This window comes from Nocardioides zeae (genome assembly GCF_030818655.1).
In the GTDB taxonomy this organism is placed as follows: Bacteria; Actinomycetota; Actinomycetes; order Propionibacteriales; family Nocardioidaceae; genus Nocardioides; species Nocardioides zeae_A.
In genome coordinates this window covers 2,225,081-2,337,388 of record NZ_JAUTAN010000001.1, presented here as the reverse complement: position 1 = coordinate 2,337,388, position 112,308 = coordinate 2,225,081, and the positions used below count along the sequence as shown (strand labels likewise).

At 73.9% G+C, this 112,308-nt stretch carries 112 protein-coding genes and 1 pseudogene (2 of these 113 only partly in view); 51 read left to right on the top strand and 62 right to left on the bottom strand.

Features of this window, described 5'->3' with window-relative positions; translation table 11 throughout:
• Window positions 1-583: the 5' portion of a non-homologous end joining protein Ku gene (gene ku, locus QE405_RS11190; protein WP_307200712.1), read on the bottom strand. 446 nt of this gene lie to the left of the window's left edge; only the first 583 of its 1,029 coding nucleotides appear in the window; the start codon lies at window positions 581-583; the stop codon falls past the left edge of the window.
• A 153-nt stretch (window positions 584-736) separates the two neighbouring features.
• Between ku and ligD (QE405_RS11185) the strand changes: the two genes are divergently transcribed.
• The 3 genes and pseudogenes from ligD (QE405_RS11185) to ligD (QE405_RS11175) all read left to right on the top strand — a co-directional run.
• On the top strand, window positions 737-1,702 hold the full coding sequence (gene ligD, locus QE405_RS11185) for a non-homologous end-joining DNA ligase (protein ID WP_307200709.1): 966 nt from the start codon (window positions 737-739) through the stop codon (window positions 1,700-1,702).
• Entirely contained in the window at window positions 1,699-2,406 is a 708-nt protein-coding gene (locus QE405_RS11180) for a L,D-transpeptidase family protein (protein ID WP_307200707.1), read from the top strand. The genes ligD (QE405_RS11185) and QE405_RS11180 overlap by 4 nt, the downstream gene beginning before the upstream one ends.
• A gap of 18 nt (window positions 2,407-2,424) precedes the next feature.
• Window positions 2,425-3,351, top strand: a pseudogene (gene ligD / locus QE405_RS11175) (non-homologous end-joining DNA ligase); the annotation flags it as partial.
• A 29-nt stretch (window positions 3,352-3,380) separates the two neighbouring features.
• Here ligD (QE405_RS11175) and QE405_RS11170 read toward each other — a convergent pair.
• Entirely contained in the window at window positions 3,381-4,427 is a 1,047-nt protein-coding gene (locus tag QE405_RS11170) for an LLM class F420-dependent oxidoreductase (RefSeq protein WP_307200705.1), read from the bottom strand.
• 126 nt (window positions 4,428-4,553) lie between these two features.
• On the opposite strand from QE405_RS11170, the gene QE405_RS11165 reads away from it, so the two are divergent.
• Window positions 4,554-5,147: a hypothetical protein gene (locus tag QE405_RS11165; RefSeq protein WP_307200703.1), complete on the top strand. Its 594-nt coding sequence runs from the start codon at window positions 4,554-4,556 to the stop codon at window positions 5,145-5,147.
• Between the two features lie 59 nt (window positions 5,148-5,206).
• The gene (locus tag QE405_RS11160; protein WP_307200701.1) at window positions 5,207-6,265 is read left to right on the top strand and encodes a glycerophosphodiester phosphodiesterase family protein; all 1,059 of its coding nucleotides are present in this window, start codon (window positions 5,207-5,209) and stop codon (window positions 6,263-6,265) included.
• A 16-nt stretch (window positions 6,266-6,281) separates the two neighbouring features.
• Here the strand turns inward: QE405_RS11160 and QE405_RS11155 are convergent, their stop codons facing one another.
• Both QE405_RS11155 and xseA read right to left on the bottom strand, forming a co-directional pair.
• The gene (locus tag QE405_RS11155) at window positions 6,282-6,500 is read right to left on the bottom strand and encodes an exodeoxyribonuclease VII small subunit (protein ID WP_307200699.1); all 219 of its coding nucleotides are present in this window, start codon (window positions 6,498-6,500) and stop codon (window positions 6,282-6,284) included.
• The gene (gene xseA / locus QE405_RS11150) at window positions 6,493-7,758 is read right to left on the bottom strand and encodes an exodeoxyribonuclease VII large subunit (protein ID WP_307200698.1); all 1,266 of its coding nucleotides are present in this window, start codon (window positions 7,756-7,758) and stop codon (window positions 6,493-6,495) included. Before xseA ends, QE405_RS11155 begins: the two co-directional genes overlap by 8 nt.
• A gap of 69 nt (window positions 7,759-7,827) precedes the next feature.
• On the opposite strand from xseA, the gene QE405_RS11145 reads away from it, so the two are divergent.
• Window positions 7,828-8,829, top strand: a complete 1,002-nt coding sequence (locus QE405_RS11145) for a 4-hydroxy-3-methylbut-2-enyl diphosphate reductase (protein ID WP_307200696.1) — start codon at window positions 7,828-7,830, stop codon at window positions 8,827-8,829.
• Window positions 8,829-9,452, top strand: a complete 624-nt coding sequence (locus QE405_RS11140; RefSeq protein WP_307200694.1) for an L-threonylcarbamoyladenylate synthase — start codon at window positions 8,829-8,831, stop codon at window positions 9,450-9,452. Before QE405_RS11145 ends, QE405_RS11140 begins: the two co-directional genes overlap by 1 nt.
• A gap of 198 nt (window positions 9,453-9,650) precedes the next feature.
• Here the strand turns inward: QE405_RS11140 and QE405_RS11135 are convergent, their stop codons facing one another.
• Both QE405_RS11135 and QE405_RS11130 read right to left on the bottom strand, forming a co-directional pair.
• Complete coding sequence (locus QE405_RS11135) at window positions 9,651-10,043, bottom strand: DUF6542 domain-containing protein (protein ID WP_307200692.1); 393 nt, start codon at window positions 10,041-10,043, stop codon at window positions 9,651-9,653.
• 23 nt (window positions 10,044-10,066) lie between these two features.
• Window positions 10,067-11,119, bottom strand: a complete 1,053-nt coding sequence (locus QE405_RS11130) for a DNA recombination protein RmuC (RefSeq protein WP_307200690.1) — start codon at window positions 11,117-11,119, stop codon at window positions 10,067-10,069.
• A gap of 166 nt (window positions 11,120-11,285) precedes the next feature.
• Between QE405_RS11130 and QE405_RS11125 the strand changes: the two genes are divergently transcribed.
• The 4 genes from QE405_RS11125 to QE405_RS11110 are packed head-to-tail and all read left to right on the top strand — an operon-like array spanning window position 11,286 to window position 14,848.
• Window positions 11,286-12,395, top strand: a complete 1,110-nt coding sequence (locus QE405_RS11125; RefSeq protein ID WP_307200687.1) for an ABC transporter substrate-binding protein — start codon at window positions 11,286-11,288, stop codon at window positions 12,393-12,395.
• 2 nt (window positions 12,396-12,397) lie between these two features.
• A complete protein-coding gene (locus QE405_RS11120; protein ID WP_307200685.1) occupies window positions 12,398-13,231 on the top strand; it encodes an ABC transporter ATP-binding protein in 834 nt (277 codons plus the stop codon).
• 1 nt (window position 13,232) lies between these two features.
• Window positions 13,233-14,039 (top strand): ABC transporter permease, encoded by an 807-nt coding sequence (locus tag QE405_RS11115; protein ID WP_307200683.1) that lies wholly within the window; start codon window positions 13,233-13,235, stop codon window positions 14,037-14,039.
• Entirely contained in the window at window positions 14,036-14,848 is an 813-nt protein-coding gene (locus QE405_RS11110; protein ID WP_307200681.1) for an ABC transporter permease, read from the top strand. The genes QE405_RS11115 and QE405_RS11110 overlap by 4 nt, the downstream gene beginning before the upstream one ends.
• A gap of 159 nt (window positions 14,849-15,007) precedes the next feature.
• Here QE405_RS11110 and QE405_RS11105 read toward each other — a convergent pair whose 3' ends face one another.
• The 7 genes from QE405_RS11105 to QE405_RS11075 are packed head-to-tail and all read right to left on the bottom strand — an operon-like array spanning window position 15,008 to window position 22,456.
• Window positions 15,008-15,349 (bottom strand): nucleoside deaminase, encoded by a 342-nt coding sequence (locus tag QE405_RS11105; protein WP_307200679.1) that lies wholly within the window; start codon window positions 15,347-15,349, stop codon window positions 15,008-15,010.
• Window positions 15,346-15,492 (bottom strand): hypothetical protein, encoded by a 147-nt coding sequence (locus QE405_RS11100; RefSeq protein WP_307200677.1) that lies wholly within the window; start codon window positions 15,490-15,492, stop codon window positions 15,346-15,348. Before QE405_RS11100 ends, QE405_RS11105 begins: the two co-directional genes overlap by 4 nt.
• Window positions 15,489-18,200, bottom strand: a complete 2,712-nt coding sequence (locus tag QE405_RS11095; protein WP_307200675.1) for a molybdopterin-dependent oxidoreductase — start codon at window positions 18,198-18,200, stop codon at window positions 15,489-15,491. Before QE405_RS11095 ends, QE405_RS11100 begins: the two co-directional genes overlap by 4 nt.
• Window positions 18,197-19,090, bottom strand: coding sequence for an FAD binding domain-containing protein (locus QE405_RS11090; RefSeq protein ID WP_307200673.1), 894 nt, complete (start codon window positions 19,088-19,090; stop codon window positions 18,197-18,199). The genes QE405_RS11095 and QE405_RS11090 overlap by 4 nt, the downstream gene beginning before the upstream one ends.
• Complete coding sequence (locus QE405_RS11085; protein WP_307200671.1) at window positions 19,090-19,914, bottom strand: MurR/RpiR family transcriptional regulator; 825 nt, start codon at window positions 19,912-19,914, stop codon at window positions 19,090-19,092. Before QE405_RS11085 ends, QE405_RS11090 begins: the two co-directional genes overlap by 1 nt.
• The gene (locus tag QE405_RS11080) at window positions 19,911-21,185 is read right to left on the bottom strand and encodes an allantoate amidohydrolase (protein WP_307200669.1); all 1,275 of its coding nucleotides are present in this window, start codon (window positions 21,183-21,185) and stop codon (window positions 19,911-19,913) included. The genes QE405_RS11085 and QE405_RS11080 overlap by 4 nt, the downstream gene beginning before the upstream one ends.
• Window positions 21,182-22,456 carry a pyridoxal-phosphate-dependent aminotransferase family protein gene (locus tag QE405_RS11075; protein WP_307200667.1) on the bottom strand — a complete coding sequence of 425 codons (1,275 nt, stop codon included), beginning with the start codon at window positions 22,454-22,456 and terminating at the stop codon, window positions 21,182-21,184. Before QE405_RS11075 ends, QE405_RS11080 begins: the two co-directional genes overlap by 4 nt.
• Before the next feature lie 76 nt (window positions 22,457-22,532).
• On the opposite strand from QE405_RS11075, the gene QE405_RS11070 reads away from it, so the two are divergent.
• A complete protein-coding gene (locus tag QE405_RS11070; RefSeq protein ID WP_307200665.1) occupies window positions 22,533-23,003 on the top strand; it encodes a DUF4259 domain-containing protein in 471 nt (156 codons plus the stop codon).
• 188 nt (window positions 23,004-23,191) lie between these two features.
• A complete protein-coding gene (locus tag QE405_RS11065) occupies window positions 23,192-23,662 on the top strand; it encodes a thioredoxin family protein (protein ID WP_307200663.1) in 471 nt (156 codons plus the stop codon).
• An 18-nt stretch (window positions 23,663-23,680) separates the two neighbouring features.
• Here the strand turns inward: QE405_RS11065 and allB are convergent, their stop codons facing one another.
• From allB to QE405_RS11035, 6 genes are all read right to left on the bottom strand, one after another.
• On the bottom strand, window positions 23,681-25,012 hold the full coding sequence (gene allB / locus QE405_RS11060) for an allantoinase AllB (RefSeq protein WP_307200661.1): 1,332 nt from the start codon (window positions 25,010-25,012) through the stop codon (window positions 23,681-23,683).
• Window positions 25,013-25,022: 10 nt separating this feature from the next.
• Entirely contained in the window at window positions 25,023-25,943 is a 921-nt protein-coding gene (gene pucL / locus QE405_RS11055; protein WP_307200659.1) for a factor-independent urate hydroxylase, read from the bottom strand.
• A 1-nt stretch (window position 25,944) separates the two neighbouring features.
• A complete protein-coding gene (gene uraH, locus QE405_RS11050; RefSeq protein ID WP_307200658.1) occupies window positions 25,945-26,286 on the bottom strand; it encodes a hydroxyisourate hydrolase in 342 nt (113 codons plus the stop codon).
• 49 nt (window positions 26,287-26,335) lie between these two features.
• Complete coding sequence (locus tag QE405_RS11045; RefSeq protein ID WP_307200656.1) at window positions 26,336-26,809, bottom strand: 2-oxo-4-hydroxy-4-carboxy-5-ureidoimidazoline decarboxylase; 474 nt, start codon at window positions 26,807-26,809, stop codon at window positions 26,336-26,338.
• 153 nt (window positions 26,810-26,962) lie between these two features.
• The gene (locus QE405_RS11040) at window positions 26,963-28,480 is read right to left on the bottom strand and encodes an AtzH-like domain-containing protein (protein WP_307200654.1); all 1,518 of its coding nucleotides are present in this window, start codon (window positions 28,478-28,480) and stop codon (window positions 26,963-26,965) included.
• Between the two features lie 8 nt (window positions 28,481-28,488).
• On the bottom strand, window positions 28,489-29,664 hold the full coding sequence (locus QE405_RS11035) for an acetamidase/formamidase family protein (protein ID WP_307200652.1): 1,176 nt from the start codon (window positions 29,662-29,664) through the stop codon (window positions 28,489-28,491).
• A 239-nt stretch (window positions 29,665-29,903) separates the two neighbouring features.
• On the opposite strand from QE405_RS11035, the gene QE405_RS11030 reads away from it, so the two are divergent.
• Together QE405_RS11030 and QE405_RS11025 are read left to right on the top strand one after the other, a co-directional pair.
• Window positions 29,904-30,521, top strand: a complete 618-nt coding sequence (locus QE405_RS11030; RefSeq protein WP_307200650.1) for a DUF2510 domain-containing protein — start codon at window positions 29,904-29,906, stop codon at window positions 30,519-30,521.
• A 53-nt stretch (window positions 30,522-30,574) separates the two neighbouring features.
• The gene (locus QE405_RS11025; protein WP_307200648.1) at window positions 30,575-32,032 is read left to right on the top strand and encodes an HNH endonuclease signature motif containing protein; all 1,458 of its coding nucleotides are present in this window, start codon (window positions 30,575-30,577) and stop codon (window positions 32,030-32,032) included.
• Window positions 32,033-32,089: 57 nt separating this feature from the next.
• On the opposite strand, the gene QE405_RS11020 is transcribed toward QE405_RS11025, so the two are convergent.
• The 4 genes from QE405_RS11020 to QE405_RS11005 form a co-directional block, all read right to left on the bottom strand.
• Window positions 32,090-32,536: a hypothetical protein gene (locus QE405_RS11020; RefSeq protein WP_307200646.1), complete on the bottom strand. Its 447-nt coding sequence runs from the start codon at window positions 32,534-32,536 to the stop codon at window positions 32,090-32,092.
• A 78-nt stretch (window positions 32,537-32,614) separates the two neighbouring features.
• A complete protein-coding gene (locus QE405_RS11015) occupies window positions 32,615-33,409 on the bottom strand; it encodes an exodeoxyribonuclease III (protein WP_307200644.1) in 795 nt (264 codons plus the stop codon).
• 23 nt (window positions 33,410-33,432) lie between these two features.
• Window positions 33,433-35,028, bottom strand: coding sequence for a PH domain-containing protein (locus QE405_RS11010; RefSeq protein WP_307200642.1), 1,596 nt, complete (start codon window positions 35,026-35,028; stop codon window positions 33,433-33,435).
• A complete protein-coding gene (locus QE405_RS11005; protein ID WP_307200640.1) occupies window positions 35,025-35,540 on the bottom strand; it encodes a PH domain-containing protein in 516 nt (171 codons plus the stop codon). Before QE405_RS11005 ends, QE405_RS11010 begins: the two co-directional genes overlap by 4 nt.
• A 98-nt stretch (window positions 35,541-35,638) precedes the next feature.
• On the opposite strand from QE405_RS11005, the gene ychF reads away from it, so the two are divergent.
• Both ychF and QE405_RS10995 read left to right on the top strand, forming a co-directional pair.
• Window positions 35,639-36,712 (top strand): redox-regulated ATPase YchF, encoded by a 1,074-nt coding sequence (gene ychF, locus QE405_RS11000; protein ID WP_307200638.1) that lies wholly within the window; start codon window positions 35,639-35,641, stop codon window positions 36,710-36,712.
• Window positions 36,713-36,973: 261 nt separating this feature from the next.
• Complete coding sequence (locus tag QE405_RS10995; protein ID WP_307200636.1) at window positions 36,974-37,582, top strand: hypothetical protein; 609 nt, start codon at window positions 36,974-36,976, stop codon at window positions 37,580-37,582.
• Between the two features lie 24 nt (window positions 37,583-37,606).
• Here the strand turns inward: QE405_RS10995 and QE405_RS10990 are convergent, their stop codons facing one another.
• On the bottom strand, window positions 37,607-37,750 hold the full coding sequence (locus QE405_RS10990) for a hypothetical protein (protein WP_307200635.1): 144 nt from the start codon (window positions 37,748-37,750) through the stop codon (window positions 37,607-37,609).
• Window positions 37,751-37,884: 134 nt separating this feature from the next.
• Here QE405_RS10990 and sodN point away from each other — a divergent pair, with 134 nt between their 5' ends.
• Window positions 37,885-38,280 (top strand): superoxide dismutase, Ni, encoded by a 396-nt coding sequence (gene sodN / locus QE405_RS10985; RefSeq protein ID WP_307200633.1) that lies wholly within the window; start codon window positions 37,885-37,887, stop codon window positions 38,278-38,280.
• Between the two features lie 89 nt (window positions 38,281-38,369).
• Here the strand turns inward: sodN and QE405_RS10980 are convergent, their stop codons facing one another.
• The 3 genes from QE405_RS10980 to QE405_RS10970 form a co-directional block, all read right to left on the bottom strand.
• A complete protein-coding gene (locus QE405_RS10980) occupies window positions 38,370-39,842 on the bottom strand; it encodes an amidase (RefSeq protein ID WP_307200631.1) in 1,473 nt (490 codons plus the stop codon).
• Window positions 39,843-39,872: 30 nt separating this feature from the next.
• Window positions 39,873-40,088, bottom strand: coding sequence for a cold-shock protein (locus QE405_RS10975; protein ID WP_307200629.1), 216 nt, complete (start codon window positions 40,086-40,088; stop codon window positions 39,873-39,875).
• Between the two features lie 213 nt (window positions 40,089-40,301).
• Window positions 40,302-41,324, bottom strand: coding sequence for an epimerase (locus QE405_RS10970; RefSeq protein WP_307200627.1), 1,023 nt, complete (start codon window positions 41,322-41,324; stop codon window positions 40,302-40,304).
• A gap of 234 nt (window positions 41,325-41,558) precedes the next feature.
• On the opposite strand from QE405_RS10970, the gene QE405_RS10965 reads away from it, so the two are divergent.
• Entirely contained in the window at window positions 41,559-42,677 is a 1,119-nt protein-coding gene (locus QE405_RS10965) for a polyprenyl synthetase family protein (RefSeq protein WP_307200625.1), read from the top strand.
• A 32-nt stretch (window positions 42,678-42,709) separates the two neighbouring features.
• Here the strand turns inward: QE405_RS10965 and QE405_RS10960 are convergent, their stop codons facing one another.
• Complete coding sequence (locus QE405_RS10960; RefSeq protein WP_307200623.1) at window positions 42,710-43,069, bottom strand: lycopene cyclase domain-containing protein; 360 nt, start codon at window positions 43,067-43,069, stop codon at window positions 42,710-42,712.
• Window positions 43,066-43,407: a lycopene cyclase domain-containing protein gene (locus tag QE405_RS10955; RefSeq protein ID WP_307200621.1), complete on the bottom strand. Its 342-nt coding sequence runs from the start codon at window positions 43,405-43,407 to the stop codon at window positions 43,066-43,068. Before QE405_RS10955 ends, QE405_RS10960 begins: the two co-directional genes overlap by 4 nt.
• Window positions 43,408-43,422: 15 nt before the next feature.
• Here QE405_RS10955 and QE405_RS10950 point away from each other — a divergent pair, with 15 nt between their 5' ends.
• From QE405_RS10950 to QE405_RS10930, 5 genes are read left to right on the top strand one after another with little or no spacing between them, the layout of a single operon-like run.
• Entirely contained in the window at window positions 43,423-44,331 is a 909-nt protein-coding gene (locus tag QE405_RS10950) for a YhjD/YihY/BrkB family envelope integrity protein (RefSeq protein ID WP_307200620.1), read from the top strand.
• The gene (locus QE405_RS10945; protein ID WP_307200618.1) at window positions 44,328-45,032 is read left to right on the top strand and encodes a hypothetical protein; all 705 of its coding nucleotides are present in this window, start codon (window positions 44,328-44,330) and stop codon (window positions 45,030-45,032) included. The genes QE405_RS10950 and QE405_RS10945 overlap by 4 nt, the downstream gene beginning before the upstream one ends.
• Entirely contained in the window at window positions 45,029-45,952 is a 924-nt protein-coding gene (locus tag QE405_RS10940) for a carotenoid biosynthesis protein (RefSeq protein WP_307200616.1), read from the top strand. Before QE405_RS10945 ends, QE405_RS10940 begins: the two co-directional genes overlap by 4 nt.
• Window positions 45,949-47,100, top strand: coding sequence for a glycosyltransferase (locus tag QE405_RS10935; RefSeq protein ID WP_307200614.1), 1,152 nt, complete (start codon window positions 45,949-45,951; stop codon window positions 47,098-47,100). Before QE405_RS10940 ends, QE405_RS10935 begins: the two co-directional genes overlap by 4 nt.
• Window positions 47,097-48,590, top strand: coding sequence for a phytoene desaturase family protein (locus QE405_RS10930; protein WP_307200613.1), 1,494 nt, complete (start codon window positions 47,097-47,099; stop codon window positions 48,588-48,590). Before QE405_RS10935 ends, QE405_RS10930 begins: the two co-directional genes overlap by 4 nt.
• An 85-nt stretch (window positions 48,591-48,675) precedes the next feature.
• Here the strand turns inward: QE405_RS10930 and QE405_RS10925 are convergent, their stop codons facing one another.
• From QE405_RS10925 to QE405_RS10915, 3 genes are read right to left on the bottom strand one after another with little or no spacing between them, the layout of a single operon-like run.
• Window positions 48,676-49,440 carry a CDP-alcohol phosphatidyltransferase family protein gene (locus QE405_RS10925; RefSeq protein WP_307200611.1) on the bottom strand — a complete coding sequence of 255 codons (765 nt, stop codon included), beginning with the start codon at window positions 49,438-49,440 and terminating at the stop codon, window positions 48,676-48,678.
• Window positions 49,437-51,086, bottom strand: a complete 1,650-nt coding sequence (gene crtI / locus QE405_RS10920) for a phytoene desaturase family protein (RefSeq protein ID WP_307200609.1) — start codon at window positions 51,084-51,086, stop codon at window positions 49,437-49,439. Before crtI ends, QE405_RS10925 begins: the two co-directional genes overlap by 4 nt.
• Window positions 51,083-52,027, bottom strand: coding sequence for a phytoene/squalene synthase family protein (locus QE405_RS10915; protein WP_307200607.1), 945 nt, complete (start codon window positions 52,025-52,027; stop codon window positions 51,083-51,085). Before QE405_RS10915 ends, crtI begins: the two co-directional genes overlap by 4 nt.
• A gap of 280 nt (window positions 52,028-52,307) precedes the next feature.
• Between QE405_RS10915 and idi the strand changes: the two genes are divergently transcribed.
• The 4 genes from idi to QE405_RS10895 all read left to right on the top strand — a co-directional run bounded on the left by idi (window position 52,308) and on the right by QE405_RS10895 (window position 54,738).
• The gene (gene idi, locus QE405_RS10910) at window positions 52,308-52,844 is read left to right on the top strand and encodes an isopentenyl-diphosphate Delta-isomerase (RefSeq protein WP_307200605.1); all 537 of its coding nucleotides are present in this window, start codon (window positions 52,308-52,310) and stop codon (window positions 52,842-52,844) included.
• A gap of 61 nt (window positions 52,845-52,905) precedes the next feature.
• Window positions 52,906-53,592: a GAF and ANTAR domain-containing protein gene (locus tag QE405_RS10905; protein ID WP_307200603.1), complete on the top strand. Its 687-nt coding sequence runs from the start codon at window positions 52,906-52,908 to the stop codon at window positions 53,590-53,592.
• A 71-nt stretch (window positions 53,593-53,663) separates the two neighbouring features.
• Window positions 53,664-54,254 (top strand): dienelactone hydrolase family protein, encoded by a 591-nt coding sequence (locus tag QE405_RS10900; RefSeq protein ID WP_307200601.1) that lies wholly within the window; start codon window positions 53,664-53,666, stop codon window positions 54,252-54,254.
• 40 nt (window positions 54,255-54,294) lie between these two features.
• On the top strand, window positions 54,295-54,738 hold the full coding sequence (locus QE405_RS10895) for an ATP-binding protein (RefSeq protein ID WP_307200600.1): 444 nt from the start codon (window positions 54,295-54,297) through the stop codon (window positions 54,736-54,738).
• Here the strand turns inward: QE405_RS10895 and QE405_RS10890 are convergent.
• The 6 genes from QE405_RS10890 to QE405_RS10865 form a co-directional block, all read right to left on the bottom strand.
• On the bottom strand, window positions 54,719-55,123 hold the full coding sequence (locus QE405_RS10890) for a secondary thiamine-phosphate synthase enzyme YjbQ (protein ID WP_307200598.1): 405 nt from the start codon (window positions 55,121-55,123) through the stop codon (window positions 54,719-54,721). The two genes, QE405_RS10895 and QE405_RS10890, sit on opposite strands and share 20 nt — an antisense overlap.
• Before the next feature lie 47 nt (window positions 55,124-55,170).
• The gene (locus QE405_RS10885; protein ID WP_307205781.1) at window positions 55,171-57,750 is read right to left on the bottom strand and encodes a SpoIIE family protein phosphatase; all 2,580 of its coding nucleotides are present in this window, start codon (window positions 57,748-57,750) and stop codon (window positions 55,171-55,173) included.
• Between the two features lie 131 nt (window positions 57,751-57,881).
• Window positions 57,882-58,193, bottom strand: coding sequence for a hypothetical protein (locus tag QE405_RS10880; protein ID WP_307200596.1), 312 nt, complete (start codon window positions 58,191-58,193; stop codon window positions 57,882-57,884).
• A complete protein-coding gene (locus QE405_RS10875) occupies window positions 58,190-58,366 on the bottom strand; it encodes a hypothetical protein (RefSeq protein ID WP_307200594.1) in 177 nt (58 codons plus the stop codon). Before QE405_RS10875 ends, QE405_RS10880 begins: the two co-directional genes overlap by 4 nt.
• Window positions 58,367-58,436: 70 nt before the next feature.
• Complete coding sequence (locus QE405_RS10870; RefSeq protein WP_307200592.1) at window positions 58,437-59,066, bottom strand: CoA transferase subunit B; 630 nt, start codon at window positions 59,064-59,066, stop codon at window positions 58,437-58,439.
• Between the two features lies 1 nt (window position 59,067).
• The gene (locus QE405_RS10865) at window positions 59,068-59,871 is read right to left on the bottom strand and encodes a CoA transferase subunit A (protein ID WP_307200590.1); all 804 of its coding nucleotides are present in this window, start codon (window positions 59,869-59,871) and stop codon (window positions 59,068-59,070) included.
• Window positions 59,872-60,019: 148 nt separating this feature from the next.
• On the opposite strand from QE405_RS10865, the gene QE405_RS10860 reads away from it, so the two are divergent.
• The 5 genes from QE405_RS10860 to mftM all read left to right on the top strand — a co-directional run bounded on the left by QE405_RS10860 (window position 60,020) and on the right by mftM (window position 66,226).
• Entirely contained in the window at window positions 60,020-60,805 is a 786-nt protein-coding gene (locus QE405_RS10860; RefSeq protein WP_307200588.1) for an IclR family transcriptional regulator, read from the top strand.
• Window positions 60,806-60,973: 168 nt separating this feature from the next.
• Complete coding sequence (gene mdo / locus QE405_RS10855; protein ID WP_307200586.1) at window positions 60,974-62,266, top strand: NDMA-dependent methanol dehydrogenase; 1,293 nt, start codon at window positions 60,974-60,976, stop codon at window positions 62,264-62,266.
• A gap of 147 nt (window positions 62,267-62,413) precedes the next feature.
• Entirely contained in the window at window positions 62,414-63,646 is a 1,233-nt protein-coding gene (locus QE405_RS10850) for an AAA family ATPase (protein WP_307200584.1), read from the top strand.
• A 70-nt stretch (window positions 63,647-63,716) separates the two neighbouring features.
• Window positions 63,717-65,258 carry a VWA domain-containing protein gene (locus QE405_RS10845; RefSeq protein WP_307200582.1) on the top strand — a complete coding sequence of 514 codons (1,542 nt, stop codon included), beginning with the start codon at window positions 63,717-63,719 and terminating at the stop codon, window positions 65,256-65,258.
• A complete protein-coding gene (gene mftM / locus QE405_RS10840; RefSeq protein ID WP_307200581.1) occupies window positions 65,255-66,226 on the top strand; it encodes a mycofactocin oligosaccharide methyltransferase MftM in 972 nt (323 codons plus the stop codon). Before QE405_RS10845 ends, mftM begins: the two co-directional genes overlap by 4 nt.
• Before the next feature lie 253 nt (window positions 66,227-66,479).
• On the opposite strand, the gene QE405_RS10835 is transcribed toward mftM, so the two are convergent.
• The 4 genes from QE405_RS10835 to QE405_RS10820 all read right to left on the bottom strand — a co-directional run bounded on the left by QE405_RS10835 (window position 66,480) and on the right by QE405_RS10820 (window position 70,690).
• Window positions 66,480-67,160, bottom strand: a complete 681-nt coding sequence (locus QE405_RS10835) for a MadR family response regulator transcription factor (protein WP_307200579.1) — start codon at window positions 67,158-67,160, stop codon at window positions 66,480-66,482.
• Entirely contained in the window at window positions 67,157-68,575 is a 1,419-nt protein-coding gene (locus QE405_RS10830; RefSeq protein ID WP_307200577.1) for a MadS family sensor histidine kinase, read from the bottom strand. Before QE405_RS10830 ends, QE405_RS10835 begins: the two co-directional genes overlap by 4 nt.
• Before the next feature lie 12 nt (window positions 68,576-68,587).
• On the bottom strand, window positions 68,588-69,784 hold the full coding sequence (locus tag QE405_RS10825; protein WP_307200576.1) for an iron-containing alcohol dehydrogenase: 1,197 nt from the start codon (window positions 69,782-69,784) through the stop codon (window positions 68,588-68,590).
• 141 nt (window positions 69,785-69,925) lie between these two features.
• Window positions 69,926-70,690, bottom strand: coding sequence for an SDR family NAD(P)-dependent oxidoreductase (locus QE405_RS10820; RefSeq protein WP_307200574.1), 765 nt, complete (start codon window positions 70,688-70,690; stop codon window positions 69,926-69,928).
• A gap of 131 nt (window positions 70,691-70,821) precedes the next feature.
• Between QE405_RS10820 and mshA the strand changes: the two genes are divergently transcribed.
• Window positions 70,822-72,084, top strand: a complete 1,263-nt coding sequence (mshA, locus tag QE405_RS10815; RefSeq protein ID WP_307200571.1) for a D-inositol-3-phosphate glycosyltransferase — start codon at window positions 70,822-70,824, stop codon at window positions 72,082-72,084.
• Window positions 72,081-72,632, top strand: coding sequence for a YbjN domain-containing protein (locus tag QE405_RS10810; RefSeq protein ID WP_307200570.1), 552 nt, complete (start codon window positions 72,081-72,083; stop codon window positions 72,630-72,632). Before mshA ends, QE405_RS10810 begins: the two co-directional genes overlap by 4 nt.
• 635 nt (window positions 72,633-73,267) lie before the next feature.
• Here QE405_RS10810 and QE405_RS10805 read toward each other — a convergent pair.
• The 3 genes from QE405_RS10805 to QE405_RS10795 form a co-directional block, all read right to left on the bottom strand.
• A complete protein-coding gene (locus QE405_RS10805) occupies window positions 73,268-74,242 on the bottom strand; it encodes a DMT family transporter (protein WP_307200568.1) in 975 nt (324 codons plus the stop codon).
• Between the two features lie 102 nt (window positions 74,243-74,344).
• Complete coding sequence (locus QE405_RS10800) at window positions 74,345-75,022, bottom strand: response regulator transcription factor (protein ID WP_163774485.1); 678 nt, start codon at window positions 75,020-75,022, stop codon at window positions 74,345-74,347.
• Window positions 75,019-76,281 (bottom strand): sensor histidine kinase, encoded by a 1,263-nt coding sequence (locus tag QE405_RS10795; RefSeq protein WP_307200565.1) that lies wholly within the window; start codon window positions 76,279-76,281, stop codon window positions 75,019-75,021. Before QE405_RS10795 ends, QE405_RS10800 begins: the two co-directional genes overlap by 4 nt.
• 122 nt (window positions 76,282-76,403) lie before the next feature.
• On the opposite strand from QE405_RS10795, the gene phoU reads away from it, so the two are divergent.
• Window positions 76,404-77,057, top strand: coding sequence for a phosphate signaling complex protein PhoU (gene phoU / locus QE405_RS10790; protein ID WP_307200563.1), 654 nt, complete (start codon window positions 76,404-76,406; stop codon window positions 77,055-77,057).
• Here the strand turns inward: phoU and QE405_RS10785 are convergent.
• The 4 genes from QE405_RS10785 to QE405_RS10770 all read right to left on the bottom strand — a co-directional run bounded on the left by QE405_RS10785 (window position 77,044) and on the right by QE405_RS10770 (window position 80,517).
• On the bottom strand, window positions 77,044-77,976 hold the full coding sequence (locus tag QE405_RS10785) for a hypothetical protein (protein WP_307200562.1): 933 nt from the start codon (window positions 77,974-77,976) through the stop codon (window positions 77,044-77,046). The two genes, phoU and QE405_RS10785, sit on opposite strands and share 14 nt — an antisense overlap.
• Window positions 77,977-78,118: 142 nt before the next feature.
• Window positions 78,119-78,862 carry a phosphoglyceromutase gene (locus QE405_RS10780; protein ID WP_307200559.1) on the bottom strand — a complete coding sequence of 248 codons (744 nt, stop codon included), beginning with the start codon at window positions 78,860-78,862 and terminating at the stop codon, window positions 78,119-78,121.
• Between the two features lie 4 nt (window positions 78,863-78,866).
• Entirely contained in the window at window positions 78,867-79,571 is a 705-nt protein-coding gene (locus QE405_RS10775; RefSeq protein ID WP_307200557.1) for a hypothetical protein, read from the bottom strand.
• A gap of 124 nt (window positions 79,572-79,695) precedes the next feature.
• Complete coding sequence (locus QE405_RS10770) at window positions 79,696-80,517, bottom strand: UbiA family prenyltransferase (protein WP_307200555.1); 822 nt, start codon at window positions 80,515-80,517, stop codon at window positions 79,696-79,698.
• Between the two features lie 251 nt (window positions 80,518-80,768).
• Here QE405_RS10770 and QE405_RS10765 point away from each other — a divergent pair, with 251 nt between their 5' ends.
• Window positions 80,769-81,254, top strand: a complete 486-nt coding sequence (locus QE405_RS10765) for a CarD family transcriptional regulator (RefSeq protein ID WP_163774502.1) — start codon at window positions 80,769-80,771, stop codon at window positions 81,252-81,254.
• Between the two features lie 80 nt (window positions 81,255-81,334).
• Window positions 81,335-81,931 carry a 2-C-methyl-D-erythritol 4-phosphate cytidylyltransferase gene (locus tag QE405_RS10760; RefSeq protein ID WP_307200551.1) on the top strand — a complete coding sequence of 199 codons (597 nt, stop codon included), beginning with the start codon at window positions 81,335-81,337 and terminating at the stop codon, window positions 81,929-81,931.
• Between the two features lies 1 nt (window position 81,932).
• Here the strand turns inward: QE405_RS10760 and QE405_RS10755 are convergent, their stop codons facing one another.
• Window positions 81,933-82,631, bottom strand: coding sequence for an IspD/TarI family cytidylyltransferase (locus QE405_RS10755; protein ID WP_307200549.1), 699 nt, complete (start codon window positions 82,629-82,631; stop codon window positions 81,933-81,935).
• A gap of 158 nt (window positions 82,632-82,789) precedes the next feature.
• Between QE405_RS10755 and nirD the strand changes: the two genes are divergently transcribed.
• Complete coding sequence (gene nirD / locus QE405_RS10750) at window positions 82,790-83,173, top strand: nitrite reductase small subunit NirD (RefSeq protein WP_307200547.1); 384 nt, start codon at window positions 82,790-82,792, stop codon at window positions 83,171-83,173.
• A 55-nt stretch (window positions 83,174-83,228) separates the two neighbouring features.
• Entirely contained in the window at window positions 83,229-84,011 is a 783-nt protein-coding gene (locus tag QE405_RS10745) for a MerR family transcriptional regulator (RefSeq protein WP_307200545.1), read from the top strand.
• Window positions 84,012-84,066: 55 nt separating this feature from the next.
• On the opposite strand, the gene ispF is transcribed toward QE405_RS10745, so the two are convergent.
• The gene (ispF, locus tag QE405_RS10740) at window positions 84,067-84,531 is read right to left on the bottom strand and encodes a 2-C-methyl-D-erythritol 2,4-cyclodiphosphate synthase (protein ID WP_307200543.1); all 465 of its coding nucleotides are present in this window, start codon (window positions 84,529-84,531) and stop codon (window positions 84,067-84,069) included.
• Between the two features lie 90 nt (window positions 84,532-84,621).
• Between ispF and QE405_RS10735 the strand changes: the two genes are divergently transcribed.
• Window positions 84,622-86,241: a molybdopterin-dependent oxidoreductase gene (locus QE405_RS10735; RefSeq protein WP_307200541.1), complete on the top strand. Its 1,620-nt coding sequence runs from the start codon at window positions 84,622-84,624 to the stop codon at window positions 86,239-86,241.
• Between the two features lie 36 nt (window positions 86,242-86,277).
• Here QE405_RS10735 and QE405_RS10730 read toward each other — a convergent pair whose 3' ends face one another.
• A complete protein-coding gene (locus QE405_RS10730; RefSeq protein ID WP_307200539.1) occupies window positions 86,278-87,474 on the bottom strand; it encodes a C39 family peptidase in 1,197 nt (398 codons plus the stop codon).
• A gap of 282 nt (window positions 87,475-87,756) precedes the next feature.
• Between QE405_RS10730 and QE405_RS10725 the strand changes: the two genes are divergently transcribed.
• Window positions 87,757-88,626 (top strand): PaaX family transcriptional regulator, encoded by an 870-nt coding sequence (locus tag QE405_RS10725; protein WP_307200537.1) that lies wholly within the window; start codon window positions 87,757-87,759, stop codon window positions 88,624-88,626.
• Window positions 88,627-88,643: 17 nt separating this feature from the next.
• Here QE405_RS10725 and QE405_RS10720 read toward each other — a convergent pair whose 3' ends face one another.
• Complete coding sequence (locus tag QE405_RS10720) at window positions 88,644-89,072, bottom strand: RidA family protein (protein WP_307200535.1); 429 nt, start codon at window positions 89,070-89,072, stop codon at window positions 88,644-88,646.
• A gap of 138 nt (window positions 89,073-89,210) precedes the next feature.
• On the opposite strand from QE405_RS10720, the gene QE405_RS10715 reads away from it, so the two are divergent.
• The 6 genes from QE405_RS10715 to QE405_RS10690 are packed head-to-tail and all read left to right on the top strand — an operon-like array spanning window position 89,211 to window position 96,035.
• Entirely contained in the window at window positions 89,211-90,038 is an 828-nt protein-coding gene (locus QE405_RS10715; RefSeq protein ID WP_307200533.1) for a fumarylacetoacetate hydrolase family protein, read from the top strand.
• A gap of 33 nt (window positions 90,039-90,071) precedes the next feature.
• Window positions 90,072-90,560, top strand: a complete 489-nt coding sequence (locus QE405_RS10710) for a cupin domain-containing protein (protein ID WP_307200531.1) — start codon at window positions 90,072-90,074, stop codon at window positions 90,558-90,560.
• A complete protein-coding gene (locus QE405_RS10705) occupies window positions 90,557-91,483 on the top strand; it encodes an acyl-CoA thioesterase (protein ID WP_307200529.1) in 927 nt (308 codons plus the stop codon). The genes QE405_RS10710 and QE405_RS10705 overlap by 4 nt, the downstream gene beginning before the upstream one ends.
• A 1-nt stretch (window position 91,484) precedes the next feature.
• Window positions 91,485-93,176 (top strand): AMP-binding protein, encoded by a 1,692-nt coding sequence (locus QE405_RS10700; RefSeq protein ID WP_307200527.1) that lies wholly within the window; start codon window positions 91,485-91,487, stop codon window positions 93,174-93,176.
• An 11-nt stretch (window positions 93,177-93,187) separates the two neighbouring features.
• Window positions 93,188-95,578, top strand: coding sequence for a bifunctional salicylyl-CoA 5-hydroxylase/oxidoreductase (locus QE405_RS10695; RefSeq protein ID WP_307200525.1), 2,391 nt, complete (start codon window positions 93,188-93,190; stop codon window positions 95,576-95,578).
• 7 nt (window positions 95,579-95,585) lie between these two features.
• On the top strand, window positions 95,586-96,035 hold the full coding sequence (locus QE405_RS10690) for an acyl-CoA thioesterase (protein ID WP_307200523.1): 450 nt from the start codon (window positions 95,586-95,588) through the stop codon (window positions 96,033-96,035).
• 561 nt (window positions 96,036-96,596) lie between these two features.
• On the opposite strand, the gene QE405_RS10685 is transcribed toward QE405_RS10690, so the two are convergent.
• From QE405_RS10685 to QE405_RS10660, 6 genes are all read right to left on the bottom strand, one after another.
• On the bottom strand, window positions 96,597-97,562 hold the full coding sequence (locus QE405_RS10685) for an AraC family transcriptional regulator (RefSeq protein WP_307200521.1): 966 nt from the start codon (window positions 97,560-97,562) through the stop codon (window positions 96,597-96,599).
• A 370-nt stretch (window positions 97,563-97,932) separates the two neighbouring features.
• Window positions 97,933-99,579 carry a thiamine pyrophosphate-binding protein gene (locus QE405_RS10680; RefSeq protein WP_307200518.1) on the bottom strand — a complete coding sequence of 549 codons (1,647 nt, stop codon included), beginning with the start codon at window positions 99,577-99,579 and terminating at the stop codon, window positions 97,933-97,935.
• Window positions 99,576-100,373, bottom strand: coding sequence for a cyclase family protein (locus tag QE405_RS10675; RefSeq protein WP_307200516.1), 798 nt, complete (start codon window positions 100,371-100,373; stop codon window positions 99,576-99,578). Before QE405_RS10675 ends, QE405_RS10680 begins: the two co-directional genes overlap by 4 nt.
• A complete protein-coding gene (locus tag QE405_RS10670) occupies window positions 100,370-102,001 on the bottom strand; it encodes a phytoene desaturase family protein (protein ID WP_307200513.1) in 1,632 nt (543 codons plus the stop codon). Before QE405_RS10670 ends, QE405_RS10675 begins: the two co-directional genes overlap by 4 nt.
• Window positions 101,998-103,506, bottom strand: a complete 1,509-nt coding sequence (locus QE405_RS10665; protein WP_307200511.1) for a flavin-containing monooxygenase — start codon at window positions 103,504-103,506, stop codon at window positions 101,998-102,000. The genes QE405_RS10670 and QE405_RS10665 overlap by 4 nt, the downstream gene beginning before the upstream one ends.
• A 14-nt stretch (window positions 103,507-103,520) precedes the next feature.
• Window positions 103,521-104,339 (bottom strand): SDR family oxidoreductase, encoded by an 819-nt coding sequence (locus QE405_RS10660; RefSeq protein ID WP_307200509.1) that lies wholly within the window; start codon window positions 104,337-104,339, stop codon window positions 103,521-103,523.
• 149 nt (window positions 104,340-104,488) lie between these two features.
• On the opposite strand from QE405_RS10660, the gene cysS reads away from it, so the two are divergent.
• Genes cysS through QE405_RS10645 form a run of 3 tightly spaced genes read left to right on the top strand, consistent with a single transcriptional unit; the run spans window position 104,489 to window position 108,594 of the window.
• On the top strand, window positions 104,489-105,904 hold the full coding sequence (gene cysS / locus QE405_RS10655; protein ID WP_444939684.1) for a cysteine--tRNA ligase: 1,416 nt from the start codon (window positions 104,489-104,491) through the stop codon (window positions 105,902-105,904).
• A 42-nt stretch (window positions 105,905-105,946) separates the two neighbouring features.
• Window positions 105,947-106,918: a 23S rRNA (guanosine(2251)-2'-O)-methyltransferase RlmB gene (gene rlmB / locus QE405_RS10650; RefSeq protein WP_307200505.1), complete on the top strand. Its 972-nt coding sequence runs from the start codon at window positions 105,947-105,949 to the stop codon at window positions 106,916-106,918.
• Window positions 106,915-108,594, top strand: coding sequence for a metallophosphoesterase (locus tag QE405_RS10645; RefSeq protein ID WP_307200504.1), 1,680 nt, complete (start codon window positions 106,915-106,917; stop codon window positions 108,592-108,594). Before rlmB ends, QE405_RS10645 begins: the two co-directional genes overlap by 4 nt.
• A 9-nt stretch (window positions 108,595-108,603) precedes the next feature.
• On the opposite strand, the gene QE405_RS10640 is transcribed toward QE405_RS10645, so the two are convergent.
• The 3 genes from QE405_RS10640 to QE405_RS10630 form a co-directional block, all read right to left on the bottom strand.
• Window positions 108,604-109,323 (bottom strand): hypothetical protein, encoded by a 720-nt coding sequence (locus tag QE405_RS10640; protein WP_307200502.1) that lies wholly within the window; start codon window positions 109,321-109,323, stop codon window positions 108,604-108,606.
• Between the two features lie 789 nt (window positions 109,324-110,112).
• A complete protein-coding gene (locus tag QE405_RS10635; protein WP_307200500.1) occupies window positions 110,113-111,555 on the bottom strand; it encodes a P-loop ATPase, Sll1717 family in 1,443 nt (480 codons plus the stop codon).
• A gap of 270 nt (window positions 111,556-111,825) precedes the next feature.
• Window positions 111,826-112,308, bottom strand: partial view of a hypothetical protein gene (locus QE405_RS10630; protein WP_307200498.1) — the 3' end only. 747 nt of this gene lie beyond the right edge of the window; only the last 483 of its 1,230 coding nucleotides appear in the window; the start codon falls outside the window, past its right edge — the gene reads right to left on this strand; it ends in the stop codon at window positions 111,826-111,828.

Sequence of the window (112,308 nt, the reverse complement as noted above, 5' to 3'; positions counted from 1 at the left end):
TCTTGACCTCGGAGTCCTTGATCTCGCCGAGGTCGTCGACGTCGACGGAGAAGTCCGGGGTGCGCACCTCGTCGGGCCACATCATCGTCTGGAGCACGATCACGTCGCCGTTGTCGGTCTCGCGCACGCGCAGCACGGCGATGCTGGTGCGGTTGCGGATCGCGACGGTCACCACGGCCATCCGGTCGGCGTCGCGCAGCGCCTGGCGCAGCAGCGCGTAGGGCTTCGCCCCGGTCTTCTCGGGCTCCAGGTAGTAGCTCTTCTCGAAGAGCAGCGGGTCGATCTGGTCGCTCGGCACGAACTTCTCGACGGCGATCTCGCGCGACGAGGCCGAGGGCAGGGACGACAGGTCCTCGTCGTCGAGGACGACCATCTCGCCGTCCTCGGTCTCGTAGCCCTTGGCGATGTCGGCGTAGGGCACCTCCTCGCCGTCGAGCGAGCAGACGCGCTGGTAGCGGATCCGCCCCCCGTCCTTCGCGTGCACCTGGCGGAAGGACACGTCGTGGGACTCGGTCGCGGCGTACAGCTTCACGGGCACGCTGACCAGCCCGAAGGAGACCGCGCCCTTCCAGATCGCCCGCATCGCTGCTCCTTCTCGTCGTCGCCGTGCCGCTGCAGGAACCGGTTCCCCCGGTACCCCGCGCGGCGGTGCCCGAACCAGTCTGGCGGAACGACCCGCACGCCGCCACGAACTCATCGGTGCCCGTCGAGCACAGGAGCCCGGCAGGATGGGCCCGTGCCCGCTCCGCTGCGCCCCATGCTCGCGACCCGTGGCGACGTCGTGCCCGCGGGCGACGCCTGGCTGCACGAGGTGAAGTGGGACGGGATGCGGGTGCTGGTCCACCTCGACGGCACCGGCGGCCTGCGGCTCGAGAGCCGCAACGGCAACGTGGTGACGGCCGCCTACCCCGAGCTGCACGGCCTGGTCGACGCGGTCGCCGGCCGGTCGGCGGTGCTGGACGGCGAGGTGGTGGCGTTCGACGAGGCGGGCCGGCCCAGCTTCGCCGTGCTCGCCGAGCGGATCCACGAGCGCCGGGCGGCCCGGGTCGCGGCCCACGTCGCGGCGCGCCCCGTCACCTTCGTGGCCTTCGACCTCCTCGCGCTGGACGGCCGCGACCTCACCGTGCGGCCGCTCGAGCGGCGCCAGCGCCGCCTCACGAGCGTCCTCGAGTTCGACGGCGCGGCACCGTGGACGCAGTCGACGACGTACGACGACGGCCCGACCCTCCTCGCCGAGACCGAGCGCCTCGGGCTCGAGGGCATCGTCAGCAAGCGCCGCGACGCGCCGTACCGACCGGGGGTGCGGAGCCGGGACTGGCTGAAGTTCCCGCACCGGCGCCGGGAGTCGTACGTCGTCGGCGGGTGGCGTCCCGAGACGGGGACGCGGGACCGGCTCGGTGCCCTGCTGGTGGGCACGCCGACGCCCGACGGGCTGCTCTACCGGGGGCGCGTCGGCTCCGGCATCGGCGGACGGGCCGGGCGCGACCTGCGCGCGCTCCTCGACCCGCTGGCGCGCCCCACCAGCCCGTTCGACGACGAGGTCCCGCGCGAGGACGCCCTCGGGACGACGTGGCTCGAACCGACGGTCGTCGTCGACGTCGAGGCGCTCGGCACCATCGGTTCACCCGGAGGGAGCGGTGCGCGGCTGCGGCAGCCGACGTACCGTGGCGTCCGATCCGATCTCGGTGCGGAGGACCTGTGACGACCCATCCCCACGACGCGTCCCGGCGAGCCGTGCTCGCCTCGGTGGGCGCGCTGACGCTGACCGGGCTCCTGCGACCGGTGCCCGCCACGGCGGCCGGCACCGTGCGGCTCGACAACATGCCGGTCGCGCTCCGCGCCGGCACCACCCAGGTGGTGACCTGCAACCGCACGAGCGGGTACAAGGCGCGCGTCGCCTTCTGGCGGCTCGTCGACGGGCGGTGGCGCAGCGAGTTCAGCACGACGGACGGGCGCATCGGGTACGGCGGCCTGGTCTCGCCCGGTTCACGCCGTCAGGGCAGCGGCACGACGCCGATGGGCACCTACGGCATCCCCTTCACCTTCGGTCGCTGGAACCACTCGACCGCGTGGCGGATGCCCTACCTGAAGATGGCCCGGGGCGACTACTGGGTGCTCGACAACGACTCGCGCTACTACAACCGGTTCCGCAAGCTCTCCTCGGGCGGGTTCCGCACGGCCGGCTCGGAGCACCTCGTCGACTTCGGGGACCAGTACGAGATGTCCGCCGTCCTCGACTTCAACTACGCCTCCCCGGTGCGGCACCGCGGGGGCGCGATCTTCCTCCACGTCAACGGACGGGGCGCCACGGCCGGCTGCGTCAGCGTGCCGCGGGTCATGATGGGCGCCGTCATGCGGGAGCTGCAGCCCGCCGCCGTGCCGGTCGTCACCATCGGCGACGGCTGATCGGGCAGACTCACCGACGTGCCGGCACAGGGCGAGGGGACCGAGGTCAGGGTCGAGGTCGACGGCCGCGTGCTGCGCCTGACCAACCTGGAGAAGGTGCTCTACCCGGCGACGGGGACCACCAAGGGCGAGGTGCTCGACTACTACGCCCGCATCGCCCCCGTGCTGCTGCCGCAGCTGCGCGACCGCGCCGTGACGCGGGTGCGCTGGCCCCACGGCACCGGCCGGCCCAGCTTCTTCGAGAAGAACGCGCCCACCGGCACGCCGCCGTGGGTGCGCACCGCCGAGGTCTCGACGACGGGGTCCCGGCGGGCGCGGTCGACCGGGGAGGCCGCGCAGGAGGGCACCCTCGTCTTCCCCGTGATCGACGACCTCGCCACCCTCACGTGGGTCGTGAACCTGGCGGCCCTGGAGCTGCACGTGCACCAGTGGCGGGTGGGCCGCACCGGTCGCTCCCGCCGGCCCGACCGGATCGTCATCGACCTCGACCCGGGCGAGCCGGCCGGCCTCGGCGAGTGCTGCGAGGTGGCGCTCCTGGTGCGGGGGTTGCTCGAGGACCGGGGGCTCGAGGCGACCCCCGTGCTGAGCGGCAGCAAGGGCCTCCACCTGTACGCCGCGCTCGACGCCCTCCCGCGGGGTGAGGCGCCCGCGGACAGCACCGAGTCCACCGACCTGGCCCGCGCGGTCGCCGAGCAGCTCCAGCGGGACCACCCCGGCCTGGTCACGGCGTCGATGACCAAGCAGCGGCGCGGCGGCAAGGTCTTCCTGGACTGGTCGCAGAACGCCGGGTCCAAGACCACGGTCGCGCCGTACTCCCTCCGCGGTCGCGACCGGCCCTACGCCGCCGCGCCCCTCACCTGGGACGAGGTCGTGGCCGGAGCGGAGGACCCCCTCGACATCGACCAGCTCACCTTCACCGAGGTGCTCGAGCGGGTCGAGGCCCAGGGGGACCTCTTCGCTGCGGGGCTGATCCGTCAGCCGATGAGCTCCTTCAGCTGCGCGATCGTGGCGGTCGGGTCGGCCGTGGCGGGGGTGACGTTGATGTCGGTGACGCCCGCCGCCTCGAACGCGGCCAGCCGCTCCTTCACGTACGACGCCGGACCGACGAGGTTGGCGGCCTCGAGCCACTCGGTCGGGACGAGGGCCTCGGCCTCCTTCTTCTTGCCGGACAGGTAGAGGTCCTGGATCTTCTCCGCCTCCTCCTCGTAGCCGTAGGCCCGCGCGACGTCGTTGTAGAAGTTCTTGCCCTTGGCGCCCATGCCGCCGACGTACAGGGCGAAGGTCGGGCGTGCGAGGTCGAGCGCCGCGCGGGTCTCCTCGCCCTCGCCGATCGCGAGGAGGCCGCCGGCCATGACCTGCAGGGAGCCGAGCTCCTCGGGTCGCTTGGCGGCGCCCTTCGCGAGCGACTCGCCCCACACGTCCGCCGCCTTCTCCGGGTGGAAGAGGTGGGGGATCCAGCCGTCGGCGTACTCCGCCGTGTGCTCCACGTTCTTCGGGCCCAGCGCGGCGATCCAGATCGGGATCGAGGAGCGCTCCGGCTTGGTGAGGATCTTCAGCGGCTTGCCGAGCCCCGTCACGGCGCCCTGCTCCTTGGTCAGCGGGAGCTTCACGATGCCGTCGTTCTCGAGCGGCTCGCGGCGCAGGCCGCGGCGCACGATGTCGACGATCTCGCGGGTGCGGCCGAGCGGCTTCTCGTAGGGCACGCCGTGGAAGCCCTCGATGACCTGCGGACCGGAGGCGCCGAGGCCGAGGATCGCGCGGCCGCCCGAGACGTTGTCGAGGCCGGCCGCGGTCTGCAGCAGCGCACCGGGCGTGCGCGAGAAGATGTTGAGGATGCCGGAGCCGATCTTCACGGTCTCCGTCTTGGCGGCCAGGTAGCCCATGAGCGTGGGGGAGTCGAAGCCGTACGCCTCCGGGACCCACACGGAGTCGAGCCCGGCCTTCTCCCAGGCGGCGACCTCGTCGGCCGCGTCGCGGGGGTTGCCGGAGTAGTTCAGCAGGGTCGCGATGCGCAGTGTCATGGCGCCACCATGACAGCACCACTGTCACGGTGACAAGCGTCGCGGCGGCGCCGGCTTGGAACGCGCCCGCGGCGGCGCTCTAAGGTGGGGTCCGTGAGCTCGGACGCGTGGTGCGACCACTGTGACATGTCCCTGATCAGCTGCCCCCACGGTGCGCCCCCGCCGCCCCCGCCGCCGGCCCCCGAGCCGAAGGCGTCGCGGGTGCGCACGTCGCGGGTGGCCGACGCGGGCACCCCGTCGACGGCGGTGCGGTCGAGCGTCCCGCGGGCGAGCGCGACCCGCGTGCCGGGCACCCCCGCCCCGGCCCCCGTGCGTCGGTCGCCGATCACCAAGCCCGGCCGCACGCCCCAGGCGGCCTACCGGCCCTACCTGCTCTCCGTGGTCGCCGCGTCCGACGGCCGCATCGAGCGCGAGCCGGCGCTCGAGGCGCTCGGCCGACGCATGGCCGACGTGCTCCAGCGCGACGACCTGGCCGTCGGGCCCAGCGGCGAGCTGCGCTGGCGCACCGCGGCGCAGAAGGAGCGCCGCGCGATGCTCGACGCCGGGCTGCTGCGCTCGGGCGGGCCGGGCGTCTGGGAGCTGACGCGGGCCGGGTACGACGCGCTCGACGCCTTCCGCGCCGCACTCTCGGCCAGCGAGGCGGAGTCGGGCGACGCGGAGCCGGGCGACGCGGAGCCGGGCGACGTGGAGCCGGGCGACGCGGAGCCGCCGACCGCCTGACACCTGGACGACACCTGGGGGTCAGCCGGGCGTCGTCCGCGGCTGGTGCTCTCGAACGCGTGACGGTCACCCTCGCGACCCGGCCGCGGACCCGCGCCAGCCTCGTCGTCACCCCGGGCGTCACCGCCCACCGCGGCGCGTCCGGCTGGCGGCCCGAGCACACGCTCGAGGCCTACCGCACGGCCATCCGCTGCGGCGTCGACGACATCGAGCTGGACCTCGTCTGCACCGCGGACGGCGTCCTCGTCGCCCGCCACGAGAACGAGCTGTCGGTCACGACCGACGTCGCCACCCGACCGGAGCTGGCCCACCGCCGCACCGAGAGGCTCGTCGACGGGACCCTCGCCACGGGGTGGTTCGCCGAGGACCTCACCGTCGCGGAGATCAAGACGCTGACGGCGCGGGAGCGCTTCCCCCACCTGCGGCCCTCGTCGGCCGCCCACGACGGGCAGGAGGGCGTGCCCACGCTCACCGAGGTGCTCGCCATGGTCGAGGCCGAGTCGGTGCGGCGCGGCCGGGGCGTGGGCATCATGCTCGAGCTCAAGCACGTCGAGCACGCGCGCGACCGGGGTCTCGACTACGAGGGCGCGCTCCTCGACACGCTGCGGCGCCACGACCTCGACCACCCCCGGGCCCGCGTCACCGTCATGTCGTTCGAGGTGGAGGTGCTGCGCCGCCTCGCGCAGCGCACGCGGGTGCAGGTGGTGCAGCTGCTCGACGCCGCCACCCCCTCGCCCCCCGACGTCCACCTCGCGGGCGTGCCCGCGACGTACGCCGCCATGACCACCCCGGAGGGCCTCGCGCGCATCGAGGAGTACGCCGACGGGATCGGCGTCGCCAAGGCCCTCGTGCTGGCACCGGGCCCGGACGGGGAGCTCGGGGCGCCGACCCCGCTCGTGCGCGACGCCCACCGGCGCTGGCTGACCGTGCAGGTCTGGACCCTGCGGGCCGAGAACCGGTTCCTGCCGACCGACCTGCGCTCGTCGTCCGACCCGTCCGACGAGGCGGCGTTCGGCGACCTCGCCGCCGAGGCGGCGGCCTTCCTCGACGCCGGTGTCGACGGCATCACGACCGACCACCCCGAGATCGTGCTCGAGGTGCTGCGCAGCCGGGCCTGAGGGTCGGCCGGCGAGATCAGTCGTCGGTGTCGGCGCCCACGGCGGCGTCGAGCCGCTCGCGGGCGCCGTCGAGCCAGGTCTGGCACGTGCGGGCCAGGAGCTCGGCCCGCTCCCACAGGGCGAGCGACTCCTCGAGGGTCGTGCCACCGCTCTCCAGGCGGCGCACGACGTCGACGAGCTCGTCGCGGGCCTTCTCGTAGGACAGGCTCTCGCTCGTGCCGGTCGTCTCAGGCATCGTCGTCCTCCGCTGGTTCGGTCGGGTGGGTCGGGTCGGCGAGCGGCTCGAGCCGCGTCGTCGTCGCGTGGAGGCGCCCGTCGGCGACCCGCACCGTGACGTCGGCCCCCGGCGTGGTCTGCGCGAGCGACGTGACGACGGCGCCGTCGGCGGTCTGCAGCACGGCGTAGCCCCGCCGGAGGGTGGCCAGCGGCGAGAGCGCCTCGGCCCGGGCGCGGCGGTGCTCGACGTCGTCGCCGGCACGGTCGAGCCGGTGGCGCAGCGTGACGCGGGCCCGGTCGCGGAGGGCCGTGACCTCCTCGCGGCGCACCTCGAGGAGGTGGCGCGGGTCGGCCATCGCCGGGCGCGAGCGGAGCGCGTCGAGCGCCGCCTGCTCCCGCGCGATCCAGTGCGCCAGCACGCGGCGTGCGCGGTCGCGGGCGGCGGCCACCTGCTGCTGCTCCTCGACGACGTCGGGCACCACGCGCTTGGCGGCGTCGGTCGGCGTCGCGGCCCGCCAGTCGGCGACGAGGTCGAGCAGGGGGGAGTCGGGCTCGTGGCCGATCGCGGACACCACCGGGGTGCGCACCGCGTGGACGGCCCGCACGAGCCCCTCGTCGGAGAAGGGCAGCAGGTCCTCCACCGACCCGCCGCCCCGCGCCACGACGATGACGTCGACCGCCGCGTCGCGGTCGAGCCGCTCGACGGCCTCGATGACCTCGCCGGCGCTGCGCGGGCCCTGCATCGCGGCGTACGCCACCTCGAACCGCACCGCCGGCCACCGCCGGCGGGCGACCTCGAGCACGTCGCGCTCCGCCGCGGACCCGGGCGCCGTGACGAGCCCGACGACGCCGGGCAGGAACGGCAGCGGGCGCTTGAGGTCGGGCGCGAAGAGGCCCTCGGCGGCCAGCAGCTGGCGACGCCGCTCGAGCCGCGCCAGCAGCTCGCCCAGCCCGACCATGCGGATCTCGCGCGCGGCCAGCGAGAGCGTGCCGCGGTTGGGGTAGAACGACGGCTTGGCGTGGACCACGACCCCCGCGCCCTCGACGAGCGGCGGGTTGAGGCTGTCGAAGAGCGTGCGCGAGCAGGTGAGCGTCACGGACAGGTCGGCGACGGTGTCGCGCAGCACCATGAACACGGTGCTCATCCCCGGGCGACGGTTGACCTGGGCGATCTGGCCCTCGACCCACACGGCACCGAGCCGGTCGACCCAGCCGGCGATCGCCGTCGCGATCTGCCGCACCGGGGCCGGTTGCTCGAGGGAGGTCTCCAGGGCCACGCGCACGAGGTTAGGGCCTGCCGCCGACGGTTCTGCCCCGCGTGCCCCCCTCGCCTAGACTCGGGCCCCATGAGCACCGACCTGGGTACGCCGCGACTCCTGCCGCGCGACGACGCCGAGCGCGCCGTGCTGCTCGCCGCTCCGCGGGGCTACTGCGCGGGCGTCGACCGGGCCGTGATCACCGTCGAGAAGGCCCTCGACCTCTACGGCGCGCCGGTCTACGTGCGCAAGCAGATCGTGCACAACAAGCACGTGGTGCGCACCCTGGAGGAGCGCGGCGCGATCTTCGTCGAGGAGGTCGCGGAGGTCCCCGAGGGCGCCACCGTGGTGTTCTCGGCCCACGGCGTCTCGCCGATGGTGCACGCCGAGGCCGCGGAGCGCTCGCTCAAGACCATCGACGCGACGTGCCCGCTCGTCACGAAGGTGCACCACGAGGCGCGCCGGTTCGCGGGCGAGGGCTACCGGATCCTGCTCATCGGCCACGCCGGTCACGAGGAGGTCGAGGGCACGGCGGGCGAGGCGCCCGACCACATCACCCTCGTCGAGACCCCCGACGACGTCGCCGACCTCGAGTTCCCCGAGGGCACCAAGCTGTCCTGGCTCTCGCAGACGACGCTCAGCGTCGACGAGACGATGGAGACGGTGCGTCGCCTACGCGAGAAGTTCCCGCAGCTGGAGGACCCGCCGTCCGACGACATCTGCTACGCCACGCAGAACCGCCAGGTCGCGGTCAAGGAGATCGGCCAGGGCGCCGATCTCGTGATCGTGGTCGGCTCGGCCAACTCGTCGAACTCCGTGCGCCTCGTGGAGGTCGCGCTCGAGGCGGGCGCCAAGGCCTCCTACCGCGTGGACGACGCGTCCGAGATCGACGAGGCCTGGCTCGACGGCGTGCAGACGGTGAGCGTCACCTCCGGCGCCTCGGTGCCCGAGGACCTCGTCGAGGGCGTGCTCGGCTTCCTCGCCGAGCGGGGCTACCCCGACGCCCGTGCCGTGAAGACCGCGGAGGAGTCGCTCATCTTCGCGCTGCCGCCCGAGCTGCGACGCGACCTCAAGGCCGCCGGGCGCTCCTGATGGCCCGCTTCCTCGACCTGCACCCGGTCGACCCGCAGCCGCGCCTCGTCGCGCAGGTCGTGGAGGCGCTGCGGGACGACGCCCTCATCGCCTACCCGACCGACTCGGGCTACGCCCTCGGCTGCCGGCTCGGCAACCGCGACGGCAAGGACCGGATCCTCCGGATCCGCCAGCTCGACGACAAGCACCACTTCACGCTCATGTGCGCCGACTTCTCCCAGCTCGGCCACTTCGTGCACGTGTCCAACCACGCGTTCCGGTCGGTGAAGTCGGCGACGCCGGGCCCCTACACGTTCATCCTCCCGGCCACCCGCGAGGTGCCGAAGCAGCTGATGCACCCCAAGAAGAAGACGGTGGGCGTGCGCATCCCGGAGCACCCGGTCGTCGAGGCGCTCCTCGCCGAGCTGGGCGAGCCGCTGCTGACCAGCAGCCTGATCCTGCCGGGCGAGGCCGAGCCCCGCACGATCGGCTGGGAGGTCAAGGAGGACCTCGACCACGACGTCGACATCGTCATCGAGGCGGGGGAGACCCCGGCCGTGCCGACGACGGTCGTCGACTGGTCGGAGGACGTGCCGGAGATCGTGCGGTACGGCGCGGGCGACCCGAGCCGCTTCGAGGCCTGAGCGGCGGAGGGCCTCGGCCGGATCCGGTTCCGGCGCCGCGCCGGTTCGCGAACTGTGCGGTGGGGGTGGGTCCGACCGCCTCCGACCTGTCCCAGGCGCACATTTCCGAGCCCGGGCGAACCCGCGCCGTACCGCCCGAGGCGCGAAATGTGCGGTGGGGGTGGATCCGACCGCGGCGTACGTGACAGCTCGCCGCGCTCAGTCCTGGGTCATGCGGGCGCCGAGCGTGAGCAGGCAGAGGGCGTAGCCCGCTGCGAGGCCCGGTGCGTGGAGCAGCATCCCGCTGACGAGGGCCTGGACCGCGCCGTCCTCCGGCCGCGCCAGGGCGCCGGGGGACACGAGGGCGATCGCCGTGAACGCGGCCAGCATCAGCAGCGGCGGGGTCATGCCCACCGCGAAGAACGCCGATCGGTCGGCGCGCACGGCGAGCACGAGGCAGAGCACGATGAAGCTGAGGTCGAAGAACGAGCTGACCCGGCCGCCGAGCCCGAGGTCCACCGCCAGGATGGCGAGCATCCCGAGCGCGCCGACGACCGCGACCCGGGGTCCGGGCTCGGTGCCCGTCCCGCGGGCGGCCTCGAGCAGGCTCACGGCGACAGGGTAGGTCCCGACGCTCAGGCTCCCCGGCTCGACGCGCCGCCCGGGTCACGGGGCAGCTCCCGCACCTCCCGGGGGCCGGGCAGCGGTTCGTCCGTGACCCCCAGGTCGCCCAGCCGCCGGGCGGAGACCAGCACCCGCGACTCGAGCGAGCCGACGGCGCTGTTGTAGTGCCGCGTCGCCGCCCCCAGCGAGCGACCCAGCTGGTCGAGGTGGTCGGCCCACGTGCGCAGCCGCTGGTGCAGCTCCCGCCCGGTGCGCTGGATCTCCGCGGCCTGCTCGGCGAGCGCCTCCTGCCGCCAGCCCAGCGCGACGGTGCGCAGCAGCGCGATGAGGGTCGTCGGCGTGGCGAGCACGACCTGGCGGCCGGCGGCGTGCTCCATCAGCCCCGGGTCGGCCTCGAGCGCGGCCGCGAGGAACGCGTCGCCCGGCACGAACAGCACGACGAACTCGGGCGACGACGGGAGCGCCGCCCAGTAGCGCCGCGCACCGAGCACGTCGACGTGGGCCCGCAGCTGTCGGGCGTGGCGCGCCAGGTGGGCGCGGTGCTGCTCCACCTCCGCCGGGTCGACCGGGTCGAGGACGCTCGCGTCGAGGTAGCCGTCGAGCGGCACCTTCGCGTCGACCACCACGGTGCGGCCCCCCGCCAGGCGCACGACCAGGTCGGGGCGCAGTGCGCCGTCGTCGAGCGGCGTCTGCTCGGTGAAGTCGCAGCGGTCGACCATTCCGGCGAGCTCCACGGCGCGCCGCAGGTGGAGCTCCCCCCAACGGCCGCGCACGGTCGGACGGCGCAGAGCGGTCGCCAGGCCGTGGGTCTCGCGGCGCAGCTCCCCGGTCTGGTGGCGCATGTCGGCCACCTGGGCGGCGAGCTCGCCCTGCCAGGTGGCGCGGTCGTGGTGGAGGTCGGCCAGCTGGTCTCCGAGCCGGTCGATCCCCTCGGCCAGGCGTCCGGCGTCGACCGCCTCCTGCGGGGCCGTGCGCGCCCGGCTCCAGAGCACGCCGACGAGGCAGCCGACCGCTCCCCCGACGAGGAGCAGCAGCAGCGCGGTCACCACATCGAGCAGGTCCATGGCGCCAGCATGGACGGCGCCACCGACGGTTCTGGGAGCGGCGCCCGGTCTGGACCACAGGAAACCGAGAAACAGTTGTTACAGCCGCGAAACGGGAGGAACGGTGCGTGAAACGATCGATCACTAACTTCCGGTGCACCCGAGCAACGCACGTGGAAGGAAACCCATGTCCCTCTCCTCACGCCTGCAGCAGCTGCGCGACGCCCGTCGCCCGCTGCTCGCCGCCGCGTCCGCCCTCGTCCTGGCCGGCAGCCTCGCCGCCTGCGGAGGCGACGACTCCGACGCCTCGGGCTCGGACGGCTTCGGCGAGATCAGCGTGCAGTACTCCTGGATCAAGAACGAGGAGTTCGCGGGCGAGTTCTACGCCTACGAGAACGGCTACTACGACGAGGCCGGCTTCGACGCGGTGAACGGGATCTCGGGCCCCGACACCGGTGTCGCCAAGCTCCTGAGCGGCACGGTGCAGGTCGCGCTCAGCGACTCCGCCTCGGTCGGCGCGGCCGTCGCCGAGCAGGACGCACCGCTGAAGATCATCGGCGCGACCTTCCAGAAGAACCCGTTCACGATCCTGTCCCTGGCGGACGGCGGCAACATCGCGACGCCGGAGGACCTGGTCGGCAAGAAGATCGGCGTGCAGGACTCCAACGCCAGCGTCTTCCGCGCGCTGCTCGCGGCCAACGGCCTCTCCGAGGACGACGTGGAGATCGTGCCGGTCGACTTCGACCCGACGCCCCTCATGAACGGTGACGTCGACGGCTTCATGGCCTACCTGACGAACGAGTCGCTGACCGTGGAGCTGGCGGGCTACGAGGTCACGAACCTGCCGTACGCCGAGAACGGCGTGCCCTTCGTCGCCGAGACCTTCACGGTGACCGACCAGTACCTCGCCGAGAACCGGGAGCTCCTCAAGCAGTTCCTCATCGCCGAGATCAAGGGCTGGAGCGACGTCTTCACGGAGTCGACGGACGACTCGGTCGACCTGGTCGTGGAGTACTACAACGCCGCCGCCTCCGAGAACGCGGAGGGCCTCGAGTCCGTCTTCGGCGCGCTCGACCCGGAGAAGACCGGCCTCGCCCTCGAGGCGACGAAGGAGCTGATCTCCACCGACGAGACCGAGGAGAACGGCCTGTTCACGATCTCCGACGAGCTCCAGGAGCAGACCGTGGCGTCGCTCGGCGCCGCCGGCTGGGACGTCGAGACGGACCAGATCTTCGACACGTCGATCATCGACGAGATCTACGCCGAGAACCCCGACCTGATCGACTACCAGCCCTGATCATGACCGCTCCCACCACCACCGCCACGAGCGAGGGGGCCGGTGCCCGCAGCGGCACCGGCCTCCGGATCACCGGGCTGAGCAAGACGTTCAAGGGCTCGCGCGGCAAGACCGTGCAGGCGCTGGAGGACACGGACCTCCACACCGACCGGGGCTCGTTCCTCGCGCTCCTGGGCCCCTCGGGGTGCGGCAAGTCCACCATCCTGCGCATCCTCGCGGACCTCGAGACGCCGACGACCGGCCAGGCGCTCGTCGACGGCAAGACCCCGCGGGAGCTGCGTCGTGACTCCGAGCTCGGGATCGCCTTCCAGGACCACGCGCTGCTCCCGTGGCGCAGCGTCGAGAAGAACATCCGGCTGCCGTTCGAGGTGGCCGGGAAGTCGGTCGACACGGCGTACGTCGACGAGCTCATCGACCTCGTCGGCCTCCGGGGCTTCGAGAAGGCGAAGCCCGCGCAGCTCTCCGGGGGCATGCGCCAGCGCGTCTCGATCGCCCGCGCCCTGGTGCTCAAGCCGTCGGTGCTGCTGCTCGACGAGCCGTTCGGCGCGCTCGACGACATGACCCGGCAGAACCTCAACCTCGAGCTGCTCCGCATCTGGACGGAGAAGCCCGCGACGACGCTCCTGGTGACGCACGGCATCGCCGAGGCGATCTTCCTGTCCGACCAGGTGGCCGTCATGTCGGCCCGCCCGGGTCGCGTCAAGGAGATCATCGAGGTCGACCTGCCGCGGCCCCGCACGCCGGAGATGATGCGGACGCCCGAGTTCCACGCGCTGGTGGACCGTGCCTCCGAGATCCTCTTCGGCCACGCGGGACCGGCCGGCGGGGGGCACTGACGTGGTGGGCGAGCGCCGGGTGCCCGGCTGGCTCGCCGGGATCATCGGGACCGTCGTGCTCGTGGGCGGCTGGTGGCTGCTCTCCGTCACGGCCTTCACGCCCGCCGAGGGCACGGACTTCACGCCCGTCCCGTCGCCCTTCGCGGTGGTGCGGACGCTCCTGGAGGACGGGTTCGCGTCGTACTGGACCTTCTTCAGCGTCACCCTCACCGAGGCCGCGTGGGGGTTCCTGTGGGGCAACGCGCTGGCGCTCCTCCTGGCCTCGACGGTGCTCGTGCTGCCGCAGCTGGAGACGGTGGTGACGCAGGTGGCGGTCGTGAGCTACTGCCTGCCGCTCGTCGCGGTCGGCGGCATCGCGATCGTCGTGCTCGGCGGCGCCGACCAGCCCGGCGACCCGTCGTCGACGGCGATCTTCCTCGCCGCCCTCAGCGTCTTCTTCACCACCGTGGTGGGGGCGCTGCTCGGCTTCAAGGCGGCGGACAAGGCGTCGCTCGACGTCATCAGCGTGTACGGCGGGGGTCGGTTCACGCAGCTGCGCAAGGTGCGGCTCGTGGCCGCGCTGCCCTCGATCCTCAACGCCCTCCAGATCGCCGTACCGACGTCGTTCCTCGGTGCGGTGCTGGGGGAGTACATGGGTGCCACCGACCGCAGCGTCGGCATCACGCTGATCCGCCTGCAGGGCAACCTCGACGCCGAGCGGGTGTGGGCGGTCTTCCTGCTGTGCGCGCTGGTGGCGATGCTCGGGTACGCGGCCCTCGGCCTCGTCTCCCGCCTGCTGACCCCCTGGATCTCCGGGCGGGCCGCGTGAACGCCGTGGCCCGGGCCGCCGGGCGGGGACTCCTCAACGCGGTGCTCACCCTGGTCGTCGTGCTCGCGCTGTGGCAGGCGGTGGTGTCGTGGGGCGGGATCTCGCCCTACGTCGCCAAGGGCCCCATCGACGTCTGGAACCACCTCTTCGTCACCGACCCCGACGCCTTCACGACCGCGGCGGAGCGGCGCGACGCGCTCGTGCCGCTGCTGTGGTCGACCCTGAAGGACGCGAGCATCGGGTTCGTCGTCGGCATGCTCATCGCCGTCGCGCTCGCCATGGCCTTCACGCTGTCGAAGACCGTCGAGGCGGGCGTCATGCCGCTCGCGCTCCTGCTGCGCAGCATCCCGCTCGTGTCGATCGCACCGGTGATCATGCTGCTCACCGGCCGCGGCACCACCGCGTCGGTGGCGGTGATCGGCACGATCGTGGTGCTGTTCCCGGCGCTCGCGTCGGTGCTGTTCGGGCTCAGCCAGGCCAACCGGCAGAGCCTCGACCTGGTGCGCGTGTACGGCGGGGGCAACCTCTCCGCGCTCCGCAAGGTCGCCGTGCCGGGCGCCCTGCCGTCGCTCTTCGCGGCCGCCCGGGTCTCCGTGCCCGGCGCCGTCACGGGGGCGCTGCTCGCCGAGTGGCTCTCCACCGGCACGGGCATCGGCGGCAACATCGTGAAGTTCAACGCCGGCGCGCAGTTCGACAACCTGTGGGCCTGCGTCGCGATGGTGACGCTGGTGACGCTGGTGCTCTACAACCTCGTGCAGCTGCTCGAGAACGTCGTGCTCGCCGAGATGGGGATGAGCCAGCGCTCGTAGGGGGTGTGGTCGTGGGGGCCCGGTCGTGGGGGTCGGGCCCCTCGGGGAAAGAAAACGCGGACTGGTCAGGGCGACACGCCGAGGGGCGCGCCCGACCGGTCCGCGTTTTCCTTGCCCAGGCGGGGGCCCAGGCGGGGGCCCAGGCGGGCGACGGCCCCCTCAGTACGCCGCGCGGTCGTCCTTCGCGAGCCAGGCGTCGAACGGTGCGGTCGCGTCGGCCGGGCGCACCTGCACGACGGGCGTGGCCCAGTCGGAGCGGGGCGTCGCCATGAGGTCGTAGAAGGCCCGGTCGTCGAAGCCCCCGCGGGCGGCGTCGTCGCGGTCCGCGGCGTACACGACGCGGTCGACCCGCGCCCACAGGGAGGCGGCGGCGCACATGGGGCAGGGCTCGCACGAGCTGTAGAGCACGCAGCCGGCGAGGGTGAAGGTGCCGAGCTCGCGGCAGGCCGCGCGGATGGCCTGGACCTCCGCGTGGGCGGTCGGGTCGAGGGTGGGCGTCACCCGGTTCTGCCCGGTGGACACACCAGCGCGCCGTCGCGCACGACGACGGCGCCGAACGGCCCGCCGCCCTCCTGCACGTTGGCGACGGCGAGCTCGACGGCGCGAGCGAGCCAGGGGGTGTCGGTGGACGGGGCGGTGCTCATTGCTCTCCTCGGGGGGACGATCGGGCCAGCCGCCAGACGCGGTCACGGCTCAGGGGGATCTCGTGGGGCCGCACGCCGAGCGCGTCGCGCACGGCGTTGGCCAGGGCGGGGGCGACGGGGTTGTAGGGCGCCTCGCTCATCGACTTCGCACCGGCCGGGCCGAGCGGGTCGACGGTCGCGGCGAACAGCACCGTCGTGGGCGGCACGTCGGCCATGGTGGGCACGCGGTAGTCGCGGAACGCCGCCGTCGTCGGCGCGCCGTCGACGAGCACGACCTCCTCCTGCAGCGCGCTGCCCAGGCCCTGGGCGACCCCGCCCTCGACCTGGCCCCGGAGCTGCTCGGGGTTGAGCACGACGGCCGCGTCGACGCCCTGCACCGAGGTCAGCACGCGGACCTCGCCGGTGCGCGGGTCGACCGCGACGCGGAAGCCGTGCACGTTGAACGCGACGGAGCGCGGGGAGCCGTCGCACGAGCCGTGCGCGACCAGCGGGCGGTCGAGCCGGGCCGGGTCCCCGCCCGCCGCGTCCAGCAGGGCGCGCAGGGACGTCGCGGCCCGGGCCACCGCCGTACCGGCCACGACCGATCCGGTCGACCCGTAGGCCCCCGTGTCGAAGCCGGCCGTCGCGGTGTCGCCGGTGCGCAGGCGCACCTGGTGGGCCGGTACGCCGAGGGTGGAGGCCACCAGCTGCGTGTGGACCGTCGCGGTGCCGTTGCCGAACTCGGCCGTGCCGACGTCGACGGTGACGACCCCGTCGGAGGTGAGGGTGAGGGTGGCGTTGCTGTGGTGCCCGCGCGGCGGGATGGTCGCGATCATGGCCGCCGCCACGCCCTCGCCGACGAGCCACGGGGTGCCGTCGGGCCGGACCGGGACCCGGGCGGCGTCGGCGGGCGCCGTCGTCGCGAGGTGCCCCTCCACCAGGTCGAGGCACTGGGCGAACCCGTCGCCCGTGTGCCCGAGGTCGGTGTCGGGCGGGCCGTTGACGACGAACGCGTCGCCGGGCACGACGGCGTTGCGCCGCCGGATCTCGAACGGGCTGATGCCGACCTCGCGGGCCAGCTCGTCGAGCGCGGACTCGATGCCGAGCACGACCTGACCGAGCCCGTAGCCGCGGAAGGCGCCCGAGGGGAGGTTGTTGGTGTAGACCGCCTCGGCGTCCACCCGCTTGTTGGCGCAGCGGTAGAGCGCCACCGACTCGTGGCACCCGTGGAACAGCACGCCGGGGCCGTGGTTGCCGTAGGCGCCGGTGTCGGACAGGACGTCGACGGCCATCGCCGTCAGCACGCCGTCGGCGTCGGCGCCGAGCTCCACCGTGACCCGCATCGGGTGCCGGCAGGGCACCATCGTGAACTGCTGGTTCCGGGTGAGCTCGAGCTGCACGGGTCGGGGGTCGCCCTCGGCGGCGGTGCGCAGCGCCGCGACGGCCGCGAGGTCCTCGACGAGGAGCTCCTGCTTGCCGCCGAACCCGCCGCCCACCCGCGCCGCGACGACCCGCACGGTGGCGGGGTCGCGATCGAGGAGGCGCGCCAGCTCGTCGCGCACCAGGAACGGCACCTGCGTCGAGGTGCGCACGACGAGGGTGCCGTCGGGCTCCACCCACGCCCGGGCCCCGTGGGTCTCGAGCGCGGCGTGGTTGACGCGCGCGGTGCGCCAGGTGCCCCGCACCCGGTGCGCGGCGGCCTCCAGGCCGGCGGCGACGTCCCCCACCTCGCCGTGCGTCTGCGCGACCACGTTGCGCGCCGGGTCGCTGATCCGCGCGACCACCGCGTCCTTGTCGCCGTGCAGCAGCGGGGCCCCCGGACCGCGGGCGGCGTCGGGGTCGTGGACGGCGGGGAGCGCGTCGTACGCCACGACCACGAGCCGCGCCGCCTCCTCCGCCGCCTGCGGCGTCTCGGCCACGACGGCGGCTACGCGCTGGCCGACGAAGCGCACGACGTCGTCGAGGATCCGGGTGTCGTCGGGGTCGTCGAGCCGGCTCTGGTGGCGGCCGGTGGAGAAGAGGGTGGCCGGCACGTCGCGGTGCGTCAGCACGAAGCGGACCCCGGGCACCGCCTCGGCGGCGCTGGTGTCGACCGTGATCCGTGCGTGCGGCGCGGTGCTCTGCACGAGCGCGACGTGCAGCACGTCGGTGGTCGGCAGGTCGAGCGTGTAGGGCTCGCGGCCGGTCACGACCCGGGGCGCCGCGGGGGCCGCGAGCGACGAGCCGATGGCGCCGCAGGCGGGGGAGACGTTGGTCCGACCCGCCAGCGCGTCCCGGATCGACCGGTAGCCCGTGCAGCGGCAGAGGTTGCCCTTGAACCGCCGGGCCAGGGCGTGCCCGTCGTCGGAGCCCTCGGAGCCCTCGTCGGAGCCGTCCTCGACCACCGTCCCGTCCGGGCCGGCGAGCGCGGCCGCGGTCACGACGTACCCCGCCGTGCAGAACCCGCACTGGAACCCCGCCGCCGCCGCGAAGCGCTGCTGCACGGGGTGCGGCTCCTCGGGCGTGCCGAGCCCGGCGGCCGTGGTGACGGAGCGGCCGTCGGCGCGGTGCACCGGCACCAGGCAGGAGTGCAGCGGTGTGCCGTCGACGAGCACGCTGCAGGCGCCGCAGTCACCGGCGTCGCAGCCCTTGCGGACGTCGAGGTGGCCGGTGTCCCGCAGGAAGGTGCGCAGGCACTGGCCCGGGTGCGCGGTCGACGGATCGACGGGGACGCCGTTCACCTCGATCACGCGGCGACCTCCCGCGTGCCGGCGTGCAGCTCGTCGAGCACCTCGCGGGCGAGGACGCCGGCCAGTTGGGCGCGCCAGTCGGGGGCGCCGTGGGGGTCGTCGTACCACCGCTCCTCCGCGATCCCCGCCACCGCCGCGGCGAGCTCGTCGACGCCGGGCAGGGCGCCGAAGCGCAGCACGACGGGGCGGTCGGTCGCAGCGGTCACGCTGACCGTGCAGGCGCCGGACGGCGCGTCGAGGCGCCCGATCACGACGGCGGCGGAGCGGCCGACCGGGGTGAGGGAGAGGGTGCGGACGGCGTACGTCGCGGTCAGCGCCGCCGCGTCGACCTCGAGCCCGCGGAGCAGCTCGTCGGGGCGCCGGTCGGTGCGGCCGGGTCCGGTGACGAGGTCGGCGACCGGTACGACGCGGGCACCGCCATCGGCCGTCAGCAGGGTCGCCCGCGCGTCGAGGGCGACGGCCAAGGACGTCATCGCGCCCGCCGGCAGGCCGAGGCAGACGTTGCCGCCGACGGTCGCGACCTCCTGCACCTTGAACGACATGAGGAAGGCGTCGGCGCACCGCCGCGCCAGGGCGGCGACGCTGGCGCGGCGCGGGTCCGCGACCCAGGGCGCGGTGGCGGCGAGGAGCGCGGCGACGGTGCAGGTCGCGCCGATGCGCAGGCCCGGCTCGTCGGCGCCCGGCTCGTCGGAGTGTGGCTCCGGGGTCGGCGCCGGGATCGGCTCCACGGCCGACCAGCCCAGGCCGGTGAGGTCCACGAGGCCGCGCAGGTGCGGCTGCGGCGTGGAGTAGAGCCACGACCCGCCCGCGAGCCACGACTCCCCGGGCTGCAGCCACGCCTCGTCGAGGGTGCGCGGGACGCGCACGCCCCGCAGCTCGGCGAGGTCCATCACTCCACCTCCGCCAGGCGCTGGTAGGTCGCCGAGATGCTGGTGACGCGCTCCCGCCCGGCGGCACCGCGGCGCGCGAGCACCCCGTCGGCGAGGACGGCGACGAGGCTCATCGCGGCGGCGTAGGAGTCGAAGGACAGGTCGGTGCTGACCGGGCACTCCACCCAGATGCCGGAGCGGCCGATGCGGCCCAGGTGCTCCGCGGCGCTGGGGTCGCCGACGAGCACCACCCGGGCCCCCGTGCGGGTGGCCTCGGTGAGGAAGGCGCCGAAGCCGGACGGGCGGCGCCGGAACCCGACGACCACGACGACGTCGCCGGGCTCGACGTCGGCGAGCTCCTCGCCCATCACCTGGCCCGGCGCCGGCGCGAGGCGGACGTGGGGGCGGGCCTGCACGAGCTGCTGGCGCAGGTGGAGCGCGACGACGTGGCTGTTGCGCCAGCCGACCACGTGGACGTGGGCGGCGTCCGCGAGCGCGGCGACGGCGTCGGCGATCGCCGGGCGGGACAGGGCCGCGGCGATGGCCGCCGCCTCCGCCCGCGCGTGGACCGGCAGGCTCGCCGGGCCGTCGGTCGCCCGCGGCTCCCCGACCGCACGGATCGCGCGGAGGTGCTCGCGCACCTCGTCGAAGTCGCTGTAGCCGAGGCTGCGGAACAGTCGGCTCATCGTGGCCTTCGAGACCCCGGCCAGGTCGGCGAGCTCGGCCGCCCGGTAGGTCGCGAGGTCGTCGAGGTGCTCGAGGAGGGTGTCGGCCGCCCGCCGCTCCTGCGGGGACAGGGCTCCGCGGTGGGTCGCGATCCGCTCGTCGATGCGCACGGCGCTCACACCCCCAGTCCGACGGCGGGCGAGGGCACGGCGGTGGTCGCTCCCGCGTCGTACGCGCGGACGGCGGAGCGCACCGCCTCCTCGAGGGCGACGAGCCCGGCGGCGACGTCGACCTCGCGGACGTCCTCGCCCGGGTGGTGGCTGATGCCGTCGAAGCAGCGGAGGAAGAGCATCCCGATGTCGGTGACGCGGGCGACCGCCATGGCGTCGTGCCCGGCGCGACTCCACAGCGCCATGGGGTCGGGGTCGCCGGTGCGGGTGATGCCGTCGCGCACGGCCTGCTGCAACCAGCCCGCGCACGGCGCTGCGGGGGCCGCGTGGGTCTCGATGGCCTCGAACCGGAGTCCGCGCGCGGCGCAGGTGGCGGCGATGTCGGCGGCCATGACGTCCCAGGCCGCGTCGCGGGCACTGTCGAGCGGCGCGCGGAGGTCGAGGCTGAGGTCGGCGCGGCCGGCGATGACGTTGACCGCGCCCGGGCTGGCCTCGATCCGGCCCACGGTCGCGATCACGCCCCGCTCGCGGGCGATCCGCTCGATCGCGGTGATGGCGAGGCTGGCGCCGACGAGGGCGTCCTTGCGGCGCTCGTACGGCGTGCCGCCCGCGTGCCGGGCCTCCCCGTGCACGGTGAGCCGGAAGCGGCGGGCGCCGGCGATCGTCGTGACGTAGCCCAGCGAGGCGTCCGCCGCCTCGAGGTAGGGGCCCTGCTCGATGTGCGCCTCCAGGTAGCCGACGAGCGACCCGGGGTCGCGGGCCGCCTCGTGGTGGCGGCGGGGGTCGAGACCGAAGTCGAGGTAGGCCTGGTGCAGCGTGACGCCCTCGCGGTCGCGGAGGTCCCAGAACGTGTCGTCCCACTGTCCGGAGAACGCCTTGCTGCCCAGCAGCGCCGTGCCGAAGCGGGTGCCCTCCTCGTCGGAGAACGCCACCACCTCGAGCGCGCACGGCCAGGTCGCGACCTCGGCGGCGAGGCTGCGGGCCACGTCGATCGCCATGACGACGCCGAGCATCCCGTCGTAGCTGCCCGCGTCGGGCACCGTGTCGATGTGGGAGCCGAGCACGAGGGCCGGCAGCCCCGGGGTGCGGCCCTCGATGCGGCCGCACTGGTTGCCGGCGGCGTCCTGCCACGTCCGCATCCCGGCCTGCTCGAGCCAGGTGGCCACGCGCCGGTTGGCCAACGCGTGCTCGGGGGTCAGGTGGGTGCGCTCGAGCCCCGTGGTCGAGGCGGAGAACAGGTCGAGCTCGCTGCAGCGCGCGAGCACCTCGGCGGCGCTCACGCGGCGTCGCCCGTGTCGGCGCCCGTGTCGGCGTAGGACTCCAGCGCGGCCCCGACGCCGCCGCCGGCGACGACGGGAGCACCGGCGGCGCGGAGCACCTGCTCGAGCGCGGCCAGGGTGAGGAGCACGGCGTCACGGCGTGCGTTGTGGCCCATCGTGCCGATGCGCCAGACCTTGCCGTGGAGGGGGCCGAACGAGGTGCCGATCTCGATCCCGAAGTCGGTGAGCATCGCCCCGCGCACGTCGTCGGCGACCACGCCGTCGGGCACGTGGACGGCCACGACGTTGTGCATCTTGTGGGCGACGTCGCCGAACACGGCGAGCCCGAGCCCGCGCACGCCGGCGAGCATCGCGGCACCGTGCACGCGGTGGCGCTCGATGGCGGCGTCGACCCCCTCGGACAGGAGGATGCGGGCGCACTCGCGGGCCGCGTACAGCATGCTCGTGGCCTCCGTGTGGTGGTTGAGGCGGCGCGGTCCCCAGTAGTCCATGACCTGCGCGAGGTCGAGGTAGTTGGACGCGATCCGCACGCCCTGCTCCCGCGCGACGTCGGACTCCTCGCGGATGCCCGCCTCGACGTGCCGGCGGCCGTCAATGACCGCGACCGCCCGCTCGCCGAGGGTGATCGGGGCGCTGCCGGACGGGCCGCCCAGGCACTTCTGCAACCCGGCGCTGGCGACGTCGATGCCCCACGCGTCGGTCTCGAACACGTTGCCGCCGAGGGAGGCGGTCGCGTCGCAGTAGAGGAGCGCGTCGTGCCGGCGGCAGATCTCGCCGAGGTCGGCGAGCGGCTGGCACATCGTCGTCGACGTGTCGCCCTGGACGACGGCGACGACCTTGGGGCGTACGGCGCGGACCGCCGCCTCCAGCTCCTCGGGCTCGAACACCTCGCCCCACGGCCGCTCGACGGTGTGGACCTCGGCGCCGCAGCGCTCGGCGATCTCGACGAGGAGGTGCCCGAAGCGGCCGAAGACGGGCACGAGCACGCGGTCGCCCGGCTCGAGGAGGCTGACGAGGGCTGCCTCGATGCCTGCGCGGGAGGTGCCGTCGACGAGCAGCGTGTGCTCGTTGGTCGTGCGGAACACACCGCGGTAGAGGGCCATGACCTCGGTCATGTAGCCCGTCATGGCGGGGTCGTACTGCCCGACGAGCGGCGCCGCCATCGCCCGCAGCACGCGCGGGTCGGCGTCGATGGGACCCGGCCCCATGAGCAGGCGCGGCGGCGGGTTGACCTGCTCGGTGAGGACAGGGGGACCGGACGACGGTGTCATGGGGCTGACCGTAAGAAACGGCCGTTTCGGATGTGTTTCGGTGGTGGGGCAGTGTGTTTCGCGTCAGGCTGGCGGCATGGGCACGTGGGACGAGGGGCTGTTCGGCAGCGACGCTGCGGCGGACGTCGCGATGGACGCGGCCGGGGCGCCGCCACCGATGGTCGAGGGATTCCTGCGCGAGGCGATGGCGCGCTGGGACGACGAGGAGGACGCCGCCGACCCGGCGGCCGCGGTCGCGCTCGTGCTGTACGCCGTCGATCCGACCGGCATCGAGCAGCACCCCTACGTGTCCGGATGGCCGCGTCGTGACTGGGTCCCGTCGGAACGCCTCGTCGGAGACGCGCGGGTCCTCGGGGAACGGCTGCTCGCCGAGGCGGACGAGGACGACGAGGACGCCGGGTTCCTGCCCCGGGCACGCGCGGAGCTGCGGGCCCTGCTCGACCGCACCCGCGGCGTACCGGTGCCACAGGCTCCGCTCGCGCCCGCGGCGCCCGCGGCGCCTCCGGGGTCGCGGCGTCGCCGCTGGCCCTTCGGGCGGTCGCGCTGAGTCGTGGCCCCAGCGGGCCGTTTTCCATGGCGCTGGGGCCACGACGCGGGATGGCGGTTGGCGCCGAACCCCGCCCGGGGCCGGAACTGTGCGGATGGGGCGGGCCGGAGGCGGCCCGGGGCGCACCGACGTCCCAATTCCGAGCGCCGGGCCGGAACATCGCGACCCGCACCACCGTTGTCCCCTCCGTGACCGGAGTCGTGATCCTCATCGCCGCCGTCGTGCTCGCGCTCGGCTTCGGCGCCTGGCGCGCTCGTGTCGACGGGCGCTTCGCCGCGCGCCGTACGCCGCGGGCGATCGCCACCCCGACCGAGAACCCCACCGGGACGGAGCCGACCGGGCCCACCGCCTGGGACGCCGTCGTCGCCGCGGGCCTCGTCGAGACACCGGGGGAGCGCGCGACGCTGCTGCAGTTCTCGTCCGCGTTCTGCGCACCGTGCCGGGCCACGCGCCGGGTGCTGGGCGAGGTGGCCGAGGTCGTGCCGGGCGTGGCCCACGTCGAGGTCGACGCGGAGCACCACCTGGAGCTGACGCGCACCCTGGGGATCCTCCGCACCCCGACGACGCTGGTGCTCGACGCCGCGGGCCGCGAGGTCACGCGCGCGGCGGGCGCGCCCACGAAGCAGCAGGTGCTCGCGGGGCTCGACGCGGCGGTCTGACGGGATGGAGCGCGGCGGTCACTCCCGCTCGAGCTGACGTCCCCACGTGTGGTCGGGGCGCGCCGGGTCGACCAGGTCGCCGCGCACGACCGTGTGGGTCACGGCTCCGTCGAGCCGCAGCCCGTCGTACGCCGAGATCGGGTTGCGGTGCGCCAGCTCCGTCGCGTCGATGCGGAGAGCGACGCTCGGGTCGTAGATCGCGAGGTCCGCGTCGGCGCCCACCGCGATGCGGCCCTTGCGCGTGAACCCGACGAGGTCGGCCGTGTTCCGCGCCATCCACCGCACGACCGTCTCCAGCGGGATCCCGCGGCGCCGCGCCTCGGTGGCCATGGCGGCGAAGCCGACCTGCAGGCCCGCGATCCCGCCCCACGCCTGCTGGAGGTCGCCGTCGCCGCGGCCCTTCTCCTCGGCGGTCGCGGGGGAGTGGTCGGACACGACGCAGTCGATGATGCCGGCCTGGAGGGCGGTCCACAGCTCGTCGCGGTTGCCGGCGTCGCGGATGGGCGGGCAGCACTTGAACTGCGGCGCCGCGTGCGGGATGTCCTCGGCCGCGAACACCAGGTAGTGCGGACACGTCTCCACCGTCACCCGCAGCCCCTCGGCGCGGGCGTCGGCGATCATCTCGACGGCGTGGGCGCTCGAGAGGTGCAGCACGTGCACCCGCGCCCCCGTCTCGCGGGCGCCATCGAGCACCTGCCGGATGGCCGCGGTCTCCGCCTCGTGGGGCCGCGAGCGCACGAAGTCGCGGTAGGAACCGCCGGGCTCCTGGGGTGCGGCCGCCAGCACGGCGGGGTCCTCGGCGTGCACGATCATGAGCCCGTCGAAGCGGGCCACCTCCCGCAGGGCCGCCCGGAACCCGGCGGCGTCGAGCGGCGGGAACTCGTCCACCCCGCTGGGCGACAGGAAGCACTTGAAGCCGAGCACGCCGGCGTCCCAGAGCGGTGCGAGGTCGGCGACGTTGCCCGGCACGGCGCCGCCCCAGAACCCGACGTCCACCATCAGCTGCCCGCGGGCCGCGGCCTGCTTGAGGCGCAGGTGCTCGACCGTCGTGGTCGGCGGGATCGCGTTGAGCGGCATGTCGACGAGGGTCGTCACCCCGCCGAGCGCTGCGGCCCGCGTCGCGGAGGTGAACCCCTCCCACTCGGTGCGTCCCGGCTCGTTGACGTGGACGTGGGTGTCGACGACCCCGGGGACGACGTACGCCGCGTCCGGGGCCTCGACGACCACGCCGGCCACCTCGTGGTCGAGGTCCGCGACCTCCGCCACCCGGCCGTCGCGGACCACGACGGTGGCGGGCCGGAAGCCGTCGCCGACGAGGACCTGCCGTCCGCGGACGGCGTCGATGCGCACGGCCGCGCCCTCAGGCGAACGCGGGCACGGTGGCCCACGCCTGCGGTACCTCGGGCTGCCCCTCGCGGGTGATCGTGGCCTGGATGAGCCCGTAGGGCCGGTCCGCCGCGAAGAACACCTCCCCGGGGTTGTCGAGCCCGAACGGGGCGAGGTCGACGAGGAAGTGGTGCTTGTTGGGGCACGACAGCCGGATCTCGGCGATCTCCGGGTGCTCCTCGAGCACGCGTCGTCCCATCGCGAACAGCGTCTGCTGCAGCGCCAGCGAGTGCACCTCGGCGAACGTGGACAGCAGCGCGGCGCGCACGGCGGCGTGCAGACCGTCGAAGTCGAGGCCCTCGAGCTCCGCCTGCGTCTCGGGCGCGTAGCGCCACCACGCCGTCACCGACGTCGCCATGATGCGGTCGTCGGTCTCGGCGAGGGTCGTGTAGCGGTCGCGGGGGAAGCCGGAGAACTCCGAGCCCGTCGACTTCAGCACGGTGCAGCCGCTCAGCCCGGAGACGACCCACGTCGCGTCGCCGTCCTTCTGCACGACCGTGGTGCGCACCTCCTCCCCGCGCCGCACGAAGGAGTGGTCGTGCTCGCCGTCACCGGTGACGATGCGGTCCCAGGCGTGGGACTGCGCCTCCCAGCGCCCGCCGGTCACCCACTCGAAGCCCTCGACGAAGTGGCGGCCGAGCGTCATGAGGAAGGTCTCCGGGGTGGCGATCCCGTGCTCCCGCGCGAAGGCGTAGACCGTGTTCTTCTGGGTGTCCGTCGCGACGACCCGGCTGTTGTCGCCGTCGGTGTGGCAGGCGGTGAAGTCGCCGCGCAGCTGGGCGGTCACGGTGAGGTCGGTGATGCGGTGCACCGGCGTCTCGCGGTCGATGCGCACGAGGCGGCACTCGGCCTTCCCGTACTGGTTCGCCCCGAGGACGATGTCGCCGTCGGCCATGTCAGCTCCCCTGGTAGGTGGTGTAGGCGTACGGGCTCAGCAGCAGCGCCACGTGCACGTGGGCGCCGTGGAGGGCGACCGTGAGGTCGACGTGGGGGAAGAAGGTGTCGCGCCCGGCCGCGGCGTACCAGTCACCCGTCGCGAACGACACGACGTACGTCGCGGGGTCGAGCTGCGCCGTACCGCCGGCCGCGACGAGCGGTCCGTCCCACCGGATGCGGCCGTCGGCGTCGGTGGTGGCGGTGGCGAGCGTCGTCCCGGCGGGCGTGGCGAGCGTGACGTCCAGGCCGGCGGCCGGTACGCCGCGGGCGGCGTCGAGGACGTGCGTCGAGCAGGTGGTCACGTGGGGCTCCCCTCGAGCATGCCCTTCAGGCGCAGCAACGCGATCTGCGTCAGCTGGTCGTGCACCTCGGCGCGCTCGGCGTCGGGTCGGGGTCGTTCGTGAGGCGGCGGTCGAGCTCGGCGAGGATCTCGGGCCGGCTGCGGCCCGCCGCGCGGATGAGGAAGACGCGGCCGAAGCGGTCCTCGTACGCCGCGTTCCCGGCCGCGATCGCCCGCTCGAGGTCGGCCGGGTCGGAGGCGTCGGTGCCACTCCGGATGGCCCCCTGCTCGCGACGGCTCAGCGCCGCCTCGGGGCTGTCCCCGGTCGGCCGCTCGCCGATGCGCGGGTGGTGGGCGAGGGCGCCCTCCACGTCGGCGTCGGTCCACCGCGCGGCCCCCGTCGCGGCAAGCGTGAGCAGCGCCTGCGCGTCCGCGTAGGGCCGGCCGGCCACGAGCGCGTCCAGCCACCAGCCGACGTCGGCCGCCGGGGCCAGCGCCGCGCGTGCCGTCGCCGCGTCGAGCGCGTTGAGCTCGTCGATCCGCACCTGTGTCGCCCTCCTGTCGACGCCCCACGGCCGGTCCGGGTGGGTGCGCCAGGCGCGACAGTAGGGAGAGCCCGTGTTTCACGCACCGGCCGCTGCGTTTCGTCGCTGTAACGAACGTTTCGACGGGCCGGGCCGGTCGGGCGGGCGGGCGCCTCAGGCGGGCCGGGGGATCGTGCGTGCGAGCGCCAGCAGGTCCCGGTCGCGGCCGGGGGCGGCCACGAGGCACACGCCGCAGGGCAGGCCGTCGGCCGTGCGCAGCGGCACGTTGAGCGCCGGCAGGCCGCCGATCCCCGCGATGGAGGTGAGGCCCAGCATGGTCTCGCGCAGCGACTGGTCGGCGCTGCCCGGCAGCGGCGCGACCGTGGGGGTCGACGGGAGGAGGACGATGCGGTCCGCGACCCGGTGCCGGATCTCCAGCCGCACGCCGGTGAGGCTCTCCGCGGCCGCGTTGACCTCGGCCGGGTCGAGCCGGGCGGCGGCCTCGAAGCGGCCACGGACGGCCGGCGTCAGGGTGTGCAGGCGGGATGCCACCCAGGTGGCGTGCTGCTTCCAGGCCTCCGCCGACTGCACGAGGGTGAACGTGGTGCGCCACGTGTCGAGGTCGTGGGCGTCGAACGGCTCTCGCACGACGTTGCCCCAGCCGCGGGCGAACTCCTCGATGGCGGCGCGCACGTCCGGGGCCGCCAGGGCGAGGAGGTCGGTGGCGAGCACGACGTCGCTGGTCGCCGGGGGTGGTGCGGGCGGCAGGAGCACGTCGCCGACGCGGGCCAGGAGGTCGGCGTCGCGGGTCACCCAGCCGACGGTGTCGAAGGTCGGGGCGAGGGCGAGGAGGCCGTCACGGGCCACCGCGTTCCGCGAGGTGCGGATGCCCCACAGGCCCTGCCACGACGACGGCACGCGGATGGAGCCGCCCGTGTCGGTGCCGAGCCCGATGGTGGTGTGACCGAGGCTCGTCGCGGTCGCCGAGCCCGACGTCGAGCCGCCGGGCAGCCGGCGAGGCGCGTGGACGTTGGGCGGCGTCCCGTAGTGCCCGTTGTCGCCGAAGAGGCTCCACGCGAACTCGTCGGTGCGGGCGATGCCGGTGACGTCCGCGCCGGCGTCGAGGAGCTTCTGCACGGCGCGGGCGGAGCGGGTCTCGACGGGCGCGGCGGCGAGGTAGGCCGGGCTGCCGGCGCCGACCTTCTGGCCCGCGACCGCGAACAGGTCCTTCACCGCGACCGTCTCGCGAGCCAGCGGTCCGTCCTCGGCCCCGGTCACCAGCGGGTCGCCGACGACGCGCCACACCCGGGTGTCGATCGCCGGCGGGGTGACGGCGACGTGCGCCGCCGTGACGACCCAGCCGTCGGGCCGCCGCTGCCACAGCTGGGTCTGCGCGCCGCGCCCGCCGCGGACGAGCTCGGTGGTGGCGACGACGAGCGCGTTGGCGGCGTCGACGACCTGCACCTGGATGTCGACGACCGTACGGCGCGGGGCGCCGCCCCGCCCGCCCCGGAACGTGCTGATCTGGTCGTGGCCCACGAGGGTGCCCGCGGCGTCGGTGCGGAGCGTCGCGGGACCGGGCGCGAAGAGCCGGTCGAGGGCCTCGAGGTCGTCGGACATCAAGGCGGCCTCGTAGTCCCAGAAGGCGTCCATCAGGCCGTCGGGCAGCGGGTCGGACGTGCCGTCGGTCATGCGGGGCATCATCGCGGTCCCGAGCCGCCCGGTGCGGCCGATTCGCCGAGGTGGGCGAAGTCGGCGGTGCGGATCCGGGCGTGGACGCCCTTCACGACGTCGACGACCTGGGAGATGTCGAAGTCGGTGGCGGCCGACAGGTAGGCGTAGGCCTGCGCCGGCTCCATCCCGTAGCGCGCACCGAGCAGGCCGATCGCCGCCCGCACGCAGTTCTGGACGGCGACGTCGAGGTCCTCGTCGAGGCCGGTCGGCACGAGGTGCTCCCGCGTCTCGGCGAGCGGCCCGACGAGCTCGCCGAACCGCGCGACGGCCTCCTCGCGGGGCACGACGTCGAGCCGCACGGTGGCGCGCAGGCTGGCCTCCATCGCGGTGAGCGCGACCTCGCCGTCGCCCTGCGCGAAGTGGGGGTCGCCGACGTAGGCCAGCGCGTCGGCGACCTGCACCGGGAGGTAGAGCGTCGCGCCCTCCGTCAGCAGGTTGATGTCGACGTTGCCGCCGTGGGCCCCCGGCGGCACCGAGTGGGGCCGCGCGTCGTCGTCGACGGCGACGCCGATGATGCCGAGGAACGGCGCGAGCGGGAACCGCGCCCTCGGGGCGTCAGGAGCGTCGTACCCGGCCCGCGTCAGCGGGATCTCCCCGTACGACGCGATCCGTCCCGTCCCGGGAACCGGGTGCTCGGCGAGCGCGGCGAAGGCGGAGACGAGGGGGACGCCGTCGAGGGGGTACTCACCGGGCAGCGCCCCGCGGGCGTGGCGGTTGGAGACGACGCCGTACGGCACGCGGGGGAGCGTCTCGACGATGGTGACGGCGAGGAGGTCGCCCGGCCGGGCGCCGGTGACCGCGATCGGACCGGTGACGACGTGGGGTCCGTCCGGACCGGGCGTGTGCGGCACGTCGCTCGCCGCGAGGGCGACCGCGTCGGCGAGCACCTGCTCGCCGTCGACCCCGTACGACGCGAAGAACGCCCGTGGGTCCCGCCCCTGGTCCTCGAGCACGCCCTCGTGGCTGAGCGTGTCGATCGTGACCTCGGTGCCGGGGTCGACGCGCAGCACGGGCGCGTCGGTGCGGCAGGGGAGTCGCCCCCAGAGGAGGTGGTCGGGCGTGGAGGGGAGGTACGTCGCCGCCCGTACCGGCCCCACCCCCGTGTCGAGGGGAACGTCCGGGAAGCGGTAGCGGGAGGCCATGCCGCGGAGCGTAGGAAACCTGTGTTTCAGCAGGGTTGCGCGTCGAGTTGGGTCGTACGGCGCGGCGGGGGCGTCGAGTTGGGTCGTACGCCGCGGCGGGGGCGTCGAGTTGGGTCGTAGGGCGCGGCGGGGGCGTCGAGTTGTCACGTACGCCGCGGCGGGGGCGTCGAGTGTGGAGGCGTGCGCACGTGTCACCGGTCCGTGGGAGCGTGGACCCTCGCGAGCGATCGGGGGACGGAATGGACGAGAAGCAGGGCCCGGGAGAGCAGGGCGGTCAGGTGGGCGGGGCCCCTGCCGGCTGGTACGCCGCGGAGCCCGGCCAGGAGCGGTGGTGGGACGGGGCGTCGTGGACGGGGCACGTGAGGCCGGTGCCGGCCGGTGGACCGGGCGGGCCGGCGGGGTCAGGCGGAGGCATCGCCTGGAAGGTCGTCGGCCCGGTGGTCGGGGTCGTGGCGGTGCTGGTGGTCGCCCTCGTGGTCACGCTCGCCCTGACGTTGGGCGGCGGCGACGCCTCGGACGCACCGGACGACGCGACGACGGAGGAGTTCTGCGACGCCGTGGAGGAGATGTACGGCGCCCTCTTCGTCTTCGCCCTCCAGGAGTCGGACGCCCCGTGGGAGACCGGCCGCGTCGTCGAGGTGCTGACCGAGACGGGGACGCCCGAGGGCATCTCCCCGGAGGCGCGCGCCGGGTTCGAGGAGGTCGTCACCGCGCTCGAGCGGGTCGACGGCATGACCACGGCGGAGATCGAGGAGATCGAGGAGCTCGACACCGACGACGACCCCGACAACGACTCGCCGGAGTCGGACGCGTTCGAGGAGTACGCCGACCAGACCTGCGGCTCGATGTTCGGCTGACGCTGTCCACAGCCCCGCCAGAACTGTCGGTGGGTCCGTGTTGAGTGGTGGTCATGACGGGGGTCAGCTCTTCTGGTGACGCCGGCGGCTGGGACGAGCCGCCGGCGCCGGACTGGTTGGAGCACGCGTTCGCGACGGGTGAGTGGCCCGTGGAGGCGGACATCTCCTATGCGACGGTCTTCGTCCCTCCGGGCCGGTACGACGCTGGTCAGCCCGTCGAGGACGTGGAGCCCGTGGGGTGGGTGGTGCCGGGTGTGCCGGTCGATGCCGGTGGTGACGTGGCGCATCCGGTCGTGGCCGGGGTCGGTGCGGCCTCGGAGGCGCTGACCTTCGACGGCCTGGACTGGATGAGTGCTGCGGACGCCGGTGCCGGGCTGGTCGCGGTGCAGCGTCTGGTGGCGCGGGCCTCGGCGCTCGCGGCGGTGCTGCTCAGCCGGGCCGAGGAGCTGGAGCTGTATCGGGAGAACGGGGCGTCGACGGCGGCGGTGTGGTGGGCGAACGCGACGGCGCTGACCCGGCGAGATGCCTACCGGTCCGCGCGGGTCGGTGACGCTCTGGTGGGTCGGTGCGGGACGCACCTGGCGCCGGCGTGCGAGGCCGGGACGGTGAACAGCGAGCAGGCCGACGTGATCGTGAAGGCCCTCGACGTGTTGCCCGAGGACCTGTCCGTCGAGCTCCGATCGCAGGCCGAGGAGACGCTGGTCGGGTTCGCGGCGGATCACGATGCGCGGGCCCTGCGCGCGATCGGGAAGAAGATCCTCACCGTGGTCGCCCCCGAGGTCGGCGAGGCTCACGAGGCCGCGCTGCTGGAGCGGGAGGAACGGGAGGCCCGGGCCGTGTCGCGCCTGAGCATGGTCTCCGACGGCCACGGCAAGGTCCACGGCCGGTTCACCCTCCCCGAGCTCCACGGCGCGATGCTCCGCAAGGCCCTCGATGCCTACGCCGCGCCCCGGCACCTCAACGCCGCTGACGATCCCGACCAACGCTTCCGAGCAGACCGGCCGACGCCGGAGCGCTACGGCCAGGCGTTCCAGCAGCTGCTCGAGATGCTCGATCAGAAGGACCTCCCGAACGCGGGTGGTACGGGCGCGACCGTCGTGGTCACGATGACCCTGGAGTCACTGCTGGGTGGGCTTGCATCGGCGTCCCTCGACACCGGCGGCACCATCAGCGCCGCCGAAGCGCGACGCCTCGCGTGCGAAGCCGGCCTGGTCCCCGCGGTCCTCGGCATCAAGAGCGAAGTGCTCGACCTCGGCCGCACGGCCCGCTTCCACACGAAGGCCATGCGCACCGCGATGGCAGTCAGGGACGGTGGCTGCGTCGCCGAAGGCTGCATGAGACCGCCCCACCAGACCCACGCCCACCACCTCATCGCGTGGTCAGCAGGCGGCCACACCAACGTGAAAGACGCCTGCCTCCTCTGCGACCAACACCACCACCAGATCCACCACCCGCTCTACCTCGTCGAACGCCTCGGCACCGGCAAGCTCCGCTTCACCCGCCGCGAGTGAGGCGACCACGCATTCCGGAACACCCGACCCGCCGGGCGAACCGGATCCTCCGTCAGGTCAGTCGGGCTGCTGCGCCCTCGGCCCGCGCGCTCGGCCCAGCACCCACGACACCGCCACTACGACACCGACGCACGTGGGGAGGGCGACGCTCATGCTCGTCCAGTAGTGCAGGTCGAGGCTGTCGGAGACGGTCATGGCCGTCAACGTGGCCAGGCTCCCGAAGAAGATGCGCCACTGGTCGCCAACTGTCATCGGCTCCCTCGAGCGGGCGCTTTTGCGCCGAGCAGCGCGCCGACCCCGTGCGGTGAGGAAGAAGACAGCCATGAGGCCGACGAGACCCGCGCTGAGAACCTGACCGACCACCTGTTCGGACCGGGACACGTCGACGAGGAAGCCAGCGACGAAGAGACCGATGAAGATCGACGCGAAGAAGGCGGGCGCGACGTAGGGCCGCCACCATCGTCGGCCCACAGCGATCGGGTCGTCGCGATGTCCGTCGGCCACGGCTCGGGCATGCCCGATCGCGAACGCCCGAAACCGTCGGCCGCACGCCCTCGCTTCGTGACCGCCGGTCAGCAGGCCCTACGCGACCTCCACCACCACCGGCGCGTGGTCGGACGCGCCCTTGCCGTGCCCGTCGGCCCCGCCGCGCTCCTCGCGGTCGATGAACGCGCCCGTCACCCGGGACGCCAACGACGGACTGGCCAGCACGTGGTCGATCCGCATGCCGCGGTTCCGCTCGTAGCGCTGCCGGTAGTAGTCCCAGTACGTGTAACCGTCCTCGGGCTCCGGGACATGGGGGCGCACCACGTCGACGTACCCGTCCTCCACGAACCCCTCGAACGCCGCTCGCTCGGGCGGGGTGACGTGCGTGGAGGTGGCGAACTGCTTGATGTCGAAGACGTCGGTGTCGAGCGGTGCGATGTTCCAGTCGCCGACGAGGGCGGTGGGCTCGCCGATCCACGCGGTCGCGGCGGCGCGGAGCCGGGCGAGCCAGTCCAGCTTGTAGACGTAGTGCGGGTCGCCGATCTTGCGCCCGTTGGGCACGTAGAGCGACCACACGCGCACGCCGCCGCACACCGCGCCGATCGCGCGCGCCTCGGCGACGGGCGGCTCGCCGAACTCCGGCATCGCGTCGAAGCCCACGGACACCTCCTCGATGCCGACGCGGCTGATGATCGCGACGCCGTTCCACTGGCTGATGCCGGCGGCAGCGACGTCGTACCCCCGCGCCTGCAACCCCATCAGCGGCAGCTGCTCGACCTTCGCCTTCGTCTCCTGCAGGGCGAGCACGTCGACGTCGTGGCGCTCGAGGAACGCCTCGACGCGGTCGATGCGGGAGCGGAGGGAGTTGACGTTCCAGGTCGCGATGCGCACCCGCCCGAGGCTATAGCGCGGCCTCAGGTGGCCCGGAACGGCGTCAGCAGACCCGGCGTCGCGGCGTCGGCGAGGCGCAGGGCCTCGGGGAGCGGTACGTCGCGGAGCTCGACCGACTCGGGACCCGCGGCCGTCGTGGCGACGAGGGTCGCGAGGCCGAGCCGTCGCTGGAAGAACGACTGCCGCACGACCCACCCGATGACGCCCTCGGTCTCGAGCACGGTGCGCACGCGGTCGTAGCCGCCCGACCCCATCACCACGTGCCAGGGGGTCCCGTCGGGTCGGTGGGTGAGCGCGTGGCCGAGGTGGCGGTAGGACTGCTCGGCGCCCACGAGCCCGAACCCGCCGAGGACCACGGCGACCAGCACGACCGGCCACCACGGCCCGTCGAAGCCGAGCGTCAGGCCGACGGCGACCAGGGTGAGCAGCACCGGCAGCCGCTGCCAGCGCACGTGGGCCCGTCGGCGCGCAGCACCGCCGTGCGCTGCCAGGGGCACCTGCAGCGGTGCGGTGTCCCGGGCGCCGAGCACCTCGTGCCCGACGGCGACGGCGACGGGGGCCGGGCAGGGCGGTACGACGGTGGTCGTGCCCTCCTCGACACCGGTCGCCAGCGTGGCCAGCTCGCCACCGCCGGCGACCCGCATGAGGGCCTGCTCGGTGAGCCGTACGCCGCGGACCCGCCGCTCCTCGACCGTCGTCGACCGGGTGGTGAGGAGGCCGGCCCGCAGCTGGATCGAGGTCTCCTCGGGGCGGCCGGCGGGGCGGAGCCGCACGAGCCGGAACCCGGACCACGTCAGCACGTAGCCCACCAGCGCCACGACGAGCCACAGCACGGCCGCGATGCCGAGGGCGACGAGCACGACGAGCACGAGCACCTGGCTGGTCAGCCACGCGTAGGCCGACTGCGCGTGGTCGACGTCCGCGAACGGCAGGTCGTCGACGAACTGGGACGCACCGGCGCACGCACCGAGCACGATCGCCATCTGCGCGACGTTGAGCGGGGCGAACCGCAGCCACGACCACGACAGCGCGGCCAGCTGCTCCTCGTCGCCCGCCGGGGCCGGACCCGGCGCCTCGGGCCCCCCGGGTACGACGTCGGGCCCGACCCCCGCCGTACCCGGTCCCGCCCCCGTCGCCCCCGTCGTCCCCGGTCGTGCCGTCGTCCCCGGCCCTGCGCGGTCGAGCAGCTCCCGCTGCAGGCGCTGGGCCTCGGCGACGTCGACGGCCTCGAGGGTGATCCGCTCGTCGTCGACGCCCGTCCCGATCTCGACCTTCGTCACGCCGAGCACGCGGTGGAGGAGCGAGGCGGTCAGGTCGACGCTGCGGACGCGGTCGAGCGGCGCGGTCAGCCGCTTGCGGTGGAGCCAGCCGGTGCGGAGCTCGAGCTGGGCGGGGGTGCGGCGGTAGGACGTCGTGAGCCAGGGGAGCGCCCCGAAGACGGCGGCCGCGACGAGCGAGACGGGGACGAGGAGGAGCGTCCAGACGCCCGCCTGCGTGCCGATGCCGATGAGGCTGAAGATGATGGGGACGGCGAAGCCGCGCAGCACCTGCAGGGGGCTGATGACGAGCAGGCGACGGTCGAGCCGCTGCCACTCCTCGACCGCGGAGGGGTTGCTCACGTCGCGTCGTCCTGGCTGGCACCGGTGATGGCGGTGAGGTCGGCGACGAGGTGCTGCGCCGTACCGACGTCGAGGCACTCGACCGTGATCGGTCCCGCGGCGGACGCGGTCGTCACGGTGAGCGAACGGAGGCCGAATGCGCGCTGCAGCGGACCCTGCGAGGAGTCGACGGTCTGCACGCGGGACAGCGGCGCGATGCGCTCGTCGATGGTCAACCACCCGCTGCGGGTGTGGATCGCGTCGTCGGTGACCTCCCAGCGGTGCACGCGGTAGCGGAACGACGGCATGATCGCCGTCCACGCGAGCAGGAGGAGCACGACGAGGGCGGCGGGGGCGAGGTACCACCAGGGGCGGTCCGACCACACCAGCGCCACGACCACGAGCGGGACGGTCACGACGGCCGCGGTGATGCCGGCCCCGACGCGCCAGTAGGTCACCGCCCGTGGTGACACCTGGTGGGCCGGCTCGCGCAACGCGACCGGCACGGGCTGGACGGTCTCCCCTGACGTCATGCCCCGAGCCTCCCACGTCGGGAGGCGGGGAGGCGGGGTGCTCGCCGGTGACGGAGCGATGCTGGGGCAGCCCCCGCCGCGCCGTAGACTGCCGCCCCGTGGCTCTCACCATCGGCATCGTCGGACTCCCCAACGCAGGCAAGTCGACGCTCTTCAACGCGCTGACCAAGAACGACGTGCTCGCGGCGAACTACCCGTTCGCCACCATCGAGCCCAACGTCGGTGTCGTGGGCGTCCCCGACGAGCGCCTTGGCACCCTCGCCGAGATCTTCGGCAGCCAGAAGATCCTTCCGGCGACCGTCGAGTTCGTCGACATCGCTGGCATCGTGCGCGGCGCCAGCGAGGGCGAGGGCCTGGGCAACAAGTTCCTCGCCCACATCCGCGAGTCTTCGGCGATCTGCCAGGTCACCCGGGTCTTCCGCGACGAGGACGTCACCCACGTCGACGGCGAGGTCAACCCCGCCAACGACATCTCCACCATCCAGACCGAGCTGATCCTCGCCGACCTCGAGACCGTCGACCGCGCCGTCGTGCGGCTCGAGAAGGAGTCGCGGAAGGTCAAGGACCTGGTCGCGAACCTCGAGGCCGCGAAGGCCGCGAAGGAGGCGCTCGAGTCGGGTACGCCGATCATCGCGACCGACATCGACCGCAGCCTCCTCCGGGAGCTGTCCCTGCTGACGGCCAAGCCGTTCCTCTACGTCTTCAACTGCGACGCGGACGAGCTCGCCGACGAGGACCTCAAGACGAAGATGCGCGAGATCGTCGCCCCGGCCGAGGCCATCTTCCTCGACGCCAAGTTCGAGTCGGAGCTCATCGAGCTCGACGAGGAGGAGGCCGCCGAGTTCCTCGCCGAGGCCGGCGTCACCGAGCCCGGCCTCGAGGTGCTCGCCCGGGTCGGGTTCGACACCCTCGGCCTGCAGACCTACCTCACCGCCGGCCCCAAGGAGACCCGCGCCTGGACGATCCCCAAGGGCGCGACCGCGCCCGAGGCGGCCGGGGTCATCCACACCGACTTCCAGAAGGGCTTCATCAAGGCCGAGATCGTGTCGTTCGACGACCTGGTCGCCGCGGGCTCGATGGTGAAGGCCAAGGAGGCGGGCAAGGTGCGCATGGAGGGCAAGGACTACGTCATGGCCGACGGCGACGTGGTGGAGTTCCGCTTCAACGTGTGACCACCGCGCGGGGCGGGCCTGGCCTGCACGGATGCGATGGGGTCCCACCCCGCCCCTCACCGGGAGAGCGGAACCGGATGGCGGACGCGCCACCGCGCCCCTAGGGTCACGGCGTGCTCATCGCGGGAACGTTCCGGACCCGCCACCTCTACCTCGAGGACGATCCCGGCGTTCGAGCTGAGCCTGTGGTGCGGCACCTGCCCGTTCCTCTTCGAGCGGCAGGGGGGCGCGAACGGCACCCTGTCCACCGCGCTCGGCGTCATGGCGGAGCTGGAGGGGCCGCTCGAGGCCGTCGACGACCAGGTCTTGGCCCTATTGGCGACCCTGCTCCCGGACGGCGACTACCTCCCCCTGCTGGTGGAGGTCAGGCCGGAGCTCGTCGCACCGCACGACGCGCGTGACTACTTCACCCACGAGCAGGTCGCGACGTGGGGAGTGGACAGGTTCTGGGGGCTCCCGGAGAACCCGCGCAGCTTCTACTACCGCACCTTCGAGACGGCGGTGTCGCCGGAGGCACACCTGTACGAGTTCGTCGTGCCGCTCGTGCCGCCGAGCTGGAACGACCGGACACGGGTGGGGACCTACCGCTCGGCGATGGCCGACGGTGTCGTGCCCACCGCCGTGGCGCTGTCCACGCTCGACGTCTGCCAGCCCGCGACGTACGAGGAGTCCGCCGACCACCACGCCCACTGGGGACTGACGCACTTCCTGCTCGACGGCCACCACAAGCTCGAGGCGGCCGCGCGGTCCGGAGCGCCGGTCCGGCTGCTGGCGCTCGTCAGTGTCGACGGGAGCCTGGCGGCCGCCGCCGACGTGGCCCGGCTGCCCGAGCTGCTGGCACGACCGCGCCAGCAGCGGACCGTCGCCTGAGGACGAGCGGTCTGCCGACCGGGATCAGCGCGAGCGCTTCCCGCCCGCCCGCCGGTCGCGCAGGGACTGCACGGCGCGGTCGATCTTCGCCTTGTTCTGCGGCTTGCGTGACTCGTCGTACAGCTTCTTGCCGACGGTGATCAGGGCGGCGGTGCGGAGGATCTTCATGCTCGAGACGGTACCCAGCGCGCGGTCGGCCACCGCGTGGACGGCTCTTGACCTCAACCGCGCTCGAGGTCCTAGCGTCGCGCTCGTGCGCAGCCGCCCGGCTGCGCGTCCCCGACCAGGAGGATGCTCCGCTGATGCGTCTGTTCGCTCCCACCGTCGACGTCGAGGCCCACTGCGACCTGCCCTGCGGCGTCTACGACCCCGCCCAGGCCCGCATCGAGGCCGAGTCGATCAAGGCCGTCATCGCCAAGGTCGCCGACTCCGACGACCCCGACTTCCGCACCCGCGCCGTGCTCATCAAGGAGCAGCGCTCCGAGCTCGTCAAGCACCACCTCTGGGTGCTGTGGACGGACTACTTCAAGCCCCCGCACTTCGAGAAGTACCCCCAGCTCCACACCCTCGTGAACGAGGCCACGAAGCTCGCGGGCGCCGCCGGCACCAAGGGCAGCCTCGACGCCGAGGTCGCCGACCAGCTCCTCGCCACGATCGACGAGATCGCCGAGATCTTCTGGGAGACCAAGAAGGCCTGAGTCGGCTCGGGAACTGTGCAGCAGGGACGGGTCCGCCCCGGCAGGACGTCGTCCCAGCTGCACAGTTCGGGCCCGTCGGCGACCGGCCCTCACCCCAGCGGCGGCCTTCGGTCGGCCCAGGGCACGGCCTGCTCCAGCTGCGCGGCGAGGCTGAGCAGCAGCGGCTCGCCGCCGAGCGGCGCGACGAGCTGCACACCGAGCGGCAGGCCGTCGGCCGTCCAGTGCAGCGGGAGCGAGATCGCGGGCCGGCCGGTGACGTTCGCGAGCTGGGTGTAGGGCACCCAGCCGAGGTTCTTCTGCACCATGTCGTCCACGACCGGCGTGTGCTTGAGCAGCCGGGCGGTGCCCGTGCGGAGCAGCGCGTCCGCCGCGATCCGCAGCGGAGCGGGCAGCTCGAACGCCCCGACCCGCGGCGGCGGGGTCGCCAAGGTCGGCGTGAGCAGCAGGTCGTAGGTCTCGAAGTACGTCGTCAGGCGCCGCGCGTGCTGGTGTCGTCGCTCGACGGCGTCGACGTACTCCGGACCGGTCGTCGCCGCGCCCAGCGCCGCCATGAGCCGGGTGTCGCGCTCGAACGCGTCGTCCCCGGCGCCGGTGAGCCGCTTCGCCTCGGCCACCTCCCAGGAGATGACCACGAACCAGGCGAGCAGGAACTCGGCGGCCAGCGCCGCGTCGTCGAACGGAGCCTCCGGCAGCTCCTCGACGTCGTGCCCGAGGTCGGTGAGCGCCCGCACCGCGCCCTCCACCGCGGCGTACGCCTCGGGGTGGGGGTCGGGCGTGATCGCCGACGGGACGCGCACACCGATGCGGAGGCGCCCGGGGTCGCGCCCGACCGCGGAGAGGTACGACGAGGACGGCGCGCCCGGCACGTAGGGCCCGCTGGGCTCGCCGCCCGCGATGACGTCGAGCATGGCGGCGGAGTCACGGACGGTGCGGGTCACGACGCCCTGGACGGCGGCGCCGTGCATGAGCTCGGAGGCACCCGGGCCGAACGACGTCAGACCACGGCCGGGCTTGAGGCCGACGAGGCCGCAGCAGGCGGCGGGGATGCGCGTGGACCCGCCCCCGTCGTTCGCGCCGGCGGCCGGCACGATCCCGGCCGCCACCGCCGCGGCCGAGCCCCCGGAGGAGCCGCCGGGGGTGCGCCCGAGGTCCCACGGGTTGCGCGCCGGGCCCCAGGCCTCCGACTCGCTGATGCCCTTCGCGCCGAACTCGGGCAGGTTGGTCTTGCCGAAGATCATGAGGCCGGCGTCGAGCCAGCGCTGCACGGTCGTCGAGTGCTCGGCGGCGGGCATCGTCTGCAGCGCCCGGGACCCCTGGGAGCTGGGCAGGCCGGCGTAGTCCTGCCCGAGGTCCTTGATGAGGAACGGCACGCCCGCGAACGGTCCGGTGCGCGGCTCGTCGGGGTCGCAGGGCACGTCGCGCACGACGGCGTTGAGCTGCGGGTTGACCTCGGCCAGCCGGGCGCGGGCGACGGCCATCAGCTCCGCCGGCGTCACCTGCTTCTCGGCGACCAGCCGGGCGAGGCCGGTGGCGTCGTGGCGGCGGTACTCCTCGTAGTCCATGCGCGCAGTGTGGCGCAGGGCCCGGCCGGATCAGGAGGCGGACGCGCCGATCACCCGCACGCCGCTGGCCTCCGCGCCGGCGACGCCGCGGTCGAGCGCGAACTCGACGCGGTCGCCGACGACGACCGGGCGCCCCGCGTCCCAGAGGTCGCGACCGTGCACGACGACAGGCGCGTCACCGTGGTCCTGCGTGATGTAGCCGTAGCCCTGACCCTCGTCGAACCACGTGATGGTGCCTGCTGCCATGGGTGCCGCTCCGTTCCGAGATCCTGCCCGCCCTCGAGGACGAGCCCCGCCCGGTACCCACACGCTCGATCCTCAAGCAGGCCGCTGCGGGGGCGGGGGGTGCTCAAGGGGCGGGAAGGGTCGGTCACCCGAGCCTGCCAGGGCCGCGCAAGGTGGGCACAAGCCTCTCCCGCTCGGGCCGGGGGCCTCGTAGGTTCGTCGGTGGAGGCCACGTCATCCCCCGAGCGGGGTCTCCCGGTTCCCGAGGTCCAGACCGCGGGCCGACGGAACCGCCCCGCCCGCCGCCCCCGCCCGCCGCCGTCGCACGAGGTCGGCAGCGGCTGCGTCCCACGCAGGGTGATCGAAGGTGAAGCCCGCGTCCAGCAGCCGTCCCGGCACGACCCGGCGGCTCTTGAGGAGCAGCTCGGGGTCCGAGCGGAGCGCGAACGCACCGAGCCCGGCCATCCACCGCGTGGCCGGCAGCCCGGGTCGCCCGCCCCAGGCGCGGCGGAGGTCGCGCATCAGCGTGCGCTGGGGGAGCGGGCCCGGTGCGGCCAGGTTCACCGGTCCGTCGAGGTCGTCCCGCCGGAGCAGGAACAGCACGGCCCGCACGAGGTCGTCGGCGTGGATCCACGAGACGAACTGGTCGCCGCCCGCGACCGGCCCGCCGAGCCCGACCCGGGCGAGCCACGAGAGGTAGTCGAAGATGCCGCCCCGGTCCGGACTCATCACCATCGCGGTGCGCAGCGCGACGCGACGCGTGGCCGGCAGGTCCTGCTCGAGCTGGGCCGCCTCCCAGCGGCGGGCGATGCGGACGCTGTACTCCCAGTAGAGCGGCACGTCCGGCTCCTCGCCCCCGAGCACGCCCGTCGCCTCGTCGTGGGCGGGGCCGCGGGTGTCGGCGTAGATCGTCGCCGTGCTCATCTGCAGCCACACCGCGGGTGGGCGCGCGGCCCGCGCGATCGCTGCCCCGACGGCCCGGGTGGAATCGATGCGCGAGTCCATCATCTGCCGCAGGTTGCGGTCGGTGTAGCGGCAGCTCACCGAGCGCCCCGCCAGGTTCACGACCGCGTCGGCACCGTCGAGCTCCGCCTCCCACGGCCCCGGGCTCCGCCCGTCCCACACCGCGTGCCGCACCCCCGGCTCGAGCACCTCCGGCCGCCGGCTCAGCACGACGACGTCGTGGCCGTCCTCCGCCAGGGCGCGCCGCAGCACGCCACCCACCTGCCCGGTGCCACCGGGGACGACGATCCGCATGGCGAGAGCGTACGCCCCTTTTTGAACGTGTTCAATTATGTCGGCGTTCCTCGTGCACCGCGTGCTGCTCGAGCAGTGCCCGCGCCTGCTCCCCGGCAGCGCCCTCCAGGTCCGAGGCGTCACGGAAGCTCCCCAGCTTCTCGGCCCCGCCCGGTAGCCCGGCGCGTCGGTCATGCGGACTCGTCCGGTCCGTCTGGGCTCCCCCGTATCGCCCGCCTGGGTAACGTCACGGGCATGAGCGCGGTGCGGAGCGAGGAGGCGGGCTGGGGCGAGGTCGTCCGGCTCCCCGGGGCGGACGTGCCCCCGCTCCCCGTCGAGGCGCCGCTGGACCCGGCCGTCGTCGGTGCCCGCCTCCACGAGGAGGTCGCCCGCCGGCGGCTCGTGCTGGAGGACGTGGACCCCGGGCTCGGCGCGGTCGTCGACGCCGTGGAGCGGCTGGCCGAGGGCGGCAAGCGGCTGCGGGCCGGGTTCGTGCTCCTGGGCGCCGCGGGCGCGTCGGGCGGCGAGGACGTGCCCGGTGTGCTCGGCATCGCCACCGCGGTCGAGCTGTTCCACCTGGCCGCCCTCGTCCACGACGACGTGATGGACCACGCCGACGAGCGCCGCGGCGTGCCCACCGTCCACCGGGTCTTCGGGTCCCGGTCGGCCGACCACGGCACGGCGGTCGGCGTGCTCGCCGGCGACCTGCTGCTGACCTGGGCCGACGACGTGCTCGCCCGGTCGACGGAGGGCCTGCCGACGGCGCCCGCCGTCCGGACGGTCTGGGCGGAGATGCGCGACCAGGTGCTCGCGGGGCAGTACCTCGACCTGCGCCTGCAGGCCGACCTCGGCGCGGGGACCGAGGTGGACGTCCCCGACGTCGTCCGGATGCTCCAGTTCAAGAGCGCGAAGTACACCGTCGAGCACCCGCTCCGTCTCGGCGGCACCCTCGCGGGCGCCGGTCCGGACCTGCTCGACGGGTACGCCGCGTTCGGCCTGGCCGTGGGCGAGGCGTTCCAGCTCCGCGACGACGTGCTCGACGTGTTCGGCGACCCGCGGGCGACCGGCAAGGCGGAGGCCGGCGACCTGCGCGAGGGCAAGCGCACCCTGCTCGTCGCGCTCGCCCTCGAGCGCGGCACCGCCGCGGAGCGCGCCGTCCTGACCCGGCGCCTCGGCGACCCCGCGCTCGACGCGGCGGGCATCGCGGAGGCGCGGGACGTGCTCGTCGCGACCGGGGCCCGCGCCCGCGTCGAGGACCGCATCACCGTGCTCGTGGACGACGCCCGCCGGGCGCTGGCGGCCCTCCCCCTCGACCCGCGCACCCGCGCCGCGCTCGACGACCTCGCCGAGGGCGCCGCGTGGCGCTCGCGGTGACCTGCGCCTCGGCGGAGGCCCGGACGAGCGGTTCAGGCGTCGCGGCGTCCCAGCAGCCGCGCGACGGCCGGGACGGGTCCGGGCCCCACCTCGCGCTGCACGCCCCGGCGGCCCCACCACACCCACCACATCATCGACTGCGTGACGAGGCTGAAGCCGAAGAGCACGTCCTCGACCGGCTGGTGGCCGATGCGCCAGCCGAGGATCGCGTCCTCGCCGTACTGGAACACGCCCTGCCACGTCAGCCACTCGTTCGTGACCAGCTGGAAGAACAGCACGATGGCGTAGGACGCCCAGTAGGCCTTGCGCGTCAGCAGGCGGGTGCGCAGCACCCAGAGGTCGAGCACCACCGTGACGGCGATGCCCAGCAGGGAGGCCTCGGTGTGCGTCACGCGCGCTCCTCCCGCTCGTCGCCGACGGTCCAGCCGCGCACGCTCCGCACGGCCTCTAGCGTCAGCACCGAGGCGATGGGCACCACGAGGAAGAACATCCACTCCTCGAGCGGCAGGCCCCCCGGGAGCTCGATGCCGAGCGTCAGGTCGAGGTCGAACCACCAGTGCCCGGCGCGGGTCGCGGCGATGTCCCAGAGGACGAAGGGCACCCCCACGCACACGATCGTCAGTGCGAGCCGCTTGGCGCGGGCGTACACCCGGGTGCGCAGCACGAGCTCGAGCGGGAGGGTGGCGACGAGGACGAAGACGAGCATGGCGACGTACGTCAGGGTGCCCATGCGGCCATTCTCCGCATGCCCCACCAAGCCGGTGCCGTCGTGGTGAGCGCGGGCGTCGTCGTTGCCGAGGCCCGCGCCCTGCTCCGGGGCACCGGTCGCCTGCTGGAGGGCCGCGACCTGTCGGCGGCGGCGGCGACCCTCACCTACTTCGCGGGCATCGCCGTCGTGCCGTGGCTGCTGCTCGCGCTCTGGTCGACCACCTGGGGTGCCGGAGCGGACGCCGCCGAGACGCGGCTGCTCGGCCTGCGGGTGCTGGTGCCGCCGGACATGGGCGCGCGGCTGCCCTACGACCTCCTCGTCGACACGGCCGTGCACCTCGGCGTCGTGGCGGCCCTGGTGCTGCTCTTCCCGGCCTCGTTCTACGGCGAGGGCCTGCGCCGCGCCGGCCTCGCCCTCGCGCCGCGTGCCGACCGGTTCACGGGCTGGCGGGCGCGCCTGCTGGTGCTCGTCGCGCTCGTGCCGCTGCCCGTCCTGAGCGGCGCGTTCCTCGCCACCGGCGACCTGCTCGTGCCCCTGGCCCCCGAGGGCGGCGGGCACGGCGTGGGCGACCGGCTGCTGCGGATCGTGCTCGGCTTCGTGGCGGCGTGGCTCGTGCTCTCCGTGCTGCTGGCCTGGGTGTTCGTGGCGGTCCTGCCGGAGCCGCTGCGGTGGTGGGTCGCGGCCGTCGGCGCACTGGGCACCGGATCGTTCCTCGCCGGCTTCCTCCACGGGTTCCAGCTCTTCCTCGCGATCCCCATCGACGTCGGGCTGCCCTTCGGCGGCCTCGGCGTGGTGGGCGGCGTCGTCGCGGTCGGGCTGTGGCTCTACGTGCTCCACGTGTTCGTGCTGCTCGGCTGGACGGTGACCCGGGCGCTCGAGGAGCGGGTACGCCGCGGGGACGCCCCCGAAGCAGGTCCGTCGCCAGCGGTCGGGGGGACGGGGTGAGCGCCGGGAGCCCGCCCCACGTCGAGCTGCGGGTGTGGGGCACCGACCGGGTGCTGCCCGCGCTGGGACGGATGGCGACCGGCGGACCGCGGCTGCGTCGTACGCCGGGGTTGCGGTTCGCCAAGCTCCTCGGCACCGGCTCGGCCCGCACGTTCACGCCGCGCGACGCCGACCCCCACCACTGGGCCCTGCTGACGGTCTGGGACGACCGGGCGGCGGCCGCCGCGGCGGCCGGGTCCCCGGTGCTGCGGTCGTGGTCGCGCGCCAGCCACGAGGAGCTGCGCGTCGCCATGAGTCCGCTGCGGTCGCGGGGGCGCTGGTCGCGGCGGGAGCCGTTCGAGCCGGTGGCCCCGGTGGCGACGGCGCCGGTGGGTACCGGGCTCGTCGCATCGATCACCCGCGCCCGGCTGCGACCCACGCGCGCCCTGTCGTTCTGGCGGGCGGTGCCGCCGGTCGTCGAGGACCTGGCGGCGACGCCGGGCCTGCGGCTGGCGCTGGGGATCGGCGAGGCGCCGATCGGGCTGCAGGGCACGTTCTCGCTCTGGGACTCGGACGCGGCGCTCCGGGCGTTCGCGCACGGCTCGGCCGCGCACCGCTCGGCGGTGCGGCGGACCGAGCCGGAGCGGTGGTACGCCGAGGAGCTGTTCGCGCGCCTGGCCGTGCTCGACGTCGAGGGAACCTACGAGGGGAGATCCGTGTGACCAGCACCTCCGAGCCGTTCGCGGTCGTGCCGCGACGTGCCCACCGCGGCGGTCGCGCCGTCGCGCCGCACCGCTGGCCGGCGCTGGTGCTCGCCGCGGGCGGCGTGCTCGCGCAGATGGCGTTCCCGTTCACCGACGGCGGGACCCTGGGCCTGACGACCGCGAGCGTCGTGCTCCTCGCCGCCGCGGCCCTCGCCGACGCCTGGGCCACGCGCGGCCCCCTCGCCGCCGCGACCCTCGCCGCGGTGGCGGGGCTCGGCGGTCTCGTCGCCGAGGCCGTCGGCGTGCGCACCGGCTTCCCGTTCGGCGACTACGCCTACACCGGCACGCTCGGCCTCGAGGTGCTCGGCGTGCCGGCCCTCGTGCCGCTCGCCTGGATCATGATGGCCTGGCCCGCGCTCGCCGTCGCCCGTCGGCTCGGCGGGGAACGGCGCTGGGCGGTCGCCCTGGTGGGAGCGGCGGCCCTCACCGCCTGGGACGTCTTCCTCGACCCCCAGATGGTCGACCAGGGCCACTGGACCTGGGCCCACCCGTCGCCCGGCCTGCCCGGCATCGACGACGTGCCGCTCACCAACTACGCCGGCTGGCTGCTGGTCTCGTTCCTCATGGTCGCCGCGCTCGACCGTCTGGTGCCGCGGACGTCGCCGGACCAGGCGACCGGGCCGGCCGGTCGGGGCAGCCGGGACATCGCGCTCGACGCGGTCCCGCTGGCGGTCTACCTGTGGACCTACTCCTCCTCGGTGCTCGCCCACGCCGTCTTCTTCGGGCGCCCGCCCGTGGCCCTCGTCGGCGGGCTCCTGATGGGCCTGGTGGCGGTGCCCCTCGTCGTACGCCTCCTGCGGGAGCAGCCCGGCGGCCGCCGCGCCCTCCAGCGCACCGGCCAGCGCACCGGCCGGGACAGCGGGGTGGGGCCGCGGTGAGCGGGCTCGCCCGCGCCGGCCGGGTGGGGGTCGCCGCCGGGTCGGCGGTCGCACTCGGTTGCCTGGCGCTCACCGTCGACAACCTGCGGCGGCTGCGCACCCCGGTGCTGCCGGCGGACGCGGGGGTGCCCGGCCGCACGGCGGAGCCGCTCACGGTCGTGCTGCCGGTGCGTGACGAGGAAGGGGACCTGCGGGCCTGCGCGGCCAGCGTGCTCGCCGCGCTCGACGCGTGGCCGGGCCGGGGGCGCCTCGTCGTCGTCGACGACCGCTCGTCCGACCGCACCCTGGCCGTGGCCGCCGAGCTGGCCGAGCAGGACGCACGGGTCGTCGTGCGCGCCGGCGCGCCGACGCCGCAGGGCTGGCTGGGCAAGCCGTGGGCCTGCCACCAGGGCGCCCAGGCCGTCGACGTGGAGGGGGTGCTCGTCTTCGTCGACGCCGACGTGCGCCTCGCCGCGGACGCCCTCGTGGCGTCGGTGGGCCTGCTGCGCTCCAGCGGCCTCGACCTCGTCAGCCCCTACCCGCGGCAGCGCGCCCACGGCGCCGCGGAACGCCTCGTGCAGCCGTTGCTGCAGTGGTCGTGGATGAGCACCCTGCCCCTCGGCCTGGCGGAGCGCTCGCCCCGGCCGTCGCTCACCGCGGCCAACGGACAGCTGCTCGTCGTGGACGCGATGGCCTACCACGACGCCGGGGGCCACGCGGCCGTGCGCACGGCGGTGCTCGAGGACCTCGCGCTCCTGCGCGCCCTCAAGGCCGTCGGTCGTCGGGGCGGCGTGGTCGACGGGAGCGACCTGGCGACCTGCCGGATGTACGCCGGCTGGCCGGCCCTCCGCGCCGGCTACCGCAAGTCGCTGTGGTCGGCCTTCGGGTCGCCGGCGGGCGCGGTCGGGGTGCTGGCGCTGCTGCTGCTCGCCTATGTGGTGCCCCCGCTCGCCGCGCTGCGGGGCTCGCGCACCGGTCTGCTCGGGTACGCCGCGGGCGTCGCCTCCCGCGTCCTCGTGGCCCGGCGGACCCGGGGCCGGGCGCTGCCCGACGCGCTGGCCCACCCGGTCTCGGTGCTCGTGCTCGCCGGCCTCACCGTCGACTCCCTGGCGGCGCGTCGCCGGGGCGAGCTGCGGTGGCGCGGGCGGCCCGTGGAGGTCGGGCGGTGAACCTCGTCGTCGTCGGTGCCGGCGTCGGCGGTCTGGCCGTCGCGGTGCGGCTGGCCGCGGCGGGCCACCGCGTCACCGTGCTCGAGCAGGCGCCGGACGTCGGCGGCAAGGTCGGCGTGCACGAGCAGGACGGCTTCCTCTTCGACACCGGCCCGTCGCTGCTGACGATGCCGCACGTGCTGGAGGAGCTCTTCGCGACGACCGGTGCCCCGCTGGCCGAGGTGCTGCCGCTCGAGCGCCTGGAGGTCGCCTGCCGCTACCGCTTCCCCGACGGCACGGTGCTCGACCTGCCCGGCGACGTCGCCGCGATCCCGGACGCGCTCGACGCGGCCCTGGGGCCGGGGCGCGGCGCGCAGTGGAGCGCGTTCCTCGACCGGGCGCGACGGATCTGGGACGTGACGCACGAGCCGTTCCTCGAGTCGCCCATCGGCCTGCAGGACATGGTGCGGCTCTCGCGCCGCCTGGACGACGTGCGGACCGTCGCGCCCTGGCGCACCCTGCGCGGGCTGGGCCGCCAGCACCTGCACGACCCGCGGCTCGTCATGCTGCTGGACCGCTACGCGACGTACACGGGGTCGGACCCCCGCCGCGCCCCGGCCGCACTCGCGGCGGTGCCGTGGGCGGAGCAGCGGTGGGGGTCCTGGTACGTCCCCGGCGGCCTCGGCCGCATCGCCACCGCGCTCCGGGAGCGGCTCGAGCTGCTGGGCGGCGAGGTCGTCACGGGTGCCGCGGTCGCGGAGGTCACGACCGACGCCCGGGGGCGGGTCGACGGGGTGGCGCTGGCCGACGGCAGCCGGCTCGCCGCGGACGTCGTGGTCGCCAACGCCGACGCCCGCCAGGTCTACGGCCACCTCGTGCGCACCCCCGCCGCGCGGCGGGCGGCGGCCCGGGTGGCGCGCACGACCCCCTCGCTGTCGGGGCTCGCGCTGCTGCTCGCCGTCGACGGACCCCCGCCGGACCAGCCGCACCACGCGGTCTACTTCGCCGAGGACTACGACGCCGAGTTCGACGCCGTCTTCGGCCGGCGGGGCCGGCCGCGCCCGGTCGCCCGACCGACGGTGTACGTCGCGGCACCCGACGACCCCGCCATCGTGCCCGGCCCCGGGACCGGCGCCTGGTTCGTGCTCGTCAACGCGCCCCCGCACGACCCGGCGCGCGGCACCGACTGGGACGCCCCCGGGCTGGCCGAGCGCACCGCCGACACGGTGCTCGACCTCCTCGCGGAGCGGGGCACCGACGTGCGCGACCGCGTGCGGCACCGCACCCTCGTCAGCCCGGCCGACCTGGAGCGCCGGACGTGGACGCCGGGCGGCTCGATCTACGGCTCGTCGTCGAACGGCCCGCGCGCCGCGTTCCTGCGCCCGTCGAACGCGTCGCCGGTGCCGGGCCTGTTCCTCGTCGGCGGCTCGTCCCACCCCGGTGGCGGGCTGCCGCTCGTGCTGCTCTCCGCGCGGATCGTCGCCGACCTGGTCGGCCCCGCCCTCCGTTGAGCCCCGCAGTCGTATACCCCCAGGGGGTACGACACTTTCCCCGGTCGACCGGGGAAGGTGTCACTTTGACCATCAACATTGATGGTCAAAGCGGCGTGTTCCCCGGTCGACCGGGGAAAGTGTCACCCCCCGCCCCACCCCGGGGGAGGGCACGCCGTACGGCGCGGACGACGTGCGCCAGCCCGACGAGCGCCAGTGCGAGACCGACGACGGTGCCGGTCGTCGCCAGCACGGCGCCGTCGACCGCCGGCAGCACGTCGACGCCCACCGACCGCGCCGCCCACGCGGCGGCGCACGCGGCCGCGGTGAACGCCACGACGATGACGCGGGAGGGGCGCTCCCACACCGTCACGGCCCCGGGGCCGACCATGCCCGCGGCCTGGCCCAGCGCCCGGGCCTGCTCGAGGAGCAGCGTGGCGACGGCGACGACCGCGACGAGCCACCACGGGGCGCCCAGGACGACCAGGGTGAGCAGCAGGAGGAGGTCGGCGCAGCGGTCGGCGAGGCCGTCGAGCACGCGGCCCCACGCCGAGTCGGTGCCCGTGCGGGCGGCCAGCGCACCGTCGACGCCGTCCAGCACCGCGGCGACCACCATCGGCACCACCGCGACCAGCGGCCACAGGGCGCCGAGTCCGGCGAGCAGCGGCACCGCTGCGGTCAGCACGACCGCCGCCAGGGTCACCGCGTCGGGGTGCACGCCCCACCGGGCGAGCGGGCGCGCTCCGGCGTGGGTGAGGCGCACCCAGCCCCGCACCCAGACGGACCCCCGCGGGTCGAGCCCGCCGTGCAGGCGCGACCAGTGGTCGAACGACTCCTCGTCCGCCGCAGACCGAGGACGGCCGCGCGTCACGCCACGCCCGCGGTCGCGTCCACCGTCCCGTCGGGCACCGCGTCGGCGGGCGCGTCGGCGGGGGGCTCGGTCGAGGGACCGACCGACGTGTCGCCCGCCAGGCGCTTGCGCACGAGCTCGGCGCTGATGAGGCACATGGGGAGCCCGATGCCCGGCACGGTGCTGGCGCCCGCGTAGTAGAGGTCCCGCACCTTCCTCGACACGTTCCCGGCCCGGAAGAACGCGCTCTGCTTGAGCACGTGCGCCGGCCCTAGCGCCCCGCCGCACCAGGCGTTGACGTCGGCCACGAAGTCGGCGGGACCGACGGTGCGCCGCACGACGACCCGGTCGGCCAGGTCGGGCACGTCCGCCCAACGCGCGACGAGGTCGATCGCCCGGTCGGCGATCGCCTCGACCAGCGGGTCCCCGGCGCCGTCGACCCCACCCCGCCCGATGTCGGGATCGGGCGGCACGGGCACGAGGACGAACAGGTTCTCGTGGTCGGGCGGTGCCACGGTGTCGTCGGTCGCTGACGGCTTGCACACGTAGATCGACGCCGGGTCCGGCACCCGCGTGGGCGTGCCGAAGATGGCGTCGAAGTTCGCGTGCCAGTCCTCGGTGAAGAACAGCGAGTGGTGCTCGAGCTCGGGCAGGCGGCCGGTGACCCCCAGCTGCACCAGCACGGCGCCGGGCCCGGAGACGGCCTTGTCCCACCAGCGCTGCGGGTAGGTCTGCAGGTCGTCCGGCAGCAGCCGGGTCTCGACGTGGTGGAGGTCGGCCGCTCCGACCACCACGTCGGCGGGTACGTCGCGGCTCGTGCCGTCGGCGTCGACGACGCGCACGCCGGTCACGCGCGCGCGCCGCCGGTCGCCCCGCGCGGTGGTGCGGCGGCAGGTCAGCACCTCGGTGACCGCGGTGCCGGTGTGCAGCCGGGCGCCACGCTGGCGCGCGAGGTCGGCGAGCGCCTCGACGAGCCGGGTGAACCCGCCCGCGGGGTAGCGCACGCCGTCGGCGAGGTCGAGCCAGCTCATGAGGTGGTACATCGCCGGCGTGCGGTCGGGCGACGAGCCGAGGAAGACGGCGGGGTAGCCCAGCACCTGCCGCAGGCGGCGGTCGGAGAACCGCGCCGCGACGTACGACTCCAGGCTGCGGGCCAGCAGGCCCGCCAGCCGGGGGCCGTGCGCCAGCACGCGGCGGCCGAGGAAGGCGGCCGGCGTCTCGAAGCTGGTGTAGAGGAACCGGTCGACCGCCAGGTCGTAGGCCTCGCGGGCGGAGCGGAGGTAGTCCCCGAGCCGGTCGCCGGCGCCGGGTTCGATGCTCTCGAAGAGGTCCCGGTTGCCCTGCTCGTCGGCGGCCACGTCGATGCTGCCGGGCACGCCCTCGAAGAACACCCGGTAGCCCGGGTCGAGGCGCACGAGCTCGACCTGCTCCTCGGTCGTCGTCCCGAGGAGGCGGAAGAAGTGGTCGAACACCTCGGGCATGAGCCACCACGACGGGCCGGTGTCGAACCGGAACCCGTCCTGCTCCCACGACCCGGCGCGTCCGCCGAGCGCGTCGTTCTTCTCGAACAGCTCCACGTCGTGCCCGTCGGCGGCCAGCAGCGCCGCGGTCGCGAGCCCGGCGACGCCGCCGCCCACGACGACCACGCGCCGCAGCGGGGCGCTCACGCGGCGGCCCCCGCGTGTCGGACCGGCGTCGCGGTGCGGGGGAGGCCGTCGCGCAGGAGCGCGCCGGCGGCCAGCCGGGCCTTGACGGCACCCGGCACGCGGACGCGGCGGTCGCGGGCCTCGACCGGCGACGTACGGCGCAGGCGGACCGCCAGCTCGGAGAAGAGGTCGTGCGCGGTGCAGACCGCGACGCGGCTGCTGCGGGGCAGGGCGGGGACGACGGCGGCGGCCGCGGCGAGGTCGGCGTCGACGTCGTCGAGCCAGCGCGTCCAGGCCGCCTCGTCGGGGTCGGCCGGATCCAGCCCGACGAGGTAGCGGCGCCCGAGGTCGTCACCGTCCTCCCCGAGGTCGCGGAGGAAGTTGACCTTCTGGAAGGCCGCGCCGAGGCGCTGCGCGCCGGGGCCGAGGGCCTCGTACTGGACCTCGCGCTGCGGCTCGTCCGCCAGGAACGCCCGCAGGCACATGAGGCCGACGACCTCCGCCGAGCCGTAGACGTAGGTCGCCAGGCTGGCGTCGTCGTGCTCGGTGCGGTCGAGGTCGGTGCGCATCGAGGCGAAGAACGGGGCGACCAGCGCCTTGTCGACGCCGCAGCGGCGGGCCGTGCGGGCGAAGGCGTGCACCACGAGGTTGCTGCTGGAGCCGGTGCGCAGGGCGGTGACGGTCGCCTCCTCGAGGGCGTCGAGCGTGGCGCGGCGCTCGGTGTCGTCGCCCTCGGGACGGGGGGCGTCGACGATCTCGTCGGCCACCCGCACGAGCGCGTAGACGTTGCGCACGTCGGCGCGCACCCGGCCGCCGAGGAGGCGGGACGCAAGCCCGAACGACGACGAGTACGCCCGGATCACGAGCGAGGCGCTCGCCTCGGCGACCTCGTCGTACTGCTGGTGGGGCCGGGGAACGGCGCCCCGCGGTGGGCGTGACGGGCCGTGCAGCCAGAGGTTCATGCTCGGTTCCTCCTCGGGGACGCCGCCGCCGGCAGGGCGTTGGTCGTGGCCGTCGGGCGCTCGCCCTCCGTCTGGGGAGAACGTACGGGGGGAGGTGGAACCGGAGGCAGACGTGCGCCCGAGGGGGCCCGGCCGGCGGGCGGCCGACCGGGGTCCCGGCACCCCGCGACGCGTCCCGACCGCCCGCCCGGCACGATGGGAGGAGGCAGATCCTCCGCCTTGCCCCGCCCTTGCCCCGCCCATGCCCCGCCCACGCCCCGCCGTCGACCCAGGAGCTCCGATGACCGTCGCCACCGAGGACCTCGTCGTGCTGCTCGACGAGCGCGGGGAGCCCTGCGGCACGGCGCCCCGGGGCGGCGTGCACACCACCGACACCCCGCTCCACCTCGCCTTCTCCTGCTGGGTGCTCGGCCCCGACGGCCGCCTGCTCGTGACGCGCCGCGCCCTCACGAAGCGCACCTGGCCGGGCGTGTGGACCAACACGTTCTGCGGGCACCCGCGCCCGGGGGAGGAGCCGGTGGCGGCCGTCGAGCGGTACGCCGCGCACGAGCTCGGCCTGCGGGTCTCCGACCTGCGGCTCGCCCTGCCGGACTTCCGCTACCGCGCCGTCGACGCCAGCGGGATCGTCGAGCACGAGATCTGCCCCGTCTGGCTCGCGCGCACCGACGACGTGCCGTCTCCGCACCCCGACGAGGTCGCCGAGCACGCCTGGACCGACCCGCGCGCCCTGCTCGACCTGGCCGAGCGCACGCCGTGGGCCCTCAGCCCCTGGGCGGTCGAGCAGAGCGTCGGGATGCGGGCCGTGCTGGGGCTCTGACGCGCCCGGACCTCGGGTCCACCTTCGGGTGGGGCGGGGGGGAGCGGGGTACCGGAACCCCATGGACGCGTCCGGCTCCACCCTCACCGCTGCCGCCCAGGCGATCCGCGCGCTGTACCGCCCGACGGACGTCGCGGGCACGCTCGCGGCCATCGTGGAGGTCGCGCGGCTCTCCCTCGACGACGTCGACCACGTCAGCGTCTCGTTGGCCGGGCGGGACGGGAGCCTGGAGACCGTGGCCGCGACCGACGACCTCGTGCGTGACCTCGACCGGCTCCAGCACGACCTCGGGGAGGGGCCCTGCCTGCACGCCGCCCTCGACGCGGAGACCGTCGTCATCCACCACGCGCGCCACGAGCAGCGCTGGCCGGCCTACATGGCGGTCGCCGTGCGCCGCGGGGTGCGGGCCCAGGTGGGCCTGCGGCTCCACGTCGACGACCGCGTGCTCGGCGCCCTCAACCTCTACTCCCTGGCGGCGGACCGGATCGGGGACGAGAGCCTCCAGCTGGCCGAGCTGCTCGCGGCAGCGGCGGCCACGGCCCTCGGTGGGGTGCGCGAGCGGGAGCACCTGCGCACCGCCCTCGAGTCCCGCGAGCGGATCGGGATGGCGGTCGGGGTGGTCATGGAGCGCTTCGGCCTCGACGCGGAGCGGGCGTTCGACTACCTCGCCCGCACGTCGCAGCACGGCAACCGCAAGCTGCGGGACGTCGCGGAGGCCCTCCTTGCGCCGCCCTCGGAGGCTCGCTAGCAGCGGTGCCGCGGACGCGAGCCGGTCGGCCCTAGGGTGGCGGGAGCGACCCGACCCTGAAGGAGACCTGCATGGCCACCGTCGTGCTGTTCCACCACGCGCAGGGCCTGACCGACGGGGTGGTGACGTTCGCTGACCGGTTGCGGGAGGCCGACCACCACGTCTACACCCCCGACCTCTTCGACGGACGCACGTTCGACGACCTGACCGCCGGCGTGGGCCACGTCGGCGAGATCGGCTTGCCGGCGCTGCTGCAGCGCGGAGCCGCCGCGGTCGAGGGGTTGCCGGAGGAGGTCGTCTACGCGGGGTTCTCCCTCGGTGTGCTCCCCGCCCAGATGCTCGCGCAGGGCCGGGTCGGCGCCCGCGGGGCAGTGCTGATGGAGGCGTGCGTGCCGCCGAGCGAGTTCGGCCCCGGCTGGCCCGAGGGGCTGCCGGTGCAGGTGCACGGCATGAGCGACGACCCGTTCTTCGCGGGCGAGGGCGACCTCGACGTGGCCCGGGCCCTCACCGAGCAGGAGGCGCGGGGCGAGCTCTTCCTCTACCCGGGCGAGGCCCACCTCTTCGCCGACCCCACGCTCCCGTCGTACGACGCGGCCGCCGCCGCCCTGCTCCTCGACCGCGTGCTCGCCTTCCTCGGCGGGCTCGACGCGCTCGACGCCTGAGGCCGTGGGGACGTCACCGGCCCCGTGCCACGATCGTGCGGTGGACTTCGACGGGTCGATCCGGTGCGACCAGCCGGCGGCGACGGAGACCCGCCACCGCTTCCTCGACGCGCTCCTCGCCCAGGGCACCTCGATCGACGTCGCGGAGGATGCCGCCCTCGTGCTCTACGAGCTGCTGCAGAACGGCGTGGAGCACGGTGCGCCGCGTCCCGACGGCTCCCTGGGGGTGTGCTGGGAGATCCAGGGCGACGTCGTCCACCTCGCCGTGACCGACGGCGGTCTCCCGGCGGGCGGCCCGCCCGGGAGCGGCGCCGAGGCCTGGCGGGCGCGCCGGCTGCGCCCGGCCGACCCGATGGCCGACCGGGGCCGCGGCCTCCACATCGTCGACGGCCTCAGCCGGAGCTGGGCGGTCGAGACGACCGCCGCCGGCACCACGGTGCGTGCCGTGGTGCCGATCGGTCCCGTCAGCCCCGGAGGAAGCTGAACCGCACCTCGCGCTCGTCGTTGTCGACGTTGAGGTCGACGAGGCAGATGCTCTGCCAGGTCCCCAGCGTGAGGCGCCCGTCGACGACGGGGACGGTGGCGTACGGCGGCACGAGGGCCGGCATGACGTGCGACCGCCCGTGGCCGCGGCTGCCGTGGCGGTGGCGCCACCGGTCGTCCGCGGGCAGCAGGTCCCCGAGCGCGGCGAGGAGGTCGTCGTCGCTGCCGGCGCCCGTCTCGAGGATCGCGAGCCCGGCCGTCGCGTGCGGCACGAAGACGTGGAGCAGCCCGTCACCCCGGCGCGCGACCCAGGAGCGGCAGTCCTCGGTGAGGTCGAGCACGACCTCGCGGTCGCCGGTGCGGTAGCGGCGCGTCTCGCTGTCCATCCGCCCATCGTGGCAGGCGGGGGGTGACCCGGCTCCTGGTCGCGTCGCTAGTCGCGCAGCCGCACGGCGACCAGGGCGATGTCGTCCTCGGTCCAGCCCGGCAGCATCCGGGCCATCAGGCGGTCGCAGAGGTCCTCGGTGCTCGGGTCCTCGGCCAGCAGCTCGGTCAGCACGCCGCAGAGGCGGTCGAGCCCCGTGTCGAGCACCTCGCCGCGCCGCTCGACGAGCCCGTCGGTGTAGAGCAGCAGGAGCGAGCCCGGCGGCAGCTCGATCGACGACTCGCTGCGGGAGGACGCGACCGAGGCGGCGGTGAGGAGGCCCAGCATCGGGTTCGGGTCGCCGCACCACAGTGCCCGGGCCACGCCGTCGACCACCACGACCGGCGGCGGGTGGCCGGCGCTGCTCCAGCGCAGGGTCGCGCTGCCGACGTCGCGCTGCGCGGGGGTCTGCTCGAGCCGGGCCATCACCGCGGTCGCCATGGTGTCGACCCGCAGGGTCGCCAGCGCCGCGTCCACCCGGTGCAGCACCTCGGCCGGACCGCCCTCGGTCGTGACCGCGATCCCGCGGAGCAGCGTGCGCACCTGGCCCATCGCCGCGGCCGCCCGGGCGTCGTGGCCGATGACGTCGCCGATGACCAGCGTCAGGGCGTCCGCGGCCGGCTGCTGGAACGCGTCGTACCAGTCCCCGCCCACCTGCGCCGCCTCCGCGGCCGGCTCGTAGCGCACGACGACGTCGAGGTGCTCGATGCGCGGTGGAGCGGTGAGCAGGCTGCGCTGCAGGCCCTCGGCGATGTCGCGCTGGCCCGCGTAGAGCGTCGCGTTGTCGAGCGCGAGCCCGGCGCGGTCGGCGACCTCGCTCAGCATCACGAGGTCCTCGGGGGAGAAGCCCGGGCGCTCGGGTCCGCGGAAGACGGTGAGGAGGCCGGCCGTGCGGCCGCGGCCCGGCAGCGGGACGACGGCGGCGGCGGCCGGGCCGAGCGCGCGGCAGGCCTCCGTGGCCGGGCCCGGCTCCAGCACCGAGACGATGTGCTCGGTGGCGCCCTCATGCACCACGACGGGCTCACGGCCGGCGAGGGCGCGCGCGACCATGGAGCCGTTGGTGAGGGCGGGGATGCGCACCTGTGCGTACTGCTCCACCAGGGGACGCTTCGCCGGGTCGGAGTGCCAACAGCCGATGTCGCGCAGGCGGCGCCGCCAGGTGCGGTCGACCAGCGGGTCGTCGGTGAGACGGCCGTCGACCTGCGTGACGACGCACCAGTCGCCGAGGCGGGGCACGAGGATCTGGGCGAGGCGCTCGACCGCCTCGTCGGCCTCGAGGGTGTCCGTCAGGGTGCGCGTGACGTCGGCGAGCAGCTCGGCCCGGCCGGCCGCGCGGGCCAGCACGTCCTGCGCGATGCGCCGCTCGGTGATCTCGATGAAGTAGACCGAGAGCCCGTCGGGCGTCGGCCAGCAGCGCACCTCGTACCAGCCGTCGAGCGGCGGTGGGTAGTAGGCCTCGAACGACCGCGGCCGGCCGCTCTCAACGGCGCTGCGGTAGTAGCGCTCGAAGTCGGACCCGACCGTGGCCGGGAAGAGCTCCCACACGACGTGGCCGACCGGGTCGCTGCTGATCCCGCCCAGCAGCCGACGGGCCTCGGGGTTCGCGTAGGTGAACCGCCAGTCGCGGTCGAGGTGGTAGAACGCCGTCGGCATCGCCTCGAGGGTGCGGGCGACGCGCTCCTCGCCCTCGCGCACCGCCGTCGTGTCGTAGGCCGCGCCGACCACCCGCACGGCGGTGCCGTCAGGCCCCGCGATGGCGTGCCCGCGGGCGGCCACCCACCGGAGGGTGCCGTCGGGCCAGGTGACGCGGTACTCCGCGGCGTACTCGCCGCAGGTCGCGATGGCGTGGTCGAGCGCGGCGCCGACCCAGTCGCGGTCGTCGGCGTGGACGAAGGCGTTGAACGTCTCGATCGTGCCCCCGAAGGAGGCACGGTCGGTGCCGAAGACCTCGAGCAGGCGGTCGTCCCAGCGCAGCTCGCCGGTGACGAGGTCCCAGTCGAAGGCACCGACCCCGGCGGCGTCGACGGCGAGCTGCCAGACGACGCGGTCCTCCTCGTAGGTCGACTCCAGCGCCGCCAGCTCGAGCTCGGCCAGCGCCGGCTCCGCCAGCTGCTCGAGGAGGCGGACGTCGTCGGCGGACCACGTGCGCTCGGCGGTGTCGAAGACGCACAGCGACCCCACGACGTGGCCGCCGGACCGCAGGGGCACCCCCAGGTACGACGCGGCCGCGCCCCCCACGACCGGAGGCAGGTGCTGGGAGCGCGCGTCGTCCCGCGTGGCGGGGATCGCGACGGGCTCGCCGGTCTCCACCGGGAGGAGGCACAGCGACTCGGAGGCGTCGGACTCGGCGCCGACCGTCGGGGCGGCGAGCCCGGACCCGCCCATCACCCGTTGCCGGTCGGCGATGACGGAGACCTGGCCGGACCCGGTGCCGAGGAGCTGCGCGGCGAGCTCGGCCAGCCGGTTGAGGGCCGGGAGCCCGTCGGTGCGGGCCGAGAGGCTGCGCGCGCGCTCCACCCGGGCGGAGGTGATCTCGGGGCCGCGGAACGGACTGCGCCCCGCGGCGGGGCGCTCGGGCTCGACCGGCACGCGGTTCAACCGGGCTCCGATCTGCCGAGGGTCGCGCGACCGGTGTCGCGGCGTCGTCCGGTGATCCTCCCACGACGGCCAAGGGCGGACTGGACCGCCGGGGCCGAGGGGGCCGACGGGACGGGCCGCGGTCAGGCGTCGGGCGGGGCGAGGCTGTCGAGCTGGTCCAGCGCCGTGCGGGCGGCGGCCAGGCGCTCGGCCTCGGGCCGGTCCCACCACCGCGGACCCCGTTCGCCGAGCCCGTGCTTGGCGAGGCCGACACGACGCCGGGCCGCGGCGACCGCGTCGTCGTCCCCCCGGCGCTTCGCGACGCCGACCGCGGACCGGGCCCGGCCCAGGTGGGACGTCAGGGCGGCGCGCAGGTCGTCGGGCAGGGAGGGGTCGGTGCGCCGCCAGCGGCGTCCGTCGACGACGAGCCAGCGCTCGTCGTCGACGGTGCTCACGCCGCGCTCACGTCCGCGTCGGTCGTGTCGCCCCCGCCGAACGTCTCCGCCGGCGTCGCCGGGGCGGAGCCCTCGGCCTCGTCGGCCGTCGTGAGCCCGATGATCAGCAGCGTGCCGCCGACCACCACAACGAGCACGATCACTGCCGCGACGATCCATCGCCGTGGACCCATCTGGACCTCCTCGGTAGGTGTGCCGACGACGCTACGTCAGCCCGCCTAGCGGTACCCGCCGGCCGGGCGCTCAGGTGAGCAGCGGCGGCTCGGTCGCGGCGCGGATCTCCTCCTCGCTCACGCCGGGGGCGAGCTCGACGAGCCGGAGGCCGTCGGGCGTCACGTCGATCACGCCCAGGTCGGTGATGATGCGCTGCACGACGCCCCGCCCCGTGTAGGGCAGGGAGCACTCGTCGACGATCTTGGGGGAGCCGTCGCGGGCGACGTGCTCCATCAGCACCACGACCTTGTCGGCGCCGTGGACCAGGTCCATCGCCCCGCCCATGCCCTTGACCATCTTCCCGGGGATCATCCAGTTGGCGATGTCGCCGGCCGCCGAGACCTGCATGGCGCCGAGGATGGCGGCGTCCACCTTGCCGCCGCGGATCATCCCGAAGCTCGTCGCCGAGTCGAAGTAGGACGCCCCGCGGCGCACGGTCACCGTCTCCTTGCCCGCGTTGACGAGGTCGGGGTCCTCCTCGCCCTCGACGGGGTAGGCGCCCACGCCGAGGATCCCGTTCTCCGACTGCAGCACCAGCTCCACGTCGTCGGGCACGAAGTTCGGCACCCGGGTCGGGAGCCCGATCCCCAGGTTGACGTAGGAGCCGTCGCTCAGCTCCGCCGCGGCCCGGGCCGCCATCTCGTCGTGGCTCCAGGGCATCTCAGGCCTCCTGCTCGGTGCTCGTGGCGGTGGGGGACGCGGGGCGCACCGTGCGTTTCTCGATGCGCTTGTCGGCGGCCTGCTCGGGGGTGAGGGGTACGACGCGGTGCACGAAGACACCCGGCAGGTGGACGTGGTCCGGGTCGATCTCGCCGGGCTCGACGAGCTCCTCGACCTCGACGATCGTGGTGCGGCCGCACATGGCGGCGAGCGGGTTGAAGTTGCGGGCCGCCCGCCGGAACACGAGGTTGCCGTGGCGGTCGCCGCGGTGGGCGCGCACGAGGGCGAAGTCCGCGACGATCGCCTCCTCGAGCACGAACTCCTTCGGACCGTCGGCCGTCTCGAACACCTGGGTCTGCTTGGCGGGGGAGGCCGTCACGACGTTGCCGTCCGCGTCGTACCGCCACGGCAGGCCGCCGTCGGCCACCTGGGTGCCCACGCCGGTCGCGGTGAAGAAGGCGGGGATGCCGGAGCCGCCGGCGCGCATGCGCTCGGCGAGGGTGCCCTGCGGGGTGAGCTCGACCTCGAGCTCGCCGGACAGGTACTGCCGCGCGAACTCCTTGTTCTCGCCGACGTAGGAGGCCACCATCCGGCGCAGGCGGCCCGCGCCGAGGAGCATGCCGAGGCCGGCGCCGTCGACGCCCGCGTTGTTCGAGAACGCCTCGAGGTCGTCCGCTCCCTGGTCGAGCAGTGCCGCGAGGAGCACCGACGGGATGCCCGAGAGCCCGAAGCCCCCCACGGCGATCCGCGATCCCGACCCGATGTCCGCGACGGCCTCCGCGGCCGACGCCACGACCTTGTCCACGCCCGATCTCCCTCTGTCGCTGGTGTGTGCGCTCCGACACAACCGGCTGGTGGGCGGAGGGGTCAACGCCCGGCCGCGGACTGCTCGCAGCGCGACCGGAGGCCGGACCGGCCGTTCACTCACCGAACGCGCCGCTAGGCTGGCCCCCGTGAGCGAAGCGGTCGGGATGGTCGGGCGCGCTGCCGGGGTCCTGCGCGCGCTCGCCGAGCTGGACACCGACGGCGCCCGCACCGCGGACGTCGCGCGGGCGGTCGACCTGCCCCGACCGACCGTCCACCGCGTGCTCACCGCGCTGCTCGACGAGGGCCTCGTCGACCGGGTGCAGGAGACGGGACGGTGGCACCTCGGCCCCGAGCTGTTCGTGCTGGGCGCGGCCGCGGCCCGGCGGTACGACGTCGCGCAGGTCGCGCACCCGACCGTCCGCCGGCTCGCGGAGGTCACGGGGGAGAGCGCGTTCTTCTCCGTCCGCCGCGGCGAGGACACGGTGTGCCTGCTGCGCGAGGACGGCGACTTCCCCATCCGCTCGCACGTGCTGACCGAGGGGTCCCGCTTCCCGCTCGGCGTCGTGTCCGCCGGGCTGGCCCTGCTCGCGCACCTCCCCGACCGCGAGGTCGAGGACTACCTCGCGCGGGTGGACCTGGTGCCGTCCTACGGACGCCCCCACGCGACCGAGCCGCTGCGGCAGCGGATCGCGACGACGCGCACCGACGGCTACGCGACCAACCCGGGGCTCAACGTCGAGGGCAGCTGGGGCCTGGCCGCAGCCGTCTTCGACCGGGCGGGCCGGCCCTCGTGGGCGCTCACGCTGACGGGGATCGAGTCGCGGTTCGCGCAGCCGCGGCGCGCCGAGCTCGGGGCGCTGCTCCTGCGCGAGGCACACGCGCTGACGGGCCGGCTCTCGGCCGGACCGAGCGCCGCGGCGCCGCCGCGCTGACGGCCGCTCGCCGCGGTCCACGCCGACCTGCCAGGGGACCTCTCCGAACGGCCAGGACCGCCCCCTGACCTGGGTGGTGGGATCCGGATCCTCGCCTGTTCGACCCCTCTCCGACGGACCTAGCGTCTCGTGACGAGCGCCACATCCCCGTCCCACAGGAGGTCTGCCATGCAGGTCGACGAGCTGCTCAAGCCGTTCCCGATCAAGGAGTTCCACCCGTTCCCGCGCGCCCTCATGGGCCCGGGCGCCCACGAGATGATCGGGCCGGAGGCCCTCAAGCTGGGCTTCCGCAAGACCCTCGTGATGACGTCGGGCCTCCGGGGCACGGACATCGTGCACAAGATCGTGGAGTCGATGAAGTACCACGGCCTCGAGGTCGTCGTGTACGACAAGGTCGAGTCCAACCCCAAGGACTACAACGTCATGGACTCGGTCGCGCTCTACCAGGAGAACGAGTGCGACTCGTTCGTCTCCATCGGTGGCGGCTCGTCCCACGACGCCTGCAAGGGCGCGCGCATCTCCGTCGCCCACGACGGCCGCAACGTCAACGAGTTCGAGGGCTTCAACATGTCCGAGAACCCGAAGAACCCGCCGCACATCGCGGTCTCGACGACGGCCGGCACCGGCTCGGAGACGTCGTGGGCCTACGTCATCACCGACACGACGACCGACCCCGACAACCCGCACAAGTACGTCGCGTTCGACGACGCCTCGGTGGCCACCCTGGCCATCGACGACCCGGTGCTCTACTTCGACTGCCCGGTCGACTACACGGCCCAGTGCGGGTTCGACGTGCTCGCGCACGCCTCCGAGCCGTACGTCTCGCGGCTGAACTTCGAGCCCAGCCTCGGCAACGCGATCCGCGCCATCAAGCTGACCGCCGAGAACCTCCGCGAGGCCACCTGGAACGGCCAGGACCTCAAGGGGCGCGAGGGCATGATGTACGCGCAGTACATCGCCGCGCAGGCGTTCAACTCCGGTGGCCTCGGGATCATCCACTCGATCAGCCACGCCGTGTCGGCGTTCTACGACACCCACCACGGCCTCAACAACGCGATCGCGCTGCCGCGGGTCTGGGCGTTCAACATGCCGGCCGTCTACGGCCGCTTCGCGGACATCGCCGAGGCGATGGGCATCGACACCCACGGCATGACCAAGCCGCAGGCCGCGGACGCCGCGCTCGCCGCCGCCATCCGCCTGCTCCGCGACGTGGGCATCCCGGAGCGGTTCGTGGACGTCACGGCCGACTCGTACTCGAAGAACCGGCTCGGCACCGGCCCGACGAAGTACTACGAGAACGCGCCGGTCATCAAGGGCGACGCCGACGACGTCGACCGGATCACGAACCACGTGCTCGGTGACGCCTGCACGCCGGGCAACGCCAAGGAGTGCACGTTCGAGACCGTGCGCCCCGTGGTCGAGCACTGCATGACGGGCGACCTGGACGACCTCCTGTCCTGATCGACGGCCCCCGCGCCGTACGCCCACCCCCTCCCCGGTGGTAGTCCCTGACGTTTCGGCACACCGCCCCGGCGTGTCGTCGCCGGAACGTCAGGGACTACGCGCCCAGCCCTGCCCAGCTCAGCCCTGCTCAGCGAGGAGCCGTCGATGACCACCACGCCGACCGACCACGAGACCCCGACCCTCGAGGAGGTGGAGGAGCTCGACTCCGTCGCCGCCGTCAAGGAGCGGTTCGCCGCCGCCGGCTACCTGGCCGACGACCGGCTCGCGACGACCGTCTTCCTGCAGACGCGCCTCGACAAGCCGGTGCTGCTCGAGGGGCCGGCGGGCGTCGGCAAGACCCAGCTGGCGCAGACGCTCGCCGAGGTCACGGGGCGGCGGCTGCTGCGGCTGCAGTGCTACGAGGGCCAGGACGAGACGAAGGCGCTCTACGAGTGGGACTACGGCAAGCAGCTGCTCTACACGCAGATCCTCCGGGAGAAGATCGGCCAGGTCGTCGCCGACACCGCGACGCTGACCGAGGCGGTCGAGCGGATCGCCGCCCAGGACTCGGTGTTCTTCTCCGACCGGTTCCTCGCCCCGCGGCCGCTGCTCGAGGCCATCACGTCGCCCCAGCCGGTCGTGCTGCTCATCGACGAGGTCGACCGGGCCGACGAGGCGCTCGAGGCGGTGCTGCTGGAGCTGCTGGCGGAGTACCAGGTCTCCATCCCCGAGGTCGGCACCGTCGTGGCGACGCACAAGCCCTACGTCGTGCTCACCTCCAACAACACGCGCGACCTCTCCGCCGCCCTCAAGCGGCGCTGCCTGCACCTCTTCCTCGACTACCCCGACGCGCAGCGCGAGCTGGAGATCATCGCCAGCAAGGACACCGGGCTCTCGGCGTCGTTGGCGACCCGCCTCGTCGAGGTGGTCCGCCAGCTGCGCGAGCTCGACCTGCGCAAGGCGCCGAGCATCTCCGAGACGATCGACTGGGCCCGCACGCTCGCCGTGCTCGGCGTCTCCGAGCTCTCCGCCGAGGTGCTGTCGTCGACGCTCAACGTGGTCGTGAAGTACGAGCGCGACCTGGCCCGGGCGCTGCGCGAGGTCCCGCGGCTCGTCGACCCCAACGCGACGGTGCCGGAGAGCCTGCACGGCCATGGCCACGGCCACGGGCACGGCCACGGGCACGAGGACAAGCCGGCCGCCCCGTCCGCCCCTGCGGTCGGCGACGCGGCCGAGGGGCCGAGCGGCAAGGACGTGCGGGCCGCGAAGGACCAGCCCGGACGGCACGACGAGAACTACTACGGCGCCCAGGGCACCACGTCGGTCAACGGCCGGTCGGTGTCGAGCGGCCAGGGCGCGCGCTCGTTCGCGGCGGGCTCGCGGAAGCGACCGGTCTGACCCGCGGCGTACGGCGCTGGTGAGAGGCCGGTCGGAGGCCGGTCGGAGGCTCGAGAGGGAGGGGAGCGCGATGGAAGGCGCCCTGCACCGCTTCATCCGGTTCCTGCGCCTGTCCGGGGTGCGGGTCAGCACCGCGGAGGCGATCGACGCGATGTACGCGGTGAGCACGCCCGGCGTGCTCGACGACCGCGAGGTGCTGCGCTCGGCCCTGGCCGTGTGCCTCGTCAAGGACCGCCGGGACCTGCCGGCCTTCGAGCGGGTCTTCGACCGGTTCTTCGGGCTGCGGGCCCTGGTCGACGACGTCGACGGGCACGGGCACTCCCACGCCCACGACGACCTGGAGGACACGGGGACGCTCGACCAGTTCACGCTCTCCGACGTCCCGGGCGACCTGCCGCAGGACGGGCACTCGCACGACAAGCCGAAGGACATCAAGGAGTTCTTCAAGCCGGAGGACCTGGCGCAGCAGTACAACCTGCACCAGGAGGCCAACAAGATCGACATGGCCGCGATGACCGACGAGATCATCCTGTCCAACGAGAAGCAGGGCACGATCGGCGAGGCCGCCCGCGTGCAGATCTCGACCCAGCGGCTCCACAACCCCGGCAACCCGGGGGAGCTGGCGAGCAGCCCGGGGCTCCAGCTGGAGACCGAGCTGAGCGTCGCGGAGGAGCTCACCCTGCTCTCCTGGCTGGAGGAGGCCGAGGCGGGGGAGGAGCCCGACGACCCCGAGCACGCGGCCACCCTGGCCGCGCTCCGGGAGGCGCTCGCCCCGTTCCTGGCGGCGCTGCCGGAGAAGCTGAAGCAGCACCTCGAGGCGCTGATGGCGATGGACGTCGAGCTCGAGGGCAAGGAGATCGAGGCGCGCCAGGCGGAGACGGTCGACGAGGCCGAGCGGGCGGCCCTCGAGGAGGCGCTGCGGCGGCTCCTGCGCTCGCTGCACGGCGCGCCGCGCCCGCGCCGGCGTGCCTCCGCGCGGGGCACCGTCGACGGGCGCCGCACGATGCGCTCGAACATGAAGTACGACGGCGTGCCGTTCCGTCCCGTCACCGTCGCCAAGGTCGAGGACCGGCCCCGGCTGATGGTGCTCTGCGACGTCTCCCTGTCGGTGCGCTCGACGGCCCGGTTCACGCTCCACCTCGTGCACGGCCTCCAGGCGGTCGCCGCTTCCGTGCGGACCTTCGCCTTCGTCTCCGACGTCGTCGAGACCACCGACCTGTTCGCCGAGCACCGCACGGAGGAGGCGCTGTCGCTGGTGCTCTCGGGCCTGCCCGCCGGGGGTGTGCTCGACGTGGACGCCGACTCCGACTACGGCAACGTGTTCGACGCGTTCCTCGAGACGCACGGGGGGACGATCACGCGCCGTACGACGCTGGTGGTGCTCGGCGACGGCCGCAGCAACGGGCGTGACCCGGGCCTGGGCTCGTTCGCCGAGCTCGCGCGACGCGCGCGGGAGACGGTGTGGCTGACCCCGGAGCCGCGCTACTCGTGGGGGCTGGGTCGCTGCGACCTGCCGGCCTACGCCGAGCACTGCTCGCGGGTGCAGGTCGTGCGCAACCTCGCGGGGCTCGAGAAGGTCACCGAGCTGCTGCCGACGGGGCGTCCGCGATGACGACCCAGGTGACGGGCCAGGTGACGGGCCAGGTGACGGGCCAGGTGACGGGCCCGGACCTGTCGCCGGCGCCGCTCGACCCGTTCCGGGCGTCGGTCGCCGGACTCTACCGCGACGACGTCGTCGAGGTGCGCGCCGTGGGGGAGCGGCGGTCGCGGCGCGGTCTGGCGACGGTGCGCACGCCGCACTTCGACCTCACGCCGGCCAGCGGTGGCCGGCGGGTGCGGGTCGACCACGTGCTGGGGCCCCACGAGATCGACGACGACGTCGCCGGGCTGGTCGCGACGGAGCTGTTCGGGCCGGGCTGGCTGCGTGGCGTCGCGCTCTTCGAGCGCGTGTTCACCGGGGTGGTGCGGTCGATGCACCCCGATCCGCTGGCGTCGTGGGACCTGTTCTACGGCAACACGCTGGCGCAGCTCGACCGCTGGCGGGACGTGGCTCCGGGGGCGGGCGGCTCGGGGCACGGCACGATCGCGGAGTACGCGCCGGTCTACGCCCACGCCGAGGGCCTGCTCGCACCGGGATCGGTGCTGGAGGTCGGCTGCTGCTTCGGGTTCCTGCCGCTGCGGCTGGCCGCGTCCGGGCGGACCGTGACGGCCTCGGACGTCGCGCCCGGCACCGTGCGCCTCCTCGGTGAGGTGGCGCGGCGTCGCGGCGTACGGCTGGAGACGGTGGTCGCTGACGCGGCCCACCACCCCGGCGCGGACGCCTCCGTCGACACGGTGCTGGTGCTGCACCTGCTCGAGCACGTGGACGCCGAGCACGGCCAGCGGATCCTCGCCGAGGCGCTCCGGCTCGCCCGGCGCCGGGTGGTCGTCGCGGTGCCGCTGGAGGACGTGGCCGAGGAGACGTGGGGCCACGTGCGCACGATCTCGCTGGACGACCTCCGCGCCTGGGGCGCCGCCACCGGCCACCCCCACGACGTCCACGAGCTCCACGGCGGCTGGCTGGTGGTGGACGTGGGGTGATGCGTCGAGTTGGGTCGAACGGCTGCGGCTAGGCCGTCGAGTTGGGTCGAACGGCGCGGCAGGGCCGTCGAGTTGGGTCGAACGGCGCCGTCGCCGCGTCGTACGACCCAACTCGATGCGTGCGCCGCGTCGTACGACCCAACTCGACGCGTGCGCCGCGTCGTACGACCCAACTCGACGCGTGCGCCGCGTCGTACGACCCAACTCGACGCGTGCGCCGCGTCGTACGACCCAACTCGACGCGAGCAGGAGGTCAGAGCAGCCCGAGCTTCCCCGCCTCGTACACGGCCTCGGCGCGGCGCGAGACGCCGAGCTTGCGCAGGATGTTGCCGACGTGGAACTTCGCCGTCGTCTCCGACACGTAGAGCCGCTCGCCGATCGCGCGGTTCGAGTGCCCCCGGGCGAGCAGCCGCAGCACCTCCTGCTCGCGCTCCGTCAGGTGCTGGTTCGCGACCGGCTCCGGCGCGTTCAGCCCCCGCACCATGGCGGCGGCGCTCCGGGCGTCGAAGGCGCTCCCACCGCGGCTCACGTCCCGGATCGAGCGGATGAGCCCGGAGGTGTCGACGTCCTTCACGACGTATCCCCGTGCGCCCACCCGGATCGCCCGCAGCACCAGCTGGTCGTCGAGGAACGTCGTCAGCACGAGCACGCCGAGCCCGGGGTGCTCCGCCACGAGGCGTGCGCACAGCTCGAGACCCTCGGTGTCCGACGACGTCGACAGCTTGAGGTCGAGCAGCACGATGTCGGGCCGCACCCGCGCCACGACGGCGAGCGCCTCGGCGGCCGAGGACGCCTCGCCCAGCACGGTCAGGTCGGGCTCGCGCTCGAGGATCGAGCGCAGCCCCTGCCGCACGATCGCGTGGTCGTCGACGAGCACGATCCCGACGGTCCCCGACGCGCGGTCGGGAGCGGTCTCCACAGGGCTGAGCGTCATGACGGTTCCTCTCGTGGGGGTGGGGCGCCGACCAGGTCGGAGATGAGGGACGACCCACCGGTGTCGATGGGCAGGGGCACGGTGAGCTCGACACGTACGCCGCCCAACCGCGCCCGGCGGAACGCGAGGGTCCCGCCGAGGTCGGCCACGCGGGCCTCGATGTTGGCGAGCCCGCGGTGGCGGCCGTCGGCGGTCGTGCCGCGCTCGAGCCGCAGCATCCGGGCCAGCTCGGCGGGGTCGCCGCAGCCGTCGTCGGCGACCGTGACGCGGACCTGGTCGGGCCGGTAGCGGACGCGCACGACCGCCCGGCTGGCCCGTGCGTGGTTGACGATGTTGAACAGCGCCTCGCCCACGGCGCGGGCCAGCTCGTGGTCGGCGTCGGCGGGCAGCTCGCACACCCGGCCCTCGACGCGGATCTGGACGGCGAGGTGCGGCCGGTGGTGGGCGGTCAGCTCGTGGAGCAGCTCGGGCAGCGTGGCGACCGTGTCGCTGTGCGGGCGGTGCAGGGCGTAGATCGCCCGTCGCAGCTGGTCGACCGCCTCCCGGGTGAGGTCCTTCGCCGTCGTCAGCGGCGCGGCCACCCGCTCGACGCCGAGCGCGGCGGCCTCGCCGCGGGCGACCTCGACGGCCATCCCGGCCGACAGCACGAACTGCGTCACGGAGTCGTGCAGCTCGCGCGCGATCCGGTGCCGCTCGGTGTCGACGAGCTCGCGCTGGTGGGCGACGAGGAGCCGCTGCTCGGCGTGCCGGAGCTCGGCCGTGCGGGCCTCGAGGTCACGGCGCTGGGCCTGCGCCTCGTCGTACAGCCGCTGCGCCCGCCGGTGCAGCGCCAGCCCGGCGTGGTACTGCTCCGAGGTGTGCAGCGACACCGCCGCCTGGTTGGCGAGGATGCGCAGCACCGACAGGTCGCCCGGCTCGGGCTCGAACGGGAGCCCGTGGAGGCCGACGAGCGCCCCGATGTGCCGCCCCTCGAGCGACATCGGCACGCGCACCCACCGACCGTCGTCCGCGGTGCGCGTCGCGTGCCCGGCGCGGACGGCGCCGAGCTCGCGGCGCACGAACGCGGGCAGCAGCGTCTCGTCGTCCACGACCTGCAGCCCGGGTCCCTCGGGCGTGCCGGAGCACGCGAGGAAGCGGGGCCGCGCGCCGGCCAGGTGTCCGTCGGAGACCGCCAGCAGCGTCCACTCGGCCTCGAGGTGGGCGGCGGCGGCGCGCACGACCTCCTCGAGCAGGCCCCGCGGCCCCTCGACGGTGCGCACGAGCGCGCGCGAGATCGAGTCCATGGCGCGCACCGCCCGCTGGGTGCGCTCGTCGGAGCGCACGTAGGCGCGGTAGTACGACCCCTTGCCCGACCGCACCCCCGTCAGGGCGGCGAGGTCGGGCCGTGCCCCCGGAGCCGGTACGTCGAGGCTCACGTCACCGCCTGCTCACAGGGCCGCGCGGAAGAGGTCGAGGACGTCGCCCTCCGTCGCGGGGCGCGGGTTGGTGGTGAGGCAGGCGTCGTCGAGCGTGGTGCGGGCGAGCAGGGGCACGTCGCTCTCCGCGACGCCGAGGGCGGCCAGGCCGGACGGCACCCCCACGTCGTCGGCGAGGCGCCGCACGTGCTCGGCCAGGAGCTCCGCGGCCTTCTCGCCGTCCGCGCCGTCGACGTCGAGCCCGGCCGCGCCGGCGAGGTCGACGAACCGGTCCGGCACGGCCCGCGCGTTGTAGCGGATCACGTGGGGGAGCAGCACGCCGTTGACGACGCCGTGCGGGGCGTCGAGCAGACCGCCCACCTGGTGGCTCATGGCGTGGGTGGCACCGAGGATGGCGTTGGTGAACGCCAGCCCGGCCTCGAGGCTCGCCTGGGCCATCCGGCTGCGCGCCTCGGTGTCGGTGGGGTCGGTCAGCGTGCGACGCAGGTAGCGGCAGACGAGCCCGACGGCGTTGAGCGCGTGCACGTCGGCCAGCGGGTTGTGGGCCAACGAGACGAACGACTCGATCCCGTGCGTCAGCGCGTCCAGCCCGGTCGCGGCGTTGAGGTCGTCGGGCATGGTGACGAGCAGGCGGGGGTCGGTGACGGAGATGTCGGGCACGAGCGCGCGGCCCATGATCGTCAGCTTCACCGACCGGGCGGTGTCGGTGACGATGCAGAACTGGCTGACGTCGGCGCCGCTGCCCGAGGTGCTGGGGATCATCAGCATCGGCGGGATCGGCTGTGTCGCCCGGTCCACCCCGGCGTAGTCCAGGATGTCGCCGCCGTTGCCCGACAGGATGGCGACGCCCTTCGCGGCGTCCATCACCGAGCCGCCGCCGATGCCGATGATGACGTCGGCCCCGCTCGCGACGTACAGCTCGTGCGCGGCGCGCACCTCGTGGTCCTTCGGGTTGGGCGTGAGGTTGTGGAAGACCACCGGCCGCAGGCGGACGTCGCGCAGGTGGCCGAGCAGCTCGTCGACCCAGCCGGCGGCGAGGATCCCGGGGTCGGTGACGACGAACGGGCGGCGTGCGCCGAGCCGGGCCGCGGCGAAGCCCGCCTCCGCGAGGGAGCCCACGCCGAGCACGATCTCGGGGGCGTGGAACTTGACCAGCGACGTGCCGCGGCAGCCCACCGCCGGGGGCTCGATCACTCCGACTGGTGCCACGGGCTCCTCCTCGCCGGGTGGAGTGACCGGCGTCACTCCACCGACGCCACCCTCCGTCGGGGCAGGTTGCAACCACGTTGCCCCGGCCGGCCGGACGGGGGGCGGACGGGGGCGACCGGGGAGGCGGGCAGCCCCGCGGGCTCAGCCCTCCCGGTGCACCTTGTGCTGCGCGGCCTGGGCGCGGGGGCGGATCACGAGCTGGTCGATGTTGACGTGGCTGGGCCGGGTCGCCACCCAGGCGATCGCGTCGGCGACGTCCTCGGCGACGAGCGGGTTGCGCACGCCGGCGTACACCTGGTCCGCCTTCTCCTGGTCGCCCCCGAACCGGACGAGCGAGAACTCGGGCGTGTGGACCATCCCCGGCGCGATCTCGGAGATGCGGATCGGCTCGGCGACGAGCTCGAGACGGAGCGTCTCCGTGACGACCTTGGTGCCGTGCTTGGCGGCGGTGTAGCCGCCACCGCCCTCGTAGGCGACGCGGCCCGCGGTGGAGCCGACGTTGACGACGACGGCGTCCCCGCTGGCGCGCAGGGCGGGCAGCAGGGCCTGGGTGACCCGCAGCAGGCCGATGACGTTGACGTCGTACATCGCCTTCCACTGCTCCGCGTCCGCGCTCTCGACCGGGTCGCTGCCGAACGCGCCCCCGGCGTTGTTGACGAGCACGTGCACCACCTCGCCGGCGGCCTCGGCGAGCGCGGCGACCTGGTCGGCGTCGGTGACGTCGCACGCCACGGCGACGCCGTCGATCTCGGCGGCGAGCGCAGCGACCCGGTCCGCGCGGCGGGCCGCGCAGACGACCCGGAAGCCGGAGGCCGCGAGGGCACGGGCGGTCGCGGCGCCGATCCCGCTGCTGGCGCCGGTGACGACGGCGGTACGACGGGTGCGGGGGGCGGTCTCGACGCTCATGCCCGCAGTCTGACAGCCCCGGTCGCGCACCGGGCAGCCGTGTGCCGGGTGGTTGGGCCGGAGGTGGACAATGGCGGACGGCTCCCGCGCGGCGAGGCACGGGCGGGGAACGACAGGACGGAGGTGGCGGCATGGATCGCGTCGCGATGATCAGTCTCCACACGTCGCCGCTCGACCAGCCGGGCACGGGCGACGCGGGGGGCATGAACGTCTACGTCCTCGAGCTCGCCCGCCGCATCGGTGCCCTCGGGGTCGCCGTCGACGTGATGACCCGGGCGACGTCCTCCCGCCTCGCGCCGGTCGTCGAGGTCGCCGACAACGTGCGCGTCTGCCACCTCGTCGCGGGTCCCTACGAGGGCATCGACAAGGCCGACCTGCCGGCCCAGCTGTGCTCCTTCGCGCGGGAGGTGCTCCGCAAGGAGGCCGCCGCCCCGCTCGGCCACTTCGACGTCGTGCACTCCCACTACTGGCTCTCGGGCCAGGTCGGCGCCCTGGCGCGCGACCGCTGGGCGGTGCCGCTCGTGCACTCGATGCACACGATGGCCAAGGTCAAGAACGGTGCGCTCGCGGCGGGGGACGAGCCCGAGCCGGCGATGCGCGTCATCGGCGAGGAGCAGGTGGTCGACGCGGCCGACCTCCTGGTCGCCAACACCGACCGCGAGGCCGACGAGCTCGTGAGCCTGTACGGCGCGGCCCCCGAACGCGTCCGGGTCGTCCACCCGGGCGTCGACCTGGCCCGCTTCCGGCCCCAGCACCGCCCCACCGTGCGGGCTGCGCTCGGCCTGCCGGTCGACGCGCTCGTCGTGCTGTTCGCCGGTCGCATCCAGCCGCTGAAGGCCCCAGACGTGCTCGTGCGCGCCGTGGCGGTCCTGCTCGAGCGCGACCCCGGGCTGCGCGACCGCCTGGTGGTGCCGATCGTGGGCGGCCCGTCGGGATCCGGCCGCGAGCGTCCCGAGGCGCTGGCGGAGCTGGTGCGCACGCTCGGGCTCGAGGACGTCGTCCGGTTCGTGCCGCCGGTCGCCCAGCCGGAGCTGGCGTGGTGGTACGCCGCGGCCGACCTCGTCGCCGTCCCGTCCTACAACGAGTCGTTCGGCCTCGTCGCCCTCGAGGCGCAGGCCGCCGGCACCCCGGTCGTCGCGGCCGGCGTCGGCGGTCTCGTCACGGCCGTGCGCCACGAGCACAGCGGCCTCCTCGTCGACACCCACGAGCCCGAGGACTGGGCCCACGCGCTCCGCGGCCTGCTGCGCGACGAGCGTCGTCGCCTCGCGCTGTCGGCCGGAGCGCTGGAGCACGCCCGCGGGTTCGCCTGGGAGCGGAGCGCCGAGGCCACGCTCGCGGCGTACGAGGACGCCCGCCGCGTCCTGCGGACCACCACATCGGGAGGCCATGCGTGATCGACGGACCCGAGCCTCCCACGCCGGAGGTCGAGCACCCGATCGTCGAGCTGGTGCGGGCGCACCTGGTCGCCGAGGGGGTCGAGCACGAGGAGCTCAGCCCCGGCGTGTTCTCCCTGTCGCTGCCGGGGGAGCGGAAGCTGACGATCCCCGTGCGGCTCGACGTGGGACGGCACGCGCTCGGCGTGCACGCGTTCGTCTGCCGCAACCCCGACGAGAACCACGAGGGCGTCTACCGCTGGCTGCTGCAGCGCAACCTGCGCCTGTACGCCGTCGCGTTCGCCATCGACCGCACCGGCGACATCTACCTCGACGCCCGGCTGCCCCTCGACGCCGTGACCCCCGCCGGCCTCGACCGGCTGCTGGGCTCCGTGCTGACCTACGCCGACGAGTCGTTCAACACGATCCTCGAGCTCGGCTTCGCCTCGTCCATCCGCAAGGAGTGGGAGTGGCGGCGCGAGCGGGGCGAGTCGACGCGCAACCTCGAGGCGTTCCGCGGCTGGCTCGAGGCGGGTGACGAGCCCGGCGGGGAGAGCAACCCCGGCTAGCGCCCCCACCGTCGCTCCTCCCGGGGTCGTGGTGCGAGGCCTGCGGAAACCGGTGGCCTGGCACCACGACCGGGGCTGCGGGTGGGCGAGCCCGGCCGGGCTGCGCGGAAGTGTGCGGTGGGTACGGCGCGCGGCCAGCCGGCGGCGTACCAACGTCCCAGTTCGCGACCCTGCCCGCGCCGGCGCGGCCTGCCCCACCGGTCGTGGTGTGAGCCCTCCGGAAAGTGGTGGCCTCGCACCACGACCGGGGCTGCGGGTGGGCGGGCCCAGCCGGGCTGCGCGGAAGTGTGCGGTGGGTACGGCGCGCGGCCAGCCGGCGGCGTACCAACGTCCCAGTTCGCGACCCGCCCGCACCGGCGCGGCGTGCCCCCAGCGGTCGTGGTGTGAGCCCTCCGGAAAGTGGTGGCCTCGCACCACGACCGGGGCTGCTGGCGGGCGGCCCCGGCCGGGCTGCTCGCAAGTGTGCGGTTGGTACGGCGCGCGGCCAGCCGGCGGCGTACCAACGTCCCAGTTCGCGACCCTGCCCGCGCCGGCGCGGTCTGCCCGCGCCGGCGCGGCCTGCCCCCACCGGTCGTGGTGTGAGCCCTCCGGAAAGTGGTGGCCTCGCACCACGACCCGGGCTTGGGAGGGAAGCGCTAGGCCGCCTCGTCGTCGGGCACCGGCGCCGCGACCTCGGCGCGCGGGCGACGCCGGGTCAGCAGCACGCCCGCGATGCACAGCGTGCCCCCGACGAACGCGAGCAGCGGGGGCACCTCGTCGAGCAGGGGCCAGGCCAGGGCCGCCGCGAGGAACGGCACGAGGAACGTCGTGAGCGCGAGCGTGGAGGCGTTGGTGTGGGACAGCGCGTAGGCCCACGTCGTGAACGCCACCGCGGTGGGCAGGAGGCCGAGGTAGACCACGCCGAGCACGGTGCCGACCGACGCGGTGCCGGCGACGTCGACGAGCTCGCCGGCCCAGGGGAGGCACACGACGGCGCCGATGACGCAGGCGAGGAAGGTCGTCTCGAGGGGGCCGGCGGACTGCAGGACCGGCTTCTGGCTCAGCACCCCCACCGCGTACGTCGCGGCGGCGACGACGGCGAGCAGCACCCCGGTCAGGTCACCGCTCTCGTGGCCGGACGAGGCCTGCGCGATCACGACGACGCCGGCGAACCCGACGCCCATGCCGATGACGAGCCACCGGTGCAGCTGCTCGCCGAGGAAGACGGTCGCGAGCAGCGCGACGAGGATCGGGCCGACCTGCACGACGAGCGCCGCCGTGCCCGCGTCGATCCGCTGCTCGGCGGCGTTGAGCGCGAGGTTGTAGATCCCGAACCAGGCGGCGCCGCAGAGCAGGAGGAGCGGCACGTGGCGCCGCGCCGGCCAGCGCCGCGTGCCGCTCGGACGCGTGAGCAGCAGGGCACCGAGCGCGGCCGCCGCGATGAGCAGCCGTCCGAGCGAGAGCGCGCCGGGCGGCACGTCGCTGCCGAGGTGGCGGATGGCCACGAACGCCGAGGCCCACAGGAGCAGCGTGACCGCCCCGGCCGCGACGGGCAGCCAGGCAGCCACGGGCTGTCGGGGCTCGGGCGAGGCGGCGCCGGTGGGCGCGGACGTGCGGGCCGAGGAGGTCACCCGGGCACCGTAGGACACACCACCGACAGGACGGCACCGAGTTTCGCGCCAGGCTCCGTCGAACCCCTGCCGCGCGACGATCCCGGCGTCGCCGGACCCGCCTCAGAGGTCGAGCTTGTAGCCCAGCCCGCGCACCGTCACCAGGTACTTCGGCTCGCTCGGGTCCGGCTCCAGCTTCGCCCGCAGCCGCTTCACGTGCACGTCGAGCGTCTTGGTGTCGCCGACGTAGTCGGAGCCCCAGACGCGGTCGATCAGCTGCCCGCGGGTCAGCACGCGGCCCGGGTTCCGGAGGAACATCTCGAGGAGCTCGAACTCCTTGAGCGGCAGCCGCTGCTCGTTGCCGTCCACGGTGACGACGTGGCGCTCGACGTCCATGCGGACCGGCCCGGCCTCCAGCGTGCTGGGGGACAGGTCGGGCTCCGCCCCCCGACGCAGTACGGCGCGGATCCGCGCCACCAGCTCGCGGGGCGAGTAGGGCTTCGTCACGTAGTCGTCCGCACCGAGCTCGAGACCGACGACCTTGTCGACCTCGTCGTCCTTCGCGCTGACCATGATGACCGGCACGCTCGACGTCTGCCGGATCTGGCGGCAGACCTCCGTGCCGGGGATGCCGGGGAGCATGAGGTCGAGGAGCACGATGTCGGCGCCGTTGCGGTCGAACTCCGTCAGTGCGGTGTTCCCGTCGGCGGCGATGGCCACCTCGAACCCTTCCTTGCGGAGCATGTAGGCGAGCGCATCGCTGTAGCTCTCTTCGTCCTCGACGACGAGTACCCGCGTCACGGGCGTTCCTCCTGGTGCTGGGCCGCGAGGGCCGGGGGGGTGGCGCGCGACTCGGACGACGGGGACGTCGACACGAGCGCGCGGGGCTCTTCGGGGGCGCGCGACACCGGGGGCGCGACCAGCGCCTCGTCCTCGTCGGGCAGGTCGTGGCTGCGGGGCAGGCGCAGGCGGAACGTGGAGCCCTGGCCCTCCACCGACCACACCCGCACCTCGCCACCGTGCACGGCGGCGATGTGCTTGACGATGGAGAGGCCGAGACCGGTGCCGCCCGTCGAGCGGTGCCGCGCCGGGTCGACGCGGTAGAAGCGCTCGAAGATGCGCTCGATGTCGGCGGCGGGGATGCCGATGCCCTGGTCGGTGACCGCGATCTCCACGAAGGAGTCGAGGCTGCGGGCGGTCACCGCGACGGTCGCGCCGGTGGGGCTGTAGGTCACGGCGTTCTTGACCAGGTTGCCCACGGCCATCGCGATCTGCCCCTCGTTGCCGAGCACGACGAGGTCGCTGTCGCACTGCACGGAGAGGGTCACCGAGCGCGCGCTGGCGTCGATGGAGCTCGTGTCGATGGCGGTCTCGATGACGTCCTCGACCGACACCGGGTCGGCCTGCTCGAGGGGGTCGTCGCCCTGGAGCCGGGACAGCTCGATGATCTGCTGCACGAGCACGGAGAGCCGTTCGCTCTCCTTCTTCATGCGCATGGCGAACCGCTCGACCGCCTCCGGGTCGTCCGAGGCCTCGACGACGGCGTCGGACAGCAGCCGGATCGCGCCCACGGGCGTCTTGAGCTCGTGGCTGACGTTGGCGACGAAGTCGCGTCGTACGGCCTCGACGCGGTGCTCGCGCGTGCGGTCCTCGATGAGCGCCAGCACGAGGCGGGAGCGCAGCGGCGCGACGCGCGCGACGACGGTGCGCGTCGGGTAGCCCGGCCGCGTCATCGAGATCTCCTGCTCGCGGATCTGCCCGTCGCGACGCACGTCGTCGATCATCGAGCACAGCACCGGGTCGACGAGCTCACGGCCGCGCACCAGCCCGAGCGCGTACGTCGGGGCGGAGGCCTTGAGGACGGTGCCGTCCTCGTCCACGACGACCGCGCTGCTGCGGAGCACCGAGAGCACGTTGGCGACGCCGGGAGGCAGGCGCGCCTCCTCGACGGGCGGCGCGGCGCGCTGCAGCCGGTCGCTCACGTGCCAGGCGAAGACGGCCGAGCCCGCGACGAGGGCGCCGAGCAGCGCCGCCACGAAGGCCTGGGTCGTCGGGTCCACCCGCCGATCGTACGTGGCGCGTTTCGGTGCCCCTGACCACGAAGACGCGCAGCAGGGGACTGTTCACCGGTCGTTCACGCCACGGGCGCCGCGGGGTGCCGCCGACGCGTAGCGTCCCGCTCATGCGTGAACTCTTCCACGAGCAGCTCGACGCGCTGTTCGACGACCTGGCCACGATGGCCGGCCTCGCCCGTCACTCGGTCGGCCAGGCGACCGTCGCCCTCCTCGAGGGCGACGTCGCCGTCGCGGAGGACGTCATCTCGGGCGACCGCGAGATCGACCTGCTCCGCGAGGTGGTCGAGGAGAAGGCGTTCTCCCTGCTCTCCCTCCAGGCGCCCGTCGCGGGCGACCTCCGCGTCGTCGTCGCGGCCCTGCGTATGGTCGCGGAGATCGAGCGCATGGGCGACCTGGCCGTCCACGTCGCCAAGATCGCCCGCCTGCGCGTCCCCGAGATCGCCGTGCCCGAGTCGGTGCGTCCGACGCTGCGGCGCATGGCGACCGTGGCGACGACCATGACCGCCCGCGTGCAGGACGTCATCGCCAACCGCGACGCCAGCGCCGCGGCCGACCTCGTGCTCATCGACGACGAGATGGACCAGCTGCGCCGGGACACGTTCTCCGCGATGCTCAAGGAGGACTGGCCGCACGGGATCGAGGCCGCCGTCGACCTCGCCCTGCTGGGGCGCTACTACGAGCGGATCGCCGACCACGCCGTCTCGGTCGCCAACCGGGTCGTGTTCGTGGTGACGGGGGAGCAGCCCGTCAACGCCCGCTGAGCGGGGCGTCCCACTCCCACGCCATGCCGATCGTCCCGGGCGGGCAGTCCAGCGCGACGAGCAGCGCCTGACCGCGGCGGTCGAGCCGGATGCGGCGGCGCGGACGCACCGGGGTGCCGTCCCGCTGCAGCTGGTAGGCCTCGCACCGGCTCGGCAGGTCGTCGGGGTCGAACTGCACGCTGAGCACGTACTCCCGCACCGCGAGGCTGCAGCTCGCGTCGTAGGAGGAGTCCCGCGGGCCGCGCCCGTCGGTCGTCAGCTCGTAGTCGATGAGCACGCTGTCGCCCCGCTGCAGCGGCTCGTCGTAGCGCAGCGCCACCCCGACCACCCGGTGGTCGGCGTCGAGCACCTCGTGCACGACCTGCCCCCCGGCGCGCACGGTGAGCCCCGGCGTACCGGCCGTGCGGTCGTCGAGGAACTGGGTGATGCCCATGCCGGTGAGCCCGTCTGCCTCCGCCCGGCCGACGATCCGCGTGCGGGCCGCGGCCAGCCGGCGGTCGGACCCGATGACGACGTCGTCGTGGTGCGACAGGCGCCCGAGCAGCAGGCTGTCGGGGTTCTCGACGGCCTCGGTCACGCGCCGTACGGCCTCCCGCTCGGTGAACCGCGGCACGGTGACCTCGTCGGTGCGCCGCTGCACCGGGCCCCGCGGACGGGGCGGCGGCACGAGCGCCACGAGCGAGCCGCGCGGCACCTCGAGCAGGTGCTCCAGCTGGGCGACGACCTCGAGCGACGCCCGGCGACCCGGGGTGCGGGCCCCGGTCTGCCAGTAGCTCAGGGTCGCGACGCTGATGCGCACGCCCCGCTGCGCGAGACGCCGCTGGATGCTCTCGAGGCCGAGTCCGCTCGCGTCGACCGCGGCCCGCAGGGCGGGCGCGAACTCCTCGGGGCGATCGGGCTCGACGGCGGCCAGCGACACGTCCTCTCCTCGGCGTCGGCGGTCGCCAGGGGGTACGGCGACCTCGAGCGCCCCAGGGTAGTGCGGCCCTCGGCGGTCGGGAACGACGAAGGGCCCGGATGGTTCCGGGCCCTTCGAGGTGGTGCGGCGTGCGGGTCGGGGGTCAGCGCCCCTGGTTGGCGACCGCGGCGGCGGCTGCGGCGGCGGCCTCGGGGTCGAGGTACTCGCCACCGGGGACCGTCGGACGCAGGTCGTCGTCGAGGCGGTAGACCAGCGGCATGCCGGTCGGGATGTTGAGCCCCGCGATGTCGTCGTCGGAGATCCCGTCGAGGTGCTTGACGATCGCGCGGAGGCTGTTGCCGTGCGCGGCGACGAGCACCGTCTTGCCGGACCGCAGGTCGGCGACGACGTCGGACTCCCAGTAGGGCAGCAGACGGGCGATGACGTCCTTCAGGCACTCCGTGCGGGGCGCCTCGTCGCCGAGGTCGGCGTAGCGCGGGTCGTCGCTCTGCGAGAACTCGTCGTCGGGGTCGATCGGCGGCGGCGGCACGTCGAAGCTGCGGCGCCAGAGCATGAACTGCTCCTCGCCGTACTGCTCCAGGGTCTGCTTCTTGTCCTTGCCCTGGAGGGCGCCGTAGTGGCGCTCGTTGAGGCGCCACGAGCGGCGGACGGGGATCCAGTGCCGGTCGGCCGCGTCGAGCGCGAGCGCCGCGGTGTTGATGGCGCGGCGCTGGAGCGACGTGTGCACGACGTCGGGGAGCACGCCCGCCTCGCGCAGCAGCTCGCCGCCACGGACCGCCTCGCCGCGGCCCTTCTCGGTCAGCGCCACGTCCACCCAGCCGGTGAAGAGGTTCTTGGCGTTCCACTCGCTCTCGCCGTGGCGGAGCAGGACCAGGGTGTAGGTCATCGGATCAGCCCTCGGAGCTCTCGTCGGCGCCGGTGCCGGCGTCGGGGGTGACGGTGGGGCGCGCGGCCTGCGGCTCCGTGCTGCGGTCGAGGCCCTCCCACCAGGTCGGGATGGTGACGGCGTCGCCGAGGCCGCCCTCGTGCTCGCCCTCCTCGCCCTCCTCGCCCTCGTGGTGCTCGCCGACGGCCGGCTCGATCTCGCGGGGCTCGTTGGGGACCACCGGCACCCACAGCTCGCGTGCCACGTCGCCCTCGCCGAAGGTGAACGGGATCGAGGCGCCCGGCGCGATGAGGTCGCCCTCGACGATGATCGGCGCGTACTCTGCGACCGCCTCGTCGGAGGCGAGGTTCACCATCTCGTTGCCGCGCAGCGAGGTCGGCTCGTAGCCGTCGAGGCTGACGGCCTCCGTGGTGATCGTCGGCGTCTCCGCCGGGTCGATCGTCTTGTTGACGAAGGTCGCGATCAGCGTGCCGCTGCCGTCCTGGCCCGAGACGATGACGACGCCGGTGACCGCGACGGGAGCGTCCAGCGACGCCACGCGGTAGTTGGCACCGTGGGCCGGGACGTAGGGCCGGTCCGTCTCCACGTCGAAGCCGGTCAGCTTGGAACACCCGGTGAGCGCGGGCACGGCCAGGACCGCACCGGCGAGCAGGAGTCCCGCACGGCGGCGGCCGCGCGCGGAGGCGGGGGAGAAGGTGCTGCGCTGCATCGTGGTTACCTTCGTCGATCGGCGATGGGCGAGGGCGCTCGCGGCAGACCACGAGCGGGGCTGAGCCTAGCGTTCGCGGCCGCCGGGGCGGGGGTCGGGTCGCTCACGGGGTCCACCGGAGGTGTCAGCGCGTCAGGCCGACGGTGGCGGCGGTGATCGCGATGCCGGCGAGCACGGCTGCGGTGGCGACGCTCGCGAGCAGCAGGAGGCGCGTCGCCCCGGTCCGGACGGCGACGCGCAGCGGGAGGTGGCGGCGGCCGTCGCGGTTGTCCTGCACCAGTCCCGGGAGCGCCCGGAGCACGTGCACGCAGACGCCGAGGAGCGCCGCCAGCGCGACCATCTCGACCACGGGCGGCTCGCCCTGGTGCTGGCCGCCGAGGCCGCCGTAGGACAGGAACACGGGGTAGGTCGCGAACGACAGCGCCCACGGCAGCCACGACAGCACCCCGCCCCGCAGGACCAGGTTGCCGACCAGGGCGATGCCGAGACCCACGACGTACGCCGCGGCGGCGACCAGCCCGTTCGCCACCGCCACCGGGACGAGCGCGAGGGTCGCGGTCGCGATGGCGAACCACACCGTGCCGGGCTCGAGGACCCCCGTGGCCAGTGGCTTGTCGGTGCGCCCGGCGGCGGTGTCGACCTGGCGGTCGACGATGTCGTTGTGCCAGCCCAGGATGGCCTGGCCGAGCGCCACGGTCAGGGCCACGAGGCCCACCTCGCTCATCGGACGGCCGCCCACGAAGGCGGCGAGGGCGACCGCTCCCGCCGTGACGACGAGCTGTCGGGGGTGCGCGGCGACGACGAGGGCGAGCGCGCGACGTACCCCGCCGGGGAGGCGCAGCCGCCGCCGGCCGGCCCCGGTCTCGGGGGCGGCGGCAGGGGTCGAGTCGTCGTCCGGGGTGTCGTCCGAGCGCTCGTGCGTCTCGGCCTCCGTCGTAGCGGCCATGCCCCGCAGTATCGGTCACGCGGCCCCGGTCCGCGAGGGGTCCGGACGCCCGGTGACGACCGGCCGGGGCGCCGTCGTCGGGGGCCGGTCGTCCGTCCCGGACCCCTCGCGACCGGACGTCTTGCGGCGGGCCGGGCACAGGTTCTGTGCTCTTGTCAACCCTCTGCGGGCGTCCTGACCTGCGCAAACGCGCCTGAGAGGGGGATGAGAGCCGTGTTAGACTAGGCAGTCGAGGAAGGGGAACCTGACATATGACTTTCACCGTCGGCGAAACGGTCGTCTATCCCAATCACGGGGCCGCAGTCATCGAGGACATCGAGATGCGGAAGATCAAGGGAGAGGACCGGCAGTACCTGGTGCTGCGGATCGTTGCCCAGCAGGACCTCGTGGTGAGGGTGCCGGCGTGCAACCTCGACCTCGTGGGTGTCCGGGACGTGGTGGACAAGGAGGGCCTCGACCGCGTGTTCGACGTCCTCCGTGCCGACCAGGTCGAGGAGCCGACCAACTGGTCGCGTCGCTACAAGGCGAACCTCGAGAAGCTGCACTCCGGCGACGTCATGAAGGTCGCCGAGGTCGTGCGTGACCTGTGGCGTCGTGAGCGGGACCGCGGCCTGTCGGCCGGCGAGAAGCGGATGCTGGCGAAGGCCCGCCAGATCCTCGTCTCCGAGCTCGCCCTCGCGGAGAGCACCAACGAGGACAAGGCCGAGACGATCCTGGACGACGTGCTCGCCTCCTGACGCAGCGCTCCAGCACAGCCCCCGGACCCCGGGAACCCCACGGTTCCCGGGGTCCGCTGCGTCTGCACTAGGTTCGCGACGTGAGTGCTGTGCTGCCGCCCGACCTCCCGGACCCGTACGACGAGGTGGACGCCCTCGACGAACCGGTGCTGGGCGCCGTCGTGGAGGAGGGGCGCGGGTCGCTGCCCTTCGCGCTGGTCCACGGCGAGTCGCTGGTCGCCGCCGCGGCGTGGGCCCTCGGTGCGGCCGGGGTGGAGGCCGTCGCGCTCGGCACGCCGTGGGCGGACGTGCAGGAGTCGGAGCAGCCGTTCGTGCTGCACGACGCCCTCTGCCCGCTGCTGGACCCGGGCACGATCGCGGCCCTCGTGCGTCGCTCCGTGGCCGCCGACGTGGTGGTCGTGGGCGTGCGGCCCGTGACCGACACCGTCAAGCTCGTGCGCGACGGCGAGCTCGGCGAGACCCTCGACCGGGACACGCTCGCCGCGGTCGCGTCGCCGGTCGTGCTCCCCGCCGGCGTGGTCGCCGACCTGGAGCGGCTGCCGAGCCTGGACTTCGCGGCGCTCGTGACGGTGCTGCAGGCGCGCTACCCCGTGGAGCTCGTCGAGGTGCCCGCCGCCGCGCGCCGCGTGCTGTCCACCGACGACGTGCGGGCGCTCGAGGCGCTCACGGAGCGCTGACTCAGTCGAGCAGCGCCGCCGCGACGCGGAGGTCCTCGGCGTAGGTCACCTTGAGGTTGGGGGCCGTCGAGTCGACCGCCACGAGGCGCAGGTCCACGCCCGTCGCGCCCGCCCACGCGTCCACGCAGGCTGCCGTGTCGGTGCCGTCGAACTCGTGCGTGGCCGCCCACCGGTAGGCCGCCAGGAGCTCGGTCGCCCGGAACGCCTGGGGCGTCTGCACGCCCACCGCACGGGCTCCGCGACCGACACCGGGCACGGGGCCGCCGCCGCGTCGCACGAGCGGGGGGACCGGCGCGGCCGGCACGCCGCCGCCGTGCTCGCGGGCGGCGGCGACGGCCCGCTCGTAGAGGTCCACGGTGGCGAGCGGTCGCGCCGCGTCGTGGAGGGCGACGACGTCGAGGTCGTCGGCCAGGTCGGCCAGCGCGGCGAGGGCGGCGGTCTCCGAGGCGTGCCGGGTCGCGCCGCCCACGACGAGCCGGACCTCGCGCTCGCCGAGCTCCGGCCCGAGCAGCTCCGCGACCTCGGCCTCGTCGCCGGGACGCACGACCACGACGAGCGCGGCGACGTCCGGCACGGCGAGCGCGGTGCGCAGGGAGCGCACGAGCACGGGGACGCCGGCCAGCGGCAGCAGCACCTTGTTGGTGCCCGCGCCGACGCGGGTTCCCGAACCGGCGGCGAGCAGGACGATGGCGGAGCTCAACGGCCCTCCTCGGGCGGACGATTTTCACGGGCGTTACACGGCGTCACGCCACGTCAACACGCGCAGCCTAGTTTCCACGGCACCAGCGAGTTCTCGGGCCTCGCTCACGCACCGGTGCCGTGACCGCGTGCGAGGTCCGGCCGGCGAAGGGACGACCCATGGGCGGGCAGGAGTGGCGACCGGTCTGCCGCGTGGTCGAGCTCGAGGTCGAGCGCGGGGCGACGGCGCTCGTGCACGGCCAGGCGGTCGCGCTGTTCCGCCTCCCGGACGACACCGTCCACGCGCTGGGCAACCACGACCCCTTCGCGCACGCCTCCGTGATGTCGCGCGGCATCGTCGGGTCGCGTGACGGGGTGCCCTTCGTGGCGTCCCCCGTCCACCGCCACTCGTTCGACCTGCGCAACGGTCGCTGCCTCGAGGACGAGACCGTCGGCGTGCCGGCGTACGAGGTGCAGGTCGTCGAGGGCGTCGTGCTCGTCGGGGCCCGCAAGCAGGACGCCCGCCCGGAGGGCGGGCAGCCCCCGGCACGCCGCACCGGGTGAGCGGCGAGCGCCGATGACGGTGCTGGTGGGGCCCGCCTGCGATGATGGGCGGGCGATGAGTGGACGCCGTGGCGAGATGACGATCGACGAGCTGGCCGCACGGGTCGGGATGACCGTGCGGAACGTTCGCGCGTACGCGACCCGTGGCCTCATCGCGGCCCCGCGCCTCATCGGTCGCAAGGGCTACTACAACGAGGACCACGCCGCCCGGCTCTCGCTCGTGCGCGACCTCCTCGACCGGGGGTACACGCTCAACGCCGTCGAGAAGGCGCTCGCCGAGAACCCCCAGGTGCCCGAGAGCCACGCCCTCGACCTGCTGACGTTGCTGACGCGGCCCATCGGCGGCGCCGTGGAGCCCGAGGAGAGCTCGGTGCAGGCGCTGGCGGAGCTCGCCGGCATCGAGCACGACGAGGACTTCGTGGCGGCGCTCGCCGACCGGGGCCTGCTCGTGCGGGTCGATCCCGACACGGTGCGGATGCTGCGTCCCGCCCTGGTGCGCGCGGGCGCGCAGGCGATGCGGATGGGGCTCGGCAAGGAGCGGGTGCTCGACCTCTTCGACCAGGCGGCCGCGCAGCTCGGCCACATGGCGGAGGCCTACGTGGGTGCCTTCCGCGACGACGTCTGGCAGCGGTTCCTCGACGAGGGCATGCCCGAGGACCAGTGGCCGGTGCTCGTGTCCAGCATCGAGGCGCTGCTCCCGGTCGTCAGCCAGGCCGTGCTGGCGTCGTTCCGCTACGAGCTGGCCCGCTCGATCGAGAAGGTGCTCGCCGCCGAGCTCGGCCAGCTCACGGGCGAGCAGGCGCAGCGTCTCTTCGGCGAGGGCGGCACCCCCGACTGACCCGCCGCGGGTCGTGGCCCCACCGGGCCGTGATCCGTGGCGCTGGGGCCACGACTCAGGGCGCCGGTACGACGAGGGCGGTGGCGATCGCCGCGACGCCCTCGCCGCGTCCCGTCAGGCCGAGCCCGTCGGTGGTCGTGGCCGACAGGGTGACGGGCGCACCGGCGACCGCCGAGAGCACGCCCTCGGCCTCGGCGCGCCGGGGGCCCAGCCGCGGGCGGTTGCCGATGACCTGCACCGCGACGTTGCCGACGAGGTAGCCGGCGGCGTGCACGCGCCGTACGGTCTCGGCGAGCAGCGCGACCCCCGCTGCGCCGGCCCACTCGGGGGCGGACGTGCCGAAGTTGCTGCCGAGGTCGCCGAGGCCGCAGGCCGAGAGCAGCGCGTCGCAGGCCGCGTGCGCCGCCACGTCGGCGTCGGAGTGACCCTCGAGGCCCTGCGGCTCGTCGGGGAAGTGGAGCCCGGCGAGGTGCATCGGGCGGCCCTCGGCGAAGCGGTGGACGTCCGTGCCGACCCCCACGCGCGGGACGGTGGAGGGGGTCGGAGGGGTGGGGGTGGGGCCCGGTACGGTCACGGGAGAATCATGCCGGACCGATCGGGAGGGACAGCGGTGAGCGAGGCGCGGGTGAGCGACGACGCCCCGCCGCGCCTGCTGCCCGGGCGCCTGCTCTGGGCGTCCGCGGGCGTCGCCGCAGCGGTCCTCGGGGCCGGGCTCGGCGAGCTCGCCGCCGGCGCCCTCACGCTCCACCTCGGCCCGGTCGTCGGCGCGCGCGAGGCCATGACCGTCGTGCTGCCGTCGGAGTTCGTCATCCGCGACGGCATCGACATCGTCCCGTTCCTGACCGGCGTCCCCCTCGTGCTGGTGCTCGTCGTGCTGCTCGTCGTGCTCGCGGCGGTCGCCGGCGTGGGGGCGGCGCGGGGGTGGCGCCGCCCGGCCGTCGTCGGCGCGGTGGTGCTGGCCCTCGGTGCGGTCTCGGTGCTGCTGCGTCCCGAGCCCTCCCTCCTCGAGCTGGCGCCGGTGGCGGCCGGCAGCCTGGGCTTCGCGGCCGGGCTCGTCCTGCTCGCCGGGGTGCTGCGGCGCCACGGGGTGCCCGGGGAACCGGACCAGGAGCCGGACCAGGAGCCGGACCCGGCGTCGGGTGTCGTCCCCGCGACGACCCGCCGCACCTTCGTCGGCGCCGCGGCCGGCGTGGCGCTGGCCGGGGTGGCCGCGGCAGTGGTGGGCGAGATCGTCGGCCGGGGCCGTCGCGCGGTCGAGCAGGGTCGCCAGCTGCTGCGGCTGACGATGGTGACCCCGCCGACCGAGCCGGCGGGCGTCGGCGTCGGCGTCGAGGGCGTCGCCCCGTGGACGACGCCGGCGACCGAGTTCTACCGCGTCGACCAGGCGGTGGTGGTGCCGACGATCGCGGCCGAGGACTGGACGCTCCGCATCCACGGCGAGGTCGAGCGCGAGGTGGTCGTCACCTACGGGGAGCTCATCGAGATGAGCGTGCGCGAGCAGTGGGCGTCGCTCGTGGGGCTCACCTACGAGGTGGGCGGCGAGCAGGTGGGCAACGCCTGGTGGTCCGGCGTGCCGACGAGCGCGCTGCTGGCGCGCGCCGGCGTGCTCACGGGCGCCGACGCGGTCGTGCAGACCGGCGCCGACGGCTGGCGCTGCGTGACGACCACCCAGGTGCTCGGCGACCCCGGTCGGCGCGCGCTGCTCGCCTTCGCGATGAACGGCGAGGCGCTGCCGCTCGAGCACGGCTTCCCGGCGCGCACGCTGGTGCCGGGCCTCTACGGCGGGGTGTCGGCCTGCAAGTGGGTGGTCGAGTGGGAGGTCACCCGGCTCGAGACCGTCGCGGAGGACTTCGCCGACCGGCCGCTCCAGGCACCCGTGCGGATCGGGGCGCGCATCGACGTGCCGGAGGACGGCACCACGGTGCCGCCGGGTGGCGTGACGATCGGGGGCGTCGCCTGGGCGCCGCCCATCGGGGTCGGCGCCGTGGAGATCGCGGTCGACGACGACGGCTGGCGGCTCGCGAACCTCGGCGTCGCGCGTGAGCACGACGCCTGGGCGCAGTGGAGCGCGACGCTCGACCTGGAGCCGGGCGAGCACCGCGTGCGGGTGCGCGCCCGCGACCGGGTGGGCACGCAGCAGGAGCCGGGACCGCTCGACGACGGTGCCGGCACGACCGGCCTCCACGAGGTCGTCCTCACCGTCGACGCGGACGCCGACGACGAGGGCTGAGGCTCACCAGCCGCTCAGCAGCCGCTCAGCAGCCGGTCACCAGTTGCGGCGCGTGCCCCGCGGCGGCACCGGGTGGGCGGCGTCGCGGATCACGTAGACCAGGCCGCCCGAGCGCGGCAGCCACGCCCGCTCGAACTGCGCCCGCTGGTAGATGCGCCGCACCCCGGAGTTCTTCGACGCGGCGGGGTCGTTGACGATCACGTCCCCCTCGGGCGTGAAGCCGACGATGACGAGCAGGTGGCCGTTGGTCGCGCTGATCGGCGCGCCGTCGAGCTCGCCGCGGGCGAAGCTGACGGAGGCGATGAGCGGGATGTCGTAGGCGATGAACTCCTCCGCCTCGCGCAGGTTGCGCAGGCGGGTCACGAAGGCGCTGTGCACGCGCTGGTTGGCGTAGGCCGTGTTGAACGGCCAGTTGCCGCAGCCCTGGTACGCGTTGTCGTACACGTTCCGCGCCACGTGGTCGACCCACGGGTCGGGGTGGCCGGCCGGCACCCAGGCCCGCTCGTTGGCCGGGGGGAGCGCGTCGTAGTAGCCCAGCACCATCGCGACCGACGTCGGGGAGCACCAGGCCTCGCCGCCCGCGCCGTACTGCGGGTAGTGGCCCGAGTGGACCATCTGGGAGTACCGGGGGACGTCGAGCGTCTTCGTGATGCCCCGCGGCGCGGAGGCGCGCGTGAAGGTGGTGGGCACGCGCGAGGTCATGGCGCCGATGGAGCTGACGGTCGGGGTGCCGGCGATGCCGCGGGCGCGGTAGAGCACGACCTGCAGCTGGTACTGCCGCAGCCCCGTCGTGCTGTGCGTCTTCCAGGTGTCGACGTCGACGAACGCGAGGTCGTCGGTCTGGCGGCCCGAGCTGGTGCGCTTCACGCGGTTGTCCCACGCGGCCCACCGGGCGAGCGTGTCCCAGCTCGTCGTGCGCCCGGAGGCGTCCCGCCCGCGGACGTGCACGTCGATGAACGTGTCGCCGGGCGTCGTGGCCTTCCACGAGGCGATGAGCTGGGTGAAGCCGAAGCCCTCGGAGACCCACGGCGAGTGCCAGGCGCCCCCCTCGTAGGTCTTGCCGTTGAGCGTGGCCTTGAGGCGCGGGTTGGCGACGACGAGGCGGCCCGACGAGTCGATCGCGGTGCGGTCGAAACGTGCCGTTGCGCAGGAGGCGGGAGCCCTCCCAGGCGCGCCACATGATCTGGCGCGTCGAGTCCGCGGAGGCGGGCGCGGTGAGCCCGGGCAGGACACCGGTCGCGGACGCGACCGCCGCACCGCCGACGGCCACGGCCGGCAGTCGCAGCAGGGTGCGCCGCGTCGCGGCGGGCTTGTCGGTGGGCTCGGCGGGGAGGGTGTGCTCGCTCACCGCTCGAGCGTACGACGCGGTGACGCCCGTGTCAGGAGTTGCGGGAGAGACACGTGGGACGACTCACCCACCCGGGTCGTGGTGTGAGCCCTGCGAGAAGTGACGGCCTGGCACCACGACCCGGGAGGGGCGGGGAGGAGGGGCGGGGGCGCGGTAGGTTCGGCCGCGTGATCGACGAGGAGCAGGGGGCCGACGTCTCCCCGGGGGCGGACGCACCGCCGCGCTCGCTCATCGTGACGATCTACGGCCTCTACGCCCGGGAACTCGGCGGCTGGATGAGCGTCAGCGACCTCATCGTGCTCATGGCCGAACTGGGCGTCGACGCGCAGTCCGTGCGCTCCTCGGTCTCGCGGCTCAAGCGCCGCGGCATCCTCGAGAGCGAGCGGCGGGGGAGCGCGGCGGGCTACGCGCTCTCGCCCTACGCCCGGGACGTGCTCGGCGCGGGTGACCGCCGCATCTTCGACCGACCGACGAACGACGACGTCGACTGGGTGGTGGCGGTCTTCTCGGTGCCCGAGTCGGAGCGCCAGAAGCGGCACGCGCTGCGGGCCCGGCTGACGTGGCTCGGCTTCGGCACGGTGACGGCCGGGGTGTGGATCGCCCCGGGCCACCTCGTGGACGACACCCGCGAGGTGCTCGCGGCCGAGGGGCTGGACACCTACGTGGACCTGTTCCGCGCCGACCACCTGGGGTTCGGGGCGACGGTCGACAAGGTCGCGCACTGGTGGGACCTCGACGCGCTCGACGGGCTCTACCGCGACTTCCTCGCGGCGCAGGCACCCGTCCTCGAGCGGTGGCAGGCGGGGGGTGAGCCGTCGGGCGCCGACGGTGCGGCCTTCGCCGACTACGTCCGCGCGCTCACGGCGTGGCGGCGGTTCCCCTACCTCGACCCGGGCCTGCCGGGCGAGCTCCTGCCGGAGGGGTGGAGCGGCACGCGGGCCGCGGACACGTTCTTCGAGCTGCGCCGGCTGCTCGCCGGCCCGGCCCACGACTTCGCCGTGGGCCGGACCGCCGGCGATCGCGTCAGCGGCCGCTGACCGGCCGCTGACCGGGCTCAGGCCTGCGGCACGCGCAGGCGCTCGTCGGGGATGACCGCCACGCCGAGGATCTCGATGAGGGCCTCGGGCTGCCAGAGGGCCGTGGTGCCGATGCCCGCCATGGCGGGGTAGACGGCCCCGGCCAGCTCGCGCCACACGGCGCCGATCTCGCGGCCGTGCGCCTGGTAGTCGGGGATGTCGGTGAGGAAGATCGTGATGCTCACCAGGTCGCCCGGCTCGCCGCCGGCCTCCGCCAGCGTCGTCAGCACGTTGGAGAAGGCCTGCCGGAACTGCTCCACGATGCCGCCCGGGACGATCCGCATGTCCTTGTCGAGGGCCGTCTGCCCGCCCAGGTAGAGCGTGTTGCCCGAGAGCGTGCCGTGGGAGTAGCCGCTCGGCGCGGGGAGCGCCGCGGGGTTGATCGCGACGGGGCTGCTGCTGGACATGGGTCCTCCTCGTGGTGGGCCGCGGTCGACGCGGCGTCGTCGTGCCGTCGAGATCGACACTAGACGATCTATTGACGTTTGGCGACGGTCGTGCAAATCTCGCTATATCGAGTCCGCAACGTCCGCCAGGAGAGCGACATGCGTTACGCCACCGTCATCGACCCGACGCGGCCCCACGAACCCCGCGCCGCGGTGCTGCGCGACGGCACGTGGCACGCCCTGGGCGACGGCGACCTCTGCACGCTGCTGGCGTCGGGCGCGCTCGCCGCCGGCAGCACCCCGCCCGTCGGCGCCGCGATCGAGGGGGCCGTTCCGGTCAACCCGTTGCCCGCGCCCACGAAGGTCGTCTGCTGCGGCCTCAACTACGGCGACCACATCGCCGAGACCGGCCGCGAGCGCCCGCGGTTCCCGACGCTCTTCCCGAAGTACGCCGACACCCTCGTCGGCCCCACCGACGACGTGGTGCTGCCGGCGGGCGTCGAGGCCGACTGGGAGGCCGAGCTCGCCGTGGTCGTCGGGGCGCCGCTCCGCCGGGCGAGCCGGGACGAGGCCGCCGCCGCGGTGCTCGGCTACACCGTCGCCAACGACGTGTCGGTGCGCGACTGGCAGCGCCGCACGCTCGAGTGGTTCCAGGGCAAGGCGTGGGACGCCACCACACCGCTCGGCCCCGTGGTCGTGACGCCCGACGAGGTCGACCCGGCGGCCGGGCTCACCATCAGCTGCCGCGTGAACGGGGTCGAGGTGCAGCGCGACAGCACGGCCACGCTCGTCTTCGACAGCGTCGAGCTGCTCGCCTACATCTCGACCTTCACGGTGCTCCGCCCCGGTGACGTGGTGCTGACCGGCACCCCGGGTGGCATCGGCATGACCCGCGACCCCGCCTGGTACCTCGCCGACGGCGACGTCGTCGAGACCGAGGTCGAGGGCATCGGGGTGCTCCGCAACACCGTCCGCCTCACCGACTGACCCACCGACAACCGACGAGAACCGAGGAGAACGATGCACATCGACCCCCACGCCGACCACGTGCTCGAGGGCGACAACTCGATGTACGCAGGCCCCTCCGGGCTCGTCGTGCCCGTCGTCACCCGCGGCGGCCTCGAGACCGGCCGCACCGGCCAGTCCGAGGGCGCCCACCGCATCTCCGGGGTGAGCCCGCAGCACACCCCGGCCACGAAGATCTGGTACGGCCAGGTCAGCAACGAGGCCGGCTTCCGCTCGGTGCCCCACCACCACGGCGAGGCGGAGACGGGCGGCTTCGTGCTCCGGGGCCGCGCGCGCATCTACTTCGGCGAGCGCTACGAGGACTACGTCGACATGGAGGAGGGCGACTGGGTCTTCGTCCCCCCGTACATGCCCCACGTCGAGTGCAACCTCGACCGCAACAAGCCGCTGACGTGGATGACGTGCCGCACCCCGGACAACATCGTCGTCAACCTCGAGCAGGTCGCCGACGCCGCCCTGCGCGACTGGATGGACCGCCCGTGACCGCCCCGGAGCAGCCCACCTCGCGCATCGTCACCGACGCCCTGACGCTCACGCCGACGGAGCCGGAGCTGTTCGACCTCGCCTTCACGGCGATCACGCAGCCCTGCCCGTGGCCGAAGGCGTACGGCGGCGACATGGTCGCGCAGGCCGCCGCGGCCGCCGCCCGCTCGGTCACGGACGGGAAGTCGATGCACTCGATGCACTCCTACTTCATGCGGCCCGTCGACATCGGCGCGGAGATCCGCTACGAGGTGGAGCTCCTGCGCGACGGCCGCGGCTACTCGACGCGCCAGGTGCGCGGCATCCAGAACGGCAAGGTCGCCTACGTCTGCCTCGCCGGCTTCGCGGCCGGGGAGGCGGGCGGCACCCACGCCGTCCGCCCGCCCACCGACCTGCCGTCGCCGGACGAGCTGCCGTCCTCCGCGGCGTACCTGGCGGGGGAGGAGCCGGGGAACGGCACCACCATGACGGCGGAGTCGCGGGCCTACTGGTCGGGCGGCCGGAGCTTCGACATGCGGCACGTGCCGGGGCCGGTCTACCTGCGCGTCGAGGGCGAGCAGGTGCCCCACCAGGCGATCTGGATCCGGCCGTTCGACGCGCTGCGCCCGGTCGAGGGCCTGACCGACGCCCAGCGCGACCTGGCGGCGCTGGCCTACGCCTGCGACTACACGATCCTCGAGCCCGTGCTGCGCACGCTCGGGCTGCCCTGGGCGCAGCCGGGGCTCGTCACGGCGAGCCTCGACCACGCGATGTGGTTCCACCGCCCACCGACCGGCGCTTTCGACGGCTGGTTGCTCTATGCCCAGGAGGCGGTCGCGGCCGACGATGGTCGCGGCACCGGACTGGGGCGCTTCTTCACCGCCACCGACCACCTGGCCACGGTCGTCCAGGAGGGCATGATCCGATCAGGACAAGGGACGTGACATGACCGCTCCGACGCTCCACCCCACCCTTCAGCCCAGCCTCTACGCCGACACCTTCGCCCGCGACCAGCTGCCGCCCGCCGAGCTCTGGCCGGCGCTGGAGTTCACGACGGACGAGCTGCAGTACCCCGACCGCCTCAACGCCGCCGTCGAGCTCATCGACGTGCCGGCCGCCCGGTGGCCGGACCGCATCGCGCTGCGCACGCCCGCGGGCGAGACGTGGACCTACGCCGAGCTCCTGACGCGCGCCAACCAGGTCGCGCAGGTGCTGACGGAGGACCTCGGGCTCGTCACCGGCAACCGCGTGCTGCTGCGCTCGCCCAACAACCCCTGGACCGTCGCCGCGTGGCTGGGCGTGCTCAAGGCGGGCGGCATCGCCGCCACGACCTTCGCGGCGCTCCGGGCGCGGGAGCTGCGGCCCATCGTCGAGAAGACGCGGCCGACCCTCGCGCTGGCCGACCACCGCTGCGCCGACGACCTCGAGGAGCTGCGCGCCGACGTGGCGCCCGACCTGGAGATCGTGACGTTCGGCGGTGACGCCCCCGACGACCTGGTACGCCGCTGCGCCACCAAGTCCGGGGAGTTCGCCACCGTCGTGACCTCCGCCGACGACGTCGCGCTCTTCTGCCCCACGTCGGGCAGCACGGGCGTGCCGAAGATCTGCACGCACTTCCACCGCGACATCCTGTCGATCGACCACACCTTCGGCCGTCACGTGCTGCAGCTGCAGCCCGACGACGTCGTCGCCTGCACGGCGCCGTTCGCCTTCACGTTCGGGCTGGGCATGCTCGTCGTGTTCCCGCTGCGGGCCGGGGCGTCGGCCCTGCTCACCGAGGGCGCCCCGCCGCCGGTCATGGCCGACCTCGTCGCGGAGCACGGCGTCACGGTGCTGGCGACCGCACCCACGGCGTACAAGCAGATCATGGGCGCCGGGAAGGTGCAGCGGCTCGCGGGCCTGCGGGCCGCGGTGAGCGCCGGCGAGCACATCCCGGCGAGCACGTGGCAGCGCCTGCACGACGCGCTCGGGCTGAAGGTCATCGACGGCATCGGCGGCACGGAGATGCTGCACATCTACCTCTCCGCGGTCGGCGACGACATCCGCCCCGGGGCGACGGGACGTCCGCTCCCGGGCTACCGCGCCACCATCCTCGGCCCCGACGGCGAGGAGGTGCCCCCGGGTGTCGAGGGCCGGCTGGCGGTGCGCGGTCCGGTGGGCTGCCGCTACCTGGCCGACGAGCGCCAGGAGCGCTACGTGCTGAACGGCTGGAACCTCACCGGCGACACCTTCACGCGCGACGAGGACGGCTACTTCTGGTTCGCGGCGCGCACGGACAACATGATCGTGTCCGCCGGCTACAACATCGGCGGACCCGAGGTCGAGGCCGCCCTCGACGACCACCCCGACGTGCTCGAGTCGATGGTGCTCGCCAAGCCCGACGACGCCCGCGGCTCCATCGTCTGCGCGTTCGTCGTGCTCCGCGACGGCGTCCCCGCCGACCACGACACCGTCGTGCGGCTGCAGGACCACGTGAAGCAGACGCTCGCGCCGTACAAGTACCCCCGCGAGGTGCGGTTCATCGACACCCTGCCGCGCAACGCCAGCGGCAAGCTCCAGCACTTCGCGCTCCGCGCCCGGCTCGCCGAGGAGGCCGCCGCTACCGCGGACGCGGCCCCCGTCCCGGCCGGCTCCTGAGAGGACCTGACATGAAGATCGCGATCATCGGCGGGGGTCCCGGCGGGCTCTACCTCGCCGCCCTCGTCAAGCAGCTCGGCCCCGACCACGAGATCACCGTCTGGGAGCGCAACGCCCCCGAGGACACGTTCGGCTTCGGCGTCGTGTTCTCCGACGAGACCCTCGGCGGCATCGAGTCGGCGGACACGGCGGTCTACGCCGCGATGGAGAGCGGCTTCGCCCGCTGGACCGACATCGACGTCGACGTCGACCACCACGAGTTCACCGTGGGTGGCCAGGGCTTCGCGGCGATGAGCCGCAAGGAGCTCCTGGCGATCCTCCAGGAGCGCGTGGCCGGGCTCGGCATCGACGTGCACTACCGCACCGAGGCGCCCGACGTGGCCGAGCTGCGGGAGACCCACGACCTCGTCGTGGCCTGCGACGGGCTCAACTCGCGCGTCCGCGATCGGTACGCCGACGTGTTCGGCCCCGACCTGGACCGGCGCGACAACAAGTACATCTGGTTCGGCACCGACAAGGTGTTCGAGGCGTTCCAGTTCATCGTGCGCAACACGGAGCACGGCACGATGCAGATCCACGGCTATCCCTACTCGGACGCGGGCTCGACCTTCATCGTCGAGATGCACGAGGACGTGTGGCGGCGCGCCGGGCTCGACGCCACCGAGCACGAGGTGTTCCCGCCGGGCGTCTCCGACACCTACGCGGTGGAGCGCGTCCGCGAGCTCTTCGCCGACGTGCTCGACGGCCACGAGATCCTCACCAACAACTCGAAGTGGATCAGCTTCACGACGGTGCGCAACGAGCGCTGGCACGACGGCAACCTCGTGCTGCTCGGCGACGCCGCCCACACCGCGCACTTCTCCATCGGCTCCGGCACCAAGCTGGCGATGGAGGACGCGCTCGCCCTGGCCGCGTGCCTCCACGAGCACGCCGACCTCGAGACCGCGCTCGCGGCGTACGAGACCGAGCGCCGGCCGGTGGTGGAGTCGACGCAGCGTGCCGCGCAGGCGTCGCTGGAGTGGTTCGAGCAGATCGGAATGTATGCCGACCAGGACCCCGCCCAGTTCGTCTTCAACCTGCTGACGCGCTCGCGGCGCATCACGTTCGACAACCTCCGCGAGCGCGACGAGCGGTTCGCGGCGCAGATCCAGGCGGCGTTCGCGGAGCAGGTGGCCGCTGCGGGTCCGGCCCGTGACGGCGCGACGCCGGCCATGTTCCAGCCGGTGCGGATCGGCGAGCTCGAGCTCGCGAACCGCGTGATGCTCTCGCCGATGGACATGTACTCCGCCGTCGACGGCGTGCCGCAGGAGTTCCACCTGGTGCACCTCGGCTCGAAGGCGCTCGGCGGCGCCGGCATCGTCATGGCGGAGATGACCTGCGTGTCGCCCGAGGGTCGGATCACGCCCGGCTGCCCCGGTCTGTGGACCGACGAGCAGCGGGACGCGTGGGCGCGGGTGACGTCGTTCGTGCACGCGCAGAGCCGCGCGAAGATCGGTGTGCAGCTCGGCCACTCCGGCCGCAAGGGCTCGACCCGCCTCATGTGGGACGGGATCGACCAGCCGCTCGAGACCGGCAACTGGGAGGTCATCGCTCCGTCGGCGCTGCCGTACGGCGAGGGCTGCCACGTGCCGCGCGAGGCGACCCGGGCCGACCTGGACCAGGTGGTGGCCGACTTCGTGGCGGCGGCCCGCCGGGCGGTGGACGCCGGGTTCGACCTCATCGAGGTGCACGCGGCGCACGGCTACCTGCTGTCGTCGTTCCTCTCGCCGATCTCCAACCGGCGCACCGACGAGCTGGGCGGTCCGCTCGAGAACCGGCTGCGGTTCCCGCTCGAGGTGTTCGACGCGGTGCGGGCGGCGGTGCCGGCCTCCATCCCGGTGACGGTCCGCATCTCGGCCACCGACTGGATCCCCGACGGCAACACCGCCGACGACGCGGTCGAGATCGCCCGGGCGTTCGTCGCCCACGGCGCCGCGGCCATCGACGTCTCGTCGGGCCAGGTCGGCAAGGAGGAGCAGCCGGCGTTCGGGCGGTCCTACCAGACGCCGTTCGCCGACCGGATCCGCCACGAGGTGGCCGCGGCCGCCGGCGTGCCGGTCATCGCGGTGGGTGCGATCTCGTCGGCCGACGACGTGAACTCGATCCTGCTCGCCGGGCGCGCGGACATCTGCGCGCTGGGTCGCACGCACCTCTACGACCCGAGCTGGACCCTGCACGCCGCGGCGGAGCAGGACTACCGCGGCGACGGGGCGCCGTGGCCCGTGCAGTGGGCGGCCGGTCGCCGTCGGCCGCCCACGTCCCGCACCGACCGGGTGCCGCCGCGGCTGTCGCTGCTGCGGGCGGGCGCCGACGACGGAGTGCACGTGCGGTGGACGCCGGTCGCTGCGCCCGTGCCGGTCTGAGCCGTTCGTGGAACCTGGTCACGAGGTCCCCGTCGCCGTCGGGTCGACCCGCTCCCGCGTGGAGTGGATCGACACCGACGCGGCGGGGATCTACCACAACAGCACCGTCGTGCGCTGGGTCGAGGCGGCGGAGGCCGAGCTGATGCGTGCGCGGGGGCTGTCGGGCTACTTCCCGGCGGCCCCCCGCGTGCGGTACGAGGTCGACTTCCTCGCGCCGCTCTTCTTCGGCCAGGAGGTCGTCACGACGGTGACGGTCGTCCGGGTCGGGCGGTCCTCGATGCGCCTCGAGTTCGAGGTGCGGGGCGAGGAGCACGACGGCCGACCGGCGTACGTCGCGGCCCGCGGCGCCTACGTCACCGTGCACCTCGACCGGAGCAGCGCCGACCACGGGACCGGCGCGGCCGCGGCGCCGTGGCCGGCTGACTGGTTGGAGCGGCTGGGCGTCACGGGGCGGTAGGTCGGGCGGGTTCGGGCCGGGCCTGGCTGGGCTGGGCCGGTCCGGGCCGGGCCGGGCCGGGAAATGTGCGGCTGGGGCAGGTCCGGACCAATGCGAGGCGCACCAGCGTCCCAGTTCGCGGCCCGGCCCGGGGTGCCCGCTGGTGGCCCGACGCCGTAGCGAGCCCTGGTGGCGCGAGGGAGCTGGTCGCGCGCCGTACCCGGAGCTGTGAAGTGTGCGGCTGGGGCAGGTCCGGACCAATGCGAGGCGCACCAGCGTCCCAATTCGCGGCCCGAGTGGATGCGTCCTGGCCGAGCTCGCCGGCATCACTGCTAGAGCCGGGCCGGGCCGGGCCGGGAAATGTGCGGCTGGGACAGGTCCGGACCGATCCGAGGCGCACCAGCGTCCCAGTTCGCGGCCCGGCCCAGGGTGCGCACTGGTGGCCCCACGCCGTAGCGAGCCCTGGTGGTGCGAGGGAGCTGGTCGCGCGCCGTACACGGAGCTGTGAAGTGTGCGGCTGGGACGTGCCCGACCCGGCTGGAGCTGCACCGACGTCCCAGTTCGCGAGCTCGCTCCGCTTCCTCAGGACGCCAGCGTCGTCGACGGCGCCTGGCCGTGGGCCGCGCGGTAGGTCTGCGAGAACCGCCCGAGGTGGAAGAACCCCCAGCGGGCCGCGACCTCGGTGACCGTCGTCGACTCGGGCGAGCCGTCGAGCAGGTCGGCGTGGGCGCGGGCGAGGCGGGTACGGCGCAGCTCCTCCAGCGGCGTCGTGCCGCGCTCCCGCTGGAACGCCTCCTGCAGCGTGCGGGGGCTGACACCCACCTCGCTGGCCAGGTCGGCGACGCGCCACGGCCGCTCGGGACACTCCTCGATGAGCACGAGGGCCGCCCGGACGGTGCGCGACACGGGCGTGCTGCTGTCCGGTGCCGGGGCCAGCGTCGAGCTGTTCGGCTGCGCGGCGAGCAGGCCCGACACGATGACCTGCTCGAAGTGGCTCGCGGCCAGGGGGCTGCTGAGCACGCCGCGGCCCAGCTCGGCCTCGTCGCAGGCGAGGTGCACGAGGCGCAGCCAGCTGCGGATGGCCGGCGACCCGAGGTCGACGAGCGGGTCGAAGACGACGTCGGTCGAGCCGTCCGAGGCACCGGCCGCCGCCTCGACCGCGCGGCGCGGGAGGTGGACGAGCAGCTGCTCGCAGTCGGCCGACCAGATCATGTCGACGGGCAGCGAGGGGGAGGGCAGCGAGGCGTAGCCCCGGTTCGACGCCACCACCCGGTCGCCCACCTTGACCCGCGCCTGCCCCTTGAGGGGCACCTGCATGAGGTAGAAGTCCTCGAAGCGCCCCGGGGTGATCCGGACCTCGTCGCCGTAGCGCAGGTAATGCACGCTGATCCCGCCGACGTCGGCCGCGTTGTGGACCATCGAGAGACGGCCGCCGCGTTCGGTCAACGACAGCTCGTGCGGGCAGAACGATCGCCCGACCTCGGCACGTGCCTGGTCGAGGTCGGAGGTCGCCAGCCGGGTGTGGCGGGAGAGCATCTGCGCGGTCATGGTCACGCTCCTCGTGCGCGAGTGTGACCTCGATCATAACCGAGCCGTATTGCGTGCGCATTACGGTCGTCGAAGATCCGTGATACTTCCGGGTGGTCCAGGGAGCGGTCTCCAGCGCAGAGGAAAGAAAACGCGGACCGGCGTCCGCAGCCGACAAAGAGAACGCGGACCCAGGCCCGCGACACGCCGATGCCAGACCCGGATCCGTCCGCGTTTTCCTTCCCCGGGGCTCGGGCCCCGCGCACTTTCCTCGCCCGGCCCGCGCCGGTCCGCGTTTTCCCTGGCCCGGCGCCCCGTGCCAGGCTCCCGGGTCGTGGTGCCAGGCCTACGGAAACCCGTGGGCTCACACCACGACCCGGAAAGGGGGACCTCAGTGCCCCTTGAACGCCTCCTGCAGCCACCACGCGCCGCCGTCGCTCGCGATCTTCGCGTCGACGACCATCACCCCGCGGGGATCGGCCGCCCACGCGGCCACCTCCTCCAGGTCGGCCTCGGCGCGGACGGTGACGCCGCGGGCGCCGTACCCCCGCGCGACCGCCGCGATGTCGGCGTCGGGGAAGGTGACGGTGCCGAGGTCCGGGTCGCCGTGGGAGCCGTCGCCGAAGTGGTGCACCTCGGCGCCGTAGGCGGCGTCGTCGTACACCGCCACCAGCATCGGGATCCCCAGCCGCACGATCGTCTCGAGCTCGCTGATACCCATCCAGAAGCCGCCGTCGCCGGTGCCGACGACCGCGAGCCGGTGCGGCTGCGCGAGCGCGGCGCCGATGCCGCTGGCGAGGCCGAGCCCGATGGACTGGAAGGCCTGGGTGAAGCAGAAGCCGTTCTGGTCGGGGACGCGGAGGTACGTCGAGGGGTAGCCCATGAAGTTGCCGGAGTCGATCGCGACGACCCGCTCGGCCGGCAGGAGCGCGTCGAGGCCGCGGCTGAAGGCCCGCGGGTCGATCTGCTCGGCGGTGGAGACGTCGGGGGTGGGCGTGTCGTTCCACCAGCGGGCCTCGGCGAGCCGGGCGGAGACCTCGGCGGTGCGGTAGCCGGTCGACTTCGTGGTGAGCGCGTCCAGCACGTCCGCGGCGGTGGCGGCGCAGTCGCCGTGCACGCCGAGGTCGACCGGGCGGTGGGCGCCGAGCGCGGCGAGGTCGTCGTCGACCTGCACGACCTTGGCGGACGCGCCGATCAGGGAGCCGTGCCGCATGGTCCACATGTTGAGGGCGCAGCCCCAGCCGACGACGAGGTCGGCGCCGGCGATGAGCTCGGCGGTCAGGGGCGCGGAGAACCCGCCCGAGATGCCGAGGTCGAACTCCTCGCCGCGGAACAGCCCGTTGGCCACCGCGGACGTCGCCACGAGGGCGCCCGCGGCCGCGGCGAGGGCCGAGATCTCGGGCCCGGCCCCCCGTCCGCCGCGTCCCGCGACGAACACGGGGCGCTCGGCCGCCTCGACGAGCGCGGCCAGGTCCTCGACCGCGCGCCGCGCGGGCCGCACGGGCAGCGGGGCGGTGAGCGTCGGCGTACGGGCGTCGTCGGGAGCGGGAGCGGCTTGTACGTCGAGGGGCAGGTTGAGCACGACGGTGCGGCGGCCGTGCACGGCGGTGCGGTAGGCGCGCACGACGTCGGCGACGGCCGAGGCGGCGGAGTGCACGCGCTCGGGGACGGCGCCGACGCTGGCGACGAGGGCGTCCTGGTCGATGCGGAAGTTGGAGTTGACCGTGGCGCCGGCGGTGTCGGCGGCCAGCACGAGCATCGGGGTGCGGCTCTTGGCCGCCTCCCCGATGCCCGTGACGGCGTTGGTGAGCCCGCAGCCCTGGTGCAGGGACAGCACCGGGGGCAGGGCGCCGAGGCGCCCGTAGCCGTCGGCCATCGAGGCCGCGCCGCCCTCGTGGCGTGCCGCGGTGAAGGGGATGCCCGCGGCCCGGAGCGCGTTGGTGACGGCGAAGTTGCCGCTGCCGACCACGCCGAACACGTGGCCGACGCCCAGCTCGGCGAGGGTGGAGCCGACGAGGTCGGCGACGGTGCGGGTCACGGGGGTGCCTTTCGGTGCGGGATCAGGCGGGGAGGATCGCGAGGACGCGCGCCGGCGAGCCGGTGCCGCCCACGATCGGCAGGGGGGAGACGACGACCATCGCGCCGGTGGCGGGGAGCTGGTCGACGTTCTGGAGCTGGGTGAGGCCGTACTTGTCGGCGCCGAGCAGGAAGTAGTGCACGGGGAACGCCGGCTCCATGCCGCCGGCCTGGCCGGCGTCGATGCCGACGGTCTCGACGGCGAAGCCGGAGATCGGCGACGCCGCGAGCCACTGCGCGCCGGCGGGGGAGACGCCCGGGGGTGTGGGGGCCGTTGTCGTCGGCGTTGGCGAAGGCCGCGGGGTCGCCGCCGCGCGCGCTCCAGCCGGTGCGGAAGATCAGCCACGCGCCCTCGGGGAAGGGGCCGTTGTCGGCGACGTGCTTCTCGAGGTGCTCCGGCTCGAGGAGGAAGTCGGGGTCGGCCGCGACCTCGGCGGTGAAGTCGATGACGACCGCCGGGCCGACGAGCCGTGCCGGCGGGATGGTGTCGACGGAGTGGCCCTCGCGACCCGACGCCCAGTGCACGGGGGCGTCGAGGTGGGTGCCGGTGTGCTCGCCGGTGTGGATGTTGTTCCAGCCCCAGAACGGCCCGTCGTCGTCGAAGTCGCTCACCTTCTCCAGCGACAGCGGGATGGTGTTCGCGAACGGCGGCGGCAGCTGCAGCACCGGCGTGCTCGGCGACAGCGGCGCGGTGAGGTCGATGATGCGGGCCTCGCCGGTGGCGAGGGCGCTGAGCAGGGTGTCCACGGCAGTCATCGGTGGAGCCTTTCGGTGAGGGCGCGGGCCCGCGAGGCGAGCCGCTTGACGGGGGGTGGGGCGAGGAGCTGCTGGGCGACGAGGTGTCCGGAGCCGGCGCCGAGCCCGGGTCCGGGGTGGGTGAAGGCGCCGACGTGGAACAGGCCGTCCACGCCGGTACGGTGCCCGGTCGACGTGCCCGGGCGCCAGACGAGCGACTGGTCGAGCTCGGCCGCGCCGCCGTAGGGGTCGCCCTCGACGGCGTTCGCGTTCTCCCGCTGCAGCCGGGTGGGCGGCAGCGCGTGCACGCCGACGATGGAGGAGCGCAACCCGGGGGCGTGCTCCTCGACGCGGTCGAGCACGCGGTCGAGGTAGGCCTCGGTCACCGAGCCGTCCCAGCCGGAGCCGGTCGCGATGGAGCCGCCCGCGTCGCCGGTCGGCGCCCACGGCACCTCCTGCAGCTGCAGCCACAGCGTGGCCGCACCGTCGGGCGCCCGCGTCGGGTCGAGCACGGACTGCTGGCCGACGACGACCGTGGGCGCGGAGGGGAGGAGCCCCGCCTCGGCCTGGGCGCAGGCGACGCCGGTGGAGGCGGCGCCGTCGCTGACGTGCACGAGCGGGACGGCGTCGAGCCGGTCGTCCGACCAGCGCAGCGGGGCGTCCAGCGCGAGGTGCACCTGCATCGCGGCGCGCCCCGGCCGGTGCAGTGCGGCCGCCCGCCGACCGGCCTCGGGGGCGTCGGTGGCGAGCAGCTCGCCGTACAACCGCCCCGTCGACGTCGACGCCAGCACCGCACGGCGTGCGACGAGGCGCTGGCGGTCGGCTGCTCCGCCGAGCCGTACGGCGCGTGCCCGCCCCTCGGCGACCTCGATGCGCGTCACGGGGGAGCCGAGGTGCACGTCGACGCCGCGCTCGGCGAGGAGGGCGGCGAACGCGTCCACGAAGCGGCCGGCGCCGCCCTCGACCACGGGGAGCCCCGCGGCGTGCATGGAGAACGCCATCACCGGCAGCATCAGCCCGCCGGTGGCGTGGTCGGGGCCGAGCCCGGCGTGGAGCAGCCACGGCGTCCACAGCTGGTCGACCTCGTGGCCGACGAACCGCTCGCGCACGAGCCCGCGCCCGCTCTGGGCGCTGACCCGCACGAGCTCGCGCAGCCCGTCGACGCCGAGCCCGCGGGCCGCGCGGGCCCCGAGGCCCACGAGGTCCGGGGTCCGCAGCTCGGAGCCCAGGGCCCCGAACACGTGCGGCGCCCAGCTCTCGAGCTGCCCGAGCATGGCGGCGTACGCCGCGGCGTCGCCCCCGTCGGCGAACCCGGCCGCCGTCGTGGTCGGGTCCCGGTCGGCGACGACCGCGCCCCGCTCGGAGACCGAGGCGGTGACGGCGCCGTCGGTGTTGCAGTAGCGCAGCCCGTGGCGGTGCAGGTCGTCGCCGAGCACGCCGTAGGCGCCGCTGGTGACGAAGAGCGGGTGCCAGGAGCTGAAGGTGTCGTGGACGTAGCCGGGCGCGGTCAGCTCGTCGGAGGCGATGAAGCCGCCGAGCCGGTCGCGCTCGTCGACGAGCGCGACCGACCAGCCGGCTCCGGCGAGCTCGGCCGCGGCGACGAGGCCGTTGATGCCGGCCCCGATGACGATGGCGTCGTAGGTGCTCATCGGGCCAGTCTGGCGCGCAGCTTGCCGAGCACGCCCGCGTAGTCGCTCGGGTCGAGCGGCAGCAGCCACTGCTTGGCCTTGGTCAGCTTGCCGACGTTGAGGTCGAGGTCGTCGAGCGTCTCGTCGATGTTGTGCACGGAGAACGGGATGATGTTGGTGCCCCGGGCGTGCTGGCCGCGGGTGCGCTCGCGCATCCAGTCGAGGGTCTCCTCGGCCTCGGCGCGCATCGTCTCCTCGTCGGGCAGCGTGTGGCCGCCGCCCAGGTAGGACCCGATCCACAGGGCCGAGACCTCGGCGGAGAGCGGCGAGAAGAAGGACGAGTTGTAGCCCGCGAAGCTGAGGTCCTCGACGCCGATCGGGTGGATCTGGCGGTGCAGCAGGTAGTCGCCCTGGGCGTTGGTGAACCGCGCGACGACGTCGTCGGGCAGGAACGGGATCTCCTGCGTCCAGCCGGTGGCGGCGAGCACGACGTCGGCGGGGATGACGGTGCCGTCGGCGAGCTCGGCGATCGGCTTGCCGTCGCGCTCGCCGAGGCGGCTGATGACGATGTCGCGGTGAACGGTGATGCGGCCGTCGGCGACGCCCTCGAAGAAGCCCTCGGTGGCGAGCGAGACGGTGGAGCGGGCGATGTCGGCGAAGGTGCCCTGGGGGATGAGGTCGAGCTTCGCGAGCTTCAGCTGGCGGGTGGAGACGCCGCCGACGCTGCCGACCATCTGGTTCGCCAGCAGCGAGTCGCGGGCGTGGAGCACCTTCTCCATGCCGTTGACGGAGCGGTAGCGGAACAGCCCCTCGCCCAGGCGGGTCAGCATGAGGAACTTGTAGTTGAGCACGCCCTGCAGCTTGCGCGGCAGCTTCCACAGCAGCTCGCGGGCCACCACGGTGGTGGACGCGGCGACGGTGGAGACCTCGACGGTGATGTCGCAGGCCGACTTGCCGTAGCCGACGATGATCGCGTCCTTGCCGGCCACCTGGTCGAGGCTGTGGAGGTCGCCCGCGGGGAGCACCTCGCCGCCGACCTTCTCGAAGACGTCGCGGCCCTCCCACGGCGGCACGAAGGGCCGGGAGAAGATGCCGCTCGCGAGCACGAGGTGGTCGACGTGGGTCGTGACCGTGCCCGCGGCGTCGGCCGTCGTCACGTCCCAGCCGCCGCTCGGGGTGGGCTCGGCGGCGACGACCTCGGTGGACAGCCGCAGGTGGGGCTCGAGGCCGAACTTCTCGACGTACTGCTCGAGGTAGGCCTGCACCTGCGCCCCCGAGGGCCACTCGGGGTAGTCCTTCGGCATGGGCAGCTCGGAGAGCGCGTAGGTGCCCTTGTCGTTCTGGGTCTTGAGGCCGGGGTAGCGGCGGGTGGCGCTCCAGACGCCGCCGACGTCGGGGGTCTTCTCCCAGACGGTGACGTCGTGGCCGAGGGCGCTGAGCACGCGGGCCGACGAGAGGCCGGCGAACCCGGCGCCGACGATGCCGATCTTCTTCTTCGTGGGGCTGGGGGTGGGGGAGCTGGTCATGCTGTGGTCCTCACTCACTCGGCGAGCAGGGGGATGGCGGGGACGGCCTGTTCGGGGCCCATGGCGGAGTAGCCGCCGTCGGCGGCCCAGTCGGCACCGGTGACGACGGAGGCGGCGTCGGAGACGAGGAAGGCGACGACGGCGCCGATCTCACCGGGGTCGCCGACGCGGCCGGTGAGGTGGAACGGCGCGGCGACGCGGTCGGTCTTCGCGCGGTCGCCGCCGGAGAGGCCGTCCATGATCGCGGACCAGGTCCACCCGGGGCTGACGGAGTTGACGCGGATGCCGTCGGCGGCGAGGTCCATGGCCATCGAGCGCGTCAGCTGGGCGATGGCGGCCTTGCTGGCGGGGTAGACCCACCGGCCGGTCTGCGCGACCGACGACGAGATCGAGGTGAAGTTGACGATGGCGGCGTGCTCGCTGGCCTTGAGCGCGCCGTGGGCCGCCTGCACGAGCGCGACCATGCTGACGAGGTTGACGTCGAGCGCGGTCAGCCAGTCGGCGCGGGACGTCGCGAACCCCTCGTCCAGGTACGTCGCGGCGAGGTTGACGACGATGTCGATGCCGTCGTGCGCGGCGACGGTGCCCTCGACCAGCGCGGTGAGCGCGGCGTCGTCGGTGACGTCGGTCGCGGTGAAGCTGACGGCGCCGCTGCCGGCGGGGAGCGCGGCGGACAGGTCGTCGGCGACCGTCTTCCCGCCCGCCTCGTCGATGTCGGCGACGACCACGTTCGCGCCCGCCTCGGCGAGCGCGGCGACGACGCCGCGGCCGATGAGGGTGGCGCCGCCGGTGACGACGGCGGTGCGGCCGGTGAGGTCGGTGGAGACGGGCATGCGGCCTCTCCTTCGCTCGGGTCGGACCGCCTCGTGCGGTCCGGGTTGAGCCGGAACCGTAGGTGCGGGCCGAGCCGGGCGATATCCGCCGAGCGCGGCGGTCGTCCGGGATGCGCAGGTGGTGTCCGACCGGCTCTAGACTCGTGCGGGTGACGCTCAGGCTCTTCGACACCGCGACCCGCGAGGTCCGTGACTTCCGACCCCTCCGCGAGGGCGAGGTCAGTGTCTACGTCTGTGGTCTCACGGTGCAGTCGGAGCCCCACGTGGGCCACGTCCGCTCGGGCGTGAACTTCGACGTGCTGCGGCGCTGGCTGGAGGTGCGCGGCTACGCGGTGTCCTTCATCCGCAACGTCACCGACATCGACGACAAGATCCTGGCGAAGGCCGCGGCGGCGGGGCGGCCCTGGTATGCCCACGCCCAGCTGATGCACCGGCAGCTGACGGCGGCGTACGCGTCCCTCAACGTCGAGCCGCCCACCTACGAGCCGGCGGCGACGGGCCACGTGCCCGAGATGCTGGAGCTGATCGAGGAGCTGATCGGCCGCGGGCACGCGTACGCCGCGGAGGACGGCTCCGGCGACGTCTACTTCGACGTGCGGTCGTGGCCGGCCTACGGCGAGCTGACGCGCCAGGGCATCGACGACATGGAGGCGGCTGCCGACGCCGACCCGCGCGGCAAGCGCGACCCGCGCGACTTCGCCCTCTGGAAGGGCCACAAGGAGGGCGAGCCGCTCACCGCGTCGTGGCCCTCCCCGTGGGGCCGTGGCCGTCCGGGGTGGCACATCGAGTGCTCGGCGATGGCGGGGAAGTACCTCGGTGACGCCTTCGACATCCACGGCGGTGGCTTCGACCTGCGCTTCCCCCACCACGAGAACGAGCAGGCCCAGTCGCGTGCCGCGGGGCGTGACTTCGCGTCGTACTGGATGCACAACGCGTGGATCACCACCGCCGGCGAGAAGATGAGCAAGTCGCTCGGCAACACGCTGTCGATCCCGGTGATCCTGGAGGAGTTCCGGGGCATCGACCTGCGCTACTACCTGGTGGCGGCGCACTACCGCTCCCACGTGGAGTTCAGCTTCGAGGCGCTCGCGGAGGCGGCGGCCGGGTTCGCCCGCGTCGAGGGCTTCCTCGAGCGGGCGGCGGCGACGGGGTCGCTCGACCTGCCGGCGTCGCTGCTCGACGTGCTGCCCGACGCGTTCGTGGCGGCGATGGACGACGACCTCGGCACGTCGACGGCGGTCGGCGTGCTGCACGACGCCGTCCGCGAGGGCAACAAGGCGCTGGCCGCCGGCGACGCTGCCGCGGCCCGTGTCCACGGTGTGGCGGTCCGCGCCATGCTGGCGGTGCTCGGCCTCGATCCCGCCGACGAGGCGTGGCCGACGCCGTCGGCCGACGCGGGCCTGACCGCGGCGGTGGACGTGCTCGTGGCCGGCCTGCTCGAGGAGCGGGCGGCGGCACGGGCGGCGAAGGACTTCGCGGCCGCGGACGCGATCCGCGACCGCATCAAGGCGGCCGGCATCGAGGTCACCGACACGCCCGACGGGGCGACCTGGACGATCGCGTGACGCGCACCCAGCGCGCACGAAACTAGAGGAGACGAGTAGGACATGGCGGGCAACTCCCAGCGACGCGGATCGGTCCGCAAGAGCTCGAAGGGCAACCCCACCGCGGGGTCCGGCGGGCGCGTGCGGCGTGGTCTCGAGGGCAAGGGGCCGACGCCGCGTGCCGAGGACCGCGAGTACCACAAGACCCACAAGGCGAAGAAGGCCAAGGAGCGCCTCGCCGCGAAGCGCTCGTCGTCCCCGCGCGCGCAGCGCAAGCGCGGCAGCGGCGACGCCGAGTGGATCGCCGGGCGCAACCCCGTCGTCGACGCGCTCCGCGAGGGCGTGCCGATCAACGCGCTGTACGTCGCGGAGGGCGCCGAGCGCGACGGCCGGCTGCGCGAGGCGTTCGCCGAGGCCGCCGAGCGGACGATCCCGCTGCTCGAGGTGAGCCGCAGCGAGCTCGACCGCCTGACCTCCGGTGCGGTGCACCAGGGCCTGGCGGCGCGGATCCCGCCCTACGAGTACGCCCACCCCGACGACCTCCTCGACCGAGCGGACGAGCTCGGCGAGCCCGCGCTCATCGTCGCCCTCGACTCGGTGACGGACCCGCGCAACCTGGGTGCCGTCGTACGGTCGGCCGCGGCGTTCGGCGCCCACGGCGTCCTCATCCCGGAGCGCCGTGCGGCGGGCATGACCGCGTCGGCGTGGAAGACGTCCGCCGGTGCGGCCGCTCGCATCCCGGTGGCGCAGACGGTGAACCTCAACCGGCAGCTGAAGGCCTACGCCGACGCCGGGCTCATGGTCGTCGGCCTCGCGGCCGAGGGCGACGTGGAGCTCCCGGCCCTCGACCTGTCCGACGGCCCGCTCGTCGTGGTCGTCGGTTCCGAGGGCGCCGGTCTGTCGCGGCTCGTGCGCGAGCACTGCGACCAGCTCGTCTCGATCCCCATGGCCAACGACGTCGAGTCGCTCAACGCGGGTGTCGCGGCCTCCGTGGCGCTCTACGCCGTCGCGCAGGCGAGGCTCGCCGGCTCGTGACCGAGGCTCCGGCTGCTGCTCCTGGTTCCTCTCGCGGGCGGCTCCGCCGTCGTACGGCGCGGGTCGTCACCGTCGTCGGGCTCCTGGCCGCCTGGGTGGTCATCGCCGGCGTCGTCGGGATGATGCTCTTCCTCGGCAGCAGCCGGGAGACGGTGATCGCCGGCCACGACGCGGTCGTGCGCCCGACGCTCGACCGGCACGCGGTGGTCGAGCCGGGCGCGATCCTGCCCGACGTGCGGCTGCCGATCGACAGCCCCGTCGGGGTCGAGGTGCGCCTCGGCAAGACGGAGGCGGCGACGACGGAGGAGCTGGTGTCGCGCTACGCGTTCATCGCCTCCCAGCCCGACGCCCAGATCCAGAAGGTGACGGACCTCGTCGCCGACATGGCGGTCTCCGCGGCGCTGCGCGGGGCGGTGGCGGGCGCCGTACCGGTCGCCCTCTGGCTGCTCCTCGGCGCCCGGCGGCGCCGTGAGCTCGTGCGGGGCGTGGTGAGTCGTCGCGGTCTCGCGTCGGGGACGGCGCTGGCCGTGGCCGCCGTGCTGATCTGGCAGCCGTGGGACGGCGACGACGTCACGACGGGGGAGACCCAGGACGAGGACGACACCTGGATCACGCTGGCCGAGTTCCTCGGCCCCGAGGTGCCGCTGCCCGCGGAGGCGGCGTCGCTGGAGCTCCGCTCCGACGTGACGACGACACAGTCGCGGCGTCTCATCGAGAGCGCGGTGTCGACCTACGACACGTCGCTGACGTTCTACTCCGAGGCCGTCGACAAGGTGGACGACCTCGAGCTGCGGCAGCCGGAGGACGACGAGACGGTGGTCGTGTTCGTCACCGACCGCCACGACAACATCGGCATGGACCCGGTGGCCCGCGCGATCGGTGACGCGGCCGGGGCGACCGCCGTGTTCGACGGCGGCGACGACACGTCGACCGGCCAGCCGTGGGAGGCATTCTCGCTCGACTCGGTGCAGCGGGCGTTCTCCGACTACGACCGCTGGTCGGTCATCGGCAACCACGACCACGGCGACTTCGTGGGGGACTACCTGGGCGACCTCGGGTGGACGCGGCTCGACGGCTCCGTGGTCGACGGTCCGGCGGACTCCACGCTCATGGGCATCGACGACCCGCGCTCCTCGGGTCTCGGCAACTGGCGCGACGAGCCGGGCCTGACCTTCGACGAGGTGCGGGACCGGATCACCGAGGACGCCTGCGCGTCGGAGGAGCGGATCAACACGCTGCTCGTGCACGACGCCTCGCTGGGCCGGGACGCGCTGTCGGCAGGGTGCGTCGACCTGGTGATCGGTGGCCACATCCACGTGCGCTCCGGGCCGACGCCGGTCGAGGGCGAGAACGGGGAGATCGGCTACACGTTCACTTCTGGAACAACCGGGGGTGCCGCCTATGCGATCGCCGTCGGGAGCAAGCCGCGCCGCCAGGCGGAGACCACGCTCATCACCTACCGCGACGGCCGGCCGGTCGGGATGCAGTGGGTGATCCTGCAGCCCAACGGGCGGTTCGACGTGGGGGAGTACGTGCCGCTGGAGTACGCCGCGGAGGACGTCGAGCAGCCGATCGAGCCGACCGCGCCGACGGGGCCGACGGACGTGGTGCCGTTGGAGGACGGTGACGGCGGGGATGCCTCGACGGGGGACGGGTCGGAGACGCAGGCGCCGTAGGCCAGGCCTTCAGCGTTGGCCGTTGGCGAACGCCGTCCATCCCAGGCCGGTGAGGACGGCGAGACGGTCGCCGTCGGTGAACTCGCCGAGGTGCGTGGCGCCGCTGGTGGGTTGCCCGGTCTCCGTGGGCTTGATCGACGAGATCTGCCAGCCGTCGTCGGTCCAGGAGATGACCCCGCCGACGAACAGCCAGCGGGTGCCGGAGCTGATGGTCATCGGTGCCGCGACCTCGACCATGACGGCCTCGGGCGCAGCCTGGTCGCCCGAGTGCGCCAGCACGCGGTAGGCGCCGTTGAGGGGCAGGAAGTCGACGCCGCCGGTGCGGTCGAAGCGGCCCAGGATCTCGGCGTCGGTCGTGCCGATGACGTCAGAGATGGCCGCCGGTGCGTTCATCGGATCCGCCTCGGCGGCGGGCGACGCAAGCACCCACAAGGCACTCTCCACGAATGCCTTCACCCCGCCGTCGATCGTCTGGTCGGCCTCGATCGCGGGCTCGGCGGCCAGGTCGGCGATCGACTGGTCGATGGTCACCGAGCCGACGGGGATGTCGGCGAGGCGAGCGGTCGTTGGCGGCTCTTCCTCGGTCGCCGTGCGGGAGGCGGTGGCGGTGGCCACGGTGTGGTCGCTCTCGTCGGTGCGTGTGCCGAGCCAGCTGGCGACGACCACGACGGCGATGACGACGGCCACGGTCGCGAGGACCAGGGCGACGTAAAGGAAACGCTTGTCCACGACGATCACCCCCCCGAGTAGCGGTGTCGGCCGCGCCCGCGTCGTGTGTTGAGCGGGTGGGTGGACGATCGCAGGCGTTGCGTGGAAGTGCAACGGGCTGTCGGGGTTGTTCTTGATGCTCTGCCCCGTTCCAGATGCGCGTGACGTGGGGAGCCTGGGGCGACGTTGGCCGTCGTGCCGTCAGGTGCGATTCGGGCAGTGTCGGGCCTCGCCCATGGCATCGTCGGTAGCGTTGTTTTCGCTGGCATCGTGACCGCGTTCGGTCGCCTGATGTCGTGCCTCTGGGCTCAGTCCAGCCGCTTCGATCCCCCGCTTCAAGGGTGTGCGACGGTGACTGCATGGCCGATGGACATGGTTGGCGATCTGCGAACGGCATCTGCCTAAGCGCCCCTGGATGGGCGACGAGGAATGGATTACCACCGTGGACGGCTGCAGTAATGGCTTATACGGCGCCTGGCACTGGCGCGGTCGACACCACCAACGGGCAGGCGACGCTCACGATGGTCACGCCAAGACCTGAGCCTGACGCTTCCGGCGATCTCGTGCATGCGGTGGCGGGTGGCGGCCATCGACGCAATGGCTGAAGCACTGCGTGAGGTTCGAAAGACCATTCCCGCGGCTATCTGATCGGAGCTGATTAGCTATCCGTACGACTTCGTCGCCGATGCAAACGCGTGGGCGAATAGGTCCGGGGCTTCGAATGTCCGCGCTGCAGCCCCTGACACGTCGATTCTTTGAGTGGGTACGTGGCCCTTCGGTGCCGACAAACTTTCGCTGCGAGATCGCGAATCAGTCGTACGTGCGATGTGGACGGTTCCACGCCTTCACGAGTGCCTCGTGCAGCACGAACTCGCGCGATGTGGTGAAGGCGGCGCCTGAGACCTTACGAAACACAAAGTCGATGTATCCGGCGTTCCGGTTGAAGATCCCGATACCACCCGTTTTGAACATCTGCCGAAGTAAGTCGCGGACCTCCGACTTGTCGAGAGCGCCATCAAGTTCCGTTTCGAGGTCCGACAATCCAAAGATCTTGGCCGGAACCGATCTCAGGGCGTCCTTGAACGCCGCCATTTTCCGAGGCGTCACCGTGTCGACGACGCCCGATAGGTTGTCGAAGATCTCGCCTACGAAGTACTCCTCGCAGTAGCGACGGACAGCTTCCTTTGCATTATCTTCGGGAACCGACTTGATCCCGCCATAACACCGCTGCAGGTACGACATGAGCGCGACCGCGTCCCGTGGCAGGAGTCGCGTGTGCTCCAATAGGTAAGTGGTCATCTCGGTATGTGGCCCAATTGAGATCGGTCGAGACAAGTAGTGCGAAACAAGGTTCGTGACTTCTGGGCGATGAACGCGAACCTTCTCGGTCAGAAGTCGCCACAGGTGATTGTCTCGCCCAATCCCGTGCGCGTGCCAATCAAGGTGCACGGCATTCGGCTTGAGCTTGTTGTTCTCGCCGCCTGGAAGCAGATCAAAGATGTCTGACCTCAGGGCGGCGACGACGGTGATTCTCAGACCGCACTCGCGCATGTGGAGGTTGAGCGACAGTAGCGCTTGCATCAACCCACCGAGCGACGCCCACTCGTCATCGAGCTCGAAGAAGAAGGAGTCCAGCCCGTCGATTGCAATCACGTGGCGGCTGTCTGTCCGCAGATACACGAGCTTGTCCCGTAGGAATGCCGAAGCCTCGAGGGCGTTCGACGGTCCTTGGGTACCCCATGTCGCCGACACAATTTTCAGGTCCAGCTTGAACTCGCTGGCCGTCCACTTGCTGACACTCGCGGCCCAGTTGGGTGTTAAAAGCCCCTGACCTCTGAGCCAGTCAACGATCCGTTCGACGTCGCCGGCTGGCTGGACGCCCTGATCTTCGCTCAGAGACTCGTAGATCTTGAGAAGTAGGAGCAGCTCCCAGGCGGCCTGATTCCGCGATGACCCAGGGGACTGGCCCATCTTGATCTGGGTTACGTCGCTGACGGGAAATCCGCGGAGGTCCCATCGCTGGAGGAAGTGGTCCCACTGGTCGGCCCATCGGAGTCTCAAGTGCTCCAGAACGGCGGACTTCCCCGAGCCTTTCGGACCCAGCAGCACGAACGCGCTGCCGCTGGCAACCGCGTAGGCGGCTTCTCGATAGTCGTAGTAGCCCTCGCGAAGGAGATCGGGATCCTCCGCTGCCTCCTGACTGGCATCCAGATGCCCGAACCGGAGATCCCTGAGCGGCACTGGAGCGTTCAACGGGTCGCCTCTCTAACGACAACGAACTTGCGATGCCGATGCTAGTGGGAACTGTCGATCGGCGTGCCTGATCCGGCCACCGGTTTCGCCCGCAGCTTGCGCAGGCGGAGGACCGCCTGTGTACCGACAGCGCGAGCGTGGCGCAACCTAAGTCGCATCATCCTGGGCGGCCGTGAGCTCCACCTGCCAGGGCGGGGCCCGCTGGCAGCGGAATGAGGCAGCGAAGAGCTTTAGCTTCCGCCCGCCTCAACCAAGATTGATGTGCGAGCTTCACACCAACCGCTCTGGTTCCTCAATCGCGAGGTAGACCGGTCCGTCGGATTGTAAACCTAAAATCTCGAACAGTTCTTTTGTGACGTCCCCGATCGAACCGACCCACTGGTCGCGGACAAGCTTGGCGAACGTCTCGCCGTCTAGCGATCGCCACTGACTCACGACGTGCCTCTCGCCGCCGCCTGGGCCTTTGGTCGGGTTGGCCAACATGCGAAGGACGCCGCGTGCTGGGTGATATCGGCCCGCTGGCAAGCTCATCTGGTCGCCGTTCTGGGACGGCTGCACCGGCTCGACGAACTTCACAAAGCCAAAGTCGGGAGAGATGCGGTATTCATCCGGCGCAGTCGATGCCGGGGGGGTCATATCCATGATCCTGGTGCGCGTCTCGGACAACTTGAGCATGACATGGACCTGGCCCGCCAACCGGCCGTCGTCGCGAAAGTAGTACTCGTAGCTGTCCTTGTCGTTCCTGAGCATCTT

Excerpts from the sequence above, each read along its gene's own strand:
- QE405_RS11170 (WP_307200705.1), bottom strand. The coding sequence starts at position 4,427 with ATGACACTGCGCATCGCGACCCTGCTGAACTACTCCGGCAACCCCCGC.
- QE405_RS11165 (WP_307200703.1), top strand. The coding sequence starts at position 4,554 with ATGTCCCTGATCAGCTGCCCCCACGGTGCGCCCCCGCCGCCCCCGCCG.
- QE405_RS11155 (WP_307200699.1), bottom strand. The coding sequence starts at position 6,500 with ATGCCTGAGACGACCGGCACGAGCGAGAGCCTGTCCTACGAGAAGGCC.
- QE405_RS11145 (WP_307200696.1), top strand. The coding sequence starts at position 7,828 with ATGAGCACCGACCTGGGTACGCCGCGACTCCTGCCGCGCGACGACGCC.
- QE405_RS11140 (WP_307200694.1), top strand. The coding sequence starts at position 8,829 with ATGGCCCGCTTCCTCGACCTGCACCCGGTCGACCCGCAGCCGCGCCTC.
- QE405_RS11130 (WP_307200690.1), bottom strand. The coding sequence starts at position 11,119 with ATGGACCTGCTCGATGTGGTGACCGCGCTGCTGCTGCTCCTCGTCGGG.
- QE405_RS11125 (WP_307200687.1), top strand. The coding sequence starts at position 11,286 with ATGTCCCTCTCCTCACGCCTGCAGCAGCTGCGCGACGCCCGTCGCCCG.
- QE405_RS11120 (WP_307200685.1), top strand. The coding sequence starts at position 12,398 with ATGACCGCTCCCACCACCACCGCCACGAGCGAGGGGGCCGGTGCCCGC.
- QE405_RS11100 (WP_307200677.1), bottom strand. The coding sequence starts at position 15,492 with ATGAGCACCGCCCCGTCCACCGACACCCCCTGGCTCGCTCGCGCCGTC.
- QE405_RS11090 (WP_307200673.1), bottom strand. The coding sequence starts at position 19,090 with ATGGACCTCGCCGAGCTGCGGGGCGTGCGCGTCCCGCGCACCCTCGAC.
- QE405_RS11075 (WP_307200667.1), bottom strand. The coding sequence starts at position 22,456 with ATGACACCGTCGTCCGGTCCCCCTGTCCTCACCGAGCAGGTCAACCCG.
- QE405_RS11070 (WP_307200665.1), top strand. The coding sequence starts at position 22,533 with ATGGGCACGTGGGACGAGGGGCTGTTCGGCAGCGACGCTGCGGCGGAC.
- pucL (WP_307200659.1), bottom strand. The coding sequence starts at position 25,943 with ATGGCCGACGGCGACATCGTCCTCGGGGCGAACCAGTACGGGAAGGCC.
- QE405_RS11040 (WP_307200654.1), bottom strand. The coding sequence starts at position 28,480 with ATGACCGACGGCACGTCCGACCCGCTGCCCGACGGCCTGATGGACGCC.
- QE405_RS11035 (WP_307200652.1), bottom strand. The coding sequence starts at position 29,664 with ATGGCCTCCCGCTACCGCTTCCCGGACGTTCCCCTCGACACGGGGGTG.
- QE405_RS11030 (WP_307200650.1), top strand. The coding sequence starts at position 29,904 with ATGGACGAGAAGCAGGGCCCGGGAGAGCAGGGCGGTCAGGTGGGCGGG.
- QE405_RS11025 (WP_307200648.1), top strand. The coding sequence starts at position 30,575 with ATGACGGGGGTCAGCTCTTCTGGTGACGCCGGCGGCTGGGACGAGCCG.
- QE405_RS11005 (WP_307200640.1), bottom strand. The coding sequence starts at position 35,540 with ATGACGTCAGGGGAGACCGTCCAGCCCGTGCCGGTCGCGTTGCGCGAG.
- QE405_RS10995 (WP_307200636.1), top strand. The coding sequence starts at position 36,974 with ATGGCGGAGCTGGAGGGGCCGCTCGAGGCCGTCGACGACCAGGTCTTG.
- QE405_RS10990 (WP_307200635.1), bottom strand. The coding sequence starts at position 37,750 with ATGAAGATCCTCCGCACCGCCGCCCTGATCACCGTCGGCAAGAAGCTG.
- sodN (WP_307200633.1), top strand. The coding sequence starts at position 37,885 with ATGCGTCTGTTCGCTCCCACCGTCGACGTCGAGGCCCACTGCGACCTG.
- QE405_RS10980 (WP_307200631.1), bottom strand. The coding sequence starts at position 39,842 with ATGGACTACGAGGAGTACCGCCGCCACGACGCCACCGGCCTCGCCCGG.
- QE405_RS10975 (WP_307200629.1), bottom strand. The coding sequence starts at position 40,088 with ATGGCAGCAGGCACCATCACGTGGTTCGACGAGGGTCAGGGCTACGGC.
- QE405_RS10970 (WP_307200627.1), bottom strand. The coding sequence starts at position 41,324 with ATGCGGATCGTCGTCCCCGGTGGCACCGGGCAGGTGGGTGGCGTGCTG.
- QE405_RS10965 (WP_307200625.1), top strand. The coding sequence starts at position 41,559 with ATGAGCGCGGTGCGGAGCGAGGAGGCGGGCTGGGGCGAGGTCGTCCGG.
- QE405_RS10955 (WP_307200621.1), bottom strand. The coding sequence starts at position 43,407 with ATGGGCACCCTGACGTACGTCGCCATGCTCGTCTTCGTCCTCGTCGCC.
- QE405_RS10950 (WP_307200620.1), top strand. The coding sequence starts at position 43,423 with ATGCCCCACCAAGCCGGTGCCGTCGTGGTGAGCGCGGGCGTCGTCGTT.
- QE405_RS10915 (WP_307200607.1), bottom strand. The coding sequence starts at position 52,027 with ATGAACCTCTGGCTGCACGGCCCGTCACGCCCACCGCGGGGCGCCGTT.
- idi (WP_307200605.1), top strand. The coding sequence starts at position 52,308 with ATGACCGTCGCCACCGAGGACCTCGTCGTGCTGCTCGACGAGCGCGGG.
- QE405_RS10905 (WP_307200603.1), top strand. The coding sequence starts at position 52,906 with ATGGACGCGTCCGGCTCCACCCTCACCGCTGCCGCCCAGGCGATCCGC.
- QE405_RS10900 (WP_307200601.1), top strand. The coding sequence starts at position 53,664 with ATGGCCACCGTCGTGCTGTTCCACCACGCGCAGGGCCTGACCGACGGG.
- QE405_RS10890 (WP_307200598.1), bottom strand. The coding sequence starts at position 55,123 with ATGGACAGCGAGACGCGCCGCTACCGCACCGGCGACCGCGAGGTCGTG.
- QE405_RS10875 (WP_307200594.1), bottom strand. The coding sequence starts at position 58,366 with ATGGGTCCACGGCGATGGATCGTCGCGGCAGTGATCGTGCTCGTTGTG.
- QE405_RS10870 (WP_307200592.1), bottom strand. The coding sequence starts at position 59,066 with ATGCCCTGGAGCCACGACGAGATGGCGGCCCGGGCCGCGGCGGAGCTG.
- mdo (WP_307200586.1), top strand. The coding sequence starts at position 60,974 with ATGCAGGTCGACGAGCTGCTCAAGCCGTTCCCGATCAAGGAGTTCCAC.
- QE405_RS10850 (WP_307200584.1), top strand. The coding sequence starts at position 62,414 with ATGACCACCACGCCGACCGACCACGAGACCCCGACCCTCGAGGAGGTG.
- QE405_RS10845 (WP_307200582.1), top strand. The coding sequence starts at position 63,717 with ATGGAAGGCGCCCTGCACCGCTTCATCCGGTTCCTGCGCCTGTCCGGG.
- mftM (WP_307200581.1), top strand. The coding sequence starts at position 65,255 with ATGACGACCCAGGTGACGGGCCAGGTGACGGGCCAGGTGACGGGCCAG.
- QE405_RS10835 (WP_307200579.1), bottom strand. The coding sequence starts at position 67,160 with ATGACGCTCAGCCCTGTGGAGACCGCTCCCGACCGCGCGTCGGGGACC.
- QE405_RS10820 (WP_307200574.1), bottom strand. The coding sequence starts at position 70,690 with ATGAGCGTCGAGACCGCCCCCCGCACCCGTCGTACCGCCGTCGTCACC.
- mshA (WP_307200571.1), top strand. The coding sequence starts at position 70,822 with ATGGATCGCGTCGCGATGATCAGTCTCCACACGTCGCCGCTCGACCAG.
- phoU (WP_307200563.1), top strand. The coding sequence starts at position 76,404 with ATGCGTGAACTCTTCCACGAGCAGCTCGACGCGCTGTTCGACGACCTG.
- QE405_RS10780 (WP_307200559.1), bottom strand. The coding sequence starts at position 78,862 with ATGACCTACACCCTGGTCCTGCTCCGCCACGGCGAGAGCGAGTGGAAC.
- QE405_RS10775 (WP_307200557.1), bottom strand. The coding sequence starts at position 79,571 with ATGCAGCGCAGCACCTTCTCCCCCGCCTCCGCGCGCGGCCGCCGCCGT.
- QE405_RS10770 (WP_307200555.1), bottom strand. The coding sequence starts at position 80,517 with ATGGCCGCTACGACGGAGGCCGAGACGCACGAGCGCTCGGACGACACC.
- QE405_RS10765 (WP_163774502.1), top strand. The coding sequence starts at position 80,769 with ATGACTTTCACCGTCGGCGAAACGGTCGTCTATCCCAATCACGGGGCC.
- nirD (WP_307200547.1), top strand. The coding sequence starts at position 82,790 with ATGGGCGGGCAGGAGTGGCGACCGGTCTGCCGCGTGGTCGAGCTCGAG.
- QE405_RS10745 (WP_307200545.1), top strand. The coding sequence starts at position 83,229 with ATGAGTGGACGCCGTGGCGAGATGACGATCGACGAGCTGGCCGCACGG.
- QE405_RS10720 (WP_307200535.1), bottom strand. The coding sequence starts at position 89,072 with ATGTCCAGCAGCAGCCCCGTCGCGATCAACCCCGCGGCGCTCCCCGCG.
- QE405_RS10715 (WP_307200533.1), top strand. The coding sequence starts at position 89,211 with ATGCGTTACGCCACCGTCATCGACCCGACGCGGCCCCACGAACCCCGC.
- QE405_RS10710 (WP_307200531.1), top strand. The coding sequence starts at position 90,072 with ATGCACATCGACCCCCACGCCGACCACGTGCTCGAGGGCGACAACTCG.
- QE405_RS10700 (WP_307200527.1), top strand. The coding sequence starts at position 91,485 with ATGACCGCTCCGACGCTCCACCCCACCCTTCAGCCCAGCCTCTACGCC.
- QE405_RS10695 (WP_307200525.1), top strand. The coding sequence starts at position 93,188 with ATGAAGATCGCGATCATCGGCGGGGGTCCCGGCGGGCTCTACCTCGCC.
- QE405_RS10685 (WP_307200521.1), bottom strand. The coding sequence starts at position 97,562 with ATGACCGCGCAGATGCTCTCCCGCCACACCCGGCTGGCGACCTCCGAC.
- QE405_RS10675 (WP_307200516.1), bottom strand. The coding sequence starts at position 100,373 with ATGACTGCCGTGGACACCCTGCTCAGCGCCCTCGCCACCGGCGAGGCC.
- QE405_RS10670 (WP_307200513.1), bottom strand. The coding sequence starts at position 102,001 with ATGAGCACCTACGACGCCATCGTCATCGGGGCCGGCATCAACGGCCTC.
- QE405_RS10665 (WP_307200511.1), bottom strand. The coding sequence starts at position 103,506 with ATGACCAGCTCCCCCACCCCCAGCCCCACGAAGAAGAAGATCGGCATC.
- QE405_RS10660 (WP_307200509.1), bottom strand. The coding sequence starts at position 104,339 with ATGCCCGTCTCCACCGACCTCACCGGCCGCACCGCCGTCGTCACCGGC.
- rlmB (WP_307200505.1), top strand. The coding sequence starts at position 105,947 with ATGGCGGGCAACTCCCAGCGACGCGGATCGGTCCGCAAGAGCTCGAAG.